Below are 112,805 nucleotides of genomic sequence, written 5' to 3' on the forward strand. Positions count from 1 at the left end.
CCAGGGGATCGGTCACTGCCATGATGTAGTCCTTACCAGCTCGACTTCGTGACGCCGGGGATCAGGCCCTTGTTGGCCAGATCGCGCAGCTGAATACGGCAGAGCCGGAACTTGCGGTAATATGCGCGCGGGCGACCGGTCAGCTCGCACCGGTTACGGATGCGGGTCGGGTTCGCGTTGCGCGGGATTGCCGCCATCTTGAGGCGAGCGATCAGACGCTCACCATCGTCGAGCGTCTTGTCCGCTGCGATTGCCTTCAGTGCCGCGTACTTCGGGGCATACTGCTTGACCATGCGCTTGCGGCGCTCGTTCTTGTTGACTGAACTCAGTTTCGCCATCGACTTAAGTTCTTTCTTTCCTGAAGCGCCGCCCGTGACACGAGGTCAAGGGCGGCGGTTGGTAGTTAAGCTGCCTTCTTCTCGTCGGCAGCGTCGTCTTCGATCGGGAACGGGAAGCCGAAGAGACGGAGAAGCTCGCGAGCCTCGTCGTCGGTCTTGGCGGTCGTCGTCACGATCACATCCATGCCGCGGACCTTGTCGACCCGGTCATAGCTGATTTCTGGGAACACGATCTGCTCCTTGATACCGCAGGCATAGTTGCCACGGCCATCGAAGCTCTTCGGGTTGAGACCGCGGAAATCGCGGACGCGGGGAAGAGCGATCGTGATGAAACGGTCAAGAAACTCGTACATGCGCTCGCGGCGAAGGGTAACCTTCACGCCGATCGGCATGCCCTCACGCAGCTTGAACTGCGCGATCGACTTCTTGGCCTTGGTCACAACGGGCTTCTGGCCGGCGATCAGCTCCATTTCCTGAGCTGCCTGGTCGACCTTCTTCTTGTCCTGCGTCGCCTCGCCGACACCCATGTTCAGCACGATCTTGTCGATCCGGGGGATCTCCATGACGTTCTTGTAGCCGAACTTTTCGGTCATCGCCTTGATGATCGTCTCATCATACATCTTCCGCATGCGCGGCGTGTAGGCGGCCTCGGCGCCAGCGGCGGTGTTCTGATCAACCATTGATCTTCTCCCCGGTCTTGACGGCGACACGGACCTTCTTGCCATCCTGCTCCTCGAAGCGGACGCGGGTCGGCTTGCCGTCTGCGGTCACGTGCGCGACCTTCGAGACGTGCATCGGCGCTTCCTTGCGGACCAGGCCACCCTGCGGGTCACCCTGGGTCGGCTTGGTGTGGCGCACGGCGATGTTCACGCCCGAGACGACGACCTTGTCGGTCTTCGGCATCGACATCGTGACTTCGCCGGTCTTGCCCTTGTCCTTGCCGGACAGGATGATGACCTTGTCACCCTTCTTGATACGCTGGCTCGCCATTACAGCACCTCCGGCGCAAGGCTGATGATCTTCATGTGCTTCTTGCCACGCAGCTCGCGAACGACTGGGCCGAAGATACGGGTGCCGATCGGCTCCTCGTTCTTGTTGACCAGCACCGCGGCGTTGCCGTCGAAGCGGATGACCGTACCGTCTGCACGGCGGATATCCTTGGCGGTACGCACGATCACCGCGCGGTGAACGTCGCCCTTCTTCACACGGCCCCGTGGCTGCGCTTCCTTGATGCTAACGACGATGATGTCGCCAACGCCTGCAACACGACGCTTGGAACCCCCAAGCACCTTGATGCACTGCACCCGCTTCGCGCCGCTGTTGTCAGCGACGTCGAGATTGGACTGCATCTGGATCATGGATCCGTATCCCTTCTCTGTCTCTGGGGTCGATACCGACCGAACCCCGCCTAAAAAATCACCCCGCCGCGGACGAATCCGCAGCGGGGAGGAGCGGCCGCTTAGCCGTTCCCGTTTACGAAAACAAGAGCGCAGGGAGTTGCCCCCCTGCCCTCATGTTTGATTCAGCCCTCGGCCGAAGCCCGCTCCGGCGTCGCGTGGGTGTTGACCCGCTCGATCACCTTCCAGGTCTTCAGCTTGGAGATCGGTGCGGTCTCTTCGATCCGCACGGTCTCGCCCTGCTTGAACTCGTTGCTCTCGTCATGAGCATGATACTTCTTCGAGCGACGGATGATCTTCCCGTAGAGCGGGTGCTTCACCTTACGCTCGACGTTCACGACCACCGTCTTGTCGCCCTTGTCGGACACGACCAGACCGGTCAGCACGCGCTTCGGCATGATGTGTTCCTTACTTCGCGGCGTCAGCGCTGGTGCGCTGAGCCTGCAGGGTCTTGATGCGAGCGATGTCGCGGCGGACCTCACGAACGCGGCTCGGCTTTTCGAGCTGGTTCGTGGCGGCCTGGAAGCGCAGGTTGAACTGCTCGCGCTTCAGTTCACCAAGCGACTCCGACAGCTGGTCGTCGCTCTTGGCCTTAATGTCGTCGATACGAGCCATGATCTTACTCGCCTCCCAGATGCGAGGTGTCGCCCAGGCGGGCAACGACCTTTACCTTGATCGGCAGCTTCATGGCCGCCCGCTCGAATGCCTCGGCGGCGATCTTGCCGTCGACGCCGTCGAGCTCGAACAGGATCCGACCCGGCTTGACGCGAGCGGCCCAATATTCCGGCGCGCCCTTGCCCTTACCCATGCGAACTTCGGCTGGCTTTCCCGAGACCGGAAGGTCTGGGAAAATGCGGATCCACAAACGCCCCTGGCGCTTCATGTGACGCGTGATCGCGCGGCGGGCCGCCTCGATCTGGCGTGCGGTGATCCGGTCGGGCTCCATGGCCTTCAGGCCGTAGGAGCCGAAATTGAGCGAGAAGCCACTCTTGGCGTCGCCCGAAATCTTGCCCTTGAAGGCCTTCCGGAACTTGGTCTTTTTTGGTTGCAGCATGTCTGTTCCTGCCCCTTAGCGACGATCGTCGCGCTGCGGCCGCACGCCGGAGGTCTGAGCCTCCATCATGATGCGGTCGTACGACGTCGGATCGTTGCCGAGAATCTCGCCCTTGAAGACCCAGACCTTCACGCCGCAAACGCCGTAAGACGTGTGCGCCGTAGCCTCGGCATAATCGATGTTCGCGCGCAGCGTGTGCAACGGAACCCGACCCTCACGATAGCTCTCCGACCGTGCGATCTCGGCGCCGCCAAGACGGCCGCCGCAGTTCACGCGGATGCCTTCGGCACCGAGACGCATCGCCGACTGAACCGCACGCTTCATGGCGCGACGGAAGGCGATACGACGCTCGAGCTGATCGGCGATGCCCTGTGCAACGAGACGCGCATCGACTTCCGGCTTGCGGATCTCGACGATGTTCAGCGACACGGTCGACGACGTCATCTTGCCGATCGTCGAACGCAGCTTCTCGATGTCCGCACCCTTCTTGCCGATGATCACGCCGGGGCGTGCAGCGAAGATGGAGATGCGGGCCAGCTTGGCCGGACGCTCGATCACAACCTTGGAGATCGCAGCCTGCGGCAGCGTCTTCATGATATATGCGCGGATCTTGAGATCCTCGAGCAGGAGCCGACCATAGTCGGCGCCTTCGGCGTACCAGCGGCTATCCCAGGTACGGTTGATCTGCAGACGCAGACCGATGGGGTTGCTCTTCTGACCCATTATGCTTCTTCCTGCTCGCGCACGACGATGCGCAGACGGCTGAATGGCTTGAGGATGCGGGTCGACTTGCCGCGGCCGCGGGTCGCGAAGCGCTTCATCGTGATCGACTTGCCAACCGATGCCTCGGCGACGACCAGCGAGTCGACGTCGAGGTTGTGGTTGTTCTCCGCATTGGCGATGGCCGAGGCCAACACCTTGCGGGCTTCGATCGCCATGCCCTTGGTCGAGAAGGCGAGGATGTTCATCGCATCGCCGACCTTCTTGCCACGGATGAGCGCAGCGACGAGGCCGAGCTTCTGTGCGGAACCGCGGATCTGCGTACCGACCGAAAGCGCCTCGTTGTCCGCGACCTTGCGCGGGCTGACTTGCTTAGACATCAGCGCTTGCCCTTCTTGTCGGCGGAGTGGCCGGGGAAGTAGCGCGTGGGCGCGAACTCGCCCAGCTTCATCCCGACCATGTCCTCGTTGACCGAGACCGGCACGAACTTGCGGCCGTTATAGACGTTGAACGTGAGGCCCACGAACGACGGCAGGATCGTCGAGCGACGCGACCAGGTCTTGATCGGCGAACGCGCGTTGGTGTCCTGGGCGGTTTCTGCCTTCTTGAGCAGATGAAGGTCCACGAACGGACCCTTCCAGACTGAACGAGCCATGTTAGCCCTTCCTCTTCGTCGAATGACGCGACCGGATGATCATCTTGTCGGTCGATTTGTTGTGACGCGTGCGCGCACCCTTCGTCGGCTTGCCCCACGGCGTGACCGGATGACGGCCACCCGAGGTGCGGCCTTCACCACCGCCGTGCGGATGGTCGACCGGGTTCTTGGCGACGCCGCGCGTCAGCGGACGAATACCAAGCCAGCGCGAACGCCCTGCCTTGCCCAGGTTCTGGTTCTGATTGTCGGGGTTCGAAACCGCGCCAACCGTCGCCATGCAATCGCTGCGGATGTAGCGCTGCTCGCCCGAGTTCAGGCGGACCATCACCATGCCCTTGTCGCGACCGACGACCTGCACATACGTGCCGGCCGAACGGGCGATCTGGCCACCCTTCATCGGCTTCATCTCCACGTTGTGGACGATGGTGCCGACCGGCATCTGACCGAGTTCCATGGCATTGCCTGGCTTCACGTCGGTCTTCTTGGCCGCGAGGACCTTGTCGCCAACGGCCAGACGCTGCGGCGCCAGGATGTAGGCGAGCTCTTCGTCCGGGTACTTGACCAGGGCGATGAACGCGGTGCGGTTGGGATCATACTCGATCCGCTCGACAGTGCCTTCGACGTCCCACTTGCGACGCTTGAAGTCGATGTAGCGGTACTTCTGCTTGTGACCGCCGGCGATGCCGCGCGAGGTCACATGACCCTTGTTGTTACGACCGCCGGTCTTGTGCTTGCCTTCGGTCAGCGCCTTGACGGGCTTGCCCTTCCAGAGCGACGACTTGTCGACCAGGATGAGACCGCGGCGTGCCGGCGATGTCGGATTATAATGCTTGAGTGCCATGGCCTCAGATCCCCGTCGTCACGTCGATGGACTGACCGTCCTTCAACGTCACGATTGCCTTTTTCATGTCGGAGCGCGAGTAGTTCGTGCCCTTCCACTTCTTGGTCTTGCCCTTCTGGACGAGCGTGTTCACGCCGACGACGTTCACGTCGAACAGCGCCTCTACGGCCGCCTTGATCTCGGGCTTCGTGGCGTCGTTGGACACCTTGAACACCACCGCGTTGTGCTCCGACAGAGTCGTCGTCTTCTCGGTGATGTGCGGGGCCAGGATAACGTCGTAATGACGATTATCGATGCCCGCCTTCTGCTTCTTAGCCATGGAAGCGCGCCTCCAGCTTTTCGACAGCGGCGCGCGTCAGCACCAGCGTGTCATGCTTCAGGATGTCGTAAACGTTGGCGCCGGCTGCCGGCATCACGTTCACTTCGTACAGGTTGCCCGCAGCGAATGCGAAGCTGGTGTCGACCATGTCGCCGTCGATGACGAGCGCACGCTTGCCGAAGCCGAGCTTGGCGAGATCGCCCTGCAGCGTCTTGGTCTTGCCACCCTCGACAGCCAGGCTGTCCATGATGACCAGCGAACCCGCCTTAGCGTGGCTGCTGAGCGCCATGCGCAGACCGAGCGCGCGAACCTTCTTGTTCAGCGACGGGTTGAAGTCACGGACGCGAGCGCCGTGAGCCTTACCACCACCGATGAACACGGGTGCGCGGCGATCGCCGTGACGTGCGGTACCGCCGCCCTTCTGGCGACCGAACTTCTTGCCGGTGCGAGCGACGTCTGCACGCTCACGGGTGCCACGAGCCGTCTCGCGACGCTTCTCGAGCTGCCAGGTGACCACACGGTGCAGGATGTCGGCGCGCGGATCGAGACCGAAGATCTCGTCGTTGAGCTCGATGTCCGCGCCCTCGGTGCCGGCGAAAGATGAAAGCTTGATCTTCACGCTCAGCCCTCCTGGCCGTCGGCTGCAGGTGCGTCGGTCGTTTCGGCCGGCGTGTCTGCTGCGGTGTTGCTGTTGGCGGTCCTGAGACCGGCGGGGAACGGTGCGTCGGCGTGGCGCGCGACCTTGACCGAGTCCTTGACGAAGAGCCAGCCGCCCTTGGAGCCAGGAACCGAACCCTTGACGAACAGGAGACCACGCTCGACGTCCGTCGATACGATCTCGAGGTTCTGCTGGGTGCGATACTTGTCGCCCATGTGGCCGGCCATCTTCTTGTTCTTGAAGACCTTGCCCGGATCCTGGCGCTGACCGGTCGAACCGAGCGAACGGTGCGAGACCGACACGCCGTGGGTTGCCCGCAGACCGCCGAAGCCCCAACGCTTCATGCCGCCCTGGAAGCCCTTACCCTGGGTCTTGCCCTGGATATCGACGATCTGGCCTGCGACATAATGGTCGGCCGAGATCTCGGCGCCAACGTCGAGCAGGCCGTCTGCGTTCACACGGAACTCATGGACGACAGCCTTGGGCTCCACTTCGGCCTTGCCGAAATGGCCGCGCTGCGGCTTTGCGACATTCTTCGACTTGGCAACGCCTGCACCAAGCTGGACGGCGGTGTAGCCGTCACGATCCATTTCGCGAACGGAAATGACCTGATTGCCTTCAAGTGCCAGAACGGTGACCGGCACATGCCGACCATCTTCCTGGAACAGGCGGGTCATCCCCATCTTCTTCGCGATCACGCCAGTACGCATGATCTTGTCCCTTCCTAGACAGAGGCCCCGTCGGACTATTCCTCGGGGGCTTGCGGACCATGTCCGGAGCAAGCTCCATGATGCATCCACCTGACCCCATCCCCGGCAAAAGCCCTGAATGGAGTCGGATCAACCCGGTAAATACGAAACGCGCCCCGTCCCGGGCTGGTGTTCCTGCGAAAGCAGGAACGTGACGGGGGACGCTGCCCCGTCAGTTTGCACCGACGGCGGTATCCCAATGTCGAACGGCGCGGGACCGTTACCGGTCGACCGCGCCGCGCTCGCCCTTAGGCGAGCTTGATCTCGACGTCAACGCCAGCGGCGAGGTCCAGCTTCATCAGCGCATCGACCGTCTGCGGCGTCGGCTGGACGATATCCAGCATACGCTTGTACGTGCGCACCTCGAACTGCTCGCGCGACTTCTTGTCGATGTGCGGGCCGCGGTTCACGGTGAATTTTTCGATGCGCGTCGGAAGGGGAATCGGACCGCGGATGAGCGCGCCGGTGCGGCGTGCGGTGTCGGCGATGTCGCCAGTGGCCTGATCGAGCACACGGTGATCGAACGCCTTCAGACGAATGCGGATATTGCTGTCCATAGTCCCTACCGATGCGAAAGAGCGGGCCCGTTTCCGGGCTCTTGCTGGTTGATGTTTAAACCGAAGGCGGGCCATTACGGGAGAGTCGGGTGAAATGCAACCGGGGGGCCTCGGTTTTTCCGCAGCATGCTGCCGTCTCTGATGGCAGTCGCAGCGCATTTCGCATCAGGCTAAACACCTAAGGCGACACCTTAGAACGATCCAACGGCATCGATCGGAACACGGTCAAATCGGCTACGGCAACGTCTTTTGAGAATTCCAAGTGCCACGCCCCGAAGTAGACCTTCACGGCGCCACCATAAAGAATCAATAGAGAAGCCCCCTTCTCAACTCCCTCCGCAACCAAATCGATGATGCTTTCCAGCAAAACATCGAGCATGACCGCGTAGGGCGTCACCTTGTCATGCTCTTCTCTCGTCAGCTCGTGTGTCATACGAGCACCGTCCGTTGCAATCGGTGTCGGCATTAATTGATAGAGTGCCTCATGCCGACTTTTATATTCCTGCATAGCAAAGCGGATTGAGTCATAGCGCGCGATCGCATCTTGAAGCTCCATCAACAATTCTGGCGCTCTCGCTTTCAGCAAAAGGCCGACCTCTTCCTGGTTCAAATCGGCGGTGGGCTTGCTCGGTATTCCGAGTGGACCCACGCGTGCAAATTTCCGCCCCTGAAACCTGACGTCGACATCAGCCTCCAGGCTCTCCTTCAGATGTTTTGCGATAGTCGCGGTATCGTTGAAAGTTTGAAGAGCGTTCCAACCGACCGATTCTGCAACGCGCTTTTCTCGATCGTTAAGGTCTGCGACCCGCTGCCGGTGAACGACCCAGTAGCCCATAAGGGCAGTAACGACCGCCCCGAGAGACATGGTGCCCGCGAACCAATCGGCCCAGCTGCCTGCATCAAGCGATAGCCCTAGCGCCGTGTAGTCATGCTCCATAGGCAGGGCCCCCAGTCTGCGAATATCGTTCCGCATCTATGTCACAAGCAGCAACAATCCTAGAAATGAACTGACGACCTGGTTTGGACATCGCACTGTTCGGCCTTGGTCAAGGGATAACTGCCGGGCTCGTCGTCCGCCTAGTGGCAGATCTCGCAACAACGTGCGCAAGCATGAGGCAAATATTGCAGCTAGCCGGATTTCCAACTTTAGCACGTCCAAACACGAAAAAGCCCGGCCTCTCTCGCGAGAAGCCGGGCTCTTTTCGATCATCTCCCGAAGGAGCGGATGCTTACTTGTCGATCTGGCTGACGACGCCTGCACCGACGGTACGGCCGCCTTCGCGGATCGTGAAGCGCTGGCCCACGTCCATGGCGATCGGTGCGATCAGCTTGATGCCGAGCGACACGTTGTCGCCTGGCATGACCATCTCGGTGCCCTCAGGCAGCTCGACGGTGCCGGTCACGTCCGTCGTACGGAAGTAGAACTGCGGGCGGTAGTTGGCGAAGAACGGCGTGTGACGGCCACCCTCTTCCTTCGACAGCACGTACACTTCCGAATTGAAGTCGGTGTGCGGCTTGATCGTGCCCGGCTTGCAGAGCACCTGGCCACGCTCGACTTCGTCGCGAGCGACGCCGCGGATCAGCGCGCCGACGTTATCGCCAGCCTGGCCCTGGTCGAGCAGCTTGCGGAACATCTCGACGCCCGTGACCGTGGTCTTGCGAACGGTCGGGTGGATACCGACGATCTCGACTTCCTCGCCAACCTTGACGATGCCGGTCTCGACGCGGCCGGTGACGACCGTACCACGACCCGAGATCGAGAACACGTCCTCGATCGGCATCATGAACGGCTTGTCGAGCGGACGCTCGGGCTGCGGGATGTAGTCGTCGACGGCCTGCATCAGCTCGGTGACGGCGTCGGCGCCGAGCTTCTGGTTCGAACCCGACAGCGCGCAGGTTGCCGAACCCTTGATGACGGGGATGTCGTCGCCCGGGAAGTCGTACGAGCTGAGCAGCTCGCGGATTTCCATCTCGACCAGCTCGAGGATTTCCTCGTCGTCGACCAGGTCAACCTTGTTCATGAACACGACCATTGCGGGCACGCCGACCTGGCGTGCGAGCAGGATGTGCTCACGGGTCTGCGGCATCGGGCCATCGGTCGCCGAAACGACGAGGATCGCGCCGTCCATCTGGGCTGCGCCGGTGATCATGTTCTTCACATAATCGGCGTGGCCCGGGCAATCGACGTGCGCGTAGTGACGGTTGGCCGTCTCGTACTCGACGTGTGCGGTCGAGATCGTGATGCCGCGCTCGCGCTCCTCGGGTGCCTTGTCGATGTTTGCGAAGTCGACAGCGGTACCGCCGGTCGTCTCTGCCAGAACCTTCGTGATCGCAGCGGTGAGCGACGTCTTGCCATGATCGACGTGACCGATGGTGCCGATGTTGAGATGCGGCTTGTTCCGCTCAAATTTTGCCTTGGCCATTGTTTCCTACCTTCTGATTCGTATTCCGGTGCCACACCGGGAACCGCGCGAACGCGGCCCCATAGCGGCTGTTAAAGCCTGACGCTAGCCCTACCCCCTTAAAGGGTTAGGCCAGTTTCGCCTTCACCTCGTCAGCGACGTTCTGCGGCACTTCATCATAATGCGAGAACTGCATCGAGTATTGCGCGCGGCCCTGCGTGAACGAGCGGAGCGAGTTCACATAGCCGAACATGTTGGCCAGCGGCACCATCGCCTCGACCGTCTGCGCGTTGCCGCGGCTGTCGGTGCCCTGGATCTGGCCACGACGGCTGTTCATGTCGCCGATGACGTCGCCCAGATAGTCCTCCGGGGTGACGACCTCAACCTTCATGACCGGCTCGAGCAGCGTGATGCCCGACTTCTGCGCCACTTCGCGCATTGCGCCACGTGCACAGATTTCGAACGCCAGAGCCGACGAGTCGACGTCGTGATACGCGCCGTCATACAGCACGATCTCGAAATCGATGATCGGGAAGCCGACCAGCGAACCCGAAGCAGCGGTCTCGCGGAAGCCCTTCTCGATCGCGGGCAGATATTCCTTCGGAATGTTGCCGCCCTTGATCTCGTCCTTGAACGTGATGCCCGAACCGCGCTCGCCCGGCGTGACCTTGACCTTCACGCGACCGAACTGGCCGGTGCCGCCCGACTGCTTCTTGTGCGTGTAGTCGACGTCGACCGGCTTCTTCAGATATTCGCGATACGCGACCTGAGGAGCGCCGACATTGGCCTCGACCTTGAACTCGCGCTTCATGCGGTCGACCAGGATCTCGAGATGGAGCTCGCCCATGCCCTTGATGATGGTCTGGCCCGACTCGGGGTCCGACGACACGCGGAACGAGGGATCCTCGCGTGCGAGACGATTGAGCGCGACGCCCATCTTCTCCTGGTCGGCCTTGGTCTTCGGCTCCACCGACAGCTCGATCACGGGCTCGGGGAATTCCATCCGCTCGAGGATGATCGGTGCGTTCATCGCGCAAAGCGTGTCGCCCGTCGTGGTGTCCTTGAGGCCTGCGAGAGCGACGATGTCGCCCGCGAACGCTTCCTGGATGTCCTCACGGCTGTTCGCATGCATGAGCAGCATGCGGCCGACCTTTTCCTTCTTGTCCTTGACCGAGTTGGTGACCTGCGATGCGGTCTCCAGCTTGCCCGAATAGATGCGGGCGAAGGTCAGCGTGCCGACGAACGGATCGTTCATGATCTTGAACGCCAGTGCCGAGAACGGAACCTCGTCCGACGAAGGACGCTCGTCCGGCGTCACGCCGTCGAGCTTCAGACCCTGAATCGCGGGAACGTCGAGCGGCGACGGCAGATAGTCGACCACGGCGTCGAGCAGGGGCTGGACGCCCTTGTTCTTGAACGCCGAACCGCAGACCACGGGGACGAACGCCATGCTGAGCGTACCCTTGCGGATCAGCTTCTTGAGGTCGGCGACGCTGGGCTCGTTACCCTCAAGATAGGCTTCCATCAGAGCATCGTCCTGCTCGACAGCCATCTCGATCAGGTCGCTGCGATACTTCGCGGCCTTGTCGGCCATGTCCGCCGGGATGTCCTGATATTCGAACTTCGCGCCCAGGCTCTCTTCGAGCCAGATGATCGCGCGGTTCTCGACGAGGTCGACCAGGCCCTTGAAGCCGCCTTCCATGCCGATCGGCAGGTACAGGACCGCCGGGCGCGCACCGAGACGCTCGATGATCGAGCCGACGCAGAAGTAGAAGTCGGCACCGGTGCGGTCGAGCTTGTTGACGAAGCACATGCGCGGCACGCCGTACTTGTCAGCCTGACGCCACACGGTCTCGGACTGCGGCTCGACACCGGCAACGCCGTCGAAGCACGCGACCGCGCCGTCGAGGACGCGCAGCGAACGCTCGACTTCGATCGTGAAATCGACGTGGCCCGGGGTGTCGATGATGTTGATAAGGTGCTCTTCACCCTTACCTTCTTCGGCGCGCCACTTGCAGGTGGTTGCAGCCGACGTGATCGTGATCCCGCGCTCCTGCTCCTGCTCCATCCAGTCCATCGTCGCGGTGCCTTCATGCACTTCGCCGATCTTGTAGGACTTGCCGGTGTAATAGAGGATGCGCTCGGTCGTCGTCGTCTTGCCGGCGTCGATGTGCGCCATGATGCCGATGTTGCGGTAACGGTCGAGCGGATGGCTGCGGGCCATGATCGTGCTTCCTTAAGGATATGGGGAGCCGAACGTGCCGGCTCCCCAATATATAGGTGTTTGCGTTACGGGCGAAAGACCGCCCGTGACACGGTTACCAATGCTAGGCTTCGAAGCCCGCTGTTACCAGCGGTAGTGCGAGAATGCACGGTTGGCTTCTGCCATCCGGTGCGTGTCTTCGCGCTTCTTGACCGCGTTGCCGCGGTTGTTGGCCGCGTCCATCAGCTCGCCCGACAGCCGTGCGGCCATCGTGTTCTCGCTGCGCGAACGTGCCGCACCGATCAGCCAGCGGATTGCCAGCGCCTGTGCACGCTCGGGACGCACTTCGACGGGAACCTGGTAGGTTGCACCACCGACGCGACGCGAACGGACTTCGATGCCCGGCTTCACGTTGTTGAGCGCATCGTGAAAAACGCCGATCGGGTCGCGCTTGGCGCGGCTCTCGACGGTTTCGAATGCACCGTACACGATCAGCTCTGCGACGGACTTCTTGCCGTCCAGCATGACGCTGTTCATGAACTTCGACAGAACCTCATCCCCGAACTTGGGATCAGGCAGGATGACCCGCTTTTCGGGACGACGACGACGTGCCATTTTATATTCCTTCTAAACTTCAGCCTGTGTGATCAAACATACCAGTGCCGACTTGCGTCGGTTGGCATTGATCGGCTTACTTCGGACGCTTGGCGCCGTACTTGGAACGCGACTGACGCCGGTCCTTCACACCCTGTGTATCGAGCACGCCGCGCAGGACGTGATAGCGAACACCGGGAAGATCGCGGACACGACCGCCACGGATCAGGACAACCGAATGCTCCTGAAGATTGTGGCCCTCGCCCGGGATGTAGCTGATGACTTCGCGCTGGTTGGTCAGGCGAACCTTGGCCACCTTGCGCAGAGCCGAGTTCGGCTTCTTCGGGGTCGTCGTGTAGACGCGGGTGCAAACGCCGCGCTTCTGCGGGTTGGCTTCCATCGCAGGGACCTTCGACTTGGCCTTCTGCGGATCGCGGCCCTTGCGGACCAGCTGGTTGATCGTCGGCATTGAAGCCTTCACCTTTCAAATGGTTACTTTGCTGGAGCCATTGAGGCGCCTGAGAATACAAAAAGGACCCTAGGAAGCGCAAAACGCTCCTCAGGCCCTGGAATGCATCCAGCAATGTTCAAGCATGCCCGGCGGGAAAGACTCCCGAAGAACAGGGCGCGCCTATAGGTCAGGAGTCAGCCGCGGTCAACACGGGGATCACCCCACCCTGCCCTGAACCCGACGCCAGATTGGTTGCACGTTCGACAATCGTGCGTCGGGCATGAACAGGTGCTTGCCCTGCCGCGGACATGGCGCTAGAGCCCGCCACCGCACAGGAGTGTAGCTCAGTTGGTTAGAGCGTCGGTCTCCAAAACCGAAGGCCCTCGGTTCGAATCCGAGCACTCCTGCCAGATCTTCTCACATCGCCGATCGACAGCTGCCGTTACCCATTGGTCAGCGGCCGACGTACTGCGCCTGTCACGATTGCACAAAACGCATTTCATAATGCAATTTGCGCAGTTGTGAAATTCGCTGCTGCGATGCACAAAGACTGTGCCTTTCAGGCATCCTCTCCTAAAACTTTTACGGCCGGTCTTTGACCGGCCTTTTTTTTGGTCTGCGCGCTGATATACCGATGTCGGTCCGTCACGCCGGCAAACATAACAGAAACGCAGGAGAGGCGCCGCCGGCAAGACCGGCACCGGTTGACGGCCGGCGGGGGAGAGGGCGCAAACGCCCGCCCCCGCGCCTTCCGGTCCCGCCTCCTACGCATCCCCTTATGCTTTTAACCGTGTGCGAAAGGCTGGTGCATCGCGGCGTACGCGCTGCCGAGTCGGGCCATCACAGGGCCGCCCGGCGGACGCTGCCGCCCCGCCCCTTGCGTTCCGTCGGCGCGGAAGCTATCTGCGCCGCCATCCGACAGCGAGACGGACGCATGCCCGACCCCTTTGACGGGGCCCTATTGACGGGGCGACCCTTCACAGGGAGCGGGTTATGGGTCTATGCCTCGCTTCTTTTCATGTCTCCATCAGGCGGGTTCGAACAGCACCGTGGCTAAAACGTCCCCACTCGAATTCATCCGGCAGGTCCGCACCGAAACCTCGAAGGTTACGTGGCCGACGCGTCGCGAGACGATCATGACCGGGGTGATGGTCGTCATCATGACGACGATCCTGGCGCTCTTCTTCTTCGGCGTCGACTCGATCCTTCAGGCGATCGTCACCGCCCTTCTGAAACTCGCTCAATAAGGTCCGCACATGGCGCGCTGGTACATCATTCACGCCTATTCGGGCTTCGAGGGCAAGGTCCGCGACTCGATCATGGCAGAGGCGACCCGCATGGGTCTCGAGCAGCTCGTCGAGCAGATCGAAGTCCCCACCGAGACGATCACCGAGGCCCGCCGCGGCAAGAAGATCGCGGTCGAGCGTAAGTTCATGCCGGGCTATGTGCTCGCCAAGCTGAACATGAACGACGACGTCTATCACCTCGTCAAGAACACCCCCAAGGTGACCGGCTTCCTCGGCAGCATGGGCAAGCCGCAGGCGATCAGCGAGGCTGAGGCCACGCGGATGCTGAACAGCAAGGAAGAGGCCGCGGCCGCTCCCAAGCAGAAGGTCAAGGTCGACTACGAGATCGGCGATCAGGTCAAGGTGCTCGACGGTCCGTTCGCGAGCTTCAATGGTCTGGTCGAGGAACTCGATTTCGACCGCAGCCGCGTCAAGGTGTCGGTGTCGATCTTCGGTCGCGCTACCCCGGTCGAGCTCGAGTTCGAGCAGGTCGAACGCTCGAAGTAATCACCGCCTGAGCCTGCGGGCTCAATCGATACGAATGATCAAAGGCCTGATGCTGCGACGCCGCGGCATCAGGCCTTTTCGTGTGTGGGTGAAAGCCGTACGCGCGCTGTAAGTTCGGCGCCCGCAAAAGCGAGAAAGCCGCGCAGCATGTGGCGCAGGCGGAAGCTGTGGAAGCGCCGGATATAGGGAAAGGGCCGCGTCCCCGCGCGGATTTCGCCGAGCGCATCGCCAAGGTCGCGGCGGATCGCGCCCAGGATTCGACGGTCGGTCAAGATATGCTTGGCGTAGAGCGCGCCGTCGCCATAGCCATAGCCCGCGAGCAGCGCGATCACCTGATCGGGCCGGCAGCGCCCATGATGATGCTCGACGGCGAAATAGGGGTCATAGGCCACGACCACCCCGGCCGCGATCGCGCGGAACAGGAAATCGGTATCCTCCGCCGCCACGAACCGCGCGCCGGCGCCGAACCGCGTATCGAACCGGCCCGTGCGCGCGATGACGTCGCGCGTGAAGGCAAGGTTCGCGCCCATCACGAACCCGCCGGGAAACGCGCCCGGCACCGGCTCCATCGGATGATCCTCTAGCTTCAGCGTCACCGGCAGGTCGGCGGCATCGCCCGGCAGGATCCGCCCGCCGACGATCGTCGGCGTCGCGACCCCGGCAAACCGGCGGACCAGCGCGACCAGATAGTCCGGCTTGAGCACGCAATCGTCGTCGGTCATCGCGACGATCCGCCCGCGGACATGCGCCAGCCCCAGATTGCGCGCCCGCGCCAGCCCCGCGCGCGGCTCGGCCAGCAGCATCACGGGAAACGCCTGCTCCTCCTGCCAGGCCGCCAGCCGTGCCGCGGTGTCGTCGCGCGACCCGTTGTCGACGACCACCATCTCGACCGCCACGTCCCCCGCAACGCCGACCGCGCGCGTCACCGAGTCGAGCGTGCGCGACAGCGACGCCCCACGGTCGCGCGTGCAGATCAGCACACTGACGTCGATCATTCGCGAAGCAGCAGCGGCGACGGCGCGGTCCAGGCGGCAATATAGGCGGACAGCTTGCCATACTCATTGTCGAGCGCGACGTGCGGGATGCCCAGCAGCAGCGCGAGAATATGCGCGTGCAGCCGGTCGGTGACGATCTGCCGCCCGCGCGACAGGAGCGTCAGCCCGCGCGCGACCCGCGCATAAGCCAGTCGCTCATAGTGCGCAGGACGCGGCACCCCCGCCTCCCAGGCCGGCAGCACCCCGTCCTCGAGCCAGTCGAGCACCACCGCCCCCTTAGGCACCGGCACGCGATCCCCCGCCACGCGCTCGTCATCGGTCCGCATCAGCATCAGCAGGTCGCAATCCGCCGGCCCACGCGGCTGCGCCCCCAGCGCGAACGCGGAATCGGGCGCCAGCGCGACCGGGCAGGACAACCGCTGTGCGAGGGCGAGGCTCTGCGCATCGCGGAGATAGAGGTGGAAATCGGGATGCCCCGCGACACAGGCGGCGAAGTGGTCGAGCCCCTCGCGAGCGCGGAAATGGATCGACTGCGGCAGCTGGACGATCGTCCGGTCGCGAAATTCCGCCAGCCTCGCCTCGCGAAACCGCTGATGATGCGGCCAGATGTCGCCCAGATTGCCGCCACCGTGCAGGAACACGATGCCCGCCGGACTATCGCGGCAAAACGCGTCTGCGTCGAAGGCGTCCCAGGTACAGACATGATCGGGATCGCGCCCGGTGATCGCGCGGAGCATGGCGATCTCGCCCAGCCAGATCGCGCTGTCGCCGACATTGGCGTGATCGGGAAAGTCGAGCAGCGCATAGCGGTCGCCGTGCCCGACATGCTGCCGGTACAGCGCCGCCAGCGCCTCCTGCTGCGCCGCGATGACGTCATCGCCCCGTATCCGTGCAGATACCGTCACGCGACCATCTCCGCCTTGGCCGCGCATACCTCGGCATAGAGTGCCTCGCACCGGTCAAGCCAGCGGTCGCGCGTGAACAGCCGTTCGACCCGAGCGCGCGGCACATCGCGCGGAATCGCCATCGCCGCAGGGATCGCCGCCGCCAGCCCCTCGACGTCGCCCGGCCCAGCGAGACATCCTGCCTCACCCACGACCTCGCGCGCCGCGCCCATGTCGAACGCGGCGACCGGCAGGCCGCACGCCATCGCCTCCGCCGCGACCAGCCCGAACGGCTCGTCCCAGCACGGCGTGAACAGGAACACCGACGCCTGCCCGAGCGCCGACGCCAGCGCCGCGCCGTCCAGATGCCCGCCATAGCGCACGTCGGGCCCCAGATGCGGCGCGACCTCGGCCGCCCAATAGTCCGGATCTTCGATCTGCCCGTACAGCGTGATCGCCACGCCTGCGTGCCGCGCCGCCTGCACCGCCAGATGCGGCCCCTTGTTCGGCGTCATCCGTCCCGACCAGACCGCGCTGCCGTCCCCTGCGGGCGAGAACCGCCACGCGGCGGGGTCGATGCCGTTGTGTAGCACCGACGCCTCGGCGGGCGCACCGTCCGGCCACCAGGCACGCAACTGTGATTGCGACGTCACCGTCAGCCGGTGCGTCGGTGACGGGCTCGCCTTCACGAACCAGTGCAGCGCGTCATAGGGCGGCACGTGGAGCGAGGTGACGGTCGGCACGATCGCGGTCCGCTGCGGCTCGATCGGGAAGCGGCTCAGGCTGTTGTTGTGCACCACGTCGAACCCACCCGCCGCGATCCTCTCGCACGCCGCGATATAGCCCTGGTCGACATGCGCGATCAGCGGCGCCGACCCGCGATGCTCGGCCCAGGGAAACACCCGCTCATAATGCTGGGGCAGCACCGGATCGATCGCGAAGCGCGGGTCGCTGTCGCCGCTCGCGAACAGCACGACGTCGTGCCCGCGTGCCTGCAGTCCTTCGGCCAGATACCAGCTGTGCGATTCCATCCCGCCCATGAACGGCTGCGCGATCCGCTGGCGGACGTGCGAGAGCAAAGCGATCCTCACGCCGCCGCGGCACTCGCGGCGACACGCTCTTCCAGCAGCCGGATGACGCTTGCGGTATTGGCATAGGGCTGGTGGCTCTGCTGTCCGGTCAGCGCGAGATCCGCGTCATCGGGGCGGCGGAGCACGCGTATCGGCTGGCCGGGCCGGTCGTCGATCAGCCCCATCAGCCGAAACGCGTGCAGCCAGTGCCCCATTGTCCGATAGCCCCAGCGCGCCTCGAACAGCTCGGCATTGCGGATCACGCTGTCGAGATGATGGACCGGCGGCATGTGGTGCGGATGATATTGATGATGCGCCAGCCCGCCCTTGATCCACGCGATCGGCACGCCCGCGGTGTCGAGCACCTTGCCGAAGTCGGTATCCTCGCCGCCATAGCCGTTATAGCCCTCGTGGAACCCGCCGACCGCGAGAAAGGTCGCGCGCCGCATCGCGAAGTTGAGCGACCAGAAACAGCGATAGTCGCCGCACGCCTCGATCCCCTCGGCGGGTGGTCCGCGCCGGTCCGAATGCCGCACCGCGACGTCCGCGAAATCCTCGCTGCGCCAGTCCCCCTTCGTCGCGCCGCCCGGCAGGTACATCACCTCGCCCATCAGCAACCCGTCATAGGTTGCAAGGTGCCCGGCATAGTCGGCGACCAGGCCCGGCGCCGGGATGCAGTCCATGTCGAGGAAAATCAGCCCCTCCCCCGTCGCAGTCCGCGCCGCCAGGTTTCGCGCAGCGGCCAGCGGCAACGCCTCGCCCGCGATCATCAGCTGGCGGACCGGAAAGTCCGTCTCGGGCAGGACATAGGGCTCGTCCTGCATCACCGCGACGATCAGTTCGCGCGGCGGGGTCGTCTGTCGCGTGAGCCCCAAAACCAGATTGTAGAGATGCTCCGCCCGCCCCTTGGCCAGCGTGACGATCGAGATAGCGGACATGGGCAGGGCTCCAGTGAAATCGGGTAACGGGACGGAACAGGGTGAACGACGGAGTGGAGAACGGATCAGGCCGGAAGCGGTGCCGTGCCCCAGAGCCTTGCCGCCAGCGCCTCGAGCCAGCGCGCGGCATCGTCGGCGGGCGCATCGGCGATCATCGCGCGCTGCCGTTCGGGGCGGTGCTGCGCATAGGCGGTGTCGATCGCCTGGGTCCACGCGTCCGCCGACGACGGCAGATGGGGCCGGATGCACGCCACTCCCGCCGCGCCCAGTGCGTCGGCCTTGCGGTGCTGCTCATCGAAATAGCGCCACTCAGGCACGGCGATCCACGGCCGCGCCGCCGCCAGGATCTGCTGGCAGGTCGTGTTCCCCGTCGACGCGATCACCAGATCCGCCGCCGCGACATAGTCCGCCGCATTCTCCACCCAGCCGCGATGTTCGATATTGGCGGGTTCGGTCGCATGCCAGTCGCGCACGACCGGCCCGATCGTGATCCAGCGCGCGGCAGGCCGGCTGCGCGCGCCGACGCCCAGCGGCGCCTGCCCGAATCCGCTGCCGCCGCCGCCGGCCATGACGAGGATCATCTCCTCGCGCTCGCCGATCCCCAGCCGCTCCCGCGCCGCGCTCCGGTCGGGGCCCTGCGTATCGACGCCGAGCCCGCCCGCGAAACAGGTCTTTTCGATCATCGCCGCGTCCCAGTCGGGCTGGGCGAGATCGCGGTGGAACGCGGCGAGCAGCCCGGCGGCGCCGTCATAGGCCGCGCGGTGCCCGGCATCGCCGCGGTCGCCATGCTGCAGCACCTTGACGTGCGGGACGCTGCAGATCCGCGCCAGTTGCGCGATCTCCGCCGACACGTCGCAGATCATCAGCGCCGGGTCCGCTTGCGCGAACCAGTCGGCGATCGTCGCCATCGCGCTTCGGATCCCCGGCCAGCCGAGCGGCGCGCAGTGCAGCGTCGCGGGCGTCGCGACCCAGTCCATCGCCACCTCCGCCCCGGTCGGCTCGAACAGCGACGGGATCATCACGATCCGCGCCTGCGCCGGCAGCGCGGGGAAGATGTCGTCGCGCGCGCAGAAGATCGTCACGGGACGCGACGGCGGCAGCGCCTGCAGGATCGCGGCACAGCGTTCCGCATGCCCGCGACCCTGATGGTGGACGAAATAGCCGAACGGACGCGTCATGCCGCGACTTGCACGGCCGGCGTGGTCAATCCGAGCCGCGCCAGCCCCTCGATCACCCCGGCGGCATGGTTGCGCGTGGCGCGATGCAGCCCGGGACGCGCGGCAAGTGTCGCCAGTTCATCACTCGCATTGGCAACAACAATCGCGAACCCGCACGCGTCGAGCATGTCGAGGTCATTGCCGCTGTCGCCCGCTGCAATGCAGTCGTCGAGCGTCAGCCCCAACCCGGCCGCATAGGCCGCGATCGCCGCCGCCTTGCCGCCGCCGGGGGACAGCACGTCGATCAGCCGACCGTGCGAGAACACGACCCGCGCTGCAAGCCCCGCCTGCGCCAGAGCCGTGCGGATCGCTGCGACGTCGGCGGCGTCGCCAAAGAAGCTGAGCTTGTGCGCGCCCTCGGTAACGACCGGCTGGGCGCAGATGCCGAGCGGGGCGATCGCCGCACGTACCGCCGCCCGGTCCCAGTCCTGATCAAGCGCGGTAGTGAACGCGGCGCAGCACTGCCACTCGCCATGTGCCGCCGGACGGAGGATCCGCGTCCCGACGTCGACGATGAACGCGTCCGGCTCGGGCAAATGCCACTGCGCCAGCACCGCGCGCGCCTCGGCGAAGCTGCGCCCCGTCGCGACCACGAACGGCAGGCTGCTGCCATGCCGCCAGCGTGCGAACGCCGCCGCGCCATCGACCGACCCGGTCAGCGTGTTGTCGATGTCGCAGGCCAGCAGCGCAGGCTGGCGCCGCAACGCCGCGTAGATGTCGATCGCTGCATCGGCATAGCGCCGCCAGTCATATGCCGCACTTCCGACACGTGCCGCCCGGCTCAACCGCGCGTGAAGCCCCGCATCCCCGATCACCGCACGACACGCCGCCGCAATTCCCGGCTCGTCGCGCGGATCGACCAGCAAGCCGTGACCGATCTGCGCGACGATCTCCGCTGGCCCTCCGTTGCGGGTCGCAACGACCGGAACGCCGGCCGCTGCCGCTTCGATCAGGGTCAGCCCGAACGGCTCGTGCAGCGCCGGGTTGACGAACACGCCGCCTGCCGCCGCTCGCCGGTACAGCGCAGTGACGTCCGAAGCATCGTGCCGCGGCGGCAAGGCAAACCGCCCGCGCAGCGCAGGACTAGCGGCAAGCGCCTGCAGCTCGCCCAGCACCGCCCGTTCCTCGCTCGACGACTGGCCCCCATGTTGCCCGGCGAGGATCACCAGATTCGCACGTTCGTGCAGAACCGGATCCGCCGCGAACGCGCGGACAAGGACCGCGAGGTTCTTCTTCGCCACCGGTCGCGCGATCGCTAGCAGGATCGGGAGATCCGGCCGATCGAGCCAGTCTCCCAGACGGTCAACCAACGTCGCTGTGCCTCCTGCATAGGGACGGCGGGGCACGCCCGGCGGCACGCAGTGGATCCGGCCCGCGACCCCGACGCCATAGGCCGGGACCTGCCGTTCGGCCTCGTCCCGCGTCGATACGATCAGCGCGTCTGCCGCAGCGATCGCGGTGGTTTCCGCCGCAATCCGCGTGCCGAGTTCGGCTCCGCCAAGGCCCTGACGGCGCTTGTCGATCGCCAGCGCATGCGGCGTGTACACGAACGGAATGCCGAACCGGCGGCGTGCCTCGATCGCGACGGCTGCGGCATCGGCGAAATGCGCATGGATGACGTTGGGCATGACCGCCAGTCCGGCGATGTGACGGCAAAACGCCTCGGTGAATGCGGGCAAGTCGGCGGCGAGCGCCTCCTTCTCGAGATAGCGGTCGTCGCCACTATCGACCCGATCGATCGTCAACCTGTCGGTGACGCGCTCCGATCGCTGGCCATGCACGGATGGCAGATCCGCAGACCGGAACAACCGGGTAACGATCGAGACCCGGTCCACGCCGGGAAGCTCTGCCTGAACCAGCGCTGCGTCGACCACATACGCCAGATGCCCCCCGGAGTCGGCCGTAATGCCGAAGTCGATGGGCGGCGCTTTCAGGCAGCCCCCGAGGGCCAAATGCAGAATGAACAAGGCGACCCCGTATCGTTAGTATGGCGAAACGACACGCCACGACATTCGATCCCGGGGTGCGCGGTTATCGCGTTGCGCTATGTTAACCCTGTTGCAATCTGACGTTTTCCGCCGCTGCCGGGCAGAGCCGCCCCGGCATGTCTGCATGCCCGGGGCGCCCGTTCATGTCACCGCGCGGGGTCGAATGCGAACAAAGCGGTCGGCAGCGATGCCGGCGCACCCGGCTTGAACCAGCTGGTGTCCTGGATATGGCTCGCTGTCACATAGATCCGGCCATCGGGCCCTTCCGAAAACGTATCGGGCCAGCGCAGCCGCTTGTCGGTCAGCACCGGCTCGACACGATCGCCGACCAGCCGCGTGATGCTGTCGTTGGTCGGCGACGTGATGTACAGCACCCCCGCCTTGCTCATCCACAGCCCGTCCGCGACATGCGTCTCCGCGATGGTCTTCACCCCCGCCGCCTGCTGCGCTGCGCTCACGCCCTCGCGGAGCAGCCCGGTATCGATCGCGTACAGCGTCTTGCCGGTGAGTGCCTGGTAATACAGCGTTTTGCCATCGTTTGAGATCGCGATCCCGTCCGCGGAGAAGGCCGGCTGGCGGCCATCGGGGCGGACCAGCGGCTTGCCGTCGGTCATGACCGTCACGCTCTTGTCGATCTGCGTCGAGCCATGCCCGTCGAGTGCGCGCATCCCCTTGCCGCTCTCCAGATCGATCACGATGATCGCGCCGCGCGTGCCCGAATCGGTGATGTAGCCGGTCTTGCCGTCGGGCGAGAAGCGGATGTCGTTGAGGTACGTACCCTGCAGCGCGACATCGGGCGCGACCTTGATCACCTTGGTCACGCGGTTCGTCGCCAGGTCAATCCTGACCAGCTTCGGCGCGCCCTCGAGCGGCTTTTCGTTACCCGGCGCGCCGGGATCGAGCACCCACAGATTGCCGTGCCCGTCGGGCACGATCGACTGGACGCAGACGAAATAGTCGCCGACCGGCAATTCGTTCGCGCGCGCGTTGCGCCAGCTGTTCCACGTATTGTCGGGATAGGCCTTGAGCTTTCCGTCCGGCAGCACCTCGGCGACAGAGATCGGCGCATCGTCGGTCCAGCGCGGGAAGTTGACGAACCGTCGTCCGTCTGCGGTCACCGCGACGCCGGTCACCTGGTGGTCGAACGTCGCCACCTGAGTCAGCGGGCTCGCCGCGGTCCTAGCCTGTGCGACGCCGGCCGCGGTTGCGGCGGCGGCGAGCGCGAACAGCGCCGCACCTGCCAGAAGGGGTTTGAACTTGGACATGTCGTGGCTCCGGTAAATCGTGTCGGACAAGGTGGCGGGATCGCCGGTGAACAGCGTGACGAGCAGGTCGGCGACCGCCTCGGGCCGCTCACGCTGTGGAAAATGGCCGACGCCCGGCAAGGTGACGAAGGCGAAGGGTCCCGAGAATTTCTCCGGTACCGCGGTGGTCGCGCTCGGCGGGTTCACCCCGTCCTCCGCACCCTGAATGTACAGCGCGGGCAGCGACAGCGTCGCGCTCGCCTTTACCGCTTCCTCAAGCCAGACGCTCGCGGGATCGGGTGCCGCCTCGTCCCAGCGCGCGCGATAGCTGTGCAGCGTGACGTCGACCCAGTCCGGATTCCCGAATGCGCGCGCCACCCGTGCAAAGGTCGCCTCGTCGAACCAGCCCGGCGGCGACCAGTTGGTCCAGTGGACATGCGCAAACCCCCTGGGGTCATCGCGCACCGCCTGCGCGCCGCGCGCGGTGGCCATGAACCAGTGATACCATTGCCGCTGCGTCTGTTCGAACGGCGGCGTCGGCATGCCGCCCAGTCGCGGCGGCGTCGCGAGCATCGCGATCCGCTGCACCCGCTCGGGCCAACCGACCGCCAGCGCCTCGGCGATGTTCGAGCCCCAGTCATGCCCCGCGACCATGAAACGCGCGATCCCCAGCCCGTCCATCAGCGCAATCGCGTCCATCGCCAGGACCGCGCTGTTGCCGGTGCGCGGCGTATCTGCCGCCACGAACCGCGTTTCGCCGAACCCGCGCAGGCTCGGTACGATCGTCCGCAGCCCGGCTTCGTGCAGCGCGGGTAGGACGTCGTCCCAGGTCGAGGAGTCATCGGGCCAGCCGTGCAGCAACAACACCGCATCGCCCTCGCGCGGGCCCGTATCGGTATAGGCGATCGCCAGCGTTGGCGTGGTTATCACGGGCATCTCAGCGCTCCGCCATCAGCAGGGCCACAACCCGCCCGAAGGCACGATAGCGGGGCGAAGAGGCATGGGTCGTCGACGTCATGGCATTACTCGCTGCAAAAATGGGAGGGAGAAACTATCCCCCTCCCAACGCATCAGCGCTTCGCAGGAGCCATGGCGAACGCCGCCTTCAGCCGTGCGACCGCGAGATCGTTCGCATCCTTGGCGCCGCGCACGATCGCGCCCATGCCGAAGAATTCATGCGTCACGCCCGGGAAGGTGCGCTGTTCGACCTTGTCGCCCGCCGCACGCATCGCCGCGGCCAGCGTCTCGCCATCCGACCGCAGCGGATCGATCTGCGCATTGATGATCGTCGTCGGCGGCAGCCCGCGCAGGTTTGCCCCGACCAGGTTCAGCCGCGGATCCTGCGCATCCGCCTTGCTAGTCTGGTAGTAATAGCCGAACCACGGCAGCATCGCGCCGTTGAGCGGCTTCGCATTCGCCGAATCACGGCGCGACGGCAGCATCTTGCTGCTGTTGGCGATCGGATAGACCGAGACGATGTGCAGCGGTGGGGTCAGGCGATTGTCGCGGGCATAGATTGCCGTCGCGACCGCCAGATTGCCGCCGGCGCTCTCGCCCGCAACCGCGATCTTCGCCGGGTTGCCACCCCATGCCGCGGCATTGGCCAGCGTCCAGCGATAGGCGGCCGCCGCGTCGTCATGCGGTGCAGGGAACTTGAACTCGGGCGCATGGCGATATTCGACCGACACGACGATCGCGTTCAGCGCCTTCGCCATCGCGCGCGGTGCCGCGTCATAGGTCGCGACGTCCGCGATCACCCAGCCGCCGCCGTGATAATAGACCACGACCGGCAGGCCCTTGGCATTGGCGGCGCTCGCCGGCTTGTACACGCGGGCGAACTGCTTGGCGTCGCTGCCATAGGGCATGTCCTGCGTCGTCACCGATGCGTCGGGGGTCGTTGGCATGCCCTTCTGTGCCATCACCGCCTTGGCGCCATCCGCAGCCGAGGGCTGCTGGCGTGCTTCGGCGGGCGTCAGCGTCTCGATCGGCTTGCCGCCGAGGCCAGCCAGCGCGTCGAGCACGGCCTGCATGTCGGGCGCAGCCTTGGCCGGCGCCATCTTGGTGGCGGGCGGCGGGGGCGGCGGCGGCGCGGTGACGCTGCGTGCCGACTGGGCGAGCGCGGCGCCCGGGATGAGTACGAGCGTCGATGCAAACACGCCGGCGAGCAGCGTCCGTCGAATGGAATGTGTCAAAATTGCCTCCTGTAACATTGAAAGGCGCAACCCCGGCGGCGGCGTGGGAGTTGCTGTACGAAACCGGACGAAGACCGGATCGTATTGAATTCGTGCAGTGTTTCAGGGGGCGTGATGGTGGGCGACTATCGACTGGAAACCATCGACCGGGATGGGGCTGGCGACGCGTCGGCGCGAGGCACAGGAAACCGGCTCCTCCAGCGTTTGAGCCTCACCGACTTTGCACTGATCGCCCCGCATCTCGACCGCGTTTCCTTCGCGGTCGGCGAGTCGCTGACGCGTGCGGGCGACCGGATCGAGACGCTCTGCTTTCCCGAGGAGGGGATCGCCGGCGTGCTCGACGCGCTCGAGGGCGATCATCGGTTCGCGGTCGGGCTGATCGGCGCGGAGGGCTTTGTCGGCTGGTCCGCGCTGCTCGGCGATGACCGCTCGCCCTATGACGTCGTGATGCGCGCCGAACAGGGCGTCGCGCTGCAGCTCCCGCTCGACCGCTTCCACGCCGCCGCCGCGCAGAGCGACACGCTGCGGCTCGCGCTGCTCCGTTTCGTCCAGGTGTTCATGACCCAGATGGGGCGGACAATCGTATCGTCGCTCGCGCATTCGATCGAGCGACGCATGGCGCGCTGGATCCTGCTCTATCACGATCGCATCCGCGACGACGCGATCTGCATGACGCATGAGGAGTTCCGCCTGATGCTCGGCGTCCGGCGCAGCAGCGTGACAGAGGCGCTTCACCGGCTCGAGGAAGAACAGGCTATTCGCTCCGTGCGCGGCCGCGTGCTGGTCCGCGACCGCGACGTGCTGATGCGGATGGCGGGCGACACCTATGGCCATGCCGAATCCGAGTATCGCCGCCTGCTCGGCTGAGCCAGTCGGAACATTTCGTGCACGGATCACGGAACGAGCCGGTCCGCATACCGTTCATTCAATGGGCGCCAACGGCCCGACCGGAGGGGCCATGCTGAAGCGTACCGACCATATCGACCTGCCGGGCGACACGCGCGCCGCACCGGCAACCCTGCCCACGGCGATCGTCGTTGCCGAGCTGCTGACCGCCGGAATCGACCGTGCCATTCTGGTAGTCGAGGACGAGGCGCGCGCCGAGGCGATCGCCTGTCTCGCGGAGGGGTTCGCCCCTGCGATGACCGTCGTCCATCTCGTTGCGAGCGATGCGCTCCCCGGCGACTCCGCGCCGCCCAGCGCCGCCAATGTCGGCCGCCGGGTCGAGGCGCTGCGCCGTCTGCGCGCCGCGACCGCTACAGCCTCGACCGGCCCGATCCTCCTCGTCCTCTCCGCCGAGGCGAGCGCGGTCCGCTATCCCGCCCCCGCCGCGTTCGACGAGGCGCCACCGGTGTTCCGCGTCGGCGACACGATCGACATCGCCGCGCTACCCGCGCTCGCCGAAACGATCGGCTACACGATCGACGACCGGGTCGACGAACCCGGCGAGATCGCGATCCGCGGCAGCGTCGTCGACCTGTTTCCGGCCGATCGTGCGAACCCCGCCCGGATCGAATTCGACGACGATTCGGTCATCACCGAAATCCGCAGCTATGACCCGGTGTCGCAGCGCAGCCTGGAAACGCTCGACGCGGTAATCGTCGGTCGCGCCTGCGAACCCGATCTGGGTGACGGTGTCGCGATTACCGAGCATTTGCCCGACGCCGCGCTCCATTTCGACCCTCTGGTCGCCGACCGCCGCACGCGGTTCCTGGCGCTTGCCGCCGACGGCACCGCGGCGCGTCAGGTCAAGGCCGCGCTGGTCGACACGCGCGCCTGGAACAAGGCGACCGTCGGCCGCCAGAGCCTCGCCACCGACACCCCGGTCGAACGCACCCCGCGCTTCATCGAGCGGCGCGATCCGGTCCGCGCGTTCCGCCGCTTCGCCCGTTCGGTGATCGCCGACGGCCGGCTCGCGATCGCCGGGTCCGCGCGTGACCTTCGTTTCCTCGCATCGCGGCTCGGCGTCGACGCCGAACACGTCGACAGCCTTGCCGAGGCGGCGGCCGCACCCGTCGGTTCGGTGTCACTGCTCTGCGCTCCGCTCGACCAGGGCTTTGTCCATGCCGATCTCACCATCGTCGCCGCCGCCGATCTGCTCGGCAGCCGCGCACGACTGGACGACGGCCCCGGTGTTGGCGTTGCGGCCTTTGCCGAAGGTGCGACGCTGCAGACCGGCGACATTGTCGTGCATGAGGATCACGGCATCGGTCGCGTTCTCGGGGTCGAGGCGCTGCCCGACCTCGATGGCGTCGCGGCCGACGCGATCGTGCTCGACTATGCCAAGGGCGCCCGCCGGCTCGTACCCGTGCATGAAGCCGATCGCATCTGGCGTTATGGCGCAGACGCGGATGCGGTGACGCTCGACACGCTCGACGGGGGAAGCTGGACCAAGCGTCGCGCCGCGATCGACACCGCGATTGCGGAAAGCGCACGTGCGCTTCAGGCGGTTGCTGCCGAACGCGACGCGCGGACGACACCGCCGATCGTCCCGGATGTCGCACTCTACGAACGTTTCGCCGCGGGTTTTCCCTTTGCCGAGACCCCCGACCAGGCGCGTGCGATCGCCGCGGTCCGTAGCGATCTCGCCAGCGGCAAGCCGATGGACCGGCTGATCGTCGGCGATGTCGGCTATGGCAAGACCGAGGTCGCACTTCGCGCCGCCGCGCTCGTCGCGCTCGCGGGACGGCAAGTCGCGATCGTCGCACCGACCACCGTGCTGATCCGCCAGCATCTTGAAACGTTCCGCATGCGCTTTGTCGGCACCGGGCTGGAGGTCGCTGCGCTGTCTCGGCTGTCGACGCCCGCGGAGCGCAAGCGCGTCTGCGCCGGGCTTGCCGACGGGTCGATCGCGGTCGTGGTCGGCACCAGCGCGGTCGGTGGCAAGGGTGTCGCCTTTGCCGATCTCGCGCTCGTCGTGATCGACGAGGAACAGCGGTTCGGCGCGAAGGCCAAGGGGTCGCTGCGCGACATGGGCGCGGGCCATGTCCTCACGCTCAGCGCCACGCCGATCCCGCGCACGCTCCAGTCGGCGATGGTCGGCATCCAGGCGATCTCGGTCATCGCGACTCCGCCCGCGCGCCGCCAGCCGATCCGCACCATCGTCGCGCCGTTCGACGACGCCGCGGTCCGCAAGGCGCTCCGCCGCGAACGCGCGCGTGGCGGCCAGAGCTTCGTCGTCGTGCCGCGGATCGAGGACATCGCCCCGCTCGCGAAGACGCTCGCGCGGCTCGTCCCCGAACTCGGCCTCGTCATCGCGCACGGCAAGATGGACGCCGCCGAGCTCGACGACGCCATGGCGGGCTTTGCCGCGGGTGACGGCGACGTGCTGCTCGCGACCAACATCATCGAGGCGGGGCTCGACGTGCCGCGCGCCAACACGATGATCGTCCACCATGCCGACCGGTTCGGCCTGTCGCAGCTCCACCAGCTGCGCGGCCGGGTCGGGCGCGGCGGCCGGCGCGGTCAGATCCTGCTGTCGACCGACGGTGAGGCCATGATCGCCGAGGCGACAATGAAGCGCCTGCGCACGCTCCAGGCGTTCGACCAGCTCGGCGCGGGCTTCGCGATCAGTGCGCGTGATCTCGACATGCGCGGCGCGGGCGATCTGGTCGGCGAGGATCAGGCCGGCCACATGAAGCTGATCGGTATCGACCTCTACCAGCACCTGCTGGGTCGCGCGCTGAAAGCCGCGCGCGGCGAACCGGTCGATCAGTGCCAGCCGGTGCTCAATCTCGGCGTCGGCGGCATGCTTCCCGAAGAGTGGATCCCCGAGACCGACCTGCGGCTGACGCTCTACGGCCAGCTCGCGCATCTGACCGACATCGCCGCGCTCGATGCGTTCCAGGCCGAGCTCGAGGACCGGTTCGGCGCACTTCCCGACAATGCCGTCCGCCTGCTCGAATGCGCGCGGATCCGCGCACTCGCCGCCGCCGCCGAAATTCGCCAGATCGATGTCGGCCCGGGCGCCATCGCCTTCACCCCGGGCGACCCCACCGCCGCCCTGCCCGCGCCGTTCGAACAGGCCAAGCGCCGCTGGCTGGTCCGCGAACGGATCGAGGATCCCCTCGCCCGCCTCGACCGCGTCCGCGAGCTGCTGAGCGACCTGTCGGAGTGACGCTCAGCCGCCCGTGCGGCGTAGGAGATACACGTCCATGATCCAGCCGTGCCGGGCGCGCAGTCCGGCACGGCACGTGATGATCTCCGCCCCGACTGAGGCGAGCGGCCCGGCGACCAGCGCCTCCTGCGCCATCCCCAGATACGCCCCCCACCAGATCATGACCCCCTCGGGTGCGAGCGTCTCGAACGCGCACGCCCCGTCGAGCATCACCGCCAGCGTCTCGACCCCCGCTGGCCACCCCTCGGCGCGCAGCCGCCGACCGGTGGTGATCGTCACGGGCGCAGCGAGCGTGTTGAGCGGGATCGCATGCGCCGCGGTCAGCGCCTGCAGGCTGGTGATCCCCGGCACCACGCTGACCCCGATCGACCGCCCTCCCGCTCGCAGCCGGTTAGCGATCCGGAGGCTGCTGTCGTAGAGCGACGGATCCCCCCAGACGAGGAACGCGACCCGTCCTCCGCCCGGCAGATGCTCGGCGATCTGCGCCGCCCACACCGCCGCGATATCATCGTGCCACGCATCGACCGCCGCACGGTACGGCGCGTCCGCATCGCGCTCGGGCAGATCGAACTCCACCACTCTGGCAGGCCCGGTCAGCAGCGCGGCGCAGATCGTCCGGCGCAGATCGACCAGATCGGATTTCCCCGCGCCTTTCCGCGGCAACAGGATCAGGTCGGCGGCGTTCATCGCCGTGACTGCGGCGCGCGTCACATGATCGGGATTGCCCGTGCCGATCCCGATCAGCGATATCGCGATGTCGACTCCGCTCACGGCGCCATCAACGATCCATAGAGGATCAGCGCGGGCTTGTCGGACACGCCCCCCGCCAGCCGCGCCGCGAGCCCCGCGATCGTCGACCAGGTCAGGCTCTGGTCGGGATGCCCGACATTCTCGGCGAGCAGCGCGGTCGTGTCGCCCGGCAGGCCATGTGCGACGAGCGACTCAACCAGAGCCGGAAACGTCCGCTGCGGCATGAACACGACCGTTGTCGCCTCCGGATCGGCGAGCGCGGCCATGTTGCGCTGCTGCGGCAACTGCCCGGTCACGTCATGGCCGGTGACATATTGCAGCCGGCGCGCGGACAGCCGGCGCGTCAGCGGGATCGCGGCGGCGGCAGCAGCCGCGCTCGCCGCGCTGATCCCCGGGACGATCTCGAACGTCACGCCCGCCTCGCGCAGCGCGACGATCTCCTCCTCCAGCCGCCCGAACATCCCCGCATCGCCAGACTTCAGCCGGACGACGCGCGCCCCCGTTAGCGCGTGGTCGACCAGCAGTTGCGAGACATGCGACTGGCGCGGCGACGGCCGCCCCGCGCGCTTGCCGACCGCGACCAGTTCGGCACCGACGCGCGCATGACCCAGCACCGCGCCCGACGACAGATCGTCGAACAGCACGACGTCGGCGCGCTGCAACCGCGTCACCGCCTTCAGCGTCAGCAATTCGGGGTCGCCGGGGCCGGAACCGACGAACGAAACGAAACCGGTCATGCAGCCGATTGGCCAAGGGGGGCGATCATGTGGAAGAAACTACCCGTCACGCCGCCGCGATGCGAGCCGGTTTCGGGCACGGCTTGCGCATTCGCGTCGACCACCTGCGCCAGCGGCGCGTCGGGCTGGTCGAGGATCGTCGAATAATGGAATTCATGCCCCGCCAGCATCACCCCCGCCGCGATCCCGCCGATCGGCGCGTGCAGCGTCGCCCGCCGATAGCCCAGATGCATCCGCCGCTTCTCGTAACTCGTCACCAGCCCGAGCAGCCCCGCCATCCGGTGCCGCGTCCCGTCCGCATCGATCAGCCCCTCGCCCAGCGCCATGTAGCCGCCGCACTCGCCGTGCACCGGTCGCGTCTCGGCATGCAGCGCCAGCGCCGCACGGAACCGATCCGCCGCCGCCAGCGCCCCGGCATGAAGCTCGGGATAGCCCCCCGGCAGCCAGACCAGATCCGCGTCCTTCGCCGGCGCCTCGTCCGCCAGCGGCGAAAAGGGCAGGATCTCCACGCCCGCGCTGCGCCACCCGTCCAGCACATGCGCATAGGTGAAAGAAAAGGCGGCATCCTGCGCCAGCGCGATCCGCTGTGCCGGCGGGGTCGGTACGACCGTCCCCTGCGCGACGGCTCGCGGCGTGGCGGCCGCCGCCTCGCGCAGCGCGGCGATATCGACATGCGCGCGCAGGAACGTCGCATAGGCCGCGATCTGCGCGTCGAGCGCAGGGTGCTCGATCGCCTGCACCAGCCCCAGATGTCGCTCGGGGAGCGTCAGGTCGCCGCGCCGCGGCAGCGCACCGAACACGCGGATCCCGACCGCTTCCATCCCGCTGCGCGCCAGCCGCTCGTGCCGCTCGCTCGCCACGCGGTTGAGGATCACGCCTGCGACCCTTACGCCTGGATCATAGCGCGCGAACCCCAGGGCGGTCGCCGCCGCGGACTGCGCCTGGCCCGACACGTCGATCACCAGCACGACCGGCCAGCCCATCCGCCGCGCGACGTCCGCGCTGGCGCCATTGCCCGTCGCGCCCGCGTTCGCCACCCCGTCGAACAGCCCCATCGACCCCTCGGCCAGCGTCATGTCCGCATCGTCGCCGCGCGCCGCGATCCCGTCGAGCCGCGGCCCCGTCATGGCCCAGCTGTCGAGGTTGAACGACGCGCGCCCGCTCGCCGCGCGGTGAAACGCTGGGTCGATATAGTCGGGCCCGCATTTGAACGGCTGCACCGCGATCCCGTCATCGCGCAGCGCGCGCAACAGCCCGAGCATCACCGTCGTCTTCCCCGTCCCCGACGCGGGCGCTGCGACGAGCAGGCCCGGCGTGGCGCCGCGCGTCATGGCTTGTCTCCTGCGAACCGGGACTCCGCCGATTGCGGCCGGAACCGCCGGTCATATCCTTGCGCGTACAGGCTGCTCGTCGCGAAATCACCCGGCGCCAGCACGCGCCCGACCAGGATCAGCGCGGTCCGCTCGGGTCGCCCCGTCATCGCCGCCTCGATCGTCGACAGCGTCGCGCGGGCGATCTGCTCGTCGGGCCAGCTCGCGCGCCACACCACTGCGACCGGGCAGTCGCCGCCATAAGCGGGCAGCAGGTCCGCGACGACCTGCGCCAGATTGTGCACCGACAGGTGGATCGCCAGCGTCGCCTGCGTCGCGGCGAACGCGGCAAGTGTCTCGGCCGGCGGCATCGAGCTTGCCCGTCCCGGCGTCCGCGTCAGCACCACCGACTGCGCCAGTTCGGGCAAGGTCAGTTCGACCTCGAGCGCGGCGGCGGCAGCGGCAAAGGCGGGGACGCCGGGGGTGATCGTCACCGGAATGTCCAGCGCGCGCAGCCGCCGCAGCTGCTCGCCCATCGCCGACCAGATCGACAGATCCCCCGAATGCAGCCGCGCGACGTCCTGCCCCCCTGCGTGCGCGGCGACGATCTCGGCCATGATCTGGTCGAGGTCCATCGGCGCGGTGTTGACGATCCGCGCACCCGGCGGACAATGCTCGAGCAGCGCCTCCGGGATCAGCGACCCGGCATAAAGGCACACCGGCGACATCGCGATCCGGTCGCGCCCCCGCAATGTCAGCAGGTCGGGCGCACCCGGCCCCGCACCGATGAAATGCACGGTCATGGTCGAAATCCTTGGGCAATGGCGCAGGTCGCGCGTCGGCACGGCGAAATATGGCGAAGGGTCAGCAGCCGCGCGCCTTGCCCCGCGGCGGCGAGTGCAGCGGCCTCCGCGACGCTGCCGGTCCCCCGCACGGCAAGGCTTACCGGCGACCGGGTGGCGGGACTGGCCGCAGTCAGCGCGGCGGGATCGACCGTGATCAGCGGCAGACCCAGCAGCGCCGCGATCTCGCCGGGCCGCCCCTGCTTGTCATCGGGCGCCGCCAGCGCCTCGACCGGCGGCAGCCCCTGCTGCGCGGCGGCCAGCGCGGCCCGCAACGCGGCGGCATCCGCGGCCGTGTTGAAGCCAAAACCCGCGACGATCATGCCGGATACGCCCATTGCACCACCGGAAACTGCGCGCGCCACCCACGTCGCGTCCCGATCGGCACCGCCTGCGCCACCTCGATCCGCATCAGGCTCCCCCCCTGCGCTGCCTGCCACTGCGTCAGCAGCGCCTCCGATTCGAGCGTCACCGCATTCGCTACGATCCGCGCGCCCTGCTCGACCCGCGGCCACAGCGCGCGCAACAGCGCCTCGGACAGCCCCCCGCCGACGAACACCGCATCGGGACACGCCCGCTCGCCAAGACACTCGGGCGCCCGCCCCTCGACCACCACCAGCCGGTCGACGCCCAGCGTCGCGGCATTGGCGGCGATCCGCCCCGCGCGCACCGAATCCGCCTCGAACGCGGTAGCGCGGGTTGACGGGTGCGCGAGCAGCCAGGAAATCCCGATCGATCCCGATCCCGCGCCGATATCCCACAGGCTCTCGCCCGGTTTCGGTGCGAGTGCCGCCAGCGTCACCGCGCGGATCGGCGACTTGGTGATCTGCCCGTCATGCGCGAACCAGTCGTCGGACAGCCCCGCCTGCGGCATAACCGCGCTCGCGCCCTCGAAGACGATGCCGACCGCGACCGGATGCGCGATGTCGTCGAACGCGATCGTCGCGGCGGTCGTGTGGCGGATCCGCTCGCGCGGCCCGCCCAGCGCCTCGAGCACGTGCAGCGACGACGCGCCGAACCCCGCCGCATCCAGATACGCCGCCAGCCCGCCGACCGCCGCCCCGTCGCGGACGAGCACAATCGCGCGCCGCCCCCGCGCGATATGCGGCCGCAACCGCCCGAACGGCGCGGCGTGCAGCCCCAGGCACGAACAGTCCTCGAGTCCCCAGCCGAGCCGCGCCGCTGCGAGAGCGAAGCTCGACGGTGCGGGATGCGCGATCCACTCGCCCGGGCTGAGATGCCGCGTCACCGACGTGCCCGCGCCGAACCAGAACGGATCCCCCGATGCCAGCATCACCACCCGCCTGCCGCGATGCCTGATCAGCCGCGCGATCCCGTCCTCGAACGGCACTGGCCAAGCCTCGACCGCCCCCCTAAGCTCGCCGGCAAGCGCCAGATGCCGGGTCGCACCCGTCACGATCTCGGCATCGGCCAGCGCCGCGCGCGCTGCAGCGGACAGCCCGGCGACGCCGTCCTCGCCGATCCCGACTATCGTCAGCCACGGAGCCTCAGTCATTCCGACCATCCTGCTTCTCGGCGGCACCACCGAAGCCAGCGCGCTCGCCGCACGGCTCGCGGCGCGCGGCATTCCGACCGTGCTGAGCTATGCCGGCCGCGTCGCCAACCCGCGCGCGCAGCCGGTGCCCGTCCGCATCGGCGGCTTTGGCGGCGTCGGAGGCCTCGTTACCTATCTCAAAGAGCACCGTGTCACGCACCTGATCGACGCGACGCACCCCTTCGCCGCGCAGATGCACCGGCATGCGGTCGAGGCCGCGGCACAGGCGGGCGTCGCGCATGTCGCGCTCGCCCGCCCCGCCTGGACTCCGGTCGCGGGCGATCACTGGCACCGCGTCGCCGATATCGCGGGCGCGGTCGCGGCGCTCGCCGGGCCGTCGCAGCGCGTGATGCTCGCGCTCGGCCGGATGCATGTCGACGCCTTCGCGCAGCAGCCGCAGCACAACTATCTGCTGCGTTTCGTCGATACGCCCGACGATCCGCCGCCGCTGCCCCGCCACCGCCTGGTCGTAGACCGCGGCCCGTTCGACGCCGCCGGCGACACCCAATTGATGCGCGACCACGCCACCGAACTGGTCGTCTGCAAGAACGCGGGCGGCAGCGGCGCGGCGGCCAAGCTCGTCGCCGCGCGCACGCTCGGCCTGCCGGTGATCATGATCGACCGCCCGCCGCTGCCTGCGCGACACGCGGTCGATTCGGTCGACGCGGTGCTCGACTGGCTCGATCATGGCGCCGACCGCGGCGTATAAAGGATCGGCCCCTGCGCCCGCGCGATGATCCGCGTCAGGCTCGACCCCACGATCACCATCGTCCGCATGTCCGCCATCTCCGCCCGCGCCTCGCCCAGCGGCACGATCGACAGCGCTTCCTCGGGCGTCGACACCGCCCGCGCGAACAGCACCGGGCGATCGTCGCCGCACGTCGTGCGAAGGATCTCGAACGCGCGGACCAGCCCGTCGGGTCGCGCCTTCGATCGCGGATTGTAGAAGGCGATCGCGAAATCGGCCTCCGCCGCCAGCCGCACGCGTCGCTCGATCAGCGCCTGGGGCTTCAGATTGTCCGACAGGTTGATCGCGCAGAAATCATGTCCGAGCGGCGCGCCTGCCCGCGCACTCGCCGCCAGCATCGCGGTGATCCCCGGCAGCACGCGGATGTCGATCGCGCCCCACGCCGCCGGCCCCGCCTCCAGCGCCTCGAACACCGCCGCCGCCATCGCGAACACGCCGGGATCCCCCGACGACACGACGACGACGCGCGCGCCTTTCGCTGCCAGCTCGAGCGCATGGCGCGCGCGGTCGATCTCGACCCGGTTGTCGCTCGCATGCAGTGTCAGACCGTCGCGCGCCGGAACCCTCGCGACATAGGAAATATAGCCGATCACGTCGGTCGCCTCGGCCAGCGCCGCGCTGACCTCGGGCGTCACCAGCGCAGCATCCCCCGGCCCCAGCCCAGCGATCGCCAGCCAGCCAATCCCTGCGCTCAGGGTCATGGCCGCCGCCCCTGCCCGTGGATCAGCAGGATCGCGAAATAGGGCGTGACCGCATCCGCCTCGCACAGCCGCGTGACGCGCTGCTCCGCCATCGCCGCATATTCGACCAGCCACGCCGCCTCCTCGCGCCCCGCGGCGGCGACCGCGCGGCGCAGCTTGGCGAGGTGCCGGCCGATCTTCATCACCACCAGCGCATCGGTGTCGCGGATGCGCCGCACCAGATCCGCCTCGGGCAGCGTCCCCATCACCACCGTCAGCACGTCGTCGCCCCAGGTGATCGGCGCGCCGCTCGCGGTCCAGGCGCCCGACATGCCGGTAATGCCGGGGACGACCGCGACCGGCGCGACCCCCTGCAACCGCGTATAGAGATGCATGAACGATCCGTAGAAGAACGGGTCGCCCTCGCACAGCACCACCACGTCCTCGCCGCCCAGCGCCAGCGCCGCGAGGTGATCGATACACCCCGCGTAGAAGCCCGACAGCCGGTCGTTGTACCGCGGATCGGACAATGCGATCTCGGTGGTGACGGGATATTCCATCGGATATTCGATCACGTCGTCGCGCAGCATCCCCTCGACGATCCGCCGCGCCTGTCCCGGCCGCCCCGCCTTGCGGAAATAGGCGACGTGGCGTGCGCCGCGCACCAGCCGGTCCGCACGCACGCTCATCAGGTCGCACGCCCCCGGCCCCAGCCCGACGCCGTGGATCGTGCCCGTCACGACCGCCTGCCCCGGCGGCGGCACCAAAGTCGGCACGGGCGCCACCACGCCGATCATTCCGCCGCACTCGCCAGCGCGTTGATCGCCGCGACGGTGATCGCGCTGCCGCCCAGCCGCCCCTCGACGATCACGCACGGCATCGGCTGCGCCGCCCACAGCGCGTCCTTCGATTCGACCGCGCCGACAAAGCCGACCGGACAGCCGATGATCGCCGCCGGTCGCGGACAGTCGGGATCCTCCAGCATCGTGAGCAGGTAGAACAGCGCGGTCGGCGCATTGCCGATCGCCACCACCGCGCCCGCCAGATACGGCCGCCAGAACTCCAGCGCCGCGGCCGAACGCGTCGTTGCCATTTCTTTCGCCAGCGCGACCGTCTCGGGCGTGTGCAGCGTACAGATCACCGCATTGTTCGCCGGCAGGCGCGCGCGCGTGATCCCCTCGGTCACCATCCGCGCATCGCACAGGATCGGCGCGCCCGCCCGCAACGCCGCACGCGCGGTCCGTGCGAAGCCGGGCGAAAAGCGGATATCCCCCGCCAGCGCGACCAGCCCCGCAGCGTGGATCATCCGCACCGCGACCGGCTCCTCCTCGGCATCGAAGCGCGCCAGATCCGCCTCGGCACGGATCATCGCGAACGACTGGCGATAGATCGCGGCCCCGTCGGTCTCATAGGCATAGGGCATCAGGCAGCTCCGGACGGCTGGGAGAAATGGGCGATAATCTGAGCGGGTTCGAGTGCGCCAAGCAGCGACGGCGCGCCCGCGCGCGCGTGCAGGGCAAGGTCGAACAGCCCGTCGCGCCCGGTCAGCACGACGTCCGCAGGCCGCGCCCGCGCGCAGCCCTTGGCGCATCCCGACACGTGCAGGCTGCCAGCGACCAGTGGTGCCAGCAGCCGCGCGAGGTCGCGCGTCGCGACGCTCGCCTGCGGACAGGCGGGCGCGCCGACACAGGCGTCGACCCCGGCGCGCACGGCGCTGCGGTCGCGCGCGCCATCCGCCACCCCGCCTTCGAGGATCAGCATCCGCCACGGCGTCACGCGGATCGCCGTGACCGGGTCCGCGGCGATCCGGTCGCGCAGATCCGCTGCCGCGATCCGCCCGAAGCCGAGCGCGATCGCCGCGCCCAGCGGGTGCGCCCCGGCCTCGGGCGGCGGCGCGGCAGGTGCGGGAGCCAAGGTCGCGGGCCCCGGCACGGCCGCCGCATGGCGTGCCATCCGCCCCGCCGCCGCACCGCCGCTGTCGACGAACCACCGCGCCAGCGCGATCAGCGCGTCGACCGCGGTGTCGCGCGTCACGTTCACCCCCGCCGCACGCCCCTCGCCGCGCACCAGCAGCCTGCCGTCCACCGCGCGCTCGACCCGGAAATCGGCGGGCGCGCGGGTCAGCACCGGTGCAGCGCCCGCATCGATCGCAAAACCAACCTTGCCAGGCAGCACCGGCAGGTCAGCCAAACGCTCGCGCAACGCGGTGGCGATATGCTGCGTATCGTCCCCGTCCCGCCAGTCGGGCGCGACCAGCATCGCACCGCGCGCCTCGCGCTCCGGATCGGGATCGATCAGCCCGACGGCCAGCAACGCCTCGACCAGCCCCCGCCAGCCCGCCTCGGTCACGCCGCGGATCTGCAGGTTCGCGCGGCTGGTCACGTCGATCTCGCCATTTCCCCACGCGATCGCCGCATCGCACAGCGCGAGTGTCTGCGCGCGCGTCAGCCGCCCGAGCGGCGGGCGGATCCGCACCAGCAACCCGTCGCCCGCCGCCATCGGCCGCCACGCATCGGGGCACCATCCCTTGACGACGAACGCGCTCATGCCGGCAGGTCGAGCTGCGCGAGGATCGAATTGCGCCGCGTCGGCCACAGCCCCGCCGTGTGCAGCGCCGCGAACCGCGCGGTCATCGCCGCCAGCGCCGCGGGGTTTGCGCTCTCCAGAAACGCACGCACCGCGTCGCGCCCCAATGTCGCATCATAATAGAGATCGATCAGCTCGGGCGACACCACTCGCGCCAGCTGCGCGAACATCGCCATATGGTCGAGCGTCGCGGCGATCTCCGCGCCCCCGCGAAACCCGTGCCGCATCATCCCCTCGACCCAGGCCGGGTTCGCCGCGCGTGCATGAACGACCCGCGCAACCTCCTCGTCCAGCGACCGCGCGCGCGGCCGTTCCGGATCGCGCGCATCGAGATGATACAGCGCCGCGCTCTTACCCCCGGCAACCGCCTGCGCCGCCGCGAACCCCGCCTCGTGCGCGGCATAATCCGCGGCGAGCAACAGGTCGGTCTCGGGCAAATCCTGGACATGGACGAACCCGTCGGCGGCGGCGACCCGGTCGCGGATCCCCGCCGGGTCGAACCGCGTCGCATTGTCATCGCCCGCCCCGTCCAGCGCATGGCTCGACGCCGCCAGCCACGCGGCGCCCGCCGCCGCCCGCGCCGCCTCGCCATAGGCCTCGCCCGCATCACCCAGCTCGAGCCCGTAGCGACCCGGCTCGGGCGCATAGACGCGCGCACCGACGGCAGCGCCGACGAACGGGTTCCAGTCACCGGGCTCGTCGCGCAGCGCCAGCGCGCGCACCGCCTGCCCGAACATCTGGCCGAGCGCGGGAAACGCATCGCGGAACAGCCCCGACACACGCAGCGTCACGTCGATCCGCGGCCGGTCGAGCCTTGCCAGCGGCAGGATCTCGACCCCCGTGACCCGGTCCGACGCATGATCCCAGACCGGCTCCGCGCCGAGCAGGTGTAGCGCCATCGCAAACTCCTCGCCCGCGGTCCGCATCGTCGCCGACGCCCACAGGTCGACGACCAGCGCGCGCGGATAGTCGCCCTCGTCCTGCAGATGCCGGCGGACCAGCTCGTCGGCCAGCCGCACGCCCTGCGCATGCGCCGCGCGCGACGGCACCGCGCGCGCGTCGGTCGCATACAGGTTGCGCCCGGTCGGCAGGACGTCGCTGCGTCCGCGCCACGGCGACCCCGACGGCCCCGCCGCGATCCGCTTGCCCCGCAACGCGTTCAGCAACCCGTCGCGTTCGGCCTCGCCCTGGTCGCCACGCCCATAGACGTGCAGCCCGTCGCCGAACTGGCTCTCCTTCACGTCGCACACGAACGTGTCGATACGGGTGATCGCCTCCACCTGGCTCGCCGCCTCGTCGAGCCGCAGCGTCGCCGCCAGTCCGCTCGCGCGCGCCTCGTCCGCAATGTCGCGCTGCAGCCGGTCGCGCCGCGCGGGGTCGAGCCCGTCGGCGGTCGAAAACTCGTCGAGCAGCGATTCGAGCCGCCCCAGCCCCGCACCGCTGCGCGTCGTCGCCGCCGGCGGCGGGACATGGCCGATCGTCACCGCGCCGATCCGCCGCCGTGCCTGTGCGGCCTCGCCCGGATCGTTGACGATGAACGGATAGAGCACCGGCATCGGCCCGGTCAGCGCCTCGGGCCAGCATTCCCCCGACAGCGCAACCGCCTTGCCCGGCAGCCATTCGAGCGTCCCGTGCGCGCCGACATGGATCAGCGCATCGCTCCCCCGCGCGCGCAGCCACAGATAGAAGGCGACATAGGCGTGGCGGGGACAGCGCGACAGGTCGTGATACTCCCCGACCCGCGCCGCACTGCGCCCGCGTTCGGGCTGGAGCGCGATCACCACGCCGCCCCGCTCGACGCCCGCGAACTGGAACGCGCCGTCGATACAGGCCGGATCGTCCTCGGGCGCGCCCCAACTTTCCTCGAGCGCATCGCGCAACACGGCCGGCAGGCTCCCAAGCGCCGCGCGATATGCCGCGACCGGCCACCCGATCCGCCCCGTCGCCAGCGCCTCGGCTAGCCCACCGGATGCAGTCTCCCTGGTTGCATAGCCCGCCGCCGCCAGATCCTCGACGATCGCCTCCGCGGACGCCAGCGCGTCGAGCCCGACCGCATGCGCCATCTGATAATCCTTACCCGGATAGGTCGACAGCACGACCGCAGGCCGCTGCTCCGCGACCGGTCGCTCCGCTAGCCGCACCCACGCGGTGACGCGCGCGACGATCGCCGCGATCCGCTCGGGGTCAGCCCGGTGCTCGCGCCGAGCATAGCCGAGAGCGTCGTCGCGGACGCCGTCCTCCTTGAAGCTCGCGACGCCCGCGAACAGCCGTCCGTCGACCTCGGGCAGGACGACGTGCATCGCCAGGTCGGCGGGGGACAACCCGCGCGTCGACCCCGCCCAGGCGGCACGATCCGACGTCGCCAGCGCGACCTGGAACACCGGCACCCCCGCCCCGTCGAGCGGCGATGTGTCGTCCGCGCCGCGGCCCGAAAATGCGGTCGCGTTGACGATCGCCGCCGGACACAGCGCCACGACCCAACGCGCCAGCCACCCCGCCGCGCCCGGCGCCTTCAGCGACGGCGCGAAGAGCCCGACGACGTCGAACCCCGCCCCACTCAGCCCGGCATGCAGCGCCTCGATCGGGTCCAGATCGGCAGCGGTCAGGTAGGAGCGGTAGAAGATCAGCAGGATTCGCGGCCGCGTCGCGGTCATCGCGAACGCGGCGGGGCACGTCACCCCGTCGCGCGGCTGCCAGCCACCGACCTCGGGGACCGTCTTCACCCCCGCGACCGGCCCGGCATAAAGCCCCGCCGCCAGCGCCATCTGCGCCAGCGCCGCCTGCGCCGCGACCGCGCCGCCATCGTCGCACAAGGCGGCGAGCCGGCGCAGCGTCGACACCGGCACCGTCGACGCCGCATCGAGCCGTGCGTCGATCCGCCCGTCGGCGGGCAGCACCGCCAGCGCGATCCCCCGCGCCCGCGCCAGTACCTCGACCTGCTGCAACCCATAGGACCAGTAGGACCGCCCGCCGATCAGCCGGATCACGATCCCCTTCGCCCCCGTGCCTGCGCCACCGTCCAGCGTCCGCTCGACATAGGTATCGACCGACAGCGGATGCGCGAGCGCGGACAGGTTGGCGAGCCTGAGCGACGGCAGCGGGCTTCCACTCGCCGCCGCACGCCGCCACCCGGCCGCGAACGCGCCGAGATCCCCGTCCGAAAAGGACAGGACGACGAGGTCCGCCGGGCTCTGCGCCAGGTCCTGCGGGACCGCGCTTTCCTCCAGCCCGTGGCTTTCGCGGAAGACGACGTGCATCGCCCTCAGCCCTGAAGCGCGGCCCGGATCCTTGCAGGGTCGATCCGGTCATGCTCGGCGATCACCACCAGCCGCGTCTGCCGCGCCTCGTCGGCGCGCCACGGCCGATCATATTGCGTCCGCACCCGCGCCCCGACCGCCTGCACCAGCAGCCGCATCGGCTTGCCCGTCACCGCGGCATAGCCCTTCACGCGCAGGATGTCGGCGTCGCGCGCCAGCGTCTCGATCCGCGCGGCGAGCGCCGCCGGCTCCGCGATCTCGCCAAGCTCGACGATCATGCTGTCGAAATCGTCATGCTCGTGATCGTCCGCGCCATCATGGTGCGACGGCCGCGCCGCGATGTCATCCTCCGCCGCCGCGTTCAGCCCGAGCACGACGCGCGGATCGATCACCCCGTCGGTCAGCGCGATCACCGGCAACGCACGCGCGGACTCCGCCGCGATCACCGCGCGCGCCGCAGCCACACCCGCCTCGCCCGCCAGATCCGCCTTGGTCAGCAGCACCAGATCGGCACAGGCGAGCTGGTCCTCGAACACCTCGGCAAGCGGCGTCTCGTGATCCACGCTCGGATCCGCGCGCCGCTGCGCCTCGATCGCGGCGAGGTCGGGCGCGAACCGTCCCGCGGCGACCGCTTCCGCATCGGCCAGAGCGATCACCCCGTCGACCGTGATCCGCGACCGGATCGCGGGCCAATCGAACGCCTTGAGCAACGGCTTGGGCAAAGCGAGCCCCGACGTCTCGATCAGGATGTGGTCGGGCCGCGGGTCAAGCGCGAGCAAAGTTTCGACGGTCGGGATGAAATCGTCCGCGACGGTGCAGCAGATACAGCCATTGGCGAGCTCGACGACATTCTCGGCCGGGCAATCGGGGATCGCGCAGCCCTTCAATATGTCGCCGTCGATACCGAGCGTGCCAAATTCGTTGACGATCACCGCGAGCCGCCGGCCACCGGCGTTGCGGATCAGGTGGCTGATCAGCGTGGTCTTGCCCGCGCCGAGGAACCCGGTGACGATGGTAACGGGAATCTTGGCCAGGGTCGGCTGGGGGTCGGTCATGCGATACTCTCCGGGCGTCGGAACGACAGCCACGGACGGACGCACGCCCGCAGCCACACGCGCGCACGACCTGACGGCCGCACGCGTTCGTCGCTCAGACGGAGTACCGTGCCGCGACCATCCCCTGGATCAAGGCAAGAGCGACCATGACGCTGGCAGGTCTCCTGGCTCGCGGGTCGAAGCTCGATGCACGCCTTCCCAGGTCTCGTGACCCAGTGGCTGCCCCCGCATCGGGGGCCTGTGCGTCTCGCTCACCGCTTACAGTTGCAGGGACAGCCGCGGCATTGGGAGGCAAAGCTCCCGCACCGCATTCCCATTCAAGCCCCGAAGGGCACCGGCGCGATCTGTCGAGGTTCGGTAGAACCAAACCTCGAGGTTGGGTTTAGAGGAGTTTGGCGACTGTGCCAATGCACCTGACCTCCGTCATCCTGACGAAAGTCAGGACCCAGAGCCACGCGTAATGCGCTGCCTGGCCCTGGGTCCCGGGTCGAGCCCGGGATGACGACGCAGCTCGTTACCCCCGAACCACCTCGATCTCGTCGAACCGCTTCCACCGGTAGATCGCAAAACTCAGCACCCAGCATGCCACGAACAGCGCGATGATCGCAAAGCCCAGCCCGTTGAAATTCTCGCCCAGCGCCGAAGCGACGTCCCACACGCCCCCGCTGAGGCCCAGCTTCGACGCCAGCAGCGCGAGCGTTTCGATCCCGCCGATCGCGATCGCGACGATCGCCGAGATCAGCGTGATCGTGATGTTGTAATAGAGCTTGCGGATCGGCTTCACGAACGCCCATTCATACGCGCCGAGCATCACCACCCCGTCGGCACTGTCGACCAGTGCCATGCCCGTCGCGAACAGCACGGGCAGCACCAGCACCGTACCGATCGACAACCCGTCCGCCGCCTGGCTTGCAGACAGGCCGAGGATCGCGACTTCGGTCGCGGTGTCGAACCCCAGCCCGAACAGGAACCCGAGCGGCGCCATGTGCCAGCTGCGCGTGACCAGCCGGAACATCGGCCGGAACAGCCGTGCGAGCAGCCCGCGATTGCCAAGCAGCAGGTCGAGATCCTCCTCGACATAGCGCCCGCCGCCGCGGACATGGCCAAAGGTCCGCCACACCGATCGCAGGATGATCAGGTTCATCGCCGCAATCGTGAACAGGAACAGCGCGGATATCAGCGTCGCGATCACCCCGCCCGCCTGCTTGAACGCCTCGAACTGCGCCAGCGCACTCGCGGTCAGCGCGATGGCGACCGCGGCGATCAGGACGATCCCCGAATGGCCGACCGCGAACCAGAAGCCGACCCCAATCGGCCGCTGCCCGTCCTGCATCAGCTTGCGCGTCACATTGTCGATCGCCGCTATATGATCCGCGTCGACCGCATGGCGCAGGCCCAGCCCCCAGGCGAGCATCGCGGTACCCAGCATCAGCGGCTGCGCCTGGAACAGCGCGAACGCCCATCCCCAAGCGGCGATATTGGCCGCCACCAGCATCGCGAACATCCAGCCGATCCGGTGTCGCGTCGAACGACCGGCGGTCCGCCCGGTCATGATCTTGGTCATTGGCACATCCCCGGCGTCCGACGAGGACGGGGGCCTGCCGCGAACGACCGGGACGCGCGCCGACCGGACGCCATGAGCGGCCGGCATGCGTCGCCGATGCGGCCCCCGCCGCATGGTCGTCGCTCAGACGGCGTTCACCGTGCCTCGGCCACCCCCTGGACCGGGACAAGAGCGACCAGACGCCGGCAGGTCTCCTGGCTCGCGGGTCAAGGCTCGACGCACACCTTCCCAGGCCATCGGCCCAGTGGCTGCCCCCGTCGCAGGGGGCGCGTGCGTGTCGCTCGCCGCTTACAGTTGCAGGGACAGCTGCGGTCTTGGGGCGAACCCCGCACCGCATTCCCATTCAAGCCCCGAAGGGCACCGACGCGATCTGTGCGGATCCGGCTTGCGTCGGACCTGCGCCACAGGGCTAGCGCGTTTTGCCTGCGCTGACGACAGGATTTGCGTGCGGCGCGCCGCCGGACATGTCGTCCCATCTCACCGCAACGTCTGCCGCACCTCGTACGTTGATCGCGTAACCGACCGGCGTCCTGCCGGTCGCGGCGTTGCCCGCTTTCCGCCCCTCGGCATTCGTGCGAGCAGCGCAAGACCCTCATCGCCCCGCTGATCGGAGCCCGCATGCGCCCTCTCGTCCCCGTCGCCGACGCCCAGTCCCGCCTCTTCGCCATGGCCGCGCGCGTCCCCGCCGAAACCGTGCCGCTGCGCTCGGCGATGGGCCGCTGGGCCGCGGAGGACATTCTCGCCCGCCGGACCCAGCCCGCGACCGACCTGTCGGCAATGGACGGCTATGCGATCCGCTACGCAGATCTGCCCGGGCCGTGGACGGTCATCGGCGAGAGCGCGGCCGGCCGCCCCTTCACCGGTTCAGTCGGCGCGGGACAGGCGACGCGCATCTTCACCGGCGCGGCGATGCCGGCGGGCGCCGACACGGTGCTCGTCCAGGAGGAAGCAGTGCGCGACGGCGACCGGCTGATGCTCGACGGCGAAGGCCCCGCCTTTGAAGGCCGCAACACGCGCCGCAAGGGGCTCGACTTCGCGACCGGCACCCGGCTGATCGGGGCCGGCGACCGGCTGACCCCCGCGCGCATCGCGGTCGCTGCGACCGGCGGACACGGCACGCTGTCGGTCGGCCGCCCGCTGCGCGTCGCGGTCGCCGCGACGGGGGACGAGCTCGTTCCGCCCGGGTCGACCAGCGACCCCGTCCCGTTACCGGAATCAAACGGCATCATGCTCGCCGCGATGCTCGCCGACCTGCCCGTCGACATTATCGACCTCGGAATCCTCCCCGACCGGCTCGACACGCTGCGTGACGCCTTTGCCGGGGTCGATGCCGATCTGCTGGTGACCACGGGGGGCGCGTCGGTCGGTGATCACGACCTCGTCCGCCCCGCGATCGAGGCGGCCGGCGGGGCAATCGACTTCTGGCGGATCGCGCTGCGCCCGGGCAAGCCGATGATGGCGGGCACGCTCGGCCGGACGATGCTGCTCGGCCTGCCGGGCAATCCCGTCTCCGCCTTCGTCACCGCGATCCTGTTCGTCCGCCCCGTCGTCGCGCACATGCTCGGCGCGCGCGATCCCCTGCCGCAGACGACGCATGCGCTGCTCGGCGAGGATCTTCCGCCCAACCAGTCGCGGACCGACTATATGCGCGCCGAACTGCGCGAGGGTCGCGCCTATGCCTCGACCATCCAGGACAGCTCGATGCTGCTGACGCTCGCCCGTTCGTCCTGCCTGATCATCCGCGACGGCGACGCGCCGGCGGCAAGGGCGGGCGACTCGGCGGAAATCCTCGTCATCGCGTGACGTCACCGCTTGACGAAGCTGCAAGTGTTCCATAGAAGTTCCTCGTCTGTTCCGGACGGAGAACCGTTATGCTCACGCGCAAGCAGCACGAGCTTGTCTGCTTCATCAATGACCGCCTCGCCGAGACGGGCGTGTCGCCCTCGTTCGAGGAGATGAAGGACGCGCTCGACCTGAAATCGAAATCGGGCGTGCACCGTCTGATCAGCGCGCTTGAGGAGCGCAACTTCATCCGACGCCTGCCCAACCGGGCGCGCGCGCTCGAAGTGCTGCGGATGCCTGAGCGTCCCGAGGCGGCAATCGCACAGACTGCGGCGAAGTCGGGGCCGAAGTCGGAGGCTAAGGCATCGGCCGGCACCGTATCTGCGCCGGATACGGCCAGCGCCACGCCCGCGTCGCCCGCCCGCATCGCGGCGAACGACGTCGTCGAGATCCCGCTGCACGGCCGGATCGCCGCCGGCGTCCCGATCGAAGCCTTTGAAGGCAGTTCGATGCTTGCTGTCCCGGCCGCACTGCTCGGAACTGGCGAGCATTATGCGCTGGAGGTTTCGGGGGACTCGATGGTCGAAGCCGGCATTCTCGACGGCGACTATGCGCTGATCCGCCGCACCGAGATCGCACGCGACGGCGAAATCGTCGTCGCGCTGATCGAGGACAGCGAAGCGACGCTCAAATATTTCCGCCGCGAGGGCGCAATGGTCCGGCTCGACCCGGCCAACCGCGCCTATGACCCCCAGCGTTATGCGCCCGCACAGGTCCGGGTCCAGGGCAAGCTGTCGGGAATCCTGCGCCGCTACGACTGACGAATGCCGGGGAGCGCTGGCGGTCATCACCGCCACGCAACAGGCAGTGGCGTTCGTGACCAACGGCCCCAGGCACCATCGTCCGCGTTTCTGATTTGCGGCCCTCCCAATCGGAGGCCCCACCTTCACAGGATCATGACCCGACATACACAGTCGCAGCCTATCGCTCTGACCACCCCCGGCCCGGCACCTGAAACCGGACTGACGCCGCACCCCCGGCCACCCCGCGCTGATCGCCCCCCGCACTGAACCGTCGCGCCGGCCGCGCCAGCGTCGGTGGATCGCGCCACGGGTGCCGATCCCCCGAATTGAGCACCGTCACCATCCGCCCCGCGGTCAACGTCAACGCGATCCCCCCGGTCCGCGCGAGCACCGATCGATCGAGCTTCAGCCATCGCGGCGTACAACCACGCGGCAGCCCGCGCTCGCTGATGACGATGTCCGCGCGCCGGCAGGCGGCAAGCATCTCGGCGATCGGCACCCGGTAAACGCTGCGCGTTGCCAGCACACGCCACGCCCGCCCCCGCGCGACGACATCCGTCAAGCACAGCTCGCGGCTGCACCGCGCGTCGGGCTGATCCGCCAGCAGCAGCGGTTCTCCGTCGACCCCGCCATTCTCCGCCAGCGTATCGCGGACATAGTCCCCCGCCCGATCGCGAAGAAGTGCAAGCCCTGCGGCGGTCCGGACCGCGACGTGGCGGCCATCGCCCGTCACAAGGATATCGGGTGACGGCGTCGTCAGCGCCCAGATCGCGCCGACCGCCAAGGGCAGGATTCCGATCCGTCGCCACCGCGTCCGCCACAGCGCGATCCACACCCCGCCGACGACCATCAGCGCAAACGCCCCGTCGGGAACCGCCGGCAGCGCGCGGACCGCGCCCGGTGCATGCGCCACGCCGCGCGCGAGCCACAGCAGCGCGTCAAGCGCATGCTGCACCAGCCACCAGGCCGGCGCGCCGAGCCCGATCGTGTCGAGCAGCAGCGCCAGCGCCTCGAACGGCATGACGACGAACGTGGTCAGCGGGATCGCGACGATATTGGCGACCGCGCCGTACAGCCCGGCCTTGTGGAAATGATAGACCGCGATCGGCATCAGCGCCGCCTCGACGACGAGCCCGGTCAGCAGCAGCGACGCGGCGCCCCGCAACAGGCGTCTGCCGCGGCCCTCGTCATGCGGCGCGAACGTGGCACGGACGACGGGATGCTCGTGCAACGCGATGATCGCGGTGATCGCGGCAAACGACAATTGAAAGCTCGGTCCGGCGAACGATTCGGGCAGCGCGAGCATCACCGCGATCGCCCCCGTCGCGACCAGCCGCAACGTCATCGCCTCGCGCCCCATCGCCAGCGCGACCAGCACCAGCAACGCCGCGACGCAGGAGCGGATCGTCGGCACCTGGCTGCCCGTCAGCACGGTGTAGCCGATCGCCGCTGCGGCACCGGCAAGCTTGGCGATCAACGGCAGTCGCGTGTGCAGCGCGAGCCATGGGCTGAGCGCCAGCAGCCGCATCACGATCAGCATCGTCGCGGCGACCGCCGCGGTGATGTGGAGGCCGCTTACCGAAAGGAGATGCGCCAGCCCGGCGCGGCGCATCGCCTCCGCATCCGCGTCGCTGATCGCGCCGACGTCGCCGGTCGCCAGCGCCGCCGCGATCCCGCCCGCGCTCCCGTCAAGCTGCGCGACGATATGCCGCGACAGCGCCACCCGGACGCCAGCGCCGCCGCGGCCCGGCTCTGCTACCACCACAGGCGAAAAGCCCCGCCCCGTCGCGCCGATCGCGCCGAACCAAGCGACGCGCGCAAAGTCATAGGCGCCGGGCACCGCCGGCAAGGGCGGCGGCATGAGTCGCGCGCGAAGCTTTATGGTCGCGCCGATCGCGAGCGTCGCCGGCGCATCCGCCTCTGCCAGGTTGACGCGGACGCGGCCGGGCAACTCAGCCGGCGCGCCATCGGCGTCCTGCCCCGGCCCGACCGGCCGCACCGTCAACCGCACCAGCCGACGCGCGACGAGCGGTTCGATCGTCTCGACCCGCGCGGACAGCTGCACGAATGTCGGCCCCGCGAGCACCGGTGCCGCCACCCGGTCCGATCGTACCCAGATCAGCCCGATGCCGAGCGCCGCCGCAATCGCGCCGATCGCGAGCATCCGCGCCGCGCGCCCGCCGCGCCCCGCCGCAAGTCCGGCCAACCCGCCAGCGACCAGCACCAGGATCGCGGTGCCCCATGCCGCGGGATCGGGCAGCACGAACCACAGTGCGATGCCGCCGCCAAGCCCGACCGGCAACAAGGTTATGAGCTGATCGCGCTCCGCCTCCAGCCAGCGTTCGATCGCCCGGCCCGGCTCCGCCATCCAGGGCGGCACGCCCATTTGTCGCCGCCGGGGACGCATGCTAGAGGCGGCGACGGCTGATCCGGCCATCGTTTCTACAGTCTGGGAGCACCCGCGGTTGGGCGCAATATCTGATACGGATGCCGTCGTTTCGGCCGCACCCGTGGTTACTCGTTTCGCTCCGTCGCCGACGGGGTTCCTGCATCTTGGCGGCGCACGCACGGCGTTGTTCAACTGGCTGTTCGCCAAGGCGAACGGCGGCAAATTCCTGCTGCGTATCGAGGATACCGACCGCGTGCGGTCGACCCAGCCGGCGATCGACGCGATCATCGACGGCATGCGCTGGCTGGGGATCGACTGGGACGGCGACGTCGTCATGCAGTTCGCCGGCGCCGATCGCCACGCCCGCGTCGCGCACCAGATGGTCGAGGCCGGCCACGCCTATCGCTGCTACATGACCAATGACGAAATCGCGGCGATGCGCGCGGAGGCGCAGGCGGCCAAGAAGCCGCTCCGCATCCGCAGCCCGTGGCGCGACCGTCCGGCAAGCGAGGCCCCCGATCTTCCCCATGTCGTCCGCCTGCGCGCGCCGCAGGAAGGTGCGGTCACGATCGAGGATCGCGTCCAGGGATCGGTGACGGTCCGCAACGAGGAAATCGACGATCTCGTCCTCCTCCGTTCGGACGGCACGCCGACATACATGCTCGCGGTCGTCGTCGACGATCACGACATGGGCGTTACCCACGTCATCCGCGGTGACGATCATCTCAACAACGCGTTCCGGCAGCTGCCGATCTACCGCGCGATGGACGCGATCGAGGGCGGCTGGCCCGATCCGATCTATGCGCACATCCCGCTGATCCACGGCCCCGATGGTGCCAAGCTGTCCAAGCGTCACGGCGCCGTCGGCATCGAGGCGTATCGCGACGAGATGGGCATCCTGCCCGAGGCGTTCGACAATTACCTGCTGCGGCTCGGCTGGGGGCACGGTGACGACGAGATCATCAGCCGCGAACAGGCGGTCGAGTGGTTCGACCTGTCGGGCGTCGGCAAGTCGCCCTCGCGCTTCGACCTGAAGAAGCTCGAGAATCTGAACGGCCACTATATTCGCGAGGCCGATGATGCGCGTCTGGCCCAGCTCGCCGCCGATCGGCTCGGCCATGCCCTGCCCGGTGGCGGACTCGACCTTCTGACTCGCGCCATGCCGGTCCTGAAGCCACGTGCAGCGAACCTGAACGAACTCGCCGAAGGTTCGAATTTCCTGTTCAGCCAGCGACCTTTGGCGATGGATGACGCCGCAGCGAGCCTTTTGCAGGGTGAAGCGAGTGCGATTCTGACTAACGCGCATGCTGAACTTGACGCGCTCGACAAGTGGGATACGGAAGCGCTCGAAGGCGCGGTACGGCGCGTGGCCGAAGCGCGAAGCCTAAAGCTCGGGCAGGTTGCACAACCCCTTCGCGCCGCGCTGACCGGTCGCAAGACGTCGCCGGGAATATTCGATGTGCTCGACCTGCTCGGGCGTGACGAGAGCCTCGGTCGGATCGCCGACCGGATGGCAGACTGATAAGATTTCGAGGAAGGATACAAGCATGAGCGAGACCGCAAACCTCAAGGTCGACGGCAAGGAATTCGATTATCCGGTCATGTCCGGTACGGTCGGCCCCGATGTCATCGATATCCGCAAGCTGTACGCGCAGACCGACAATTTCACCTATGATCCGGGCTTCACCTCGACCGCCTCGTGCCAGTCGAAGCTGACCTATATCGACGGCGATGCGGGCACGCTGCTCCACCGCGGCTACACGATCGGCGAGCTCGCCGAACAGTCGAACTTCATGGAAGTCGCCTATCTGCTGCTGAACGGCGAACTGCCCAGCGAAGAAGAGCTGTCGACCTTCTCGAACACGATCACGCGCCACACGATGGTGCATGAGCAGCTCGCGCAGTTCTTCCGCGGGTTCCGTCGCGACGCGCATCCGATGGCGATCCTGTGCGGCGTCGTCGGCGCGCTGTCGGCCTTCTATCACGATTCGACCGACATCCACGATCCGGCACAGCGCGTCATCGCGTCGCATCGCCTGATCGCCAAGATGCCGACGATCGCCGCGATGGCGTACAAGTACAGCGTCGGCCAGCCGTTCGTCTATCCGGACAACACGCTGAGCTACACCGGCAACTTCCTGAAGATGACGTTCGCCGTGCCAGCGGAGAAGTACGTCGTGAACCCGATCGTCGAAAAGGCGATGGACCGCATCTTCATCCTCCACGCCGATCACGAGCAGAATGCGTCGACCTCGACCGTCCGTCTCGCCGGCTCGTCGGGCGCCAACCCGTTCGCGTGCATCGCGGCCGGCATCGCCTGCCTGTGGGGCCCAGCACATGGCGGCGCCAACGAAGCCGCGCTCAACATGCTGCACGAGATCGGTACGGTTGACCGGATCCCCGAGTTCATCGCCCGCGCGAAGGACAAGAACGATCCGTTCCGCCTGATGGGCTTCGGCCACCGCGTCTACAAGAACTACGATCCGCGTGCGGCCGTCATGCAGACGACCGTCAAGGAAGTGCTCGGCGAGCTGGGTGTCACCGACCCCGTGTTCGACGTCGCGATCGAGCTCGAGCGTCTGGCGCTGAGCGATCCCTACTTCATCGAGAAGAAGTTGTTCCCGAACGTCGACTTCTATTCGGGCGTCATCCTCTCGGCGATCGGCTTCCCGACCTCGATGTTCACCGTTCTCTTCGCGCTTGCCCGCACCGTCGGCTGGGTCGCGCAGTGGAACGAGATGATCACCGATCCCGACCAGAAGATCGGCCGTCCGCGCCAGCTCTACAGCGGCCCGACGCAGCGCGACTATACGCCGATGGCGTCGCGCTGAGATGAAGCTCCGGCCGATCCTGATGGTCATCGGCGTGCTGTGCGCGCTGATGGGGTTCCTGTGGATCGGCCAGGGGCTTGGATATGTCCATTGGCCGCGATCGAGCTTCATGCTCGATCAGCGGCCTTGGGCGGACCGCGGCGCCGCGCTCGCGGTATTAGGCCTGGTACTGATCCTGGCCGCGCGTCGCCTGCGTCGGTAACGACAACACGAACCGAGCCCCCTCGCCGATCGCGCTGTCGATCGTCAGGTCGCCGCCCATCGCGCGTGCCAGCCGCCGCGCGATATAGAGCCCGAGGCCGTTGCCGCCCGGCTCGGACGCGTCGACCCGCTCGAACTTCTCGAAAATTCGCGCATGATCCGCGGGCGCCACGCCCTTGCCGGTATCCGCGACGACGACGGTCACCTGATCGCTCCCCGTATGCGTCGTCACCTGCACCGCGCCACCCGACTGCGAATAGCGCACCGCGTTGCCGATCAGATTGACCAGGATCTGCAACACGCGCCGGAAATCACCGCGCGCGACGACGCGGGCTTCCGCGGCGGGCCGGGTGATCGTCACGTTTGCGTTGCCCGCCCGCACCGCCAGCAGCCCGGCAGCACGCCGCGCAATATCGGCCAGATCGATCGTCTCGAGAAGCAGCGCGAAGTCGGGCCGCTCGACCGCCTGAAGATCGACCAGATCGTCGACCAGCGCCAACAGATGGCGGCCGGCATTGGCGATATCTGCCGCATAATCGGCATAATCGGGCTGCACCAGGCCATCGGTCTGCGCATGGATACTGTCGGCGTTCGCAACGATGCGCGCCAGCGGCGTCCGCAGCGCACGGTCTAGCCCGGCGGTGAAGGTCGGCGACAGCTGGTCCGCCCCCGCCGGCCGCGGCTTGGCGGGCGGCGATGGTACGTCCGCGGGATCGTCGACCAGTTGCCCGCTGCCGATGAACCCCGCAAAGGCACGTTCCGCGTCACGGCGAACCACGGCGCTCAGCATGATCGCGCGGCCCGACCCCCGCAGCCGCGCGGGCTGTGCGTCGAGCGGCTGGCGGCGCGCGACCGCGTCGAGGATCGGCAGCGCGCCGTCATCGCCGCTGTCGAGCATGACGAGGCTCGTCAGCGGCTTGCCGAGCAGCGCGAGCGGGTCGACGCCCATGCGGGGCCCTGCGTCGGGCGATACGAATGTCAGGCGAAGTGCAGCGTCGGTCTCCCAGCGCCAGTCGGCACCACTCGACAGGAAATCGACGCCTGCACCGGGGTTTGGTGCCGCTGGACGCCACGGCTGGAGTTCGCGCCAGCCGCTCACCGCAAGGCCGACCGTATCGCCCTCGGGCTGCGCACGGACCCACAGATCGAGATCGACGTCGTCATCGGCGATCACCACGCTGCGCGAAACCGCGATTCCCAGCCGGCGCGCCAGGCGTGCGATCATTGCGAGCTGCGGCACCGCGATCGGCGCGCCGATCACCCCCCCGGCGCGGCTGTTGAGCGCAAGCAGGATCGGATCCGCCGACAGCAACACGCCGTCCCCTGCCACTTCCGCCAGTGCGACCGCAGTGTCGCCTGTCATATATCCCGTCATCGTCGGTCTGCCCCGGCCAGCGCCCGCAACGCCGCGCGAAACTCGCGGTGCATCGCCAGCGGTGCGATCGCCGCGCGCGCATCGTCGACCGCGACGCTCGCGATGCTGTCGAGCGCGTCGGCGAAACTTTCGATATCACGGCGCGGATCGGCATCGGCCAGCGCCAGTCCGATCCGCGCGATCGTCTCCCGGTCGAGATCCGCCGCCCGCAGTGCCAGCCACAGTTGCTCTCCGTCGGGATCGAGTACGATCACCCGGACCTGTTCGGCATCAATCCCGATCGCATGCGCCAGCACCGCGACGAACAGGGTCAGACGCCGGTCGCCGAGCGCCTCGACCAGCAGCGCCGGCAATTCGTCGCGACGGGCATCGATCGCTGCGGCGAGGCGGATCGCGACGGCTTCGGGGCGCTCCGCGTCATCATGCGCGGCAAGGCTGCGCAGCGCCGCTTCGGTGATCGCCTGATCGCTCTTCCCGCGGCCCTGCATCGCGACCATCTCGCCAGCGTCCTTCAAGGCATCGTCAAGCCCGTCGCGCACCGCCGCGGCTACCCACCAGACGAGGCGGCGATGCAGGTCGGCGGGCACGTCGCTTCCCGCGATCATTCCCGATTCATTGGCCGCGCGACGCCGGCTTTCCGCCGCGAGCAGCGCGCCGGCCGCGGTGGCGACGGTCGTATCCGACACCCCCGTCAGGCGGATCAACAGGCTCGGCTCCTCGGGACCGGCGATCGCGGCGGGAAGGGCATCGGCGATCAGGTCATGCCGGACGCGTGCGATCAGGTCCTTCATCAGATCGCGGTCGCGCAACACCCCCGACCGCGTCAGCCGCAGCAAGGCGCCCCCCTGCGTCAGGATCGCCTCCGCCCGCGTCGTCTCCCCCAGCCCGGCAAGAACGCGGGCGGCATGACGGCGGATATCCGCCTCGATCGCCCCGATGATGCCGCGCAGGACATGTGCCAGCATCAACCGCGTACGTTCCTCCAGCCGCGCATCGGCGGTCAGGAAAAAGTCGGTGATCGTGGTTTCCAGCCGGTCGTCGGCCCGCTGACGCGCACGCGCGGCGCGCGCGATCGCACTCGCGCGTGACAGCGCGGGATCAGGCAAGGGTTCAGAGCCAACCGACATGCGCCGTGCCTACCCCCTTATTATTAAGGCGGTACTAAGGCTGAAGACGAAGATGCTCGATTGCCGCAGCCAGCGTGACCGTCGCGTACAGCCCGGCGATCGCAAGGCCCAACAGCGGAAATCCGAGGATCGCGACGATCGTGACAATCAGCAGATAGGCCGGCGCACTGCCCCACCACATGCGACGCGCCCGCTCGACGATCGCGCGTTCGCCCAGCGCTGCGATCGCGAGCAGTGCGGCCGCCATGACCAGCGCGCTGTTGTCGGCCGAATAGCCCGCCCACAGAAAGGCAAACAGCAGAACGGCGAGCGCGCTGACGACGCCGATTCCGCGCGTCTGCATCGTCGCGACCGACTCATCGTCGCGCAGGCCACTCAGCACCGAGCCGATCGCCAGACCGACACAGGCCGTGCTGGCAAGCACCAGTCCGGTCGCCAGCCAGCCGAACAGCATGGCGCCAAGCCCGGCTGCGGCGATACCCAGCGACGTCGCGCCGACGGTCGTGCCAGCAACGCTCTTATCGACCAGGAACGGCAGGCCGAGCCTGGCGATCGGCGCGAGCACGAAACGGTCGAACCAGCCGCTGCGCCCCGACACGATCGTCGCCAGCACGGCACGGCCGCGTTCTTCCAGCGTCCGCGCCTCGCGCTCGATGCCGTGCCCGCTGCGAATTGCATCGGTCGGCAGCAGGATCTGCACCGCGCGCGCCTGCACCGCGATCCGCAGCAGCGTCGATTGAAGGTCGTAATCATTGGGCAGGCCCGCGACTTCGGCGATCCGTGCGGGCTCCAGCCGGGCGACACCGGCCCATGCCATCTGGCCACCGACGCGCTCGAACCCGGGTCCCGCATCGTCCTCAGGCACGACGAGCAGCGCATCGCCGCCCTCGTTCGCCATCGCCGCGACGATGCTCTCGGTCGTCACCAGCCCATCGCCGAGCATCAAGACGCGCGCCAGCGGATGGAGCTTTTCCATCGCCTCGGCCGCAGTCCGGACGGTATCGACCGCGACACCACGGCGGTTGATGCGATTGATCGCGCCCAGCAACTCAGGCGTCAGCCGCGCGACGACCACGATGACCTGACGCACGCCGGCTGCAATCAGCAACCGCGCCTGATACTCGATCAGCGTGACGCCGCTGAACGGCAAAGTGGCAGCCAGGCGATCGGGGCGATCGTCGGCATCGTGAATAGCAAAGAGAAGCCCGGCAAGCATCTGCGGCTGTTAGGCGTCGAAACGACGGATGCAAAGCCCGTGCGTCAGAAGCACGCGCAGATCACCGCCCTGCATCCGGGTCAAAGCTGCTTTACCGCGTCGCGCAGCCGACGCAGCATGTCGTCGTCGCCGGGCGGGGTGTCGGCCGCCGCGCGCGCCAGCGTCATCAGCGGCATCGCGCCAAAGCTCGCCGCCAGCCCCTTCAGCCGCCATGCCGCGGCGCGCCATGCCTCGGCGTCGGATGCGTCCACCATAGCGTCCAGCGCGTCGGCGGCGCTGTGGGTGAAGGCGAGGTGCAGGTCGGCGATCAGCAGCGGATCGTCCCCGACCGCGGCTGCCAGGGCGGCGTCGATTGCTCCGGGATCATAGGCCATGAGATGGGGCGTACACGCGACCGACTTAACGGGAGGTTGCGCTATTCGCTTTGTCAAAGCCGATTTCATGGTAAAACCCGGACATGAACGGGGGTTCTTCCATCATCGGCCTGCGCGCGGACCCTGCCCGGGATCCGGACCTTGGCGACGTCCCACCACCGCCTTTGAAGGAACGCGCACCCGTGTTTATCGACGACTATATCCTGCCGGCGGACGACGACGGCGCCGATCGCGGGCGGATCTTCGCGGGTGCGGCGATCGCCGCGGTCCTGCTCTGGCTCGCCGTCATGCTCTGGCTCGTCCGCGGCGAGATCGGTGCGATCGGACCGGTCGCGCTGGTCCAGCTCCTCGCAGCGCTGTGCGTCGTGCCGGCGCTGATCGGCATCATCTGGTTGCTCGCGATGCGGACGAGCCGGGCCGAGGCGGCGCGGTTCGGGGTCACGGCGCGCGCGATGCAGGCGGAGTCCGCCCGGCTCGAACAGGCGGTCGCCGCGACCGCGCAGACGATCGACCGCAATCGCCGTCATCTGGCGGACCAGGTCGACACGCTGATGACGATGGGCGAGACCGCGCATCAGTTTCTCGGCGCGATCGGCGAAGGCTTCGCGACCGAGATCGAACGCGCCGACGCGCACACGCGCAGCCTCGTTGCCGCGGCCGACGCGACGCAGACGTCGCTCGGTGTCCTGCTTGCCTCGCTGCCGCGCGCGCATGCCGAGACCGAAGCGATGGCGGACCAGCTCGAACGCGCCGGCCTTTCCGCCAGCGAGCATGCCGGTGCCCTCGATGCGCAGATCGGCGCGCTGGCGGCCCGTGGGCGGGAGGCCGATGCGGTGGCGAGCGGCGCGGCGCAGCGGCTGGCCGCACATATTATCCGGATGGAGGCGACCAGTGAAACCGCCGGCGCCCGGCTCGAGGCGGTTACCGAGACGATGTCCGCGGAGGTTGACGCACTGCTCGGGCGTACAGCGGATGCGGTCGACGACGCACGCAAGGGCATTGCCGCGCAGGGTGACGCGGTGCTGGCGATGGTCCGCGCCAATCAGGTGGCGCTCGACGGCGCGACGCGCGCGAGCGCCGAGGCGATTGCCGACCGGATCGCCGGCGTCGATTCGGCGATCGCCCAGGTGGCGCGCCGCCTAGAGGAGCAGCGTACAGCCGGGGAGGATATCCTCGGCTCGCTCGGTTCAGGCCTCGACCAGGTCGAGACGCGGATCGACACGCTCCACCATCATGGTGTCGAACGAACCCAGCTGCTCGCTGCGTCGATCAGCGCACTGGGCGGCTCGGCGGACGCGATGACCGAGGCGCTCCGCTCGGGCGAGGCGATGGCGGGGCGGACGATCGGCACGACCGAATCGCTGCTGATCGCCCTCGACGCCGCGGCGCGCGAGATCGACGAAACCCTGCCTGACGCGCTGTCCCGGCTCGACCGGCGCGTCGCCGACAGCAAGGCGATCGTGGTCGCGGCAAAGCCCGAATTGCTCGCGCTCGTCACCGCGGCCGAAAGTACGCACGACGCGATTGAGGCGATTGCCGGTGTCATCGCCGAACAGCGTAGCGTGCTCGATCGCCTGTCGAACACGCTGCTCGACACGCTGGCCTCGGGTCGCGCCAAGGCGGACGCACTGGGCCAGATGGTCGACGAGACGATCGATCGCACCAACAGCTTCTCCGAAGAGGCCGCACCCCGTCTCGTCGAGGCGTTGCTGCGCGTCCGCGAGACCGCGACCGCGGCGGCGGATACAGCGCGCCACACGCTCGCTCAGGTCATTCCCGACGCCGCGCAGGCGCTCGAGCTCGCCAGCAGTGCTGCGCTGCGCCGCGCGACCGGCGACACCGTCGATCGGCAGATCCAGGCGATCGGCGACGCGACCGACGCCGCGGTCGACGCGACGACGCGCGCGACCGAGCGGTTGGCGGCACAGGTCGAGGCGATCGCACAGCAGACCGCGGTCGTCGAAACCCGGCTCGAAGAGGCACGCAACGACCGCGAAACCGCCGATCGCGACACATTCGCGCGGCGGGTCTCGCTGCTCATCGAATCGCTGAACTCCGCCTCGATCGACATCGCCAAGGCGTTCGCGCCCGAAGTCGCCGACAGCGCCTGGGCGGCCTATCTCAAGGGTGATCGCGGCGTCTTCACCCGCCGTGCGGTGCGCATCCTCGACGCGAACGATGCCCGATCGATCGCGAACCTGTATGACGACGATGCGGGCTTCCGCGAGATGGTGAACCGCTACATCCACGACTTCGAATCGATGTTGCGTGCGATCCTGGCACAGCGCGACGGCTCACCGCTCGGTGTCACCCTGCTCTCGTCGGATATGGGCAAACTCTACGTGGCGCTAGCACAGGCGATCGAACGCCTCCGCTAAAAGGGGCGCCCGCCCCGGTCGCGCTAGCGGCGGACCATGTCGCGTGTGTCGAACAGGTCGAACATCTGCGGCGTGATCCAGCCGTAAGCGTAATTCAGCTGGAACAGCACGAACAGCGTCGTCGCAACGATCGTCACGCGCCAGGCGACGCGCCCGGCGTGGAAATCATGCGGCGCGCTCTCGGACTGGCCGGGGACGGTCTCGCCCCCGACCTCGCGCGTCGTCCGCACACCGAATGGCAGGACCAGGAACACCGAGAACGCCCAGAACAGGACGTAGATCGCGAGTGCCGAGGTCCAGCGCATCGAATCAGCCTTCGATCAGCAGAACGTCGACGATCGGCTTCTTGCCGGTCCAGCGCGTCGAGACCTTGCGGACCGCAAGTCGGACCTGCTCGCGCATCTTGTCGATATCGCGCTTGCCGCCCCGCACGGTGTCGGCAACCGCCTGGACCGCATCCGCGACGAATGCGGCACGATCTTCCTCCACCGGCACGCCCTGGACGCGGACCTGCGGCTGACCGAGCATCCGCCCGTCCTTGCCGATCGCCACCGCGACCGAAATCTGGCCATTGATCGCCAGCTTGCGACGCTCGTTCAGCGTGGTGCCGTCCGCCGGCAGGATCACGTCACCATCGAGGACCAGGCGGCCGACCGTCGCATTGCCGATCTTGACCGGCCCCTTGGGCGCCAGCCGGACGATGTCGCCGTTGCTCTGCACCAGCGCACGGGGAATCCCCTGCTCCAGCCCGAAGCGCGCATGCTCCATCATGTGGCGCATCTCGCCATGCGTCGGGATCAGCGTGTCGGGACGCAGCCACTCGTACATCTGCGCGAGCTCCGGCTGGCCGGGATGGCCCGAGACGTGGACGTGCGCCTGGCGCTCGGTCACCATGCGGATTCCCTTGGCGGCCAGCGTGTTCTGGATGCGGCCGATCTGAACCTCGTTGCCGGGGATCTGCTTCGACGAGAAGATCACCGTGTCATCGGCCTCGAGCGTGATCGTGTGGCTGCCATTGGCAACCCGCGCGAGCGCGGCGCGCTCCTCACCCTGCCCGCCGGTGGCGATGATCAGAACCTTGTTCTTGGGCAGACGCATCGCGGTGTCAGGATCGATCGTCTCGGGGAAGTCCTTCAGATACCCCGTCGCACGCGCGACCTTGATGATCCGGTCGAGCGAGCGTCCGGTGACGCAAAGCTTGCGCCCGGTTTCCTTCGCCACTTCGCCGAACGTGTGAAGCCGTGCGGCGTTCGACGCGAAGCTGGTGATCATCACCCGGCCCTTGGCCTTGCTGACTTCCTCAAACAGGCCCTTGCGGACCGTGCTCTCGCTGCCCGACGCGGTGGTGTTGAAGATGTTGGTCGAATCGCAGACCAAGACGTCGACGCCCTTGTCGCCGATCGCCATGAAGCCTTCGGGCTTGGTCGGATTGCCGATCACCGGGTTCTTGTCGAGCTTCCAGTCGCCGGTGTGGAACACGCGACCATAGGGCGTGTCGATCAGCAGCGCGTTCGCCTCGGGGATCGAATGCGACATTTCAACGAAGGTGAAGCCGAACGGCCCGAGCTGGAAGTTGCCGCCCATCGGGATCATCTTGAGCTTCACGCGGTTGGCGATCCCCTCTTCCTCGAGCTTGCCGCGGACCAGGCCCATCGTGAACGGCGTCGCATAGATCGGCACGCCCAGATCTTCGGCGAGATAGGGCAGCGATCCGATATGGTCTTCATGCCCGTGCGTGATCACGATGCCGAGCAGATCGTCGATCCGCTCCTCGATGAAGGACAGGTCGGGCAGGATGACGTCGACGCCGGGATATTGCGGATCGGCAAAGGTGATGCCGAGATCGACCATCACCCATTTGCCCTGGCAGCCATACAGGTTGACGTTCATGCCGATTTCGCCGGAGCCGCCAAGGCCACAGAAAAGGAGTTCGTTCTTCGGAGTCATTGATTACTTTCAGGATTACAGGGGAATGTGGCCCGCAGGCCGGTTGGCGCGAGCCCAATGGCCCTAGATATGGTGACGGTCCCACATCATCGCCAGCCCCTGGATCGTCAGGTCGGCCTCGATGACGTCGAACACGTCGGTCTGTTTTTCGAAGAGGGTGGCAAGTCCGCCGGTCGCGATGACCTTGACCGGACGCCCGACCTCGGCCTTCATCCGAGCGACCAGCCCCTCGATGATCGCGACATAGCCCCAGTAGATGCCGATGTGCATCTGCGAGACCGTGTTCAGGCCGATCACGCTGGTATCGGCGGGCGCCTCGATCGCGATCCGCGGCAATTTGGCGGCAGCGGTGACCAGCGCGTCGAGCGACAGGTTGATCCCCGGCGCGATGATGCCGCCCTTATACGCGCCGCGATAGTCGACGAGGTCGAACGTCGTCGCGGTGCCGAAATCGATGACGATCAGGTCGCCGTCGTGCAGCGCATGCGCGGCGATCGTATTTACCGCACGATCAGCGCCCAGCGAGGCGGGCTCGTCGACATCGATCGCGATCCCCCATTCGACCGGCGCGCGGCCGGCGATCAGCGCCTCGGTCGCGAAATATTTCGACGCGAGCACCTGCAGATTGTGCAGCGCGCGCGGCACGACCGTCGCGATAATGACGCCCTCGACCGCCCCCCGATTATGCCCGCCAAGCTGCATCAGCTGGCTCAGCCACACCGCATACTCGTCCGCGGTGCGGCGTGGATCGGTCGCGATCCGCCACCGCGCGACGATGACGCCCTTCTCGACGAGCGCGAACACGACATTGGTATTGCCGGCATCGATGGCGAGCAGCATGCGGGGACCTTCAACCTTTCCGTGCGGATAGTGCATAGTCGAGACCCGCGGCGATGGCGATGACGCGCCGCATCACAGCAGGAATATGTCGGCGGCGTGGATGACACGACGCTCGCCCGACGCTGTGCGCAGGATCAACGCGCCATCGAGATCGAGCCCCTCGAACAGCCCGTCGACCGCCTCCCCGTCCGCGAGCCGCGCGGTCAGCGCGGTGCCCGCCGGATGCGCGCAATCGACCCAGCGCGCGCGGACCGGCGCCAGCCCCTCGGTCCGCCAACGCGCAACCCAGCGCGCAAAGCCGTCTGCAAGGATGTCGAGGAACGACGACGGCTCAACGACGACGCCGTGCACCGCGAGATCGGTCGTCTTACGATCGGCCAGCTCGGGATGGTGTGCAATGTTGACGCCAAAACCAACGACGACCGAGTCGTCCGCGCGCTCGAGCAGGATACCGGAAAGCTTGGCATCGGCGAGCAGCAGGTCGTTCGGCCATTTGAGTAGCAGTGTCGCGCTCGAGTCCGTCGTCGCCTGCCGGATACCGTCGATGAGAAGGGTCGACACGGTCTCATACAACGCGACTGCCGCGACGAGCGCGAGGCTGGCGGCGGGCGGATCGCCCAGGCGCAACCGCACCAGCGTGCTCGCATAGAGATTGCCGTCGGGGGACGACCATTCCCGCCCCTGCCGGCCGCGTCCTGCAGTCTGCCGAACCGCCCTCAGCCAGAGGCCGTCATCGGCGCCGGTGCGAGCCAGCGCCAGCAGGTCGGCATTGGTCGATCCTGTCTCCGCAACGGTACGGATAATGCTCAGAACAACGCCCGCGCTGCCGCCATCGTCCATGCGCCGAGCACGGGGATGAGCAGATAGCCGGCCGGCGAGACGAATACCGCCGCCAGCGCGATCAACCCGCCCTCGACCTTGTTCTCCATCGGCGCAAAGGCGGGTGCCGGATCGTCGAAGTACATCGTCTTGACGACGCGCAGGTAATAATAGGCGCCGATCACCGATGCCGCGATGCCGACCACGGCGAGCGGGAAGAGGCCTGCATCGACTGCCGCACTGAACACCGCGAACTTTGCATAGAAGCCGAACAGCGGCGGAATACCGGCAAGGCTGAACATGAAGATCGCGAGTGCGGCGGCAAGCCCCGGCCGCGTCCGCGACATGCCCGCCAGGCTCGCGATCGTCTCGACCGGCTGCCCGTCATCGCCGCGCATCTGCAGCACGACCAGGAACGAGCCCAAGGTCATCGCGACATAGATCGTCAGATACATCAGCACGCCCGACACACCTTCCGGCGTCCCTGCAGCGAGACCGATCAGTGCGAAGCCGACATTGTTGATCGACGAATAGGCCAGCAGGCGCTTGACGTTGGTCTGACCGATTGCCGCGACCGCGCCGAGGATGATCGAGGCAAGCGCCGCGAAGATCACGATCTGACGCCACTGGTCCGTCGCCGGCCCCATTGCCTCGATCGCGACGCGTACCGCCATCGCCATTGCCGCGACCTTGGGAGCCGAGGCGAAGAAGGCGGTGACGGGCGTCGGTGCGCCTTCATAAACGTCGGGCGTCCACATGTGGAACGGCACTGCGCTGATCTTGAATGCGAGGCCTGCGAAGACGAACACCAGACCGAACAGCAAGCCAAGCGACTTGGTCCCGGCATAGGCGTCGGCGATGCCCGAGAACAGCGTCGTACCGCTGAACCCGTAAACCAGCGAAATACCGTACAACAGGATGCCGCTGGCGAGCGCGCCAAGCACGAAATACTTCAGACCCGCCTCGGCCGACCGCCCGTCGCGCCGCATGAAGCTGGCGAGGACATACGCCGCAAGGCTCTGCAGCTCGAGACCGACATAGAGCGTCAGCATGTCGCTGGCCGAGACCATGATGCCCATGCCACAGGCCGACAGCAGGATCAGCACCGGATATTCGGGACGAAGATCCTCGCCCTGCGACCGTGCGAAGAAGCTCGGCGCCATCATGATCGCGACGGCAGAGGCGATGTAGATCAGCACCTTGGCAAAGGCACCGAACGCATCGGCACGGTAGAGGCCGTCGAACGCATAGCCGCCCGACGATGCCGGGCCGACCAGCGCGATCCCGGCGCCGACCAGGACGAACACGGATGCGATCGACACGGCGCGCGTCGACGTGTCCCCGCCCCAGGCCGAAACGAGCATCAGCGCGATCGCGCCCAGTGCCAGCACCAGCTCGGGCAGCGTCATTGCGATGTTAGCGGCGTATTCCATCAGTGTGCCTCCCCGTGCGCGGCTTCATGCACGGTGGCGGGCTTCCCCGCAGTTGGGTTCGAATCGCTGGCCGGCTTGGCGCGATCGACGCGCGCGAGCAGGACGCTCACATCCTTGCGCATCGGCGCGAGGAAGCTCTCGGGATAGACGCCCATCCACAGCACGACGGCTGCGATCGGTGCGAGCAACCAGAATTCGCGCGCCGACAGGTCGACCATGCCGCGAACCTCGTCCGACTTGATCTCGCCAAAGACCACGCGACGGTAGAGATACAGCATGTACGCCGCACCGAGGATGATGCTCGTCGTGCAGAGCAGCGCCGTCCAGGTCGAGACCTGATAGGTGCCCATCAGCGACAGGAACTCGGCGACGAAGCCGCTGGTGCCCGGCAAACCGATCGACGCCATGGTGAAGAACAGGAAGAAGATCGCATAGCGCGGCATGTTGATCGCCAGGCCGCCATAGCGCGAGATCTCGCGGGTATGGAGCTGGTCGTAGATCACGCCGACGCACAGGAACAACGCACCCGACACCAGCCCGTGGCTCAGCATCATGATCATCGCGCCTTCGATGCCCTGCCGGTTGAACGCGAACAGACCGATCGTGACGATCGCCATATGCGCGACCGACGAATAGGCGATCAGCTTCTTCATGTCCGACTGCACGAGCGCGACCAGCGACGTGTAGATCACCGCGACCGCCGACAGGCCGAAGATCAGCCAGGTGAGCTGGCCCGAGGCTTCGGGAAACATCGGCAGCAGGAAGCGCAGGAAGCCGTATCCGCCGAGCTTGAGCAGCACGCCCGCCAGGATTACCGACCCTGCGGTCGGCGCCTGCACGTGCGCGTCGGGCAACCAGGTATGGACCGGCCACATCGGCATCTTGACCGCAAACGACGCGAAGAACGCCAGCCACAGCCACGTCTGCACGTGCGCCGGGAAGTCGTAGTTCAGCAGCGCCGGAATGCTCGTCGTGCCCGCGGTCTTCGCCATGTACAGCATCGCGATGAACATCAGGACCGAGCCGAGCAGCGTGTACAGGAAGAACTTGTACGACGCGTAGATCCTGTTCGCCCCGCCCCAGATGCCGATGATCAGGTACATCGGGATCAGGCCGGCTTCGAAGAAGACGTAGAACAGGAACAGGTCCTGTGCCGCGAACGTGCCGATCATCAGCACTTCGGTGAACAGGAACGCCGCCATATATTCCGGCACGCGGGTCGTGATCGAGCGCCAGCTGGCGCCGATGCAGATCGGCATCAGGAACACGCTGAGCATGATCAGCATCAGCGCGAAGCCGTCGATGCCGAGCGACCAGCCAAACGGCCCGAAGATGCCGGGGGCGTGCTCGACGAATTGCCACTGCGCGCCGCCAATGTCGAAGTTCATCCACAGCATGATGCCGAGCACGAAGTCGATCAGCGTCGCCGCCAGCGCGAGCATCCGGGCCGTGTTCGCCGAGACGAACAGGCATGCGATGGCCGCGATCATCGGGACCGCGATCAGGACGGAAAGGATAGGAAAGCCGGTCATCAATAGAGTCCGATCGCCCAGGTTACGGCGGCTGTCAGGCCGATCAGCATGACGAAGGCATAGGTGTAGAGATATCCCGTCTGGAAGCGGCCGGCGACCCGCGCGCCGACCTGGACCAGCCAGGCCGACCCGTCGGGGCCGAACCGGTTGATCGTCTTCTCGTCACCGCGGTGCCACAGGAAGCGGCCGATCGCAAAGGCGGGGCGGACGAAGATCAGGTCGTACAGCTCGTCGAAATACCACTTATGCAGCAGGAAGTCGTAGAGCACGCCGAACTGTTCGATCACCTTGCCCGGGAAGGACGGGTTCTTGATATAGGCGTACCAGGCGGTCAGCAGGCCGAGCAGCATCGCGATCGTCGCCGACAGCTTGATGATGAGCGGCACGCCGTGCATCTCGTGCATCAGATGTTCGCGGAACGCGAGTGCGCCCTTCCAGAACTCTTCGCCCGAACTCGGCTCGATGAAGTAACCGTGGAAGACGAAGCCTGCGAGCACGGCACCGATCGACAGGACGATCAGCGGGATCAGCATCGGCAGCGGGCTCTCATGCGGGTGATACCCGCCATCGCCTTCCGCCGGCGGATGCACGGCATCGTGATGATCATGCGGCGCATGGCCTGCGTCCTCGGCCTTAGCCGGGTTCGCGTGGTGATCGTCGACATGATGCGCGTCGTGCGCATGATCGTCGTGACCATGGGCGTCGTGGAGCGCATGCTGGATGTGCTCCGATGCGGCCCAGCGCGGCTTGCCCCAGAAGGTGAGGAACATCACGCGCCACGAATAGAAGCTGGTGAGCAATGCGACGAGCACGCCGACGAACCACACGCCCGGCTGACCGGCCGCCCAGCTCGCCTCGATGATCGCATCCTTCGAGTGGAAGCCTGCGAACCCGAATGCGGTGTTGCCGAAGATGCCGGGGATGCCGACGCCGGTGATCGCGAGCGTACCCGCCATCATGCCCCAGAACGTCACCGGGATCTTCTTACGCAGACCGCCATAATAGCGCATGTCCTGCTCGTGGTGCATCGCATGGATCACCGAGCCGGCACCCAGGAACAGCAAAGCCTTGAAGAAGGCATGCGTGAACAGGTGGAACATCGCCGCGCCGTACGCGCCGACGCCAGCTGCGAAGAACATGTAGCCGAGCTGCGAACAGGTCGAATAGGCGATGACGCGCTTGATGTCGGTCTGGACGAGGCCACACGTTGCAGCGAACAGGCAGGTCGCGGCCCCGACCGAGGTGACGACGGTCAGCGCGACCGGGCTCATCTCGAACATCGGCGACAGGCGGCAGACCATGAACACGCCCGCGGTGACCATCGTCGCCGCGTGGATCAGCGCCGACACCGGGGTCGGGCCTTCCATCGCGTCCGGCAGCCAGGTGTGCAGGCCGAGCTGTGCCGACTTGCCCATCGCGCCGACGAACAGCAGCAGGCAGAGCACCGTCATCGTATCGAAGCGGTAGCCGAGGAAGCCGATCGTCGATCCGGCCATGCCAGGTGCGGCGGCCAGGATCTCGGGGATCGAGACCGTGCCGAACACCAGGAACGTGCCGAAGATGCCGAGCATGAAGCCAAGATCGCCGACGCGGTTGACGACGAACGCCTTGATCGCGGCCGCGCTGGCCGACGGCTTGCGGAACCAGAATCCGATCAGGAGGTAGGACGCGAGGCCCACCCCTTCCCAGCCGAAGAACATCTGGACAAGATTGTTCGCGGTCACGAGCATCAGCATCGCAAAGGTGAACAGCGACAGATACGCGAAGAAGCGCGGCTGGTCGGGATCCTCATCCATATAGCCCCAGCTATACAGATGGACGAGAGCCGACACCGACGTGACGACGACGAGCATCACCGCGGTCAGCGCATCAACGCGCAGCGACCACGCGACGTTCATGTCGCCCGACTGGATGAAGTTTAGCAACGGCTCGACGGTCGCGCTGCTGGTGCCCGCCATGAAACCGAGGAAGATCGGCCAGGACAGCAGGCACGACGCGAACAACGCGGCCGTGGTGACGATTTTCGCCGGCACGTTGCCGATCGCGCGATTGCCGAACCCGGCAACGATCGCGGCCAGTAACGGCAGGAAGACGATAAGCTGGATCAACCGTATTACCCCTTCATCCGGTTGACGTCGTCGACCGCAATGGTGCCGCGACCGCGGAAATAGATGACCAGAATGGCCAGGCCGATCGCGGCCTCACCCGCCGCGACCGTCAGCACGAACATCGCGAACACCTGTCCGACGAGATCGTTGAGGAAGGCCGAGAAGGCGACGAGATTGATGTTCACCGCGAGCAGGATCAGCTCGATCGCCATCAGGATGACGATGAGGTTCTTGCGGTTCAGGAAGATGCCGAGCACTCCCATGGTGAACAGGATCGCCGCGACGACGAGGTAGTGGACGAGACCGATCGTCACAGTTCGACTCCCTGCCCGACGACCGGGCGCGTGTTGCGCGTTGCGTCCTGCGGACGGCGTGCGTTCTGGCGGCTGATGTTCTGCGCCTTCACGCCGCCACGCTGGCGGTGCGTCAGCACGATCGCACCGATCATCGCAACGAGCAGGACGAGCCCGGCCGCCTCGAACACGAACAGATAGCGCGTGTAGAGCAGGTTGCCGATCGCCTGGATGTTGGGCACCCGGGCATCGATCGGCGCCGCGCGCCGCGCGAGCTGGATCGGCCCGGTGCTCCACGCACCGATCGCGATCATCACCTCGGCGGCGAGCGCGACCGCGAGCGCCAGCCCGATACCGAAGTACCGTGCCACGCCGGCACGCATCTCGGCAAAGTCGATGTCGAGCATCATGACGACGAACAGGAACAGCACGGCGACCGCACCGACATAGACGATGACGAGCAGCATCGCGATGAACTCGGCCCCGACGAGGATCATCAGACCCGCCGCGTTGAAGAAGGCGAGGATCAGCCACATCACCGAATGGACCGGGTTGCGCGACGCGATCGTCATGGCGCCCGACAGGACGACGACGAAGGCGAAGAGATAAAAGGCTAGGGCCTGGATCATGAGGTCCTCGTCACCCCAGCGAACGCTGGGGTCTCACGCCGCGCGGGCGCGCTCGGAAACGGGGAGATCCCAGCCTGCGCTGGGATGACGGAGTTAATCTGTGTCATCGCGGCGCTCGCTTAACGGTACGGCGCATCGGCGGCAAGGTTCGCCGCGATCGCGCTTTCCCAGCGATCGCCGTTATCGAGCAGCTTCGACTTGTCGTAGATCAGCTCTTCGCGCGTCTCGGTCGAAAATTCGTAATTCGGACCCTCGACGATCGCATCGACCGGGCACGCCTCGGCGCACAGGCCGCAATAGATGCACTTGGTCATGTCGATGTCGTAGCGCGTCGTGCGGCGCGAGCCGTCGTCACGCGGCTCGGCCTCGATCGTGATCGCCTGGGCGGGGCACACAGCCTCGCACAGCTTGCACGCGATGCACCGCTCTTCGCCATTGGGATAGCGACGCAGCGCATGCTCGCCACGGAACCGCGGGGATACCGGGTTACGCTCGTACGGATAGTTGATCGTCGCCTTTTCCTTGAAGAAATAGCGAAGCGTCAACGCGTGCGCCTTCACGAATTCCCACAGGGTGAACGACTTGATGATCTGAGCAACGCTCATGAACCCACTCCAACGCGCGTCAGCATCAACACGCCCGACACGAGGAAAACCCAGAACAGCGAGACGGGCAGGAAAATCTTCCAGCCGAGCCGCATCAGCTGATCATAGCGATAGCGCGGCACGGTCGCCTTCACCCAGCTGAACAGGAAGAAGAAGAACAGGATCTTGGCGAACAGCCAGATGATCCCCGGCACGTAATAGAGCGGCGCCCAGTCGACCGGCGGCAGCCACCCACCCCAGAAGAGCGTAGCGTTGAGCGCGCACATCAGGATGACGTTGGCGTACTCACCTAGCCAGAACAGCGCGAACGCCATCGACGAATATTCGGTCTGATAACCGGCGACGAGCTCGCTCTCCGCCTCGGTCAGATCGAACGGTGCACGCTGCGTTTCCGCGAGGCTCGAGATGAAGAACATCACCGCCATCGGGAACAGCAGCGGATTGACGATATAGCCGTTGATATGCAGCCCGAACATGTTCTGCTGCGCGGTCACGATGCCGGACAGGTTGAACGTGCCCGACCACAGCACGACCGAGATCAGGATGAACCCGATCGCGACTTCGTAGCTGACCATCTGCGCGGCCGCACGGAGCGCCGAGTAGAACGGGTATTTCGAATTCGACGCCCAGCCCGCGAGGATGATCCCGTACACGCCGAGCGACGACGCCGCGAGCACGTAGAGCAAGCCGACATTAATGTCGGCGAGCACGACGCCCGGCTGGAACGGGATCACCGCCCAGACGATCAGCGCGACCGTGAAGGTGATGATCGGCGCCAGCAGGAACAGCGCACGATTGGCGGCTGCCGGGACGATCGTCTCCTGCAGGAACACCTTCAGACCGTCGGCAAAGCTCTGCAGCAGGCCGAAGGGCCCCACCACGTTCGGACCACGCCGAAGTGCCATCGCCGCCCAGATCTTGCGATCGGCATAGATGATCATCGCGACCGCCAGCATCACCGGCAGCGCGATTGCGAGAATGTCGATGATCGTCGCGAGGAAGAACGCCCAGTCGTAACCGAGCGAGGATTCGAACCAGGAGATCATTCGGCTGCCTCCGCAAAGTCTTCCCCGTGGAGAAGTTCAGCCGAGCAGCGCTGCATCGTCGGCGATGCGCGGCAGATCGCGTTGGTCAGGTAGAAGTCCTTGATCGGATAGCCGGCCAGAACCCCCTCGCCCGCACCGTCGAGCGATGGCGGGCTCCACTCGAACGTCGCGAGCCCCTGGTGACGCAGCGCGGGAACGGCAGCGAACATCTCTTCGCGCAGCCCCTCGAAGCTGTCGAACGGCAGCGTGTGGCCGAGCGTGTCGGACAACGCGCGGAAGATCGACCAATCGTCGCGCGCATCGCCGGGGGCGAATACCGCACGCTCGCCGCGCTGGACGCGACCCTCGAGGTTGACCCAGGTTCCCGACTTCTCGGCATAGGTCACGCCCGGCAGGATGACGTCGGCAGCCGCCGCGCCCTTGTCGCCGTGATGACCCACGAACACCTTGAAGCCCGTGAACTGGCTGAAATCGACTTCGTCCGCGCCGAGGAAGAAGCCGAGCTTGGCCCCCATCACATCGGCGATGCCGCCCGTCTGTGCGTAACCGAGCATCAGCCCGCCCATCCGCGACGCGGCCATATGGACAACGTTGAAGCCGTTCCAGCCGTCCTTGACGAGGCCCAGCGTGTCGACGAGCTTCAGCGCGGCGCCGTGGCCACCCTTCAGCGCCGCGCCACCGACGATCACCATCGGACGCTCAGCCTTGCCGAACGCATCAGTCACCGCGTCGGGCAGATTGCCGAGCAGCGCCAGATCGTCGCCGAGCCACTCGACCTTGTAGGTCAGCTCGGTCTCAGGGCCGATCGCGAAGACCTTCGCGCCCTTCTTGATCGCCTTGCGAACCCGCGTGTTCACCAGCGGCGCTTCCCAGCGCAGGTTGGTACCCACCAGCAGGATCGCGTCGGCACGCTCGGTGCCGGCGATCGTCGTGTTGAAATTGACCGCGGCGATGTTCGACGCGTCATAGGCCATGCCGGTCTGGCGGCCCTCGAGCATCGTCGAGCCCATCTTCGCGAGCAGCGCCTTGGCGGCGTACATCGTCTCGCAGTCGACCAGGTCGCCTGCGACCGCGGCCACGCTCGACCCGGCGTCAACCGCCTTGATCGCCGCGAAGGCCTCGTCCCAGGTCGCGGGCTGGAGCTTGCCGTTCACGCGGACATAGGGCTTGTCGAGACGACGACGGACAAGACCGTCGATCGCATGGCGCGTCTTGTCGGTCGCCCACTCCTCGTTCACGTCCTCGTTGATCCGCGGCACGCAGCGCAGCACCTGGCGACCACGGCTGTCGAGCCGGATGTTGGTGCCGACCGCGTCCATGACGTCGATCGTCAGCGTCTTGCGCAGTTCCCAAGGACGCGCCTCGAACGCGTAGGGCTTCGAGGTCAGCGCACCGACCGGGCACAGGTCGACGACGTTGCCCGACAGCTCGCTCTTGACCGCGTTTTCCAAATACGAGGTGATCTGCATGTCCTCGCCGCGGAAGATCGCACCGATCTCCTCGACGCCGGACACTTCCTCGGCAAAGCGGATGCAGCGCGTGCACTGGATGCAGCGGGTCATGACCGTCTTCACGATCGGACCCATATATTTCTCGGTGACCGCGCGCTTGTTCTCGTCATAGCGCGAATGGCCGCGGCCATAAGCGACCGACTGGTCCTGCAGATCGCACTCGCCGCCCTGATCGCAGATCGGGCAATCGAGCGGATGGTTGATCAGCAGGAATTCCATGATGCCCTCGCGGGCATTCTTGACCATCGGCGAGTTGGTGAAGATCTCCTGCTTGTCCGCCGCCGGCAGCGCGCACGACGCCTGCGGCTTGGGCGGACCAGGCTTCACCTCGACCAGGCACATCCGGCAATTGCCGGCGATGCTCAGACGCTCATGATAACAGAAACGCGGGATCTCCTTGCCGGCAAGCTCGCACGCCTGCAGCACGGTGGCGCCCTGCGGCACCTCGATCTCTACGCCATCGACTTTGACTAAGGGCATTACTCTGCGGCTTCCATCATCGGCGCGGTGTCACCACCACGTTCGCGGATACGGCGTTCCATCTCTGGGCGGAAATGCTTGATCAGGCCCTGGATCGGCCAGGCTGCGGCGTCGCCGAGCGCACAGATCGAGTGACCCTCGACCTGCTTAGTGACCTGCTGCAACATGTCGATCTCGGACAGCTCGGCGTCGCCGGTGCGCATCCGCTCCATCACACGCCACATCCAGCCGGTGCCTTCGCGGCACGGCGTGCACTGGCCGCAGCTCTCATGCTTGTAGAAGTAGGAGATGCGGCTGATCGCGCGGACGATGTCGGTCGACTTGTCCATGACGATGATCGCCGCGGTGCCGAGGCCCGAACCGACTGCCTTCAGGCCATCGAAGTCCATCGCGCAGTCCATGATCTGCGCGGCGGGCACCAGCGGCACAGAGGAGCCGCCCGGGATCACCGCGAGCAGATTGTCCCAGCCGCCACGAATACCGCCGCAATGCGTCTCGATCAGGTCGCGGAACGAGATGCTCATCTCTTCCTCGACGACGCAGGGCTTGTTCACATGCCCGCTGATCTGGAACAGCTTGGTACCGCGGTTGTTCTCTGCGCCGAAGCTCGAGAACCAGGCCGCACCGCGCCGAAGGATCGTCGGTGCAACCGCGATCGATTCGACGTTGTTGACGGTCGTCGGGCAGCCATAGAGGCCTGCGCCTGCCGGGAATGGCGGCTTGAGGCGCGGCTGGCCCTTCTTGCCCTCGAGGCTCTCGAGCATCGCGGTCTCTTCGCCGCAGATGTACGCGCCCGCACCACGGTGAACGAACACGTCGAAGTCGTAGCCCGACCCGCACGCATTCTTGCCGATGAAGCCGCGATCATAGGCCTCGGCGACCGCGGCGAACAGCGTCTCGGCCTCGCGGATATATTCGCCGCGGATGTAGATGTACGCGGCACGCGCACGCATCGCGAACCCGGCGATCAGCGCGCCCTCAATCAGCTTGTGCGGATCGTGCCGGATGATCTCGCGATCCTTGCAGCTGCCCGGCTCGGATTCATCGGCGTTGATGACGAGGAAGTTCGGCCGGTCGGGCTTTGGCTCCTTGGGCATGAACGACCATTTCGTGCCGGTCGGGAACCCTGCCCCGCCACGGCCACGCAGACCCGACGCCTTCATCACATCGATGATCGCGTCCTGGCCGAGCGCCATCAGGTCCTTGGTATTGTCCCAATCGCCGCGCATGATCGCCGCGTCGATATTCCACGGCTGAAAACCGTAGACGTTGGTGAAGATGCGGTCCTTGTCGGCGAGCATCAGGCCCACTCCCCCCGGTAATCGTGGTTCGCGTCGACCATCGCCTTGAGCGAGGTCGGGCCGCCTTCGGGGCAACTCGCGCGGCGGCCGAATTGCGGCCCCGGCGTCGGCGTGCCGCCACTGGCAAGCGCCTCGAGGATTTCGGTCGTCTTGTCGTAGTCGAGATCTTCGAAGTTATCGTCGTTGATCTGAACCATCGGCGCGTTCGCGCAGGTGCCCAGGCACTCGACCTCGGTCAGCGTGAACATGCCGTCCGGCGTCGTACCGCCCTTGACGAGGCCCCGGTTCTTGCACGCGGCCAGCACGTCGTCCGACCCGCGCAGCATGCACGGCGTCGTGCCGCAGACCTGCACGTGATAGCGACCGACCGGCGCGAGGTTGAACATCGTGTAGAAGGTCACGACCTCATAGACGCGCATGTACGGCACGCCGATCTGACGCGCGACGAACTCGATCACCGGCACCGGCAACCAGCCCTGGGTCTGCGTTTCCGCACCGACCTGGCGCTGGGCAAGATCGAGGAACGGGATCGACGCCGACTGCTCGCGGCCCTTCGGGTAGCGCCCGAGGATCTCGTTCGCCTTCACCTGGTTCTCGTCCGTCCAGGCGAACGAGCCCCAGCGTGCGCGGGTCTCTGCCTCGTCGGGAATTTTCGGAGCTTCAGCCATCAGCGGTCACATTCACCAAAAACGATATCCATCGCGCCGAGGATCGCGGTCGTATCTGCCAGCATGTGACCCTTCGCCATGAAGTCGAAGGCCTGGAGATGCGAAAACGCGGTCGGGCGGATCTTGCAGCGGTACGGCTTGTTGCTGCCGTCGGCGACCAGATACACGCCGAATTCGCCCTTGGGGCTTTCGGTCGCGACATAGACGTCGCCGGCGGGCACATGGAAGCCCTCGGTATAGAGCTTGAAGTGATGGATCAGCGCTTCCATCGACTGCTTCATCTCAGCGCGCTTGGGCGGCACGACCTTGCGGTCGAGCGACGCGATCGGACCCTCGGGCATGTCGCGCAGGCACTGCTTCATGATCCGTGCCGACTGACGCACTTCCTCGACGCGAACCATGAACCGGTCATAGCAATCGCCACGCGTGCCGACCGGCACGTCGAAGTCCATCTTGGCATAGACGTCATAGGGCTGCGACTTGCGCAGATCCCAGGCGATGCCCGACCCGCGGATCATCGGGCCCGAAAAGCCCCATTTGATCGCATCGTCACGGCTGACGATCGCGATGTCGACGTTGCGCTGCTTGAAGATGCGGTTGTCCGCGACGAGCGAAATCGCATCCTCGAACAGCCGCGGCAGGCGCGTGTCGAGCCAGTCGCCGATATCGGCGAGCAGCTTGAGCGGTGCATCCTGATGCACGCCACCCGGACGGAAATAGTTGGAATGCATGCGCGCGCCGCTGACGCGCTCGAAGAAGTTCATGCAGTCTTCGCGGATCTCGAACAGCCACAGGTTCGGCGTCATCGCGCCGACGTCCATGACGTGGCTGCCGAGGTTGAGCATGTGGTTCGAGATGCGCGTCAGCTCGGCGAAGAACACGCGCAGATACTGCGCCCGCTCAGGCACTTCGAGGTCGAGCAGCTTCTCGACCGCCAGCACCCAGCTATGCTCCATGCACAGCGGCGAGCAGTAATCGAGACGATCGAAATACGGGAGCGCCTGCGTGTAGGTCTTGTACTCGATCAGCTTCTCGGTGCCGCGGTGAAGCAGCCCGACATGCGGGTCGACACGTTCGACGATCTCGCCGTCGAGCTCCATGACCAGGCGGAGCACGCCGTGCGCCGCGGGATGCTGTGGACCGAAGTTGATCGTGTAGTTCTGGATCGTGACGTCGCCGGTCGTGGGATCGGCCGCATCGCCCTCGCCCAGAAGCTCCTCTACATAGAGACTCACTGGTTCTGTCCTCCGCCCTTGGTCGGGATAACGTCCGACTCCACGGGCTTGTCCTGCTTCTGGTTGCCCGGATCGGGCTCGCCCGCACCGCTCTGCGTAGTGTTCTGGACGTCCTTCTTCGCATAGGGCTCGCTCGGCGCATCGGGCGCCTTGGTCGCGCTCTGTGCGGCATCCGCCTTGACGATCGTATCGGCCGACAGCGGGGTCTGCGCCCCCTTGGCCTGCGGCAGTGCGCCCTTCTCGTCACCCGGAAGGACGTATTCGGCGCCCTCCCACGGGCTCATGAAGTCGAACGTGCGGAAATCCTGTGCGAGCTGCACCGGCTCGTACACGACGCGCTTCGCCTCTTCCGAATAGCGCAGCTCGACATAGCCCGTCAGCGGGAAGTCCTTGCGCTGCGGATGCCCGCGAAAGCCGTAATCGGTCAGGATGCGGCGCAGGTCCGGGTTGCCGCTGAACAGCACGCCGTACATGTCGTACACTTCACGCTCGAGCCAGCCGGCGACCGGCCAGATGTCGGTCACCGACGGTACCGGCTTGTCCTCGTCGGTCGCGACATGGACGCGCAGGCGGTGGTTCCGCGTCAGCGACAGCATGCAATAGACGACCTCGAACCGCTCGGCACGATCGGGATAGTCGACGCCGGCGATCTCCATGAGCTGCTGATAGGCAAGCCCCGGCGTGTCGCGCAGTGCGATCATCGCGTCATACAGGTCCTCGCGACGAACGTGGAGAGCGACCTCGCCGACCTTGTCGACCGCGTCGAGCAGCATGCCGCCGAGCGCGGCGCGGGCCGCGTCGATCGTGCCGTCATTGGCGGCATAGGCTGGTGCGGGCGCCCTCACCGTTCGATGCTCCCGGACCGCCGGATCTTCCGCTGCAACTGCATGATGCCGTACAGCAGCGCTTCCGCGGTCGGCGGACACCCGGGGACGTAGATGTCGACGGGGACGATCCGGTCACAGCCGCGCACGACGCTGTAGCTATAATGATAATAGCCGCCGCCGTTCGCGCATGATCCCATCGAGATCACGTATTTCGGCTCCGACATCTGGTCGTAGACTTTGCGAAGTGCGGGCGCCATCTTATTGCACAGCGTTCCGGCGACGATCATCACGTCCGACTGACGCGGCGACGCGCGCGGTGCGGCACCGAAGCGCTCGAGATCGTAGCGCGGCATGTTGACGTGGATCATCTCGACCGCGCAGCAGGCGAGCCCGAACGTCATCCACCACAGCGAGCCGGTACGGGCCCACTGGAACAGCTCCTCGGTCGAGGTGACCAGGAAACCCTTGTCGGTCAGTTCACCGTTCAGGCCGTCGAAAAAGCCCTGGTCGGGCGGCACGATCGCGCCACCGCCGGCGGGTGCCAGCAGACCGGAACCGGGCTGCGATGTGAGCTCTACTCCCAATCGAGTGCTCCCTTCTTCCATGCATAGGCGAGGCCGAGGGCCAGTTCGCCGATAAAGATCATCATCGAGATCCACGCGGTCCAGCCGAGCGTGAAGACCGAGACGGCCCAGGGAAACAGAAACGCCGCCTCGAGATCAAAGATGATGAAGAGGATGGCGATCAGGTAGAAGCGCACGTCGAACTGGCTGCGCGGATCCTCGAATGCGGGGAAGCCGCACTCATATTCGCTCAGCTTCTCAGGCGTAGGCTTGTGCGACCCGGTGAGCCTGGAGACAGCCATCGGCAGGAACACGAACGTGCTCGACAATGCGATGGCGACCCCGAGGAACAGGAGGATCGGAAGATAGTGCGACAGGTCGACCAAATGGCTTCTCGCAGATGCGAACAGATGGGGAGCCTTTAGGCCGATGGGCCCCGTGGGGCAAGGCTGGCGGCCCGTGAGAATCACTCGCAACAGCCGTATGAGCGTCGCGGGAAACCTGCGTTACCTGCATGGTTGTGCAAGCAACGGCAACCGCCAGGCGCCGGTCGTAGCCCCCAGCAAGACCGTCACCCCAGCAAAAACTGGGGTGACGGACATTTGGTAGGCCGGCCCGGCCTACCGACCCAAATGCCTCAGCGCAGCGCGCCGGCCACCAGCTTATGCAGCCGCGAATGCAGCGCATCATTCGCCGCGAGGAACTCGTTGCGCTCCATCGCGCGGTCGCCACCGCGGAAGTCAGTCACGTAGCCGCCCGCTTCCTTGACCAGCAACATCCCCGCCGCGACGTCCCACGGCTTCAGGTTCGATTCCCAGAAGCCGTCGAACCGCCCGGCTGCCAGCCAGGCGAGATCGAGCGCCGCCGCGCCGAGACGGCGGATCCCCGCCACCTCGGGCGCGACCGCACCGAAGATGCGGCTCCACTGCGCAAAATCGCCATGACCGAGGAACGGAATACCTGTCGCGATCAGCGAATCGGCTAGATCGCGCCGCGACGACACCCGCAGGCGCTGGTCGGTCAGCCACGCGCCGCGGCCTCGCTCAGCCCAGAAGCTCTCGTCGGTGAGCGGCTGATACACGAGCGCAGTCGTGACCTCGCGCTTGCCGTTCGGCATCGGCTCCTCGACCGCGATCGAGATGCAGAAATGCGGGATGCCGTGGAGGAAGTTCGACGTGCCATCGAGCGGGTCGACGATGAAGCGCGGCTTGTTGGGATCACCCGCGACCTCGCCGCGCTCCTCCATCAACATGCCCCAGTCGGGGCGTGCGTGGCTCAGCTCTTCGAAGATCGTCTGCTCGGCGCGCTGGTCGGCCTGGCTGACAAAGTCGGCGGGGCCCTTGCGGCTGACCTGCAGCTGCTGGACCTCGTTAAAATCGCGGCGCAGGCGCGGCGCGGCCTTGCGGGCGGCGCGCTCGATGACGGTCATGATGCCGGAATGGCTGGGCATTTCAATCCTTTCAGCCCCTCCCCTTCAGGGGAGGGGTTGGGGTGGGGCAGTGCCGCAGACCCAGGCCGCGGGCAAAGCCCGCGTCGTCGGCCGGGCCATGCCCGCCGGCCGGGCCGGCGGGTCGTGCGGATAGCTTAAGCTATCCGTCTCGGCCGCTCGGCCTTAATCAGCACGCCTTACATAGGTCTGCTCATAGACATCGACCACGATCCGCGTGCCGGCACCGATATGCGGCGGGACCATCACGCGCACGCCGTTCTCGAGCACCGCGGGCTTGTACGACGACGAGGCGGTCTGCCCCTTCACGACGGCATCGGCCTCGACGATCAGCGCCTCGATCGTGTCGGGCAACTGGACCGAGATCGGCCGCTCTTCCCAAAGCTCCATCACGACATCCATGCCGTCCTGCAGGAACGCCGCGGCGTCGCCCAGAATGTCGGCATCGAGCGTGATCTGCTCGTAATTGACCTTGTCCATGAAGGTCAGCGCGTCGCCGTCGCGGAACAGATACTGGAAGTCGACGGTGTCAAGCCGGACCTTCTCGACGCTCTCGGCAGAGCGGAAGCGCGTGTTGCTCTTGCGGCCGTCGATGAGGTTCTTCATCTCGACCTGCATATAGGCGCCGCCCTTGCCGGGCTGGGTGTGCTGAATCTTCACGGCGCGCCAGATGCCGCCTTCATATTCAAGGATGTTGCCGGGACGAATCTCGACCGCGTTGATCTTCATGACCGATTCCTGCTGGAAAGAGCTAGGGGCCGTCCGCCAGGCAAGGCCGTGCGGAAACCCGAAGCCGCGCGCTTTAGCGGGATGGCCGCGCGCGGGCAAGCAGCGGGTAGGGATTGACCTCTTCGCCCTGCCACCAGCGCTGGCCCGGCTGCATCCGGCTCACCCCGAAATGCAGGTGATAATTGCCTGCGCCCGCGTCACCAGTGTCGCCGACATAGCCAAGTCGGTCCCCCGCCGCGACCGCCATCCCTTCGCGCACGCCCGGCGCATAGCCCGCGAGGTGCGCATAATAATAGGTCCAGCGCCGGTCGGGTGACCGGACATAGACGGTGATCCCGCCAAGCGCGCTCTGGAACAGCTTCTCGATTCGTCCTGGCGCCGCCGCGACGACCGGCGTGCCGCCCGCCGCCATGATGTCGGTGCCATGATGCCCGCGCAGCCCGCCGCCGCGCGGATCGTTCCAGCTGTTGCCGACCGCGGTGCGTGGGACACCCAGCACCGGCATCGTCAACGAACGGGGCGCGTCCGCAACCCCGTCCTCCGCGACCGCGACGTTCGACGCCGTCGGCGACGACGCGCGCCACGCCACCGACCGTCGCCCGCCATCCCCAAAAGACAGCATCGAAGCGAACGCGCCAACCACCAGGACGATCAGCGCGAGAATAACCCAGAACGTCCGCGTCATGCGATCAGGCCTGGAAGACCGCCTTGGTCCCCGGCTTGATCATCATCGATAGCCTTGCCGCATCCCAGTTCGTCAGGCGGATACAGCCATGGCTTTCGGCGCGCCCGATCGTCTCGGGGTTGGGCGTGCCGTGAATGCCGTAATGATCCTTCGAAAGGTCCATCCAGACGACGCCGACCGGACCGTTCGGCCCCGGCGGCAGCATCTCCTTCTTCTGTCCCTTCTTCGCATCCCAGAACAGCGCCGGGTTGAAGTGGAATTTGGGGTTATAGTCAGAGCCCTTGATCGTCCACGTCCCCAGCGGCAGCGGGTCGTGGCTCGACCCCATCGTCGCGGAGAACTGCGCGATCAGCCTGTCGTTCGCGTCGAGCACCCGGAGGACGCCGTCGGACTTGTCGACGACGACGTGATCCGCCTGGGGCTGCTTCGCATCAACGTTCAGCATGTTGAGCGTCGCGCGCCAGTCAGGACGGAACTTGGGATCATAGTCGCGCGACGTCGGGAGAGCGTTCGGGAACACCACCTTTGTCCCCGCCGACAGTTTGGTCGACGGCGAGTTGAGGGCCATGATTACCGCAGGCGTGGTGTGGAACATCTCACCCAGCTTCTCCATGATCGTCCGGTAGCCGATCGTCTGAAGCTCGGCCTGCTTCGCCGGGTCCTTGGGCAGCGGATTGACGAATGGCCCCGCCAGCATATCGGGCGTCAGCGCGACCGTGACGGTCGGCCGTGCCGCACGATAGGGATACAGCGCGCGCATCGTCTGCGTGTCGGGCTTGCCCGTGATCGGCAGCCCCTTCGCCTCCTGGAATCCCTTGAGCGCGGCCACGAGCGATTGCCCGCCGCGACCGTCGAGTACGCCCGGACCGAAACCCAGATGATCGAGGATCACCTGGACGTGAAGTACGTTGCGGTCGATCGGTACCGGCTTGGCAGGGACAGGCTGCGCCATCGCCGGCAGGGCCGCGAGCAGGCAACCTGCAAGAACCGAAGCTTTCGTCACAAATGCCGTCATGCTCGTCATCCCAACCGTTACGCTACTGCATCAAACGGTTGGAACGACGGTTGTTTCCGTGACGCCAGCCAAGACCCCTCCCGTCATCCTGACGAAAGTCAGGATCCAGAGCCAAGCAGCGCGCCGCCCGAAGCATCCGGCGACGGACAACCTACTCAACGCTTGGCGAGCACCTCGCCGAATGCCTTGACCGCAGCGACCTCGTCGCCATTCCAGACGGCGCCCGACACCGCGATGAAATCGGCCCCCGCCGCCGCCAGCGCCGCGGCATTGTCGGGCGTGATCCCGCCGATCGCGACACACGGCATTTCGAACAGCGTCGACCACCAGGACAAGAGCACGGGCTCGGCCAGATGCTCGACGGTCTTGGTCGTGGTCGGATGAAAGGCCCCGAATGCGACATAGTCCGCACCGGCCTCGCCCGCTTCCATCGCCAGATGCCGGCTGCCGTGACAGGTCACGCCGATCTGCGCATTGGGGCCGAGCTGCGCGCGCGCCTCGCGCGGATCGCCATCGCTCTGCCCGAGATGCACGCCGTCCGCGTCGAGCCGCTTTGCCAGCCCGATATCGTCGTTGACGATGAACGCGACATCGCGCTCGGCACAGATCGCACGCAGCGGCGCACCGAGCGCGGCGGCGGCGTGTTGGTCGATGTCCTTCACGCGGAACTGGAACGCGGCCACCGGCCCGGCGTCGAGCGCGCGCGCAAGCCGCTCGGGAAAGTCGCCGCCGACGTCGAGCGGCGAGACGAGATAGAGCTGACATGGCGGCCGCCGCATGTCGCGACGGAAATTCTCGGCGAATGTCGGGTCGAGCGGGCCCAGTGGATCTTCTTCGGTCATTCCCCGCCCCTAGCGGGTCGCGCCGCGCCCGTCACCCCGGCGCAGAGCCGGGATGACGGACGGGCGAAGCCGCGCTTATTCCTCGTTCTTGTAGATCCGGATGATCCGGTCGAGCATCGCCAGTGCCTCGTCGCGCGGACGCTGGAAGGTGTTGCGGCCGATGATCGAGCCGTTGCCACCGCCGTCACGAATATCGCGTGCATCCTGGAAGACCGCATCGGCACCCTTGGACGCGCCGCCCGAGAACACGTTGATGCGACGCCCGGCAAAGCTCGACTGGACGACGTGGCGGACGCGATCGGCCTGCTTGGACCAGTCGGTGCCGGCATAGAGCGGCTTGGCTTCCTTCTGCTCGATATGATCGGTCGGCAGCTTGGTCTTGATGATGTGCGCACCGAGCAGCGCCGCCATGTGCGCGGCATAGGCGCCGACGTCGAGCGCGAGCTCGCCGTCCTTGGTCAGCTCGCCGCCACGCGGATAGGACCAGATCACGGTCGCGATGCCGACCGACTTGGCCTCTTCGCTCAGCTCGCGGATTTCCTCGACCAGGTCGAAGAACTGGTCCGCGCCCGGATAGATGGTGAAGCCGATCGCCGCCGAGCCGAGCCGCACCGCATCCGCCACGGTCGCGGTCACCGCCTGGTCGATCGTCGTCGCCCAGCTGTTCGAGCTGTTGCACTTCAGAATCGTCGGGATCTGCCCGGCGAACGTGTCCGCGCCCGCCTCGAGCATGCCGAGCGGCGCTGCATAGGCGCTGAGCCCCGCGTCGATCGCGAGCTGGTAATGATAGTGTGGGTCATAGGCCGCCGGATTGACCGAGAAGCTGCGTGCCGGGCCGTGCTCGAAACCCTGGTCGACGGGCAGGATCACCAGCTTGCCGGTACCGCCGAGCTTGCCCTGCATCAGGATGCGCGCAAGGTTCGCCTTTACCGCCGAACTCGTGGCCTCATACTTGTCGAGGATAGTCTTGATTTGCGGTGTGATCGTCGAGGTCATGGTCATTCCTGTCTTAGAGTTCGAGCCAGCGGCGCAGCGCGTCGTCGACCCGGGTCATGGTGGTGATGGGTATCGTACCGATAATCTTGACGATGGCGTTGCGGTCGAGCGTGTCGAGCCTGTCGACCTGAATCTCGCTGTCGCAGAGAAGACCCGTCTCGGGCGACGCCTCGAGCGACACGCGAAAGAGGCTGGTGCCGGTGATGACGCTGGTGAGTGGGCACAGCGAGACCGTGCCATGATCAGCGAACAGGTCTGACTGAACGACGAGGAACGGTCGTGGCTTCCGGGAAGACTCCCCTTTGCCAGCCCCGATCACGACCATGCCCCGTGTAATTTTCACGTCAGGGACTCCGCGAACATGGCATCCCAGTCTTCGTCCTTCGCGTGTCGATCATGTGCGGCAGCGAGGAGCGATTGCCGCTTTGCCTCCGCAAGGAACGCTTCATCGTGGCGTTCGACGTAGCGGCGCACGGCTTCACGTGCGATATCGCTCTTGCTGCGCCCTTGCGTGCGGGCGACCGCCGCGAGTCGTTCTTCGAGGTCGCTATCGAGCCTGACGCCGAGCATCCGAGTCTCCGTTTAACATGTTAAACATAGGCAAGGGGCGGCGCTTGATCAACCCCTGCTCGACTGTACTCGAACGCGCGCCAGGGACGGATTGACGCACCATCCCCGGACGCCGAGGTTGGCGTCGGGAAAACCTCCGGGGGGAGAGCGGGCAATGACGGTTTCGATAAAGGGCGTGATCGCGAGCGCACTGGCGCTGGCGATCGCGATGACGCCGTCTCACGCGTCAGCGACGATCAAGGTCGGCGACCGGGCGCCAAAATTCGAGCTGACGCTGATCGACGGCAGCAGGATCAGCAGCACCGACCTGCACGGACAGGTCGTCATCCTCAATTTCTGAGCGACATGGTGCGGGCCGTGCAAGGCGGAATTGCCGCTGCTCGACACCTATTACCGGCTGCGCAAGGACAACGGTCTGCGCGTCTTCGCGGTCGCAACCGAAGATTCGCTCCCGGCGTACAAACTGAAACCGGTCTTCGCGGCGCTGGCAATACCATCGGCGCGGCGGATCAAGGGCGCGTTCGGCGTGATGGGCGCGCTGCCGACCAACTACATCATCGATCGCGCCGGGGTCGTCCGCTATGCGAAACCCGGCGCGTTCGACCTGGCCGACCTGAACACGCTGCTTGTGCCCCTGCTCAACGAGCCGGCGCCGACGCCTTAACGGGTCAGCGCGGCGACGCCGGGAAGGTCCTTGCCCTCCATCCATTCCAGGAACGCACCGCCGGCGGTCGACACGAAGGTAAACGCATCCGCGACCCTGGCATGGTTGAGCGCTGCGACCGTATCGCCACCGCCCGCGACCGAGACCAGCGAACCACCCTCGGTGAGTGCCGCCGCCGTCCTGGCGAGCGCGACCGTGGCGGTGTCGAACGGCGGCGTCTCGAATGCGCCGAGCGGACCATTCCAGACGAGAGTCCGGCAATTCTTCAGGACGTCGCCAAGCGATTCGACCGCAGCCGGGCCGACGTCGAGGATCATCTCATCCGCTGCGACCTCGTGCACGTTGATCGTGCGCGTGGCGGGGTTCGGCTTGAACTCCTTCGCGACGACGACGTCGTACGGCAGATGGACGGTGCAGTTCGCCTTGTCGGCGGCCTCCATGATCTGTTCGCAGGTGGCGGCGAGTTCATGCTCGCACAGGCTCTTGCCGACATCGACGCCGCGCGCTGCGAGGAAGGTGTTGGCCATGCCGCCGCCGATGATCAGGTGATCGACGCGCGTGACCAGGTGCCGCAGCACGTCGAGCTTCGACGAAACCTTCGCGCCGCCAACGACTGCCGCGACGGGATGCTCCGGCGCGCCGAGCGCCTTCTGGAGCGCGTCGAGTTCGGCCTCCATCGCACGACCAGCAAAGGCCGGCAGGACGTGTGCCAGACCCTCGGTCGAGGCGTGCGCGCGGTGCGCGGCGGAGAAGGCGTCGTTGACGTAGAGATCGCCGAGGCTCGCAAAACGCGCGACCACCGCCGGATCATTCGTCTCCTCGCCGCCGAAGAAGCGCGTGTTCTCCAGAACCGCGATATTGCCGGGTTCGAGTATGGCGACCGCGTCGTCCGCGCCCTCCCAGTCGACATAGCGAACCTCGCGGCCCAGCACGTCGCTATACGGCCGGACGACCTGCGAGAGCGACAATTCCGGGCTCGGATTGCCCTTGGGGCGGCCGAAATGGGCGAGGATCAGGACGATCGCGCCCTTGTCGGCCAGTTCGCCGACCGTCGCGACGGTCGCCCGCAAGCGCGTGTCGTCGGTGACGGCGCCTTCGGCCATCGGCACGTTGAGGTCTTCGCGGACAAGCACGCGCTTGCCCCGCACATCGCCCATGTCGTCGAGCGTCTTGTATGGCTTGCTCATGGTTCTTCGATCCTGATCTCGTCACCGACGGCGATTCTGCCGCCCATCAAAACGCGGGTACACGCCCCGCCCCGCCAGTCGGACGTGAGCGCGGCGAACAATCCTGGCGCCAGGGCTTCCATCCGTTCGCACGGATCGGTGTGGCGCGTCACCTCCAGCACCACGTCCGCGCCGATGCGAAGCCGCGTGCCGGGTATCTGGGGAAGGTCGAAGCCGTCGACGAGAAGGTTCGCGCGGCGTTCGTACCAGGGAATATCACAGCCGACCTCGGCCATCGCCGCGTCCCAGTCGCCGCGTTCGAGCAGCGTGACCTGGCGCCGCCCCCTGCCGCCGGGCTTTACATAGCCGCGAAAGTCACCGTGCAGACCGGCCTCGATGGTGATCTCGACATGGTCGATGACCTCCATCGGAGCTTTCGCGCGCGCGTGACGCGCGATGCCGGCGATCGTGCCTGCGGCCCCGGCCTCTTTCCCGTTCGTGTCGAGCGCAGTCGAGACACCAGCTGTCACGAGCCGCGACTTTTCGACTTCGCTCGAAGCGAACGGCAAGGGAGGAAGCGGAACCGCATTCTCGTACTCTACCTCAGATGAACTTCGCCATCGCCGTGGCCGTGTCGACCATGCGGTTCGAGAAGCCCCATTCATTGTCGTACCAGCTGACGACGCGGACCAGCTTGCCGTCGATCACCGCGGTCTCCAGGCTGTCGATCGTCGACGAGGCCGGGGTATGCTGGAGATCGATCGAGACGAGCGGCTCGTCCGACCAGTCGAGCACGCCGACCAGCGGGCCGCTCTCGGACGCCGCCTTCAGCACCGCGTTCACTTCCTCGCGAGTCGTGTCGCGCGAGGGCGTGAAGGTCAGGTCGATCAGCGACACGTCCGGCACGGGCACGCGGATCGCCGAGCCGTCGAGCTTGCCCTTCAGTTCGGGCAGCACTTCGGACACGGCGCGCGCGGCGCCCGTCGTGGTCGGGATCATCGACATCGCCGCAGCACGTGCGCGACGCAGGTCCGGGTGGATCTGGTCGAGGATCTTCTGATCGTTGGTATAGGCGTGGATCGTCGTCATCAGGCCGCGCTCGATGCCGATCGCGTCGTTCAGCACCTTGGCGACAGGGGCCAGGCAGTTGGTCGTGCACGACGCGTTCGACACGATCGTGTGCTCGGCCGTCAGCTTGTCGTGATTGACGCCATAGACGACCGTCAGGTCGACATTCTTGCCCGGTGCCGAGATCAGCACCTTCTTGGCGCCGGCGTCGAGATGCTTCTGGCAGCTTGCCTTGTCGGTGAAGAAGCCGGTGCATTCGAGCACGATGTCGACGCCCAGCTCGGCGTGCGGCAGGTTGGCGGGGTCGCGCTCGGCGGTGACGCGGATTCGCTTGCCGTCGACGACGAGTTCATTGCCCTCGGCCGACACGTCGCCCGGATATTTGCCGTGAACGCTGTCGCGCTTGAACAGCCAGGCGTTCGCCTTGGCGTCGCCGAGATCGTTGATCGCGACGAGTTCGAGTGCGCCGTTCGACTGCTCGAGAACCGCGCGGGCAACGAGCCGGCCGATCCGCCCGAAACCGTTGATCGCAACCTTGACCGTCATTGCTGTATCTCCGCTACGCCCGTGAGTCCGTTCCGGGCGCGCTGCCTTTGCGGGGCGGTGGGGCGCCCTGTCAACACCATGGACGGTGTGCGGCACGGGCGAAAGCCGCTTGCCGCGCCCCCCGGCCATGCTATCTCGCAATCTATGCCAGATACTCTTCCCGACGCGCCGACGGCCGTCGACAGGCCTCCCGACGGTCCAACCGCGGTCGACAGGATCGACGCCGCTATCGGCCGGATCGAAGCCGCGATCCACGCACGCGCCGAAAGCGGCGACGCACTCGCCAGGCGGCATGCCGCGCTGAAGGCGCGCATGGCGGAGGCGGTCGCCGCGCTCGACGACGTCATCACCCGCGGGAGCCCCAACTGATGGCACAGGTCATGCTCGATATCGGTGGCCGCCCGCATGCGGTCGCGTGTCGCGACGGCGAGGAATCGCGCGTGCGTCTGCTCGGCGCGATGCTCGCCGAACGCTGGCCGGTCGCGGACCGCGCCGCCGGGGGGCTCAGCGCCGAACGCGCGATGCTGTTCGTCGCACTGATGCTCGCCGATGATCTCGACGAAGCCGCGCATCGTCCGCCCGAAGGATCGGCGGTCAGCGAGATCGCGCTGACGCGCATCGCCGATCGTCTCGAAGGACTTGCACAGGCCCTTGAGCAAAGCCCGCCGAGCGCCTAGATTGGCCTTGGCGGGTTCTGCCCGGTACGAGCCTTTATTATCCCTGAGGCTATTCATCATCCATAGGGGGCTGTCCCTGTTAGGACCATGGTCCGAAGCATATGGTCCCCACCTGACGTACCGTGCGTCAGTGGATAACCCGGCACACGGCCATGGTGGGCCCGCCACATCACCATTCCCGTCATCGGACGATACCCGCATGATCGATCCGCACCCGTGAGCGACAAGGCCGCGCTACGTACCGCATTGCGGGCCGCCCGTGCGGCCGCCGCGCCGGTCGAGATCCGCGTCCCGGACGCGTTCCTGGCCCGGCTTTCGCCCGGCCTGACCGTCGCCTCCTATGTTCCGATGGCTGGTGAGGCGGATCCCTTGCCGTTCGCACGCGCTGCTGTCGAGGCAGGGTGCGTCATCGCGCTTCCCCACGTCGTGCGCCGCGACCAGCCGATGCGGTTTCTCGCGTGGGAGACCGAGGCGGCGCTGATCGCAGGCCCCTTCGGGCTTCACCAGCCCCCGGCCGATGCCGCTGCGCTCGCCCCTGACATCATCCTCACCCCGCTGGTGGGGTTCGATCGTCACGGCAATCGCATCGGCCAGGGCGCAGGCTATTACGACCGCGCATTTCTCGCGCATCCCGACGCATGGCGAATCGGGATCGCGCTGGCGATCCAGGAGGTCGACGCGCTGACGCCCGACGCCTGGGACGTGCCGCTTCACGCCATCGCCACAGACAAGGACTGGATCACGCCATGACACCTAGCTGGCGCAAACCCGCCGGGATGCTCGGCATCCTGTTGCTGATCACCCTGTGGTGCGTCGCGATCGTCAGCCTGTCGACGATCGTCGGCAGCTGGCACTGGCTGGGCCAGCTGGCATTCTATCTCGTCACAGGGCTGATCTGGATAGCGCCGCTGAAACCCGTGCTGCGCTGGATGGAAACGGGGCGCTGATCCCGGTCACTGTCCGGACGGCGGCTAATATTTTAAAGGGGGGCTCGGCCACCCCTTAGGGTGGCGCGAGTGACGGGACTCGAACCCGCGACCTCCGGCGTGACAGGCCGGCGCTCTAACCAACTGAGCTACACCCGCATTCCCAATGACGACCTCTGCACAGCACCCGCAAACCGGTCTGGCAGTCGTCACCGTCGTAGACACTATTTCACACCATCGACGAACGATGGCGCGAGTGACGGGACTCGAACCCGCGACCTCCGGCGTGACAGGCCGGCGCTCTAACCAACTGAGCTACACCCGCTGAAACAGCGTGGAGGCGGCAACTAGGCGAGGGTTGGGATAGCGTCAACCCCCATTCAGCCGCCTGTTTCACGTTGGTCGTCGGACGCGTCCCCCCGGCGCCGATTCCGCCCGCTTTTCTGCTGCACCAGCGTGCCATGCTCGAACAGGAACCCCGCGATATCGGGCTTCCCCGCTGCGCCCAGCACGGTCTGAATGATGATCAGCAGCGGCACCGCCAGCAACGCGCCGAGCGTGCCCCAGACCCAGCCCCAGAAGCTCAGAGAGATCAGGATCAGCAGCGGGCTGATCGTCAGCCGGTGGCCGACGATGAACGGCGTGATCGCGTTCGCCTCGACGAGATGCAGCCCGTACATCAATGCCGGGGGAAGCAGCGCCATCCAGATATCCGAAAAGGTCATCAACCCGCCCAGCCCGAGCAGGAAAGCGCCGATCACGGGTCCGAAATAGGGGATGTAGTTCAGCAGGGCGACGATCCCGCCCCACATCGCCGGATAGGGCATGCCGATCGCCCACAAGGCGGTGCCGGTCACGATCCCGAGCAGGACATTGATGACGGTGATCGTGCCGAGATAGGCCGAGACATCGTCGACCACGTCCTGAATCACGCGGGCGGTCGCCATCGCCCCGTCGAAGCTCGTGCGGCCCGTGATCGTCTGCCGTCGCATGCCCGTCCAGCCGGACAGGAAGAAGAACACGATCAGGATCCCGAACAGCAGCTGGACGATGACCGCCGGCGCGGATGTCGCGGCGAATTCGAGGATCGAACTCGGTGCCGCGACGCCCGCGGTTGCAGGCTGCTTGATCGGCGTCGACGCGACCTGCCGCAGCGTCTTGTTCACATATTTCTCGAGGCTCGAATAAAGATCGAGCAGCGGCGCCAGATTGCTCTGGATCCGATCGAGCCGTGTCGGCAGCAGCCGAAAAAAGTCGGTTGCCGGCACGAGGATCGCGGCGATCGCGACATTGGCCGCGACCAAGAACACCAGAATGCACGCGAGCGCCGCGATCGGCGACGGCACGCCCCGCCGTTCGAGCCATTCGAGCACCGGAATCAGTGCGACGGCGATCACCAGCGCGGTCGTCAGCGGCAGGAAGAACTCCGCCCCTGCCTTCAACGCGAACGGCAATGCGATGACCAGCCCAATTCCGGCGGTCAGCGTCAGCGCGGCGAGCAGGCGATCGCGTCGCTGCGCGATCCGCATCGCATCCTCGACACCAACGCCGATCGGGGGTTCGAACACCCCTTCCGCGCTGGTTTCCGTGGTTGCCCCGCCCCTAGCGGGCGGCGGCCCTCCCTCATGGACGTCCGCCGTACCCGCCTGGGCCGTATAATCGTCGTTCGCCATGCCGTTACCCCTCGCTTGCCCTTCCCCTTGTCACAATCGGGGCGGCATTCAAGCGGTGTTGACGCTCCGCCTGCGAGATGCAGAACGAATCGCCCTAAACTATGATGCCGTGGTCGGAATCCGATCCGCAAAAAGCGATTGCAGGTCCTTTTTCAGGATCTTGCCGTTCGCGTTGCGGGGCAAGGTCTCGGGCACGAAGCGGATGGCGACGGGCGTCTTGAACGCCGCGAGCCGTTCGCGCACCCAGGCCTGCAGTTCCGCCTCGCTCGCCTGCGCACCGGGAGCGAGGTGGACGACGGCAACCGGCTCCTCGCCCAGCGTGCGGTGAGGCAGCCCGATCAGCGCGCAGTCGGTGACCGCGGGATGCGCATAGAGGACATTCTCAACCTCCGACGAATAGATGTTTTCGCCACCCCGAATGATCATGTCCTTGGCGCGGTCGACGATGTAGCAGAACCCCTCCTCGTCGAGCCGCGCGAGATCCCCCGTCCGCACCCAGCCGTCGATGAACGTCGTCGCGGTCGCCTCCGGCTTGTTCCAATAGCCCTTCACGATCATCGGCCCGCGCGCCCAGAGCTCGCCGACCTCGCCGACCGGAAGCTCGGTGACGCCGTCCTCCGCGACGATCTTCAGGTCGACGACCGGCGCGGGGGGGCCCGCGCTGCTCGGCCGGTTGAGATAATCCTCCGCGCCGTGATGCGTGACCGTCGCCATCGTCTCGGTCATGCCCCAGCCATTGCCGGGCAGCGCACCGAGCTCGCTATGGATGCGCCTGACCAGCTCGGGTGCCGAGGGCGCGCCACCATAGGCGATCGATTCGAGCGACGAGAGATCATAGTTGCCGCGGTCGGGATGCTCGATCAGCTGCCACGCGATCGTCGGCACGCCGCCGGTCACGTTCACCTTTTCGCGTTCGATGATCTCCATCGCACGGACGGTGTCCCACTTGCGCATGAAGATCATCGTGCTCCCCGTCGCGATCACCCCCATCATGCCCGCCGAGCAGGCGGTGACGTGGAAGAGCGGGATGACGGTCAGCGTCACGCGCGGGGTCGGCTCGGGCGGCATCTCGCCGCGCCGCAGGGCCGATCGCGCGCCCGAATAGCCCCCGGTCAGGATGTTCGACATCATGTTGCGATGCGTCCCCAGCGCCCCCTTGGGGGCACCGGTCGTGCCGCTGGTATAGAAAATCGTCGCATCGTCGTCGGGCGCGATCACCGCGTCGGGCAGCGGCTGGTCGGGCAGCGTCGCCCAGTGCGACGACGCCCCGATCACGTCCTCCAGCGGCGCTGCGATACCGGTCAGCGGCGCGACCGCGCGGCTGATCAGCACCTGCTCTAGCGACGGAATCGTCGCGTAGATATCCTCGAGCCGGTGATGGCGTTCATCGTCGGTGATCAGGACCCGGGCACCCGAATCGGCGAGACCATAGGCCATCTCCGCGCCCGTCCACCACGCGTTCAACGGCACCATCACCGCGCCGATCGCGGTCGCTGCGAAGAACGCGACCGGCCATTCGGGCAGGTTGCGCATCGCCAGCGCGACACGGTCGCCCGGCCCGATGCCCAGCGTACGCAGATGCGCCGCCAGCGTCGTCACCGCGCGCCACGTCGCTTCATAGGTCACGCGCTCGTCTTCATAGATGGTGAAGACGCGCTCGCCATGACCGCGCGCGGCCTCGATCAGGTAACGCAGCGACGGCGGCGCATTCTTCCACACGCGCGTCGCGACCCCGCCGATCGTCACGGTCTCCATCTCGAACTTGCCGCCGGGCGCAGTCAGACGCCGTTCGGTTTCCGCCATCGACATGACCGGCCAGTTGGGGTCCAGGGCGATGATTGGTTCATGAGCCAAGGCCAGCCTACTCCAAATATGAATTTCGGGTTTGGCTTATCCGCCAACCGGATGCACGTTTAGAGTTGATTTGCACGCCACTCAAGGCAATAGGAGTGCCCATGTTCGAACCGGGGGTATGGTGCATGCGGGGAAGCTGGCGATGACCGCCGCGTTCGCTGGGGCGGCTGAACGGCACGGCTTCGATCCGGCACGGCTTGCCGCGATCGATAGGCTGTTGAAAGACCGCTATATCGTCACCGGCAAGCTCCCCAATGCGCAGCTGCTGATCGCGCGCGACGGCGAAACCGTGCATTTCTCGCATCAGGGCCTCGCCCGCGAAGGCGGCGCGCCGATCGACGAGACCTCGCTGTTCCGGATCGCGTCGATGACCAAACCGATCACCTCGGTCGCGTTCATGATGCTGGTCGAACAGGGCCTCGTCGCGCTCGACACGCCGGTTCATCACGTCCTGCCCGCGTTCAAGGGGATCGGCGTCTATAACGGCGGCGGTGCGGGGGTCCCCTTTGCGGTGAAACCGACCGCCGAGCCGATGCGGATGATCGACCTGCTCCGCCACACCTCGGGTCTGACCTACGGCTTCCAGAATCGCTCGAATGTCGACGCCGCCTATCGCGAAGGCAAGATCGAGAATTGGCACGGCAATCTCGATCTTGACGGGTTCGTCGCCGCGCTGGGCGCGCTGCCGCTCGAATTCTCGCCGGGGACCGCGTGGAATTATTCGGTGGCCACCGACGTGCTTGGCGCGGTGGTCGAGCGCGTCTCGGGCGTCACGCTCGACACCTTCTTCACGACGCGGATCTTCGTGCCGCTGAAGATGGACGACACGGGATTCCAGGTTCCTGCCGACAAGACGGATCGCCTGACCGATTGCTACACGGTCGCACCGGGCAAGGGGCGCACGATGCTCGATCGCGGCGAGAAGAGCGCGTGGAGCCGTCCGCCGACGCTGTTGTCGGGCGGGGGCGGGCTCGTCTCGACCGCGCTGGACTATCAACGCTTCTGCCAGATGTGCCTCAACGGCGGCGAACTCGACGGTGCGCGGATCCTCGGCCGCAAGACGCTCGAACTCATGACGCAGAACCATCTGCCCGGCGGCGCCGACCTGACGACGATGTCTCGGTCGATGTTCAGCGAGGCGACGAATGCCGGCACCGGTTTCGGACTGGGCTTCGCGGTGACCATCGATCCCGTCCGATCGATGATGCCGGGGTCGAAGGGCGAATATTACTGGGGCGGGATGTTCTCGACCGCCTTCTTCATCGATCCGGTCGAACGCCTGTCGATGGTCTTCATGACCCAGGTCTCGCCCAGCAGTCTCTACCCCATCCGCCGCGAGCTCAAGACGATGATCTACGCCGCCATGACTTGACCCGTCAGCGGCCGTCACCAGGAGAGAATAATGACCACCCCGATCCGCACCGAACGCCATGACGACGTCCTCGTCATCATCTCGAACAACCCGCCGGTCAACGCACTTGGCGCCGCAGTCCGCCAGGGGCTCGAAGCCGCGATCAAGGACGGCGTCGCCGACGCGAGCATCACCGCGATGGTGATCCGCTGCGACGGCCGTACCTTCTTCGCGGGCGCCGACATCACCGAATTCGGCAAGCCTATGGTCGAGCCCGGCCTGCCGACCGTCGTCGACATGATCGAGGCGTCGTCCAAGCCCGTCGTCGCCGCGATCCACGGCACCGCGCTGGGCGGCGGCTGCGAAGTCACGCTCGGCTGCCATTACCGCGTCGCCGTTCCCTCGGCCAAGATCGGCACGCCCGAGGTCAAGCTCGGCCTGCTACCCGGCGCGGGCGGCACGCAGCGCATCCCGCGCATCGCCGGCGTCAAGCTTGCGCTCGAGATGACCGCCAAGGGCGATCCGATCTCTGCGAAGAAGGCGCTCGACGCCGGCCTGATCGACAAGATCGTCGGCGAGGACAGCCTGGAAGCCGACGCGATCGCCTTCGCGCGCGAGATCGCGGCGAAGCGCCCCCTGCCCCGCGCGTCCGAGAAGACCGCGCAGGCCGATCCCGACGCGGTCGCCGCATTCAAGAAGGAGAACGCGCGCCGCTTCCGCAATTTCGACGCGCCCGCCGCCAACATCGCCTGCGTCGAGAAGGCCGCCGACGGGTCGAGCTTCGCCGAGGGTGTCGCGTTCGAGCGCGAGCAGTTCATGGCGCTCATGATGGGGGTCCAGTCCGCCGCACAACGCCACATTTTCTTCGCCGAGCGCCAGGCCGCCAAGATCGACGACGTCCCCGCGGACACGAAACTGCGCGAGATCAAACGCGTCGGCGTGATCGGCGCGGGCACGATGGGCGGTGGCATCGCGATGAACTTCCTGTCCGCCGGCATCCCCGTCACGATCGTCGAGATGCAGCAGGACGCGCTCGACCGCGGCACCGGCGTCGTCCGCAAGAATTACGAGGCGACCGCCGCCAAGGGCCGGATGAAGCCCGAACAGGTCGAACAGGCGATGGGCGCGCTAAAGCCCACGCTCGACTTCGCCGATCTCGCCGAATGCGACCTGATCATCGAGGCGGTGTACGAGACGATGGAGGTGAAGAAGGACATCTTCACCAAGCTCGACGCAATCGCCAAGCCCGGCGCGATCCTCGCCTCGAACACCTCCTATCTGAACATCGACGAGATCGCGGCGTGCACGAAGCGGCCCGAGGACGTCGTGGGCATGCACTTCTTCTCGCCCGCCAACGTCATGAAGCTGCTCGAGGTGGTCCGTGGCGACAAGACCGCGGACGACGTGCTCGCGACCGTCATGGCGCTCGCCAAGAAGATCAGGAAGGTCGCGGTGGTCGCGGGCGTCACCTATGGCTTCATCGGCAACCGCATGCTGATGCCGCGCCAGGTCGAGGCGACCAAGCTGCTGCTCGAAGGCGCAAGCCCCGAGCAGATCGACCGCGTCCATGTCGCGTTCGGCATGCCGATGGGCCCGTTCCAGATGAGCGACCTCGCAGGCGTCGACATCGGCTGGCACCGGGACCCGAGCCGGATCGAGAATATCCGCGATGCGCTGGCGGCCGAAAACCGCTGGGGCCAGAAGACCAAGGCGGGCTTCTACGACTATGACGAGAAGCGCACGCCGTCCAACTCCCCCCGCGTCGCCGAAATCATCGACGATTTCCGCGCCAAGTCGGGTGTCACCCCGCGCGAGATCAGCGACGAGGAGATCGTCGCGCGCACGCTCTACACGATGGTCAACGAAGGCGCGCTGATCCTCGAAGAGGGCAAGGCGCAGCGTGCGTCCGACGTCGATGTCGTCTGGATCTACGGTTACGGCTGGCCGGTCTATCGCGGCGGGCCGATGTTCTGGGCGCAGTCGGAAGGCTTGCCAAAGGTCGTCGCCGGGCTCGAGAAATACGGCTTCCCGGTTGCCAAGTCGCTGAAGGATGCCGCCGCGAGCGGTGGAAAGATCAAGTAAATTCTACGCCCTCTCCCCTCAGGGGAGAGGGAGAAAGGAAGACCCGATGACCGACCTCGACACCTTTCGCACCGAAACCCGCGCCTGGCTCGCGGAAAACTGCCCGCCCGAGATGCGCAAGCCCGTCCGCTCGGAGGACGATGTCTGCTGGGGCGGTCGCCAGTTCAAGCCATCGAGCCCCGCGCAGAAGGACTGGCTCGACCGGATGGCGGCCAGGGGATGGACTGTCCCCGACTGGCCCAAGGCCTATGGCGGCGGTGGCCTGTCGCCTGCCGAGACCAAGATCCTCCGCGAGGAGATGGCAGCGATCAAGGCGCGCAACCCGCTCAACAGCTTCGGCATCTCGATGCTCGGGCCGGCACTGCTGAAATATGGCACCGAGGAGCAGAAGCTCGATCACCTGACCAAGATCGCGCGCGGTGAGATCCGCTGGTGCCAGGGCTATTCCGAACCCAATGCGGGCTCCGATCTCGCCGGCCTCGCGACCTCGGCGGAGGACAAGGGCGACCATTATCTCGTCAACGGCCAGAAGGTCTGGACCAGCTACGCGGACAAGGCGGACTGGATCTTCTGCCTCGTCCGCACCGACAAGAGCTCGAAGCAGGGCGGGATCAGCTTCGTGCTGTTCGACATGGCGACCCCGGGCGTCTCGACCAAGCCGATCCTGCTGATCAGCGGCAATTCGCCGTTCTGCGAGACCTTCTTCGACAATGTCGAGGTCCCCAAGGTCAACCGCGTGTACGAGGAGAACAAGGGCTGGGACGTCGCCAAATATCTGCTCGGCCACGAACGCGAGATGATCTCGGGCATGGGGCTCGCCTCGTCGGGCGGCAACCCGCTGATCGACGGTGCGATCGCCACCGTCGGGCTCGGCCATGACGGCCGTCTTGCCGACCCGCTGCTTCGTGCGTCGATCGCGCTGTTCGAGGTGCGCGCCAAGGCGTTCGGGGCGATGTCCGAACGCTTCATCGATGAATTGAAGGCGGGCAAGGCGCACCCCGCGCAGCCGAGCATGATGAAATATTACGGCACCGAGCTGAACAAGTCGCGCTACGAACTGATGATGGCGGCGGGCGGCTCGGACGCGCTCGAATGGGACAGCGACCGCTCGCGCGGCGGTGCGATCCCGCGCTCGTGGCTCCGCACCAAGGCGAACTCGATCGAGGGCGGGACGAGCGAGATCCAGCTCAACATCATCGCCAAGCGAATCCTCGAACTGCCGGCCTGAGCTCTACCGTTCTCCCGCGGAAGCGGGAGCCCAGAATCACGAACGCTGCGCGCGGGGCTCCTGGGCCCCCGCCTCCGCGGGGGAACAGAAATGCCACTCTATCTCGACGACGACCAGACCGTCCTTCAGGACACGATCCGCGACTTTGTGGCGGAACACGCCCCCGTCAGCCATATGCGCGCGCTGCGTGATGCGGAGGACGCCACGGGCTTTTCGCGCGACCTGTGGAAGCAGTTCGCCGAAATGGGCTTCACCGGCATCCTGATCGGCGAGGACCAGGGCGGACTCGGCCTCGGCCATATCGAGGCGGGCGTCGTGCTCGAACAGATCGGTCGCAACCTGTCGCCCTCCCCGTTCCTGACCACCGCCGTTGCCGCGGTCGAGGCGCTCAAGGGCACCGGCCAGGCCGAACGCTGGTTCCCCGGCATCATCGCCGGCGAAACGGTAGCAGCGCTGGCGATCGACGAGGCCGCCAAGCACCGCGACAGCATCGCGATGACCGCCGAACGCGCCGGCAACGGTTTTAAACTGACCGGCGCAAAGCGCTTCGTCGCGCATGGCCACACCGCCGACCTGATCATCGTCGCCGCGCGTACCGCAGGCGGCGCGGACGATGCCGACGGGATCACCTTGTTCGCGGTCCCGAAGGACGCCGCCGGGCTCAGCGCGAACGCTGAGCGGCTTGCCGATGCGAGCCTCGCCGCACGGCTCGACTTCGACGGGGTGGAGGTCGATGCCGATGCGGTGATCGGTGAGGTCGACGCCGGCCGCGCGCCGCTCGATCGGCTGCTCCGCGCGGGCCGCACCGGCGCGTCCGCCGAGCTGCTCGGCGTCGGCGGCGGCGCGATGGACATGACGATCGGCTATATGAAACAGCGCAAGCAGTTCGGCACGCTGATCGGCAGCTTCCAGGCGCTCCAGCACCGCGCCGCGCATCTCTATTCGGAGATGGAGGTCGCGCGCGCCGCGGTCCTGAAGGCGCAGCAGCTGCTCGACACGGGCGACGACAAGGCCGACGAGGCCGTCTCGGTCGCCAAGGCGATGACCGCGCTAGCGACGACGCTCAGCGTGCAGGAAAGCGTGCAGATGCACGGTGGCATCGGCATGACCGACGAATATGACATCGGTTTCTACATGAAGCGCGCGCGCGTGCTGGCCGAGCTGTTCGGCGACGCCAACTTCCATGCCGACAGGCTGGCCATCGCCGCGGGCTATTGACGCTTCCGTTCCCCGGCGAAGGCCGGGGCCCAGTTGGGCAGCGCTTGCGGTCTGCCACTGCACTCCGTTACTGCGACCTCCCCGACTGGGCCCCGGCCTGCGCCGGGGAACAAGGTGAAGACTATATGACCCCCGATACTGCCAATACGTCCCCCGAAGCGCTCGCCCAGGGCCTCGTCGACCTGCTCGAGATCGACGAGGTCGACACCGACCTCTATGTCGGCAAGCGCCAGCCCGGCGGCGTCGGCCGCGTGTTCGGCGGGCAGGTGATCGCGCAGGCACTCCAGGCCGCGCAGCGCTCGACCGAGGCGCCCAAGGCCGCGCATTCGCTTCACGCCTATTTCATGCGGCCGGGTAACGAGGATTACCCGATCGTCTACCGCGTCGTCCGCGATTTCGAGGGCCGCAGTTTTGCGACGCGTCGCGTCATCGCGATGCAGAAGGGCCAGCCGATCCTCAACATGGCGGCGTCGTTTCAGACCCCCGAGGATGGTCTTCACCATCAGGACGCGATGCCCGACGTCGCGCCGCCCGAGGAGCTGCGCTCCGATCGTGACCTGCGGCTGGAGAATATCGACGGCATTCCCGAGAAGTTTCGTGCACACATGCTGCGCTGGCGCCCGATCGAGGTCCGCCCGGTCAACCCGCGCAGCTGGATCGATCCGCCCGCGCAGGCACCGAACCATGCCAACTGGTTTCGGATCGTGGCGCCGATCGGCGATGATCCCGCGATGCACCGCGCGGTCCTGTCCTATGCCTCGGACATGGCGTTGCTGGGAACCGCGCTGCTGCCGCACGGGATCAACTGGATCACGCCGGGTCTGCAGACCGCCAGCCTCGATCATTCGCTCTGGCTGCACGAGGATTTCCGCGCGGACGACTGGCTGCTCTATGCCTGCGATGCCCCCTGGTCGGGTCATGCGCGCGGCTTCAACCGCGGCAAGATCTTCTCCCGCGACGGACGGCTGGTCGCGAGCGTCGCGCAGGAGGGGCTGATCCGGATGCGAAAATAGCTGTGGTTTACGCGGGTTAACCCGGTCTTCGTAAATTCCGATTAGTCCCGCGCGATCATTCTCCGGGATCATCGGCATGCAGCGCCTTCTCTATATCAGCACCTCGCGTGGCCGTGTGACACAGCCGGTCATCGACGAGATTCTGCGGGTCTCGCGTCGCAACAATGCCGCCGCGGGCGTGACCGGTCTGCTCATCGCTGGCGGCAACAGGTTTCTCCAGGTGCTCGAAGGCGATGATCTCGCCGTGTCGCGCACCTTCGATCGCATCCAGCGCGACGACCGGCATTTCGCGATGGTGCAGCTCGCGAAACAGACGATCACCGAGCGCAGCTTCGGTAGCTGGTCGATGGGATTTGCCAGCGGCGCGGTGCCTGGTGGTGGCGCGACGTCGCCCGCCGCCACGATCGCGGCCCTGATCGCGCCGATCGAGGATCCGACGCTACGCGGCTATTTCACCGGTTTCGCCGACCTGCATCTCTCAGCTGCCTGAGCGGACCGCCTCAGGCTGCGGTCTTGCCGTAATCCTGTCGCGTCACCGGATGGCTCGACGACAATCCGCCATCCACAACGATCGCCTGACCATTGACGTAGCTTGCGTCATCGGAGGCGAGGAACACCGCGACCCGGGCAAGCTCCTCGGGCTGCGCGCCGCGGTGGAGCGGGTTGAGACGACCGACGCGGTCCATCTTGTTGGCCTCGCGCGCATAGTCGAACACCGGCTTGGTCATCCCGGTTTCGGTCAGCCCGGGGCAGATCGCATTGACGCGGACGTTCGCACCCGACAGCTGCTGCGCCGACACCGCGGCCAGATTGATCACCCCCGCCTTGGACGCGGAATAGGCCGGCGACCCTGCGCCCGACCGTAACCCGGCGACGCTCGCGGTCAAGACGATCGCGCCGCCCCTGCCCGTCTCGGCCGCGCGCGCGACGATCCGTGGTGCCGCGTGCTTGATGGCGAGGAACGGACCGATCAGATTGACCCGCAGCACTTCGGTGATCAGCACGACGTCGGTGTCGAAGAGATTGGCCATGCCGCCCGAGATGCCGGCATTGGCGAACAGCACGTCGAGCCCGCCATAGGTATCGCAGGCGAGCGCGACCATGCGGATCACGTCCTCCTCCTCCCCCGCGTCGACGCGGATCGGGGTGGCGATGCCGCCGGCCTGGCTGATCAGATGCGCGGTCTCGTCCGCACCCTCGGTACGGTCCGCGACGACGACATGCCCGCCCTCCGCCGCGAACAGCAATGCCGCCGCGCGGCCGATACCTGACCCTGCGCCGGTGACGATGATCGACCTGTTCTCGAACCGCATGATGCCCTCCCCTTTAGATCGTGACGCCGCCGTCGATGACCAGCGTCTGCCCGGTCATGAAACGGCTCGCGGATGCGGCGAGAAACACCACCGCGCCCGCGATTTCCTCGGGTTCGCCGATGCGTCGCAGCGGCACGCGGGTGTTCGCCGCCGCGATCCGCTCGGGATCCTCCCACAGCACGCGCGCGAAATCGGTGCGGATCAGTCCGGGTGCGATGCAGTTCACGCGGACACCCGACGGGCCGAACTCGACTGCGAGATTGCGAGCGAGCTGCATGTCGGCGGCCTTGCTGATGCAATAGGCGCCGATGACCGGCGATCCGCGAAGCCCGCCGATCGAGGAGATGATGATGATGCTGCCGTCCCGCTGCTCCGTCATGCCGGGGGCGACCATCTGGATCAGCCAGTGGTTGGAGACGATGTTGTTGTCGAGGATCTTGCGGAACTGGTCGTCGCCGATCCCCGCCTGGGGTCCGTAATAGGGGTTGGAGGCGGCGTTGCAGACCAGCACGTCGATACGGCCGAACGCGCTGCGGGTCGTGTCGACGAGATGCTGGAGCGCCGCCTTGTCGGCGATGTTCGCCGCGACCGCAATCGCGCGGCCCTCGCCGTAGCGCGCGTTGATCTCCGCCGCGACGGCATCGCACGCCTCCTGTTTCCGGCTGGAGATCACCACTCTTGCGCCATGTGCCGCCAGCTCGACGGCACTCGCCTTGCCGATCCCGCGCGACGATCCGGTGATGATCGCGACCTTCCCGCTCAGGTCGAACTGCGTCATGCCCTGCCTCTCCCCTTCTGCCTGCGGGACGTGCGTCACGCGCCCGCCTTCACCGCAAAGCCCCATGCCGCATCCGCCAGCGCGTGGACCTTGGCGACCGTCGCTTCGGCCTGTGCGCTCGACGCGGTGCCGTCGATGATCCGCTTCTTGATCCCCTGGACGATCCCGGTGAGCCGGAAGAGGTTATAGGCGAAATACCAGTTCAGATCGGGGACGCCGTCCCGCCCGGTCGCAGCGCAATAGCGCGCGACGACCTGCTCGATCGTCGGAATCCCGGTCTCCGGACCGGTCAGGCCGAGCACCCCCGACCGGCCTTCGGGCTCGGTCACCCAGCTCATCAGCATGTAGGAAAAGTCGGCGAGCGGATCGCCGAGCGTCGACAGCTCCCAGTCGAGCACCGCGATGACCTTCGCGCCCGCGCCGTCCGTCGCATGGGCGAAGATCATGTTGTCGATGCGATAGTCACCGTGGACGATCGACGTCCGCGTCTGGTCGGGCAAGGTCCGTGGCAACCAGTCGATCAGCCGCTCGACCGACGCCATCCGCTCGGTCTCCGCCGCGCGATATTGCTTGGTCCAGCGCCCCACCTGCCGCTCAAAATAATTGCCGGGCTTGCCATAGGATGCGAGCCCCGCCGCCGCATAATCGGTGTTGTGAAGCGCGGCGAGCGCGTCGATCATCGCGTCATAATGCGCGCGGCGTTCGGCGGGCGTCGCACCCGGCATCGCGCCGTCCCAGATGGTCCGACCCTCGACCATTTCCATGACATAGAATGGCGCGCCGATGACGTCGGGATCCTCGCACAGCCCGTACGGCCGGGGAACGGGAAAGCCCGTCGGATGAAGCCCGGCGATCACCGCATATTCGCGCTCGACCGCATGCGCCGAGGGCAGGATCGGCCCGAACGGCTTGCGGCGCAGGACATAGGCGCGCGCCGGCGTGTCGAGCCGATAGGTCGGGTTCGACTGGCCGCCGGCGAACTTGGCGTAGCGCAGCGGCCCGGCAAAGCCTTCGACCGACTCCGTCATCCATGCCGTCAAACGGTCGAGATCGAGCCGGTCCCGCTCGCCGACCGGGATCGTACCGACCATCGTGCTGGCTGCGTCGCTGCTCATGCGAAGGTGATCACGCTGCGCGTCGTGTCGCCGCGGCGCAATTCGTCGAACGCGTCGTTGATCCGTTCGAGCGGCATGCGGTCCGCGATGATCGTGTCGAGATCGAGCAGCCCGCGCATGTAGAAATCGACGAGCCGCGGGATGTCGACCGGAAACCGGTTCGACCCCATGAACCCGCCCTGCAGGCGCTTGCCCGACAGCAGGTCCATCGCCGACAGCCCGACCTTCTCGCCGAGCGGCATCATCCCCAGGATCGTCGCTGTCCCGCCGCGCCGCAGCACCTTGACCGCGGTCGCCGCCGACTGCGTCCGGCCGACCGCCTCGATCGCATGGTGGACGCCGCCCCTGGTCAGCGCGACAACCTCGTCCGCGGCGGTCTCCGACAGCGCGTCGAAGCTGTGCGTGGCGCCAAGCTTCTCCGCCATCGCGCGCTTCTCCGGCACCGGATCGAGCGCGATGATCTTGCCCGCGCCCGCGATCTTCGCCGCGTTCACTGCCGCCAGCCCGATCCCGCCGCACCCGACCACGCACACCGTCTCGCCCGGCGTCACGTCGGTCGTGTTGAACACCGCGCCCGCCCCGGTCGTGATCGCACAGCCGAGCAGCGCCGCACGGTCCATCGGCATGTCGCGGTCGATCGCGACGCAGGCATGTTCGTGCACCAGCATCATCTCGGCATAGGCGCTCAGGTTCAGCATCTGCGCGATCGGCCGGTCACCCAGCATCAGCCGCGGCGGCGCGCCCTTCGGACGCCGCACCGAGCTGTCGACGCAGAGCGCCATGCGACCGGTCACGCAGAACTCACAGTGGCCGCAAAACGCCGAGAGGCAGGTGACGACATGGTCGCCAACCTTGACCATGGCGACCTCGTCACCGACCGCCTCGACGACGCCGCACGCCTCGTGCCCCGGAATGGTCGGCATCGCATGCGGATAGGCGCCGTCGACGAAGTGCAGGTCGGAGCGACACACCCCGACCGCGACGGTACGGATCAACACCTCGCGCGGACCCGGCTTCGAGACGGTGACGTCCTCGATGCTGAGCGGGGTGTTGGCTTCGAAAAGGACTGCGGCTTTCATGGGTGGTCTGGCTCCAGATTTGGCGGGCGCGCAATCAAAAATGCCGTTCGTCCTGAGCGAAGTCGAAGGACTGGCTCGTTCGGGGCATGTCCTTCGACTGCGCTCAGGACGAACGGGACAGGGTCAGCGGCTCACCCCGACATCCCCGCTCGACACGCCGCCTTTGCGAAAGTCCCCGTATTTGCCGAATTCGTTACGCGCGATCGACCGGTTGTGGACCTCGTCGGGACCATCGGCGAAGCGCAGCGTTCGCATTGCCGCCCAGTCGTGCGCGAGCCGGAAATCGTCCGACACGCCACCACCACCATGCGCCTGGATCGCATCGTCGAGGATCCTCAGCGCCATGTTCGGCGCGGCGACCTTGATCATCGAGATCTCGATCTGCGCGGATTTGTTGCCGGCCTTGTCCATCATGTCCGCGGCCTTGAGGCAGAGCAGCCGCGTCATCTCGATATCGATCCGCGCGGTCGCGATCCGCTCCTCCCAGACCGAGAAGTCGGCGATCCGCTTGCCGAACGCGACACGGCTCAGTAGCCGCTTCGCCATCGCCTCGATCGCGGTCTCCGCGACGCCGATCGTCCGCATGCAATGGTGGATGCGGCCCGGCCCGAGCCGCCCCTGCGCGATCTCGAACCCGCGTCCTTCGCCCAGCAGCACGTTCTCGACCGGCACGCGGACATTCTCGAGCACGACCTCGCCATGCCCGTGCGGCGCGTGGTCATAGCCATAGACGGACAGCATCCGCTTGATCGTCACGCCGGGCGTGTCCATCGGCACCAGGATCTGGCTCTGCTGCTGATGCCGCGATCCCTCGAAGCTCGTCTTGCCCATGACGATCGCGATCTTGCAGCGCGGATCGCCGACCCCCGACGACCACCATTTCGTCCCGTTGATCACGTAGTGATCGCCGTCGCGGACCATCGACGTCTCGATATTGGTCGCATCCGACGACGCCACCGCAGGCTCGGTCATCAAAAAGGCGGACCTGACCTCGCCGCGCATCAGCGGGCCGAGCCACGCCTCCTTCTGCTCGCGGGTTCCATAGCGATGGAATACCTCCATATTGCCTGTATCGGGCGCCGAGCAGTTGAAACATTCGCTCGCCCAGCTGACCTTGCCCATCTCCTCAGCGCATAACGCATATTCAAGATTGGTCAGCTGCGTCCCCTCGAACACGAAGCTGTCATCGACGTGGGTCTGCCCGGAATGGGGGGGCATGAAGAAATTCCACAGCCCCGCGGCCTTGGCCTTTTCCTTCATCTCCTCGATCACCGGAATCACCTTCCAGCGCTCGCCATGGTGGGCCTGAGCGTCGTAATCGGCCTGACGCGGGCGGATATTCTGGTCGATGAAGTCGCGCACGCGATCTCGGAAATAGGTCTCTCGGTCGCTGAAGCTGAAATCCATGCGGGCTCTCCATCGGTCCACGGTCTGGCGGTCGATTAGACCATACCGCGTATTCGGTAAAGCATCCGGGAGCGTGCCGAAAGCCGGTTTTCCACTCGGCCACGAAAGCGCCTAAAAAGCACTGTAACTTCAAATCGAAGCTGTTAGGGTATTTTGATGAAGGTTCCGGCAGAGGCGATCGAAGACGGCGAACAGGGCACGAAGCGCTTCCGTGCCAAGCGTGACGCCATCCTCGCCGCAGCCGCAGAGGCGATCAACGAGCAAAGCGCCAAGGGCATGACCTTCGCGGACGTTGCGCGGCGCGTCGGGCTCAACACGACGAGCGTTACCTATTACTTCAAGCGCAAGGAAGACCTCGCCGCCGCCGCGTTCGAGAACACGCTCGATTATCTGCTGCGGATGCTCGACGAGGCGATGGTCGAGCCGACCCCGCAGGCCCGCGTCGCCCGCTATCTCGCGCTCAACATGGCGCGGCTCGGCCGGATTCAACGCGGCGAGGAAAAGGCGTTCGCGGTCCTGTCCGATCTGCGCGCCACCGAAGACCCGATCCGCAGCCGGCTGATGAACGGCTGGCGCGAGGTGTTCCGCCGCACCCGCCTCCTCTGGGGCCCGTCGACCGGTCGCGCGCAGACCGACATGCAGAGCGCGCGTGCCCACGTCCTGCTCGAAAATACCTTCTGGCTGCCGATCTGGCTGACGCGATACGAGCCCGACCAATATGCCCGTGTCGAGGCGCGGCTGATGGACGTGTTCGCGCACGGCATCGCCGGGCCGGGTGCGCGCTGGGCACCGACGCTGCTCGACCTCAGCCATGACGATGCCGAACCGGGGCGCGAGGCGTTCCTGCTGGCGGCGACGCGGCTTATCAACGAACTCGGCTATCGCGGCGCATCAGTGCAGAAGATCGCGTCCGAACTGAACGTCACCAAGGGCAGCTTCTACCACCATCTCGATGCGAAGGACGATCTGGTCATCGCCTGCTATCGCCGCAGCTTCGACACGATCGCCGATGCGCAGGGCCGCGGTGAGGCCGAGGGCGGTAGCTATTGGCACAAGCTGTCGAGCACCGTCGCGACGCTGCTCGACGTCCAGTTCGCCGAGCGCGGTCCGCTGCTCCGCACGACCGCGCTCAGCGGCCTGCCGCCGAGCGTCCGCGACGCGATGGTCGAGCGGTCTAACGGAATTGCACGGCGCTATGCGGGAATGATGATGGACGGGATCGGCGAGGGCTCGATCCGCGCGGTCGATGCGCTGATCGCCGCACAGGCGCTGATGGCGGTCCAGAATGCCGCCTTCGACATGCGCAAATGGGCGTCGACCATGCCGCGCGAGCGTGCAGTTGCAATGTATGCCTCAACGCTGATGTACGGCCTGTTCGACGATTGATCTGCAAAGGAGCGGCGGCGACCGGCACAGGCTGACTGCCGCGCCGCTCCCCGCCCCCGACGTCTCAGGCCGCCGCGAGCGCGGCCTGATCCTCGGCGCGCTTGAGCAGCACGCCCGCACGCCAATAATGGTAAAGCGCCCAGGGCGTCATCATCACGATGATCACCAGCGCATAGCGTAGTGATTCCTCGCCAAAGGTCGGCTTCAACAGGTCGCTCAGCCAGCCGACCATCGTCGGGCCGAGGCCGAGGCCGACCAGGTTGATGACCAGCAACGTGATCGCCGCCCACATCGCACGGGTCTTCAGCGGCGCGAGATGCTGGATGAGCGCGAAGCTCGGCCCCAGGTACGAATTGGCGAAGATCAGGTAGACGAAATAGCTGCCGATCGCGATGGCCGGCACGTCGATCAGGTAGAAGGCCAGCGCGAAGGGCAGCGACAGCCCCTTCATGACGAGCACGACCCAGCTCTGCACGTGAAGGCCGTGGCGCTTGGCGAGCACATCGGCGATCTTGCCGCCGGCAAGCGCCGAGATTGCCCCGAACAGGGCACCCGGCAGCGCGATGTAGCGCGACACGTCGAGCATCGAGATGCCGAGCGAACGCTGCATGAAGCTCGGCCCCCACCCCGTCAGCGCATACCCGATCATCGAGGTCAGGGTCACGCCGACGACGAGATGCCGCGCGGGCGCGCTCGCCCACATAGAGGCAAAGCCCTGCGCGACGCTCGGCATCGGCGCCGGCGCGGCGACCGGGCCAGCGTCGGACAGGCCGCGACGCGGCTCGACCATGAACAGCCGGACGAGCACCGCCAGCGCGATACCGGGCAGTCCGACGGTCATCATCGCCACCCGCCAGCCATAGCTGTGCGCAACGACGCCGCCGATCAGCGTCCCGAATCCCGCCCCCAGCACCACGCCGAGCGAATAGACTGCCATCGCGCCCGCGCGCTTTTCGGGGGGATAGAGATCGGCGATGATCGAATGGCTGGGCGGGCTCGACCCGGCCTCGCCAATCCCGACGCCGATGCGGAACAGCATGAGTTGCGTGAAGTTTTGCGCCAGACCGCACATCGCGGTCATCGCGCTCCAGATCGTCAGGCTCACCGCGATGATGTTGCGGCGGCTCGTCCGGTCGGCCAGTCGCGCGACCGGGATGCCGAGCGTGGCGTAGAAGATCGCGAACACGAGTCCCGAGAGCAACCCAAGCTGCGTGTCGGTCAGCACAAGGTCCGCCTTGATGCGTTCGAGCAGGATCGCGAGGATCTGCCGATCCATATAGCTGAAGAAATAGGTGAGCGTGAGCAGGGTGAGCGTCAGGCCGCGGCGCTTCATGGCCAGGGAATCGGCGATGTCGGAATGCGTCTTCAACGCTGTCGCCATGGTCATCCTCTCGTATCGTTGCTGGCCTTGCGACCCTGTTGGGACCGTACCCAATCGTTGAAAACAAGGCCAGCGCCGAGAGCAATCAGAATTTTTGCGACAAACCGAGTTTTGCGGTGAACCCGAGCGGCGAGGCGGTGAACGGATCGTAATTCTGGTCCAGCCGCGCGAAGGGCGGCGCGCGATCGAAGATGTTGAGCGCGGACAGCGACACCGTCGATCCGGTCGGCAACGCGATCCTCAGCGTGGCATCCATCGTCTTGAACGCACCGATCTCCTTGCCGCCCGTCACCGATCCACCGGCCAGTGCACCGAAGTTCGGCCCGAAGATCGCGGCGCCGCGTTGGTCGGTATAGCCATCGATATAGTTGAACTGCACCCGCAGGCTGGCGACATCGTAATCACCCTGCACATACCAGTTGCCCTTGATTTCGGGCACCGGATAGGCGGTCGTCTGGTAGTTGAGCAGGCCGACACCGTCGAATGCGGGCTGCACGACGATCCCTTCGACCGTCACGTCCTTGGTCTTGTAGTCGATGACATAGGTGCCGGTCGCACCCACCGTGACGGTCGCCAGCCCGAGCTCGCCGCGAAAGCTAGCCTGGACGTCGAGACCCGAGGTCGTGACATCGGCGCTGTTGACATAAACGGTGCGCAACCGCTGGACATTGCCGACACCGCAGCCCGCACCGGTGAACGTGAAGCGCTGCTGGAGAGCGGCAAAGGCGGCATTGCCGCAATTCGCCGCGCCGCTCGCACCGAACAATGCGTTGACGATGCCCTGTGTCGGCTCCTGCTCGATCGGCCCCTTCAAGTCGTACCGGAAATAGTCGACGCTCGCATTGAACCCGCCCGCGTCGAGGATCACGCCGCCGCTATAGGTCGTCGCCTTTTCAGGCTCGAGATCCGGATTCCCGTTGATGTCGACCGCGCGGAACGAGGTGCCGATGATCTGCAGCGCAGTCAGATTGCCTTCGAGCTGCTGCGCGGGCGGTCCGCGGAACGTCGTCCCGGCCCCGCCGCGCAACGCCAGCCACGGCGCCACCTGGATGCGCAACCGCCCCTGCGGATTGAAGGTCGACCCGACATTGCCACCATAATCCTCGTACCGCGCGGACAGCTGGGCGTTGATCGCCTCGAGGATCGGCAGCTGCAGCTCGGCGAACAGCGCCTTCACGTCGCCCACCGAGGACGCGTTCCGGTTGGTGCCGAGGAAGCCCAGCGCACCCGTCTGCGGCGTACAGGTCGCACGCGGATTGAGCGGTGTCCCCGGGCAGGGATTTACCGCGAGGTTGCTGTCGGCATTATAGTTCACGGCATAATAATCGCGGCGATACTGGCCGCCGATCGCAAAACCGACATCGCCACCGGGCAGTCGCAGCCCGGTCCGCCCACCGAGCACGAGGTCGCCGACGAACAATTGCGTGTTGTAGACGGTGCGCGTCGTGCGGAAGAAATTGTCGACCGTCGCAATGTCGTTGACCAGCCCCGCACCGGGCGCGGTGCTGAGCCCGTTGGTGCCGCGCGACCCGGCATAATTGGGGTTCACCTGACCCGTGACCGGATTGGCCGCCACCGCGGTCGAGAACGGGTTGAAGAAAGTGCAGCCATTCGTTCCGGCAAGCGAAGCGATCTGCGCAGCGGTCAGCCCGGCGCGCGACGCGGTGGTCGCATAGGCGCAATTGGGGCCACCAAAACCCGCGATCGCGTTCTGCAGCAGGTCACCGAACGTGTCGGTCCCCTCATTCTCGCGGACATATTGCGAATAGGTCCCGCTCGCGGTCAGGTTGATCCGATCGGTGACCTCCCACGACAGGTCCGCGGTAAAGCGCATTTCCTCCGACTGGCGCTTGGAGAATGCCGATCCGCGGTCATTGTCCCCGCCCCGCATGACCGGATTGCCACCGAGCAGTGCCGGACGGAAGAGCACGGGGAAGGCGAGCGCGGGCGCGAGCGGCGTGCCGTTCGCGGTCAGGCAGCCCGCCGCCGCACCATAAACCTGGCAATAATCGCGCAGTGCCGGTGCATAGGTCGGCACCTGGAAGAAGCCCGCACCGCCGCCCGCCGCATTCGCCGATGGCGGCAGCGTCGGCAGATAGGTCGGCGACGTCGTGATCCGGGTCGAGGTCGATCCGTAGAGCGCGGTCGCGGTGAACTGCAGCGAACTGGTGAGGTCGATCGCGACCTCGGCATAGGCCTGATACCGGTCCTCCGGCTCGACGAGATTGCCGAACTGGCCGTAATTGTTGAAGCATCGATCGGTCGGCACCGCGATCGTCCCGACTGCGGTCGGCGTCGGTGTGGTCGAGCCCGCGACACTGCGGAATCCGCCGAGCGATTCACACCCCAGATCGCGAACGAAATTTACCCCGTTCGACGCGCCGTTCGCGCCATAGCCGGTGAACAGACGCCCGCTGACCGGGTCGAGAAACGGGACGGTCGCGTTGAAATCGAGGTTGCCGGGGTTGCCGCCGCCGGTCCAGCCGCCCTGGGGATTGTTGGCATAGGGCTGGATGGTGAAGTCCCGATCGGTCGTACGGAGCTCCGACCGATGCTGATAGCCAAACGACGCCAGCATCCGCACGCCGTTGCCGCTGTGACCATAGCTCATGGCCGTGCCGTAATCGCCCTTCGACCCGTCGATATAGCGGTAGTCGCCCGACACCAGGAAACCCTGCTGGTCGGTCCGTGTGATGAAATTGACCACGCCCGCGATCGCGTCCGAGCCATAGGTGGCGGCGGCGCCGTCCTTGAGCACCTCGACACGACCGATCGCGGCCGAGGGGATCAGGTTGATGTCGACGATGGGAATACCGCCGCCGACCGGCACCAGCCGCTTGCCGTTGAGCAGCACCAGCGTACGTTGCGGCCCCAGTCCGCGCAGATTGACCGACGCGACGCCCTCATTGCCCTGACTGCGGCTGTCGAACTGGTTCGCGTCGCCGGTCACGCCGTTCGAGGTCGGCAGGTTTTTGAGCAGTTCGACCGCGGTCGGCGCGCCCTGCTTCGCGAGTTCATCGCCCGAAATCACGTCGACGGGTGCGGCGGCATCCTCGGACGACCCGCGGATCAGCGAGCCGGTGACGATGATGTCGGCATTCTCTGACTGGGCGGCGGCAGACTGCGCGGGGTTCGCTGTGACCTGCCCCGCTCCCGTCGTTCCCAATGGTTGTGGATCACCCCCGATTTGCGCTGCCGCCGGAACGGCAAGGGCCCATGCAAGTACGAAAAACGCGGACGCGACGAAATAGCGCTGCTTGGCCACATCACTCTCCCCTGTTCGGCCGAAGCACTTTGGCCCGTACCGCATCATCGAATAGATTCTTCTACGCCTTACGCGTCAAGCGGGAAAATCGTAGCATATTGCTACTAATCCCCGCCAATACTGTCATGTAGAAGGCTTTCGCCAGTTCCGGATCGGCCAGAACCATTTTTCGATCTTGCGATAATGTGGCCCCGGGGAGAGGGCCTTTGCCGCAGCGGTCCGACCCTAAGGATACCAGCCGCCGCCGGCCTTCAAGCGCCGAAGTCAGGTGACGCCAGAAATGACGCAAAACGGAACAGCGCATGCGGCGTCAGGCCCGGTCGCACAATGCTCGCTGATGCTGGGGTTTCAGGAAGGACGGCGGAAGGTACGGCCTTGCCGTCCTTCCGCCTTATCCCCTCTCCAAACTCGTCAAGGCGGCGACCTGATGGACTGCCTGCCTGTCGATACCGAGCACTGCGAGAGTGCTTCAAGGCTCAACCACCCTAGGTCCGTCTCTTTCCGAAACTGAACATCAGGTATGGGCAGCTATTGGCATGATTCGCCGGGGGATGCAAAGGGAAGTTCGGGCGCCGTCGCGGATGCCGGACTAAAGTCGGGGATCGCTGCCGGACCGCCCTGCGCCCGCATCCGGCCGGTCCGGAGCACGAGGCCGGGGCCAGGACCCGGGACGCCAGCGGCGCTAGGCCTGTGCGCTTGGACGGGCCGACGCACGGTCGTGCCAGGCCCTGAGATGCCCCAGCTCGTCCGGGATGGGAATGCCGACGAACGCAGCGAAATCGATCGTCGTCAGCAGGACGATGTCGGCAATGGTATAGCGCACCCCGTCGAGCCATTCGATGCCCGCCACCGCAGCGTCGAACTCGGCCATGCCCGACCGGACACGCGGCCGCTGGGTTTCGCCGAATTCGGTATATTGCGGCTTCACGATCCGCGCCGTCCAGGGATGCGTATGCTGCCACACCAGCGACAGCGGCGTCATCAGTCGCAATTCGACCCGCCGCGTCCACATGTCCACCTCGGCGATATTGTGCGCGCCGTGCCCGAACAGCGGGGGCTCCGGATGCAGCGCCTCGAAATATCGACAGATCGCGACGCTCTCGGTCAGCACGCGACCATCGTCGAACGCCAGCGCGGGCGTCTGGCCATAGGGGTTCACCGCGAGGAACGGCGCCGCCTTGTGCTCCGCCTTGGGTATCGACACCTGCACCATCGGGATGCGCACCTGCTTTTCGGCGAGGAAGATCCGGACGCGGCGCGGGTTGGGCGCCGGCGAGGCACTGTCGTAGAACAACATGGCGGATCCTTTTGCGAGTCGACTTTTCGAATATCGCGTATGGCATTCGACGCGCACTTCGCCTAGCCACGCGGATATGACGATCGCCTCCGATTTGCTCGCTACCGACTTCGCGACCCTGCCGGATCTGATCCGCGCACACGCTCGGGAACGCGGGTCATCGACCGCCATCGCGGATTCGCAGGGCAGTATCGACTATGCAACGCTCGACCGGACGATGGACCGCGTCGCGGCGGCGCTGCAACGCGACGGCATCGCCGCGGGACAGGCAATCGCGATCGTCGCCGCGCCGTCGACCAGCTATCTTTCTGTTTTCCTTGGCGCGGTACGGGCCGGCTGTGTCGCGACGCCAATCGCGCCGTCGGCGACTCCAGCGGCGATCGCGGCAATGATCGCGGACAGCGGCGCGCCGATCGTCGTTCTCGACGAGGCCATGGCGCAGGCTCTGGCGGGCGAACGCATCACCGCGCGCATCCTGCTCCTGTCGGACGCCGACCTGCCGCCCGAGGGGTCCGGCGACGCCAAGCTGTTGGAGCGCTGGCTCGCGCCCGATGGTGCACACCCCACGCCCGTGGCGATCGCGCCTGGCGATGCGTTCAACATCATCTACTCGTCGGGCACGACCGGCACGCCCAAGGGGATCGTCCAGAGCCATGCGATGCGCTGGGCGCATATCGCGCGCAACAGCGCCGCGGGGTTCGACACTGCGGTCACAATGATCGCGACGCCGCTCTATTCGAACACCACGCTCGTCAGCATCCTGCCGACGCTCGGCTGGGGCGGCAGCGTCGTGCTGATGGGCAAGTTCGACGCGCGCGGCTATCTGACGCTCGCCGAGCGATACCGCGCAACGCACACGATGCTCGTTCCGGTCCAGTATCAGCGGATCATGGCGCTCCCCGATTTCGACGCATTCGACCTCTCGGCCTTCCGTTTCAAGACGAGTACCAGCGCGCCCTTCTCCGCCGCGCTGAAGGCCGACGTGGTCGCGCGCTGGCCGGGGCTGCTCGTCGAGTTCTACGGCATGACCGAAGGCGGAGCGAGCTGCGCGCTCAACGCGACCGCGCATCCGACCAAGTTGCATAGCGTGGGTCAGCCGATGCCGGGGCACGAGATCCGCCTGATCGACGATGACGGTGTCGAGGTACCGCCGGGTGAAATGGGCGAGGTCGTCGGCCGCTCGCCCGCGATGATGAACGGCTATCACGGCCGTAGCGACGCGACGCGCGACGCCGAGTGGCATGATGCCGAGGGCAACCGC

Annotated in this window: 111 protein-coding genes, 3 tRNA genes and 2 riboswitches (2 of these 116 only partly in view); of the genes, 26 read left to right on the forward strand and 88 right to left on the reverse strand. The window is 66.6% G+C overall.

What is annotated here, in order from left to right:
- The 21 genes from rpsH to rpsL form a co-directional block, all read right to left on the reverse strand.
- Positions 1-22: the 5' portion of a 30S ribosomal protein S8 gene (rpsH, locus tag IFT87_RS09350; RefSeq protein ID WP_031393751.1), read on the reverse strand. 374 nt of this gene lie to the left of the window's left edge; only the first 22 of its 396 coding nucleotides appear in the window; the start codon lies at positions 20-22; its stop codon lies off the left edge, out of view.
- 10 nt (positions 23-32) lie between these two features.
- Positions 33-338, reverse strand: coding sequence for a 30S ribosomal protein S14 (gene rpsN, locus IFT87_RS09355; RefSeq protein WP_031393752.1), 306 nt, complete (start codon positions 336-338; stop codon positions 33-35).
- A gap of 65 nt (positions 339-403) precedes the next feature.
- Positions 404-1,018 carry a 50S ribosomal protein L5 gene (rplE, locus tag IFT87_RS09360; protein ID WP_037529226.1) on the reverse strand — a complete coding sequence of 205 codons (615 nt, stop codon included), beginning with the start codon at positions 1,016-1,018 and terminating at the stop codon, positions 404-406.
- Positions 1,011-1,328, reverse strand: a complete 318-nt coding sequence (rplX, locus tag IFT87_RS09365) for a 50S ribosomal protein L24 (RefSeq protein ID WP_031393754.1) — start codon at positions 1,326-1,328, stop codon at positions 1,011-1,013. Before rplX ends, rplE begins: the two co-directional genes overlap by 8 nt.
- Positions 1,328-1,696 carry a 50S ribosomal protein L14 gene (rplN, locus tag IFT87_RS09370; protein ID WP_031393755.1) on the reverse strand — a complete coding sequence of 123 codons (369 nt, stop codon included), beginning with the start codon at positions 1,694-1,696 and terminating at the stop codon, positions 1,328-1,330. Before rplN ends, rplX begins: the two co-directional genes overlap by 1 nt.
- A gap of 164 nt (positions 1,697-1,860) precedes the next feature.
- Positions 1,861-2,133: a 30S ribosomal protein S17 gene (gene rpsQ / locus IFT87_RS09375; RefSeq protein WP_031393756.1), complete on the reverse strand. Its 273-nt coding sequence runs from the start codon at positions 2,131-2,133 to the stop codon at positions 1,861-1,863.
- A gap of 10 nt (positions 2,134-2,143) precedes the next feature.
- Positions 2,144-2,350 carry a 50S ribosomal protein L29 gene (rpmC, locus tag IFT87_RS09380; protein WP_192008282.1) on the reverse strand — a complete coding sequence of 69 codons (207 nt, stop codon included), beginning with the start codon at positions 2,348-2,350 and terminating at the stop codon, positions 2,144-2,146.
- A gap of 4 nt (positions 2,351-2,354) precedes the next feature.
- Positions 2,355-2,789: a 50S ribosomal protein L16 gene (gene rplP, locus IFT87_RS09385; RefSeq protein WP_031393758.1), complete on the reverse strand. Its 435-nt coding sequence runs from the start codon at positions 2,787-2,789 to the stop codon at positions 2,355-2,357.
- A 15-nt stretch (positions 2,790-2,804) separates the two neighbouring features.
- Positions 2,805-3,512: a 30S ribosomal protein S3 gene (gene rpsC / locus IFT87_RS09390; RefSeq protein WP_031393759.1), complete on the reverse strand. Its 708-nt coding sequence runs from the start codon at positions 3,510-3,512 to the stop codon at positions 2,805-2,807.
- Positions 3,512-3,889 carry a 50S ribosomal protein L22 gene (rplV, locus tag IFT87_RS09395; RefSeq protein WP_037529220.1) on the reverse strand — a complete coding sequence of 126 codons (378 nt, stop codon included), beginning with the start codon at positions 3,887-3,889 and terminating at the stop codon, positions 3,512-3,514. The genes rpsC and rplV overlap by 1 nt, the downstream gene beginning before the upstream one ends.
- Complete coding sequence (gene rpsS / locus IFT87_RS09400; protein ID WP_031393761.1) at positions 3,889-4,164, reverse strand: 30S ribosomal protein S19; 276 nt, start codon at positions 4,162-4,164, stop codon at positions 3,889-3,891. Before rpsS ends, rplV begins: the two co-directional genes overlap by 1 nt.
- Before the next feature lies 1 nt (position 4,165).
- Entirely contained in the window at positions 4,166-5,005 is an 840-nt protein-coding gene (gene rplB / locus IFT87_RS09405) for a 50S ribosomal protein L2 (protein ID WP_031393762.1), read from the reverse strand.
- Between the two features lie 4 nt (positions 5,006-5,009).
- The gene (locus IFT87_RS09410) at positions 5,010-5,324 is read right to left on the reverse strand and encodes a 50S ribosomal protein L23 (protein ID WP_031393763.1); all 315 of its coding nucleotides are present in this window, start codon (positions 5,322-5,324) and stop codon (positions 5,010-5,012) included.
- The gene (gene rplD / locus IFT87_RS09415) at positions 5,317-5,943 is read right to left on the reverse strand and encodes a 50S ribosomal protein L4 (RefSeq protein WP_031393764.1); all 627 of its coding nucleotides are present in this window, start codon (positions 5,941-5,943) and stop codon (positions 5,317-5,319) included. The genes IFT87_RS09410 and rplD overlap by 8 nt, the downstream gene beginning before the upstream one ends.
- Positions 5,944-5,945: 2 nt before the next feature.
- Entirely contained in the window at positions 5,946-6,692 is a 747-nt protein-coding gene (gene rplC, locus IFT87_RS09420; protein WP_037529216.1) for a 50S ribosomal protein L3, read from the reverse strand.
- Between the two features lie 287 nt (positions 6,693-6,979).
- A complete protein-coding gene (gene rpsJ / locus IFT87_RS09425; RefSeq protein WP_007406109.1) occupies positions 6,980-7,288 on the reverse strand; it encodes a 30S ribosomal protein S10 in 309 nt (102 codons plus the stop codon).
- Between the two features lie 178 nt (positions 7,289-7,466).
- On the reverse strand, positions 7,467-8,225 hold the full coding sequence (locus IFT87_RS09430) for a hypothetical protein (RefSeq protein WP_192008283.1): 759 nt from the start codon (positions 8,223-8,225) through the stop codon (positions 7,467-7,469).
- A gap of 292 nt (positions 8,226-8,517) precedes the next feature.
- Complete coding sequence (gene tuf, locus IFT87_RS09435) at positions 8,518-9,711, reverse strand: elongation factor Tu (RefSeq protein ID WP_031393767.1); 1,194 nt, start codon at positions 9,709-9,711, stop codon at positions 8,518-8,520.
- A gap of 106 nt (positions 9,712-9,817) precedes the next feature.
- Entirely contained in the window at positions 9,818-11,914 is a 2,097-nt protein-coding gene (gene fusA, locus IFT87_RS09440) for an elongation factor G (RefSeq protein WP_192008285.1), read from the reverse strand.
- Between the two features lie 123 nt (positions 11,915-12,037).
- Entirely contained in the window at positions 12,038-12,508 is a 471-nt protein-coding gene (rpsG, locus tag IFT87_RS09445; RefSeq protein ID WP_031393769.1) for a 30S ribosomal protein S7, read from the reverse strand.
- Positions 12,509-12,584: 76 nt separating this feature from the next.
- Positions 12,585-12,956: a 30S ribosomal protein S12 gene (rpsL, locus tag IFT87_RS09450; protein ID WP_010164594.1), complete on the reverse strand. Its 372-nt coding sequence runs from the start codon at positions 12,954-12,956 to the stop codon at positions 12,585-12,587.
- A 315-nt stretch (positions 12,957-13,271) separates the two neighbouring features.
- On the opposite strand from rpsL, the gene IFT87_RS09455 reads away from it, so the two are divergent.
- The 3 genes from IFT87_RS09455 to nusG all read left to right on the forward strand — a co-directional run bounded on the left by IFT87_RS09455 (position 13,272) and on the right by nusG (position 14,731).
- Positions 13,272-13,348: transfer RNA gene (locus tag IFT87_RS09455), tRNA-Trp, on the forward strand.
- Positions 13,349-13,987: 639 nt separating this feature from the next.
- Positions 13,988-14,185, forward strand: coding sequence for a preprotein translocase subunit SecE (gene secE / locus IFT87_RS09460; protein WP_031393770.1), 198 nt, complete (start codon positions 13,988-13,990; stop codon positions 14,183-14,185).
- Positions 14,186-14,194: 9 nt separating this feature from the next.
- Positions 14,195-14,731 carry a transcription termination/antitermination protein NusG gene (gene nusG, locus IFT87_RS09465; RefSeq protein ID WP_031393771.1) on the forward strand — a complete coding sequence of 179 codons (537 nt, stop codon included), beginning with the start codon at positions 14,195-14,197 and terminating at the stop codon, positions 14,729-14,731.
- A gap of 68 nt (positions 14,732-14,799) precedes the next feature.
- On the opposite strand, the gene IFT87_RS09470 is transcribed toward nusG, so the two are convergent.
- The 8 genes from IFT87_RS09470 to IFT87_RS09505 form a co-directional block, all read right to left on the reverse strand.
- Positions 14,800-15,726 carry a glycosyltransferase family 2 protein gene (locus IFT87_RS09470; protein WP_192008287.1) on the reverse strand — a complete coding sequence of 309 codons (927 nt, stop codon included), beginning with the start codon at positions 15,724-15,726 and terminating at the stop codon, positions 14,800-14,802.
- Positions 15,723-16,631, reverse strand: coding sequence for a polysaccharide pyruvyl transferase family protein (locus IFT87_RS09475; protein ID WP_342211147.1), 909 nt, complete (start codon positions 16,629-16,631; stop codon positions 15,723-15,725). Before IFT87_RS09475 ends, IFT87_RS09470 begins: the two co-directional genes overlap by 4 nt.
- On the reverse strand, positions 16,628-17,701 hold the full coding sequence (locus tag IFT87_RS09480) for a glycosyltransferase (RefSeq protein WP_192008291.1): 1,074 nt from the start codon (positions 17,699-17,701) through the stop codon (positions 16,628-16,630). Before IFT87_RS09480 ends, IFT87_RS09475 begins: the two co-directional genes overlap by 4 nt.
- The gene (locus IFT87_RS09485; protein ID WP_192008293.1) at positions 17,698-18,618 is read right to left on the reverse strand and encodes a glycosyltransferase family 2 protein; all 921 of its coding nucleotides are present in this window, start codon (positions 18,616-18,618) and stop codon (positions 17,698-17,700) included. The genes IFT87_RS09480 and IFT87_RS09485 overlap by 4 nt, the downstream gene beginning before the upstream one ends.
- A gap of 65 nt (positions 18,619-18,683) precedes the next feature.
- Positions 18,684-19,796, reverse strand: coding sequence for a glycosyltransferase (locus IFT87_RS09490; RefSeq protein WP_192008295.1), 1,113 nt, complete (start codon positions 19,794-19,796; stop codon positions 18,684-18,686).
- Positions 19,793-21,709, reverse strand: a complete 1,917-nt coding sequence (locus IFT87_RS09495) for an HAD-IIB family hydrolase (RefSeq protein ID WP_306286318.1) — start codon at positions 21,707-21,709, stop codon at positions 19,793-19,795. The genes IFT87_RS09490 and IFT87_RS09495 overlap by 4 nt, the downstream gene beginning before the upstream one ends.
- A gap of 260 nt (positions 21,710-21,969) precedes the next feature.
- A complete protein-coding gene (locus tag IFT87_RS09500; protein WP_192008297.1) occupies positions 21,970-24,003 on the reverse strand; it encodes an alpha/beta fold hydrolase in 2,034 nt (677 codons plus the stop codon).
- 134 nt (positions 24,004-24,137) lie between these two features.
- Complete coding sequence (locus IFT87_RS09505; protein ID WP_249403291.1) at positions 24,138-25,259, reverse strand: alpha/beta hydrolase; 1,122 nt, start codon at positions 25,257-25,259, stop codon at positions 24,138-24,140.
- Between the two features lie 114 nt (positions 25,260-25,373).
- Between IFT87_RS09505 and IFT87_RS09510 the strand changes: the two genes are divergently transcribed.
- The gene (locus tag IFT87_RS09510) at positions 25,374-26,126 is read left to right on the forward strand and encodes a Crp/Fnr family transcriptional regulator (protein ID WP_052149247.1); all 753 of its coding nucleotides are present in this window, start codon (positions 25,374-25,376) and stop codon (positions 26,124-26,126) included.
- 91 nt (positions 26,127-26,217) lie between these two features.
- Positions 26,218-29,376 carry a helicase-related protein gene (locus tag IFT87_RS09515; protein WP_192008302.1) on the forward strand — a complete coding sequence of 1,053 codons (3,159 nt, stop codon included), beginning with the start codon at positions 26,218-26,220 and terminating at the stop codon, positions 29,374-29,376.
- Positions 29,377-29,379: 3 nt separating this feature from the next.
- Here IFT87_RS09515 and cobF read toward each other — a convergent pair whose 3' ends face one another.
- From cobF to cbiE, 6 genes are read right to left on the reverse strand one after another with little or no spacing between them, the layout of a single operon-like run.
- Positions 29,380-30,147 carry a precorrin-6A synthase (deacetylating) gene (gene cobF / locus IFT87_RS09520; protein WP_235188379.1) on the reverse strand — a complete coding sequence of 256 codons (768 nt, stop codon included), beginning with the start codon at positions 30,145-30,147 and terminating at the stop codon, positions 29,380-29,382.
- A complete protein-coding gene (cobA, locus tag IFT87_RS09525) occupies positions 30,144-30,863 on the reverse strand; it encodes a uroporphyrinogen-III C-methyltransferase (RefSeq protein ID WP_192008304.1) in 720 nt (239 codons plus the stop codon). The genes cobF and cobA overlap by 4 nt, the downstream gene beginning before the upstream one ends.
- The gene (locus tag IFT87_RS09530) at positions 30,860-32,194 is read right to left on the reverse strand and encodes a cobyrinate a,c-diamide synthase (RefSeq protein ID WP_192008306.1); all 1,335 of its coding nucleotides are present in this window, start codon (positions 32,192-32,194) and stop codon (positions 30,860-30,862) included. Before IFT87_RS09530 ends, cobA begins: the two co-directional genes overlap by 4 nt.
- Positions 32,191-32,976 (reverse strand): precorrin-4 C(11)-methyltransferase, encoded by a 786-nt coding sequence (gene cobM, locus IFT87_RS09535; protein ID WP_037532955.1) that lies wholly within the window; start codon positions 32,974-32,976, stop codon positions 32,191-32,193. The genes IFT87_RS09530 and cobM overlap by 4 nt, the downstream gene beginning before the upstream one ends.
- Positions 32,973-33,338, reverse strand: coding sequence for a cobalamin biosynthesis protein (locus tag IFT87_RS09540; protein WP_192008308.1), 366 nt, complete (start codon positions 33,336-33,338; stop codon positions 32,973-32,975). The genes cobM and IFT87_RS09540 overlap by 4 nt, the downstream gene beginning before the upstream one ends.
- Complete coding sequence (gene cbiE, locus IFT87_RS20395) at positions 33,335-34,531, reverse strand: precorrin-6y C5,15-methyltransferase (decarboxylating) subunit CbiE (protein WP_192008310.1); 1,197 nt, start codon at positions 34,529-34,531, stop codon at positions 33,335-33,337. Before cbiE ends, IFT87_RS09540 begins: the two co-directional genes overlap by 4 nt.
- Between cbiE and IFT87_RS20400 the strand changes: the two genes are divergently transcribed.
- Complete coding sequence (locus IFT87_RS20400; protein ID WP_192008507.1) at positions 34,530-35,279, forward strand: cobalt-precorrin-6A reductase; 750 nt, start codon at positions 34,530-34,532, stop codon at positions 35,277-35,279. The two genes, cbiE and IFT87_RS20400, sit on opposite strands and share 2 nt — an antisense overlap.
- Here IFT87_RS20400 and cobJ read toward each other — a convergent pair.
- The 7 genes from cobJ to IFT87_RS09585 all read right to left on the reverse strand — a co-directional run bounded on the left by cobJ (position 35,255) and on the right by IFT87_RS09585 (position 44,448).
- Positions 35,255-36,019 carry a precorrin-3B C(17)-methyltransferase gene (cobJ, locus tag IFT87_RS09555; RefSeq protein ID WP_037532886.1) on the reverse strand — a complete coding sequence of 255 codons (765 nt, stop codon included), beginning with the start codon at positions 36,017-36,019 and terminating at the stop codon, positions 35,255-35,257. The two genes, IFT87_RS20400 and cobJ, sit on opposite strands and share 25 nt — an antisense overlap.
- Complete coding sequence (gene cobI, locus IFT87_RS09560) at positions 36,016-36,795, reverse strand: precorrin-2 C(20)-methyltransferase (RefSeq protein WP_084215342.1); 780 nt, start codon at positions 36,793-36,795, stop codon at positions 36,016-36,018. Before cobI ends, cobJ begins: the two co-directional genes overlap by 4 nt.
- Positions 36,792-37,421, reverse strand: coding sequence for a precorrin-8X methylmutase (locus IFT87_RS09565; protein WP_037532887.1), 630 nt, complete (start codon positions 37,419-37,421; stop codon positions 36,792-36,794). Before IFT87_RS09565 ends, cobI begins: the two co-directional genes overlap by 4 nt.
- The gene (locus IFT87_RS09570; protein WP_192008312.1) at positions 37,421-38,545 is read right to left on the reverse strand and encodes a cobalamin biosynthesis protein CobG; all 1,125 of its coding nucleotides are present in this window, start codon (positions 38,543-38,545) and stop codon (positions 37,421-37,423) included. The genes IFT87_RS09565 and IFT87_RS09570 overlap by 1 nt, the downstream gene beginning before the upstream one ends.
- Positions 38,542-41,841 (reverse strand): cobaltochelatase subunit CobN, encoded by a 3,300-nt coding sequence (gene cobN / locus IFT87_RS09575; protein ID WP_192008314.1) that lies wholly within the window; start codon positions 41,839-41,841, stop codon positions 38,542-38,544. The genes IFT87_RS09570 and cobN overlap by 4 nt, the downstream gene beginning before the upstream one ends.
- 5 nt (positions 41,842-41,846) lie before the next feature.
- Positions 41,847-42,896 carry a cobalamin biosynthesis protein CobW gene (cobW, locus tag IFT87_RS09580; RefSeq protein ID WP_037530936.1) on the reverse strand — a complete coding sequence of 350 codons (1,050 nt, stop codon included), beginning with the start codon at positions 42,894-42,896 and terminating at the stop codon, positions 41,847-41,849.
- A gap of 137 nt (positions 42,897-43,033) precedes the next feature.
- Positions 43,034-43,250: riboswitch (cobalamin riboswitch) on the reverse strand.
- A 160-nt stretch (positions 43,251-43,410) separates the two neighbouring features.
- Complete coding sequence (locus IFT87_RS09585; RefSeq protein WP_443024340.1) at positions 43,411-44,448, reverse strand: HoxN/HupN/NixA family nickel/cobalt transporter; 1,038 nt, start codon at positions 44,446-44,448, stop codon at positions 43,411-43,413.
- 179 nt (positions 44,449-44,627) lie between these two features.
- Positions 44,628-44,840: riboswitch (cobalamin riboswitch) on the reverse strand.
- Between the two features lie 238 nt (positions 44,841-45,078).
- On the opposite strand from IFT87_RS09585, the gene IFT87_RS09590 reads away from it, so the two are divergent.
- Together IFT87_RS09590 and lexA are read left to right on the forward strand one after the other, a co-directional pair.
- Complete coding sequence (locus IFT87_RS09590) at positions 45,079-46,263, forward strand: molybdopterin molybdotransferase MoeA (protein ID WP_192008316.1); 1,185 nt, start codon at positions 45,079-45,081, stop codon at positions 46,261-46,263.
- A gap of 68 nt (positions 46,264-46,331) precedes the next feature.
- Positions 46,332-47,063, forward strand: a complete 732-nt coding sequence (gene lexA / locus IFT87_RS09595; protein WP_192008318.1) for a transcriptional repressor LexA — start codon at positions 46,332-46,334, stop codon at positions 47,061-47,063.
- A gap of 160 nt (positions 47,064-47,223) precedes the next feature.
- Here the strand turns inward: lexA and IFT87_RS09600 are convergent, their stop codons facing one another.
- Positions 47,224-49,431, reverse strand: coding sequence for a ComEC/Rec2 family competence protein (locus tag IFT87_RS09600; RefSeq protein WP_249403292.1), 2,208 nt, complete (start codon positions 49,429-49,431; stop codon positions 47,224-47,226).
- Positions 49,432-49,450: 19 nt separating this feature from the next.
- On the opposite strand from IFT87_RS09600, the gene gltX reads away from it, so the two are divergent.
- The 3 genes from gltX to IFT87_RS09615 are packed head-to-tail and all read left to right on the forward strand — an operon-like array spanning position 49,451 to position 52,467.
- On the forward strand, positions 49,451-50,956 hold the full coding sequence (gltX, locus tag IFT87_RS09605) for a glutamate--tRNA ligase (protein ID WP_081874311.1): 1,506 nt from the start codon (positions 49,451-49,453) through the stop codon (positions 50,954-50,956).
- Between the two features lie 25 nt (positions 50,957-50,981).
- Complete coding sequence (locus IFT87_RS09610; RefSeq protein ID WP_031395755.1) at positions 50,982-52,265, forward strand: citrate synthase; 1,284 nt, start codon at positions 50,982-50,984, stop codon at positions 52,263-52,265.
- Position 52,266: 1 nt separating this feature from the next.
- A complete protein-coding gene (locus IFT87_RS09615; RefSeq protein WP_031395754.1) occupies positions 52,267-52,467 on the forward strand; it encodes a hypothetical protein in 201 nt (66 codons plus the stop codon).
- On the opposite strand, the gene IFT87_RS09620 is transcribed toward IFT87_RS09615, so the two are convergent.
- From IFT87_RS09620 to IFT87_RS09635, 4 genes are all read right to left on the reverse strand, one after another.
- Complete coding sequence (locus IFT87_RS09620; RefSeq protein ID WP_192008320.1) at positions 52,423-53,829, reverse strand: sensor histidine kinase; 1,407 nt, start codon at positions 53,827-53,829, stop codon at positions 52,423-52,425. The genes IFT87_RS09615 and IFT87_RS09620 overlap by 45 nt on opposite strands.
- A gap of 8 nt (positions 53,830-53,837) precedes the next feature.
- Positions 53,838-54,968, reverse strand: a complete 1,131-nt coding sequence (locus tag IFT87_RS09625) for a DUF2336 domain-containing protein (protein ID WP_192008322.1) — start codon at positions 54,966-54,968, stop codon at positions 53,838-53,840.
- Between the two features lie 34 nt (positions 54,969-55,002).
- Entirely contained in the window at positions 55,003-56,184 is a 1,182-nt protein-coding gene (locus tag IFT87_RS09630; protein ID WP_037527531.1) for a hypothetical protein, read from the reverse strand.
- Positions 56,185-56,264: 80 nt separating this feature from the next.
- Complete coding sequence (locus tag IFT87_RS09635) at positions 56,265-56,558, reverse strand: Hpt domain-containing protein (RefSeq protein ID WP_031440942.1); 294 nt, start codon at positions 56,556-56,558, stop codon at positions 56,265-56,267.
- A 182-nt stretch (positions 56,559-56,740) separates the two neighbouring features.
- Between IFT87_RS09635 and IFT87_RS09640 the strand changes: the two genes are divergently transcribed.
- Positions 56,741-58,936 carry a hypothetical protein gene (locus tag IFT87_RS09640; RefSeq protein WP_342211148.1) on the forward strand — a complete coding sequence of 732 codons (2,196 nt, stop codon included), beginning with the start codon at positions 56,741-56,743 and terminating at the stop codon, positions 58,934-58,936.
- 23 nt (positions 58,937-58,959) lie between these two features.
- Here IFT87_RS09640 and IFT87_RS09645 read toward each other — a convergent pair whose 3' ends face one another.
- From IFT87_RS09645 to relB, 26 genes are all read right to left on the reverse strand, one after another.
- Complete coding sequence (locus IFT87_RS09645; protein ID WP_031393778.1) at positions 58,960-59,241, reverse strand: DUF1467 family protein; 282 nt, start codon at positions 59,239-59,241, stop codon at positions 58,960-58,962.
- 4 nt (positions 59,242-59,245) lie between these two features.
- The gene (locus IFT87_RS09650; RefSeq protein ID WP_031393779.1) at positions 59,246-60,883 is read right to left on the reverse strand and encodes a ribonuclease J; all 1,638 of its coding nucleotides are present in this window, start codon (positions 60,881-60,883) and stop codon (positions 59,246-59,248) included.
- A gap of 63 nt (positions 60,884-60,946) precedes the next feature.
- Positions 60,947-61,723: a type III pantothenate kinase gene (locus IFT87_RS09655; RefSeq protein ID WP_192008325.1), complete on the reverse strand. Its 777-nt coding sequence runs from the start codon at positions 61,721-61,723 to the stop codon at positions 60,947-60,949.
- A 72-nt stretch (positions 61,724-61,795) separates the two neighbouring features.
- Complete coding sequence (locus tag IFT87_RS09660) at positions 61,796-62,563, reverse strand: biotin--[acetyl-CoA-carboxylase] ligase (RefSeq protein ID WP_192008327.1); 768 nt, start codon at positions 62,561-62,563, stop codon at positions 61,796-61,798.
- On the reverse strand, positions 62,530-63,975 hold the full coding sequence (gene nuoN, locus IFT87_RS09665) for an NADH-quinone oxidoreductase subunit NuoN (protein ID WP_031440946.1): 1,446 nt from the start codon (positions 63,973-63,975) through the stop codon (positions 62,530-62,532). The genes IFT87_RS09660 and nuoN overlap by 34 nt, the downstream gene beginning before the upstream one ends.
- A complete protein-coding gene (locus IFT87_RS09670) occupies positions 63,975-65,507 on the reverse strand; it encodes an NADH-quinone oxidoreductase subunit M (RefSeq protein WP_031440947.1) in 1,533 nt (510 codons plus the stop codon). The genes nuoN and IFT87_RS09670 overlap by 1 nt, the downstream gene beginning before the upstream one ends.
- Entirely contained in the window at positions 65,507-67,615 is a 2,109-nt protein-coding gene (gene nuoL / locus IFT87_RS09675) for an NADH-quinone oxidoreductase subunit L (RefSeq protein WP_192008329.1), read from the reverse strand. Before nuoL ends, IFT87_RS09670 begins: the two co-directional genes overlap by 1 nt.
- Before the next feature lie 5 nt (positions 67,616-67,620).
- Positions 67,621-67,929, reverse strand: a complete 309-nt coding sequence (gene nuoK / locus IFT87_RS09680) for an NADH-quinone oxidoreductase subunit NuoK (RefSeq protein WP_031393835.1) — start codon at positions 67,927-67,929, stop codon at positions 67,621-67,623.
- The gene (locus IFT87_RS09685) at positions 67,926-68,537 is read right to left on the reverse strand and encodes an NADH-quinone oxidoreductase subunit J (protein WP_031440949.1); all 612 of its coding nucleotides are present in this window, start codon (positions 68,535-68,537) and stop codon (positions 67,926-67,928) included. The genes nuoK and IFT87_RS09685 overlap by 4 nt, the downstream gene beginning before the upstream one ends.
- A 119-nt stretch (positions 68,538-68,656) precedes the next feature.
- Positions 68,657-69,142 carry an NADH-quinone oxidoreductase subunit NuoI gene (nuoI, locus tag IFT87_RS09690; protein ID WP_031393837.1) on the reverse strand — a complete coding sequence of 162 codons (486 nt, stop codon included), beginning with the start codon at positions 69,140-69,142 and terminating at the stop codon, positions 68,657-68,659.
- Complete coding sequence (gene nuoH, locus IFT87_RS09695; RefSeq protein WP_031393838.1) at positions 69,139-70,188, reverse strand: NADH-quinone oxidoreductase subunit NuoH; 1,050 nt, start codon at positions 70,186-70,188, stop codon at positions 69,139-69,141. The genes nuoI and nuoH overlap by 4 nt, the downstream gene beginning before the upstream one ends.
- Entirely contained in the window at positions 70,185-72,179 is a 1,995-nt protein-coding gene (gene nuoG, locus IFT87_RS09700; protein ID WP_192008331.1) for an NADH-quinone oxidoreductase subunit NuoG, read from the reverse strand. Before nuoG ends, nuoH begins: the two co-directional genes overlap by 4 nt.
- Positions 72,179-73,480 carry an NADH-quinone oxidoreductase subunit NuoF gene (gene nuoF, locus IFT87_RS09705; RefSeq protein WP_056050371.1) on the reverse strand — a complete coding sequence of 434 codons (1,302 nt, stop codon included), beginning with the start codon at positions 73,478-73,480 and terminating at the stop codon, positions 72,179-72,181. Before nuoF ends, nuoG begins: the two co-directional genes overlap by 1 nt.
- Entirely contained in the window at positions 73,480-74,148 is a 669-nt protein-coding gene (locus IFT87_RS09710; protein WP_031393841.1) for a complex I 24 kDa subunit family protein, read from the reverse strand. The genes nuoF and IFT87_RS09710 overlap by 1 nt, the downstream gene beginning before the upstream one ends.
- On the reverse strand, positions 74,148-75,359 hold the full coding sequence (locus IFT87_RS09715; RefSeq protein WP_197975229.1) for an NADH-quinone oxidoreductase subunit D: 1,212 nt from the start codon (positions 75,357-75,359) through the stop codon (positions 74,148-74,150). Before IFT87_RS09715 ends, IFT87_RS09710 begins: the two co-directional genes overlap by 1 nt.
- A 20-nt stretch (positions 75,360-75,379) precedes the next feature.
- On the reverse strand, positions 75,380-76,228 hold the full coding sequence (locus IFT87_RS09720; RefSeq protein ID WP_037527520.1) for an NADH-quinone oxidoreductase subunit C: 849 nt from the start codon (positions 76,226-76,228) through the stop codon (positions 75,380-75,382).
- Complete coding sequence (locus IFT87_RS09725; protein WP_037527518.1) at positions 76,225-76,794, reverse strand: NuoB/complex I 20 kDa subunit family protein; 570 nt, start codon at positions 76,792-76,794, stop codon at positions 76,225-76,227. The genes IFT87_RS09720 and IFT87_RS09725 overlap by 4 nt, the downstream gene beginning before the upstream one ends.
- Positions 76,785-77,159, reverse strand: a complete 375-nt coding sequence (locus IFT87_RS09730; protein ID WP_031393845.1) for an NADH-quinone oxidoreductase subunit A — start codon at positions 77,157-77,159, stop codon at positions 76,785-76,787. Before IFT87_RS09730 ends, IFT87_RS09725 begins: the two co-directional genes overlap by 10 nt.
- 251 nt (positions 77,160-77,410) lie before the next feature.
- Positions 77,411-78,223, reverse strand: coding sequence for an inositol monophosphatase family protein (locus IFT87_RS09735; protein WP_031393846.1), 813 nt, complete (start codon positions 78,221-78,223; stop codon positions 77,411-77,413).
- A gap of 162 nt (positions 78,224-78,385) precedes the next feature.
- Positions 78,386-78,949 (reverse strand): elongation factor P, encoded by a 564-nt coding sequence (gene efp / locus IFT87_RS09740; RefSeq protein WP_037527514.1) that lies wholly within the window; start codon positions 78,947-78,949, stop codon positions 78,386-78,388.
- A gap of 73 nt (positions 78,950-79,022) precedes the next feature.
- Positions 79,023-79,634 (reverse strand): M23 family metallopeptidase, encoded by a 612-nt coding sequence (locus IFT87_RS09745; RefSeq protein WP_031440953.1) that lies wholly within the window; start codon positions 79,632-79,634, stop codon positions 79,023-79,025.
- A 4-nt stretch (positions 79,635-79,638) separates the two neighbouring features.
- The gene (locus tag IFT87_RS09750) at positions 79,639-80,658 is read right to left on the reverse strand and encodes a L,D-transpeptidase family protein (RefSeq protein WP_426290778.1); all 1,020 of its coding nucleotides are present in this window, start codon (positions 80,656-80,658) and stop codon (positions 79,639-79,641) included.
- A gap of 146 nt (positions 80,659-80,804) precedes the next feature.
- Positions 80,805-81,491, reverse strand: coding sequence for a thiamine phosphate synthase (thiE, locus tag IFT87_RS09755; RefSeq protein ID WP_031440955.1), 687 nt, complete (start codon positions 81,489-81,491; stop codon positions 80,805-80,807).
- A gap of 75 nt (positions 81,492-81,566) precedes the next feature.
- On the reverse strand, positions 81,567-82,487 hold the full coding sequence (locus IFT87_RS09760) for a class I fructose-bisphosphate aldolase (RefSeq protein ID WP_037527538.1): 921 nt from the start codon (positions 82,485-82,487) through the stop codon (positions 81,567-81,569).
- Between the two features lie 13 nt (positions 82,488-82,500).
- A complete protein-coding gene (locus tag IFT87_RS09765) occupies positions 82,501-82,830 on the reverse strand; it encodes a type II toxin-antitoxin system PemK/MazF family toxin (protein ID WP_081877811.1) in 330 nt (109 codons plus the stop codon).
- Complete coding sequence (relB, locus tag IFT87_RS09770) at positions 82,827-83,057, reverse strand: type II toxin-antitoxin system RelB family antitoxin (protein WP_037527511.1); 231 nt, start codon at positions 83,055-83,057, stop codon at positions 82,827-82,829. The genes IFT87_RS09765 and relB overlap by 4 nt, the downstream gene beginning before the upstream one ends.
- Before the next feature lie 154 nt (positions 83,058-83,211).
- Here relB and IFT87_RS21020 point away from each other — a divergent pair, with 154 nt between their 5' ends.
- Positions 83,212-83,397, forward strand: coding sequence for a hypothetical protein (locus IFT87_RS21020; protein ID WP_426290777.1), 186 nt, complete (start codon positions 83,212-83,214; stop codon positions 83,395-83,397).
- Positions 83,398-83,427: 30 nt separating this feature from the next.
- Positions 83,428-83,721, forward strand: a complete 294-nt coding sequence (locus IFT87_RS21025; protein WP_426290776.1) for a hypothetical protein — start codon at positions 83,428-83,430, stop codon at positions 83,719-83,721.
- Here IFT87_RS21025 and IFT87_RS09780 read toward each other — a convergent pair.
- The 3 genes from IFT87_RS09780 to gap form a co-directional block, all read right to left on the reverse strand.
- Positions 83,718-84,908 carry a phosphoglycerate kinase gene (locus tag IFT87_RS09780; RefSeq protein ID WP_037527509.1) on the reverse strand — a complete coding sequence of 397 codons (1,191 nt, stop codon included), beginning with the start codon at positions 84,906-84,908 and terminating at the stop codon, positions 83,718-83,720. The genes IFT87_RS21025 and IFT87_RS09780 overlap by 4 nt on opposite strands.
- On the reverse strand, positions 84,905-85,315 hold the full coding sequence (locus IFT87_RS09785) for an MOSC domain-containing protein (protein ID WP_052148901.1): 411 nt from the start codon (positions 85,313-85,315) through the stop codon (positions 84,905-84,907). Before IFT87_RS09785 ends, IFT87_RS09780 begins: the two co-directional genes overlap by 4 nt.
- A gap of 175 nt (positions 85,316-85,490) precedes the next feature.
- Entirely contained in the window at positions 85,491-86,501 is a 1,011-nt protein-coding gene (gene gap / locus IFT87_RS09790; RefSeq protein WP_192008337.1) for a type I glyceraldehyde-3-phosphate dehydrogenase, read from the reverse strand.
- A 144-nt stretch (positions 86,502-86,645) separates the two neighbouring features.
- On the opposite strand from gap, the gene IFT87_RS09795 reads away from it, so the two are divergent.
- The 4 genes from IFT87_RS09795 (at position 86,646) to IFT87_RS09810 (ending at position 88,125) form a co-directional block, all read left to right on the forward strand.
- Positions 86,646-86,870, forward strand: coding sequence for a hypothetical protein (locus tag IFT87_RS09795; RefSeq protein ID WP_031396567.1), 225 nt, complete (start codon positions 86,646-86,648; stop codon positions 86,868-86,870).
- Positions 86,870-87,178 (forward strand): cell division protein ZapA, encoded by a 309-nt coding sequence (locus IFT87_RS09800; RefSeq protein WP_031440961.1) that lies wholly within the window; start codon positions 86,870-86,872, stop codon positions 87,176-87,178. The genes IFT87_RS09795 and IFT87_RS09800 overlap by 1 nt, the downstream gene beginning before the upstream one ends.
- 216 nt (positions 87,179-87,394) lie before the next feature.
- Entirely contained in the window at positions 87,395-87,928 is a 534-nt protein-coding gene (locus tag IFT87_RS09805; RefSeq protein ID WP_037527506.1) for a 5-formyltetrahydrofolate cyclo-ligase, read from the forward strand.
- On the forward strand, positions 87,925-88,125 hold the full coding sequence (locus IFT87_RS09810) for a DUF2842 domain-containing protein (protein WP_031396564.1): 201 nt from the start codon (positions 87,925-87,927) through the stop codon (positions 88,123-88,125). The genes IFT87_RS09805 and IFT87_RS09810 overlap by 4 nt, the downstream gene beginning before the upstream one ends.
- Before the next feature lie 61 nt (positions 88,126-88,186).
- Here IFT87_RS09810 and IFT87_RS09815 read toward each other — a convergent pair.
- The 4 genes from IFT87_RS09815 to IFT87_RS09830 form a co-directional block, all read right to left on the reverse strand.
- Positions 88,187-88,263 (reverse strand) — tRNA-Asp (locus IFT87_RS09815).
- Positions 88,264-88,352: 89 nt separating this feature from the next.
- Positions 88,353-88,429: transfer RNA gene (locus IFT87_RS09820), tRNA-Asp, on the reverse strand.
- A 55-nt stretch (positions 88,430-88,484) separates the two neighbouring features.
- The gene (locus IFT87_RS09825) at positions 88,485-89,633 is read right to left on the reverse strand and encodes an AI-2E family transporter (protein WP_081874318.1); all 1,149 of its coding nucleotides are present in this window, start codon (positions 89,631-89,633) and stop codon (positions 88,485-88,487) included.
- A 243-nt stretch (positions 89,634-89,876) separates the two neighbouring features.
- A complete protein-coding gene (locus IFT87_RS09830; protein ID WP_192008339.1) occupies positions 89,877-91,586 on the reverse strand; it encodes a class I adenylate-forming enzyme family protein in 1,710 nt (569 codons plus the stop codon).
- 187 nt (positions 91,587-91,773) lie between these two features.
- Here IFT87_RS09830 and IFT87_RS09835 point away from each other — a divergent pair, with 187 nt between their 5' ends.
- The 6 genes from IFT87_RS09835 (at position 91,774) to IFT87_RS09860 (ending at position 99,013) form a co-directional block, all read left to right on the forward strand.
- Positions 91,774-93,003: a serine hydrolase domain-containing protein gene (locus IFT87_RS09835; RefSeq protein ID WP_031394456.1), complete on the forward strand. Its 1,230-nt coding sequence runs from the start codon at positions 91,774-91,776 to the stop codon at positions 93,001-93,003.
- A 30-nt stretch (positions 93,004-93,033) separates the two neighbouring features.
- On the forward strand, positions 93,034-95,064 hold the full coding sequence (locus IFT87_RS09840; RefSeq protein ID WP_037527504.1) for a 3-hydroxyacyl-CoA dehydrogenase NAD-binding domain-containing protein: 2,031 nt from the start codon (positions 93,034-93,036) through the stop codon (positions 95,062-95,064).
- A gap of 46 nt (positions 95,065-95,110) precedes the next feature.
- Complete coding sequence (locus IFT87_RS09845; RefSeq protein ID WP_037527502.1) at positions 95,111-96,292, forward strand: acyl-CoA dehydrogenase family protein; 1,182 nt, start codon at positions 95,111-95,113, stop codon at positions 96,290-96,292.
- A gap of 90 nt (positions 96,293-96,382) precedes the next feature.
- Entirely contained in the window at positions 96,383-97,510 is a 1,128-nt protein-coding gene (locus IFT87_RS09850; RefSeq protein WP_192008341.1) for an acyl-CoA dehydrogenase family protein, read from the forward strand.
- A gap of 125 nt (positions 97,511-97,635) precedes the next feature.
- A complete protein-coding gene (locus IFT87_RS09855; protein ID WP_037527363.1) occupies positions 97,636-98,523 on the forward strand; it encodes an acyl-CoA thioesterase in 888 nt (295 codons plus the stop codon).
- A gap of 76 nt (positions 98,524-98,599) precedes the next feature.
- A complete protein-coding gene (locus IFT87_RS09860; protein ID WP_037527366.1) occupies positions 98,600-99,013 on the forward strand; it encodes a BLUF domain-containing protein in 414 nt (137 codons plus the stop codon).
- 10 nt (positions 99,014-99,023) lie between these two features.
- Here IFT87_RS09860 and IFT87_RS09865 read toward each other — a convergent pair whose 3' ends face one another.
- The 5 genes from IFT87_RS09865 to IFT87_RS09885 all read right to left on the reverse strand — a co-directional run bounded on the left by IFT87_RS09865 (position 99,024) and on the right by IFT87_RS09885 (position 104,215).
- Positions 99,024-99,836 (reverse strand): SDR family NAD(P)-dependent oxidoreductase, encoded by an 813-nt coding sequence (locus IFT87_RS09865; protein ID WP_037527368.1) that lies wholly within the window; start codon positions 99,834-99,836, stop codon positions 99,024-99,026.
- Positions 99,837-99,849: 13 nt separating this feature from the next.
- The gene (locus IFT87_RS09870; RefSeq protein WP_037527379.1) at positions 99,850-100,614 is read right to left on the reverse strand and encodes an SDR family NAD(P)-dependent oxidoreductase; all 765 of its coding nucleotides are present in this window, start codon (positions 100,612-100,614) and stop codon (positions 99,850-99,852) included.
- 35 nt (positions 100,615-100,649) lie between these two features.
- Positions 100,650-101,729: a phosphotransferase family protein gene (locus IFT87_RS09875; protein WP_192008343.1), complete on the reverse strand. Its 1,080-nt coding sequence runs from the start codon at positions 101,727-101,729 to the stop codon at positions 100,650-100,652.
- Positions 101,726-102,808, reverse strand: coding sequence for a Zn-dependent alcohol dehydrogenase (locus tag IFT87_RS09880; protein ID WP_037527369.1), 1,083 nt, complete (start codon positions 102,806-102,808; stop codon positions 101,726-101,728). The genes IFT87_RS09875 and IFT87_RS09880 overlap by 4 nt, the downstream gene beginning before the upstream one ends.
- A gap of 123 nt (positions 102,809-102,931) precedes the next feature.
- Positions 102,932-104,215 (reverse strand): acyl-CoA dehydrogenase family protein, encoded by a 1,284-nt coding sequence (locus IFT87_RS09885; protein ID WP_031394444.1) that lies wholly within the window; start codon positions 104,213-104,215, stop codon positions 102,932-102,934.
- 156 nt (positions 104,216-104,371) lie between these two features.
- Between IFT87_RS09885 and IFT87_RS09890 the strand changes: the two genes are divergently transcribed.
- Positions 104,372-105,601, forward strand: a complete 1,230-nt coding sequence (locus IFT87_RS09890) for a TetR/AcrR family transcriptional regulator (protein ID WP_037527374.1) — start codon at positions 104,372-104,374, stop codon at positions 105,599-105,601.
- Positions 105,602-105,665: 64 nt separating this feature from the next.
- On the opposite strand, the gene IFT87_RS09895 is transcribed toward IFT87_RS09890, so the two are convergent.
- From IFT87_RS09895 to IFT87_RS09905, 3 genes are all read right to left on the reverse strand, one after another.
- The gene (locus IFT87_RS09895; protein WP_243845553.1) at positions 105,666-106,988 is read right to left on the reverse strand and encodes a spinster family MFS transporter; all 1,323 of its coding nucleotides are present in this window, start codon (positions 106,986-106,988) and stop codon (positions 105,666-105,668) included.
- A gap of 79 nt (positions 106,989-107,067) precedes the next feature.
- A complete protein-coding gene (locus tag IFT87_RS09900; protein WP_192008345.1) occupies positions 107,068-110,148 on the reverse strand; it encodes a TonB-dependent receptor domain-containing protein in 3,081 nt (1,026 codons plus the stop codon).
- A gap of 781 nt (positions 110,149-110,929) precedes the next feature.
- Positions 110,930-111,544: a glutathione S-transferase family protein gene (locus IFT87_RS09905; RefSeq protein WP_031440977.1), complete on the reverse strand. Its 615-nt coding sequence runs from the start codon at positions 111,542-111,544 to the stop codon at positions 110,930-110,932.
- Positions 111,545-111,620: 76 nt separating this feature from the next.
- On the opposite strand from IFT87_RS09905, the gene IFT87_RS09910 reads away from it, so the two are divergent.
- Positions 111,621-112,805, forward strand: the 5' portion of a protein-coding gene (locus IFT87_RS09910) for a class I adenylate-forming enzyme family protein (protein WP_037527376.1). It continues 381 nt past the right edge of the window; the window shows 1,185 of its 1,566 coding nt (coding positions 1-1,185); the start codon lies at positions 111,621-111,623; its stop codon lies off the right edge, out of view.

Source organism: Sphingomonas sp. CFBP 8765 (assembly GCF_014841445.1).
GTDB classification, from domain to species: domain Bacteria; phylum Pseudomonadota; class Alphaproteobacteria; order Sphingomonadales; family Sphingomonadaceae; genus Sphingomonas; species Sphingomonas aerolata.

Excerpts from the sequence above, each read along its gene's own strand:
- rpsN (WP_031393752.1), bottom strand. The coding sequence starts at position 338 with ATGGCGAAACTGAGTTCAGTCAACAAGAACGAGCGCCGCAAGCGCATG.
- rplE (WP_037529226.1), bottom strand. The coding sequence starts at position 1,018 with ATGGTTGATCAGAACACCGCCGCTGGCGCCGAGGCCGCCTACACGCCG.
- rplX (WP_031393754.1), bottom strand. The coding sequence starts at position 1,328 with ATGGCGAGCCAGCGTATCAAGAAGGGTGACAAGGTCATCATCCTGTCC.
- rplN (WP_031393755.1), bottom strand. The coding sequence starts at position 1,696 with ATGATCCAGATGCAGTCCAATCTCGACGTCGCTGACAACAGCGGCGCG.
- rpsQ (WP_031393756.1), bottom strand. The coding sequence starts at position 2,133 with ATGCCGAAGCGCGTGCTGACCGGTCTGGTCGTGTCCGACAAGGGCGAC.
- rpmC (WP_192008282.1), bottom strand. The coding sequence starts at position 2,350 with ATGGCTCGTATCGACGACATTAAGGCCAAGAGCGACGACCAGCTGTCG.
- rplP (WP_031393758.1), bottom strand. The coding sequence starts at position 2,789 with ATGCTGCAACCAAAAAAGACCAAGTTCCGGAAGGCCTTCAAGGGCAAG.
- rpsC (WP_031393759.1), bottom strand. The coding sequence starts at position 3,512 with ATGGGTCAGAAGAGCAACCCCATCGGTCTGCGTCTGCAGATCAACCGT.
- rplV (WP_037529220.1), bottom strand. The coding sequence starts at position 3,889 with ATGTCTAAGCAAGTCAGCCCGCGCAAGGTCGCGGACAACGAGGCGCTT.
- rpsS (WP_031393761.1), bottom strand. The coding sequence starts at position 4,164 with ATGGCTCGTTCAGTCTGGAAGGGTCCGTTCGTGGACCTTCATCTGCTC.
- rplB (WP_031393762.1), bottom strand. The coding sequence starts at position 5,005 with ATGGCACTCAAGCATTATAATCCGACATCGCCGGCACGCCGCGGTCTC.
- IFT87_RS09410 (WP_031393763.1), bottom strand. The coding sequence starts at position 5,324 with ATGGCTAAGAAGCAGAAGGCGGGCATCGATAATCGTCATTACGACGTT.
- rplC (WP_037529216.1), bottom strand. The coding sequence starts at position 6,692 with ATGCGTACTGGCGTGATCGCGAAGAAGATGGGGATGACCCGCCTGTTC.
- rpsJ (WP_007406109.1), bottom strand. The coding sequence starts at position 7,288 with ATGGACAGCAATATCCGCATTCGTCTGAAGGCGTTCGATCACCGTGTG.
- IFT87_RS09430 (WP_192008283.1), bottom strand. The coding sequence starts at position 8,225 with ATGGAGCATGACTACACGGCGCTAGGGCTATCGCTTGATGCAGGCAGC.
- tuf (WP_031393767.1), bottom strand. The coding sequence starts at position 9,711 with ATGGCCAAGGCAAAATTTGAGCGGAACAAGCCGCATCTCAACATCGGC.
- fusA (WP_192008285.1), bottom strand. The coding sequence starts at position 11,914 with ATGGCCCGCAGCCATCCGCTCGACCGTTACCGCAACATCGGCATCATG.
- rpsG (WP_031393769.1), bottom strand. The coding sequence starts at position 12,508 with ATGGCACGTCGTCGTCGTCCCGAAAAGCGGGTCATCCTGCCTGATCCC.
- rpsL (WP_010164594.1), bottom strand. The coding sequence starts at position 12,956 with ATGCCGACGATCAACCAGCTGGTCCGCAAGGGCCGCGATCCGCAGAAG.
- nusG (WP_031393771.1), top strand. The coding sequence starts at position 14,195 with ATGGCGCGCTGGTACATCATTCACGCCTATTCGGGCTTCGAGGGCAAG.
- IFT87_RS09470 (WP_192008287.1), bottom strand. The coding sequence starts at position 15,726 with ATGATCGACGTCAGTGTGCTGATCTGCACGCGCGACCGTGGGGCGTCG.
- IFT87_RS09485 (WP_192008293.1), bottom strand. The coding sequence starts at position 18,618 with ATGTCCGCTATCTCGATCGTCACGCTGGCCAAGGGGCGGGCGGAGCAT.
- IFT87_RS09490 (WP_192008295.1), bottom strand. The coding sequence starts at position 19,796 with ATGACGCGTCCGTTCGGCTATTTCGTCCACCATCAGGGTCGCGGGCAT.
- IFT87_RS09500 (WP_192008297.1), bottom strand. The coding sequence starts at position 24,003 with ATGCCCGTGATAACCACGCCAACGCTGGCGATCGCCTATACCGATACG.
- IFT87_RS09510 (WP_052149247.1), top strand. The coding sequence starts at position 25,374 with ATGGTGGGCGACTATCGACTGGAAACCATCGACCGGGATGGGGCTGGC.
- IFT87_RS09515 (WP_192008302.1), top strand. The coding sequence starts at position 26,218 with ATGCTGAAGCGTACCGACCATATCGACCTGCCGGGCGACACGCGCGCC.
- cobA (WP_192008304.1), bottom strand. The coding sequence starts at position 30,863 with ATGACCGGTTTCGTTTCGTTCGTCGGTTCCGGCCCCGGCGACCCCGAA.
- IFT87_RS09530 (WP_192008306.1), bottom strand. The coding sequence starts at position 32,194 with ATGACGCGCGGCGCCACGCCGGGCCTGCTCGTCGCAGCGCCCGCGTCG.
- cobM (WP_037532955.1), bottom strand. The coding sequence starts at position 32,976 with ATGACCGTGCATTTCATCGGTGCGGGGCCGGGTGCGCCCGACCTGCTG.
- IFT87_RS09540 (WP_192008308.1), bottom strand. The coding sequence starts at position 33,338 with ATGATCGTCGCGGGTTTTGGCTTCAACACGGCCGCGGATGCCGCCGCG.
- cbiE (WP_192008310.1), bottom strand. The coding sequence starts at position 34,531 with ATGACTGAGGCTCCGTGGCTGACGATAGTCGGGATCGGCGAGGACGGC.
- cobJ (WP_037532886.1), bottom strand. The coding sequence starts at position 36,019 with ATGACCCTGAGCGCAGGGATTGGCTGGCTGGCGATCGCTGGGCTGGGG.
- cobI (WP_084215342.1), bottom strand. The coding sequence starts at position 36,795 with ATGATCGGCGTGGTGGCGCCCGTGCCGACTTTGGTGCCGCCGCCGGGG.
- IFT87_RS09565 (WP_037532887.1), bottom strand. The coding sequence starts at position 37,421 with ATGCCCTATGCCTATGAGACCGACGGGGCCGCGATCTATCGCCAGTCG.
- IFT87_RS09570 (WP_192008312.1), bottom strand. The coding sequence starts at position 38,545 with ATGAGCGCGTTCGTCGTCAAGGGATGGTGCCCCGATGCGTGGCGGCCG.
- cobN (WP_192008314.1), bottom strand. The coding sequence starts at position 41,841 with ATGCACGTCGTCTTCCGCGAAAGCCACGGGCTGGAGGAAAGCGCGGTC.
- cobW (WP_037530936.1), bottom strand. The coding sequence starts at position 42,896 with ATGACCGACCCCCAGCCGACCCTGGCCAAGATTCCCGTTACCATCGTC.
- IFT87_RS09585 (WP_443024340.1), bottom strand. The coding sequence starts at position 44,448 with ATGACCGGGCGGACCGCCGGTCGTTCGACGCGACACCGGATCGGCTGG.
- IFT87_RS09590 (WP_192008316.1), top strand. The coding sequence starts at position 45,079 with ATGCGCCCTCTCGTCCCCGTCGCCGACGCCCAGTCCCGCCTCTTCGCC.
- lexA (WP_192008318.1), top strand. The coding sequence starts at position 46,332 with ATGCTCACGCGCAAGCAGCACGAGCTTGTCTGCTTCATCAATGACCGC.
- IFT87_RS09600 (WP_249403292.1), bottom strand. The coding sequence starts at position 49,431 with ATGGGCGTGCCGCCCTGGATGGCGGAGCCGGGCCGGGCGATCGAACGC.
- gltX (WP_081874311.1), top strand. The coding sequence starts at position 49,451 with ATGCTAGAGGCGGCGACGGCTGATCCGGCCATCGTTTCTACAGTCTGG.
- IFT87_RS09610 (WP_031395755.1), top strand. The coding sequence starts at position 50,982 with ATGAGCGAGACCGCAAACCTCAAGGTCGACGGCAAGGAATTCGATTAT.
- IFT87_RS09615 (WP_031395754.1), top strand. The coding sequence starts at position 52,267 with ATGAAGCTCCGGCCGATCCTGATGGTCATCGGCGTGCTGTGCGCGCTG.
- IFT87_RS09620 (WP_192008320.1), bottom strand. The coding sequence starts at position 53,829 with ATGACAGGCGACACTGCGGTCGCACTGGCGGAAGTGGCAGGGGACGGC.
- IFT87_RS09625 (WP_192008322.1), bottom strand. The coding sequence starts at position 54,968 with ATGTCGGTTGGCTCTGAACCCTTGCCTGATCCCGCGCTGTCACGCGCG.
- IFT87_RS09630 (WP_037527531.1), bottom strand. The coding sequence starts at position 56,184 with ATGCTTGCCGGGCTTCTCTTTGCTATTCACGATGCCGACGATCGCCCC.
- IFT87_RS09635 (WP_031440942.1), bottom strand. The coding sequence starts at position 56,558 with ATGGCCTATGATCCCGGAGCAATCGACGCCGCCCTGGCAGCCGCGGTC.
- IFT87_RS09645 (WP_031393778.1), bottom strand. The coding sequence starts at position 59,241 with ATGCGCTGGACCTCGGCACTCGCGATCTACGTCCTGTTCTGGGCGTTC.
- IFT87_RS09650 (WP_031393779.1), bottom strand. The coding sequence starts at position 60,883 with ATGACTCCGAAGAACGAACTCCTTTTCTGTGGCCTTGGCGGCTCCGGC.
- IFT87_RS09655 (WP_192008325.1), bottom strand. The coding sequence starts at position 61,723 with ATGCTGCTCGCCATCGATGCCGGCAATACCAATGTCGTGTTCGCGCTC.
- IFT87_RS09660 (WP_192008327.1), bottom strand. The coding sequence starts at position 62,563 with ATGGACGATGGCGGCAGCGCGGGCGTTGTTCTGAGCATTATCCGTACC.
- nuoN (WP_031440946.1), bottom strand. The coding sequence starts at position 63,975 with ATGGAATACGCCGCTAACATCGCAATGACGCTGCCCGAGCTGGTGCTG.
- IFT87_RS09670 (WP_031440947.1), bottom strand. The coding sequence starts at position 65,507 with ATGACCGGCTTTCCTATCCTTTCCGTCCTGATCGCGGTCCCGATGATC.
- IFT87_RS09685 (WP_031440949.1), bottom strand. The coding sequence starts at position 68,537 with ATGATCCAGGCCCTAGCCTTTTATCTCTTCGCCTTCGTCGTCGTCCTG.
- nuoI (WP_031393837.1), bottom strand. The coding sequence starts at position 69,142 with ATGAGCGTTGCTCAGATCATCAAGTCGTTCACCCTGTGGGAATTCGTG.
- nuoH (WP_031393838.1), bottom strand. The coding sequence starts at position 70,188 with ATGATCTCCTGGTTCGAATCCTCGCTCGGTTACGACTGGGCGTTCTTC.
- nuoG (WP_192008331.1), bottom strand. The coding sequence starts at position 72,179 with ATGCCCTTAGTCAAAGTCGATGGCGTAGAGATCGAGGTGCCGCAGGGC.
- nuoF (WP_056050371.1), bottom strand. The coding sequence starts at position 73,480 with ATGCTCGCCGACAAGGACCGCATCTTCACCAACGTCTACGGTTTTCAG.
- IFT87_RS09710 (WP_031393841.1), bottom strand. The coding sequence starts at position 74,148 with ATGGCTGAAGCTCCGAAAATTCCCGACGAGGCAGAGACCCGCGCACGC.
- IFT87_RS09735 (WP_031393846.1), bottom strand. The coding sequence starts at position 78,223 with ATGCCCAGCCATTCCGGCATCATGACCGTCATCGAGCGCGCCGCCCGC.
- efp (WP_037527514.1), bottom strand. The coding sequence starts at position 78,949 with ATGAAGATCAACGCGGTCGAGATTCGTCCCGGCAACATCCTTGAATAT.
- IFT87_RS09745 (WP_031440953.1), bottom strand. The coding sequence starts at position 79,634 with ATGACGCGGACGTTCTGGGTTATTCTCGCGCTGATCGTCCTGGTGGTT.
- IFT87_RS09750 (WP_426290778.1), bottom strand. The coding sequence starts at position 80,658 with ATGACGAGCATGACGGCATTTGTGACGAAAGCTTCGGTTCTTGCAGGT.
- thiE (WP_031440955.1), bottom strand. The coding sequence starts at position 81,491 with ATGACCGAAGAAGATCCACTGGGCCCGCTCGACCCGACATTCGCCGAG.
- IFT87_RS09760 (WP_037527538.1), bottom strand. The coding sequence starts at position 82,487 with ATGACCTCGACGATCACACCGCAAATCAAGACTATCCTCGACAAGTAT.
- relB (WP_037527511.1), bottom strand. The coding sequence starts at position 83,057 with ATGCTCGGCGTCAGGCTCGATAGCGACCTCGAAGAACGACTCGCGGCG.
- IFT87_RS21020 (WP_426290777.1), top strand. The coding sequence starts at position 83,212 with ATGACGGTTTCGATAAAGGGCGTGATCGCGAGCGCACTGGCGCTGGCG.
- IFT87_RS09780 (WP_037527509.1), bottom strand. The coding sequence starts at position 84,908 with ATGAGCAAGCCATACAAGACGCTCGACGACATGGGCGATGTGCGGGGC.
- IFT87_RS09785 (WP_052148901.1), bottom strand. The coding sequence starts at position 85,315 with ATGGAGGTCATCGACCATGTCGAGATCACCATCGAGGCCGGTCTGCAC.
- gap (WP_192008337.1), bottom strand. The coding sequence starts at position 86,501 with ATGACGGTCAAGGTTGCGATCAACGGTTTCGGGCGGATCGGCCGGCTC.
- IFT87_RS09795 (WP_031396567.1), top strand. The coding sequence starts at position 86,646 with ATGCCAGATACTCTTCCCGACGCGCCGACGGCCGTCGACAGGCCTCCC.
- IFT87_RS09800 (WP_031440961.1), top strand. The coding sequence starts at position 86,870 with ATGGCACAGGTCATGCTCGATATCGGTGGCCGCCCGCATGCGGTCGCG.
- IFT87_RS09810 (WP_031396564.1), top strand. The coding sequence starts at position 87,925 with ATGACACCTAGCTGGCGCAAACCCGCCGGGATGCTCGGCATCCTGTTG.
- IFT87_RS09825 (WP_081874318.1), bottom strand. The coding sequence starts at position 89,633 with ATGCGGATCGCGCAGCGACGCGATCGCCTGCTCGCCGCGCTGACGCTG.
- IFT87_RS09830 (WP_192008339.1), bottom strand. The coding sequence starts at position 91,586 with ATGTCGATGGCGGAAACCGAACGGCGTCTGACTGCGCCCGGCGGCAAG.
- IFT87_RS09835 (WP_031394456.1), top strand. The coding sequence starts at position 91,774 with ATGACCGCCGCGTTCGCTGGGGCGGCTGAACGGCACGGCTTCGATCCG.
- IFT87_RS09840 (WP_037527504.1), top strand. The coding sequence starts at position 93,034 with ATGACCACCCCGATCCGCACCGAACGCCATGACGACGTCCTCGTCATC.
- IFT87_RS09845 (WP_037527502.1), top strand. The coding sequence starts at position 95,111 with ATGACCGACCTCGACACCTTTCGCACCGAAACCCGCGCCTGGCTCGCG.
- IFT87_RS09850 (WP_192008341.1), top strand. The coding sequence starts at position 96,383 with ATGCCACTCTATCTCGACGACGACCAGACCGTCCTTCAGGACACGATC.
- IFT87_RS09855 (WP_037527363.1), top strand. The coding sequence starts at position 97,636 with ATGACCCCCGATACTGCCAATACGTCCCCCGAAGCGCTCGCCCAGGGC.
- IFT87_RS09860 (WP_037527366.1), top strand. The coding sequence starts at position 98,600 with ATGCAGCGCCTTCTCTATATCAGCACCTCGCGTGGCCGTGTGACACAG.
- IFT87_RS09865 (WP_037527368.1), bottom strand. The coding sequence starts at position 99,836 with ATGCGGTTCGAGAACAGGTCGATCATCGTCACCGGCGCAGGGTCAGGT.
- IFT87_RS09870 (WP_037527379.1), bottom strand. The coding sequence starts at position 100,614 with ATGACGCAGTTCGACCTGAGCGGGAAGGTCGCGATCATCACCGGATCG.
- IFT87_RS09875 (WP_192008343.1), bottom strand. The coding sequence starts at position 101,729 with ATGAGCAGCGACGCAGCCAGCACGATGGTCGGTACGATCCCGGTCGGC.
- IFT87_RS09880 (WP_037527369.1), bottom strand. The coding sequence starts at position 102,808 with ATGAAAGCCGCAGTCCTTTTCGAAGCCAACACCCCGCTCAGCATCGAG.
- IFT87_RS09885 (WP_031394444.1), bottom strand. The coding sequence starts at position 104,215 with ATGGATTTCAGCTTCAGCGACCGAGAGACCTATTTCCGAGATCGCGTG.
- IFT87_RS09890 (WP_037527374.1), top strand. The coding sequence starts at position 104,372 with ATGAAGGTTCCGGCAGAGGCGATCGAAGACGGCGAACAGGGCACGAAG.
- IFT87_RS09895 (WP_243845553.1), bottom strand. The coding sequence starts at position 106,988 with ATGACCATGGCGACAGCGTTGAAGACGCATTCCGACATCGCCGATTCC.
- IFT87_RS09905 (WP_031440977.1), bottom strand. The coding sequence starts at position 111,544 with ATGTTGTTCTACGACAGTGCCTCGCCGGCGCCCAACCCGCGCCGCGTC.